The sequence below is a fragment of the Arthrobacter sp. 18067 genome (genome assembly GCF_902706295.1).
GTDB lineage: Bacteria > Actinomycetota > Actinomycetes > Actinomycetales > Micrococcaceae > Arthrobacter.
This window is the reverse complement of record NZ_CACSJJ010000012.1, coordinates 1-115,343: the sequence shown is the minus strand read 5'-3', so window position 1 is coordinate 115,343 and position 115,343 is coordinate 1. Positions and strand designations below refer to the sequence as shown.

The 115,343-nt window shown below is 63.3% G+C and carries 101 protein-coding genes and 1 pseudogene (1 of these 102 running past the window's edge); 68 read left to right on the top strand and 34 right to left on the bottom strand.

The window, feature by feature from the left end; translation table 11 throughout:
• From GVL04_RS13370 to GVL04_RS13360, 3 genes are all read left to right on the top strand, one after another.
• Positions 1–412, top strand: partial view of a GntR family transcriptional regulator gene (locus tag GVL04_RS13370; protein ID WP_159705252.1) — the 3' portion only. The gene continues 269 nt to the left of window position 1, outside the view; 412 of the gene's 681 nt are visible here — the last part of the coding sequence; the start codon falls outside the window, past its left edge; it ends in the stop codon at positions 410–412.
• Between the two features lie 199 nt (positions 413–611).
• Complete coding sequence (gene pdxS / locus GVL04_RS13365) at positions 612–1,487, top strand: pyridoxal 5'-phosphate synthase lyase subunit PdxS (protein ID WP_159705402.1); 876 nt, start codon at positions 612–614, stop codon at positions 1,485–1,487.
• 277 nt (positions 1,488–1,764) lie between these two features.
• Positions 1,765–3,171: an MFS transporter gene (locus tag GVL04_RS13360; protein WP_159705249.1), complete on the top strand. Its 1,407-nt coding sequence runs from the start codon at positions 1,765–1,767 to the stop codon at positions 3,169–3,171.
• Positions 3,172–3,295: 124 nt separating this feature from the next.
• Here GVL04_RS13360 and GVL04_RS13355 read toward each other — a convergent pair whose 3' ends face one another.
• A complete protein-coding gene (locus GVL04_RS13355) occupies positions 3,296–4,228 on the bottom strand; it encodes a LysR family transcriptional regulator (RefSeq protein WP_159705245.1) in 933 nt (310 codons plus the stop codon).
• 161 nt (positions 4,229–4,389) lie between these two features.
• On the opposite strand from GVL04_RS13355, the gene GVL04_RS13350 reads away from it, so the two are divergent.
• The gene (locus GVL04_RS13350) at positions 4,390–5,691 is read left to right on the top strand and encodes an SRPBCC family protein (RefSeq protein WP_159705242.1); all 1,302 of its coding nucleotides are present in this window, start codon (positions 4,390–4,392) and stop codon (positions 5,689–5,691) included.
• Positions 5,688–7,097 carry a ferredoxin reductase gene (locus tag GVL04_RS13345; RefSeq protein WP_159705239.1) on the top strand — a complete coding sequence of 470 codons (1,410 nt, stop codon included), beginning with the start codon at positions 5,688–5,690 and terminating at the stop codon, positions 7,095–7,097. Before GVL04_RS13350 ends, GVL04_RS13345 begins: the two co-directional genes overlap by 4 nt.
• Here GVL04_RS13345 and GVL04_RS13340 read toward each other — a convergent pair whose 3' ends face one another.
• The gene (locus GVL04_RS13340; RefSeq protein WP_159705236.1) at positions 7,098–9,251 is read right to left on the bottom strand and encodes a glycogen debranching N-terminal domain-containing protein; all 2,154 of its coding nucleotides are present in this window, start codon (positions 9,249–9,251) and stop codon (positions 7,098–7,100) included. It abuts the gene before it with no gap.
• A 286-nt stretch (positions 9,252–9,537) separates the two neighbouring features.
• Here GVL04_RS13340 and GVL04_RS13335 point away from each other — a divergent pair, with 286 nt between their 5' ends.
• From GVL04_RS13335 to GVL04_RS13305, 7 genes are all read left to right on the top strand, one after another.
• The gene (locus GVL04_RS13335; RefSeq protein ID WP_159705233.1) at positions 9,538–9,879 is read left to right on the top strand and encodes a hypothetical protein; all 342 of its coding nucleotides are present in this window, start codon (positions 9,538–9,540) and stop codon (positions 9,877–9,879) included.
• A 93-nt stretch (positions 9,880–9,972) separates the two neighbouring features.
• Entirely contained in the window at positions 9,973–11,364 is a 1,392-nt protein-coding gene (locus GVL04_RS13330) for a deoxyribodipyrimidine photo-lyase (protein ID WP_159705230.1), read from the top strand.
• Positions 11,365–11,516: 152 nt separating this feature from the next.
• On the top strand, positions 11,517–13,016 hold the full coding sequence (locus GVL04_RS13325; RefSeq protein WP_159705399.1) for a CoA-acylating methylmalonate-semialdehyde dehydrogenase: 1,500 nt from the start codon (positions 11,517–11,519) through the stop codon (positions 13,014–13,016).
• Complete coding sequence (locus GVL04_RS13320; RefSeq protein WP_159705227.1) at positions 13,016–14,080, top strand: enoyl-CoA hydratase/isomerase family protein; 1,065 nt, start codon at positions 13,016–13,018, stop codon at positions 14,078–14,080. The genes GVL04_RS13325 and GVL04_RS13320 overlap by 1 nt, the downstream gene beginning before the upstream one ends.
• 11 nt (positions 14,081–14,091) lie before the next feature.
• Positions 14,092–15,033 (top strand): 3-hydroxyisobutyrate dehydrogenase, encoded by a 942-nt coding sequence (gene mmsB / locus GVL04_RS13315; RefSeq protein WP_159705224.1) that lies wholly within the window; start codon positions 14,092–14,094, stop codon positions 15,031–15,033.
• Between the two features lie 45 nt (positions 15,034–15,078).
• On the top strand, positions 15,079–15,858 hold the full coding sequence (locus GVL04_RS13310; protein WP_159705221.1) for an enoyl-CoA hydratase: 780 nt from the start codon (positions 15,079–15,081) through the stop codon (positions 15,856–15,858).
• Between the two features lie 73 nt (positions 15,859–15,931).
• On the top strand, positions 15,932–16,225 hold the full coding sequence (locus GVL04_RS13305) for a DUF4190 domain-containing protein (RefSeq protein ID WP_200846843.1): 294 nt from the start codon (positions 15,932–15,934) through the stop codon (positions 16,223–16,225).
• 487 nt (positions 16,226–16,712) lie between these two features.
• On the opposite strand, the gene GVL04_RS13295 is transcribed toward GVL04_RS13305, so the two are convergent.
• Positions 16,713–17,375, bottom strand: a complete 663-nt coding sequence (locus tag GVL04_RS13295; protein WP_159705218.1) for a TenA family protein — start codon at positions 17,373–17,375, stop codon at positions 16,713–16,715.
• A gap of 106 nt (positions 17,376–17,481) precedes the next feature.
• On the opposite strand from GVL04_RS13295, the gene GVL04_RS13290 reads away from it, so the two are divergent.
• Positions 17,482–18,351 carry a universal stress protein gene (locus tag GVL04_RS13290; protein ID WP_159705215.1) on the top strand — a complete coding sequence of 290 codons (870 nt, stop codon included), beginning with the start codon at positions 17,482–17,484 and terminating at the stop codon, positions 18,349–18,351.
• A 59-nt stretch (positions 18,352–18,410) separates the two neighbouring features.
• Positions 18,411–19,301: a helix-turn-helix transcriptional regulator gene (locus tag GVL04_RS13285; RefSeq protein WP_159705212.1), complete on the top strand. Its 891-nt coding sequence runs from the start codon at positions 18,411–18,413 to the stop codon at positions 19,299–19,301.
• Between the two features lie 56 nt (positions 19,302–19,357).
• Here the strand turns inward: GVL04_RS13285 and GVL04_RS13280 are convergent, their stop codons facing one another.
• Complete coding sequence (locus GVL04_RS13280) at positions 19,358–20,227, bottom strand: NAD(P)H-binding protein (protein WP_159705209.1); 870 nt, start codon at positions 20,225–20,227, stop codon at positions 19,358–19,360.
• An 83-nt stretch (positions 20,228–20,310) separates the two neighbouring features.
• On the opposite strand from GVL04_RS13280, the gene GVL04_RS13275 reads away from it, so the two are divergent.
• A complete protein-coding gene (locus GVL04_RS13275) occupies positions 20,311–21,018 on the top strand; it encodes a YafY family protein (protein WP_159705206.1) in 708 nt (235 codons plus the stop codon).
• A gap of 4 nt (positions 21,019–21,022) precedes the next feature.
• On the opposite strand, the gene GVL04_RS13270 is transcribed toward GVL04_RS13275, so the two are convergent.
• Positions 21,023–22,219 carry an MFS transporter gene (locus GVL04_RS13270; RefSeq protein WP_159705203.1) on the bottom strand — a complete coding sequence of 399 codons (1,197 nt, stop codon included), beginning with the start codon at positions 22,217–22,219 and terminating at the stop codon, positions 21,023–21,025.
• Positions 22,220–22,364: 145 nt separating this feature from the next.
• Between GVL04_RS13270 and GVL04_RS13265 the strand changes: the two genes are divergently transcribed.
• The gene (locus GVL04_RS13265) at positions 22,365–23,669 is read left to right on the top strand and encodes an HNH endonuclease signature motif containing protein (RefSeq protein WP_159705200.1); all 1,305 of its coding nucleotides are present in this window, start codon (positions 22,365–22,367) and stop codon (positions 23,667–23,669) included.
• Positions 23,670–23,675: 6 nt separating this feature from the next.
• On the opposite strand, the gene GVL04_RS13260 is transcribed toward GVL04_RS13265, so the two are convergent.
• Both GVL04_RS13260 and GVL04_RS13255 read right to left on the bottom strand, forming a co-directional pair.
• Positions 23,676–24,185: a MarR family winged helix-turn-helix transcriptional regulator gene (locus GVL04_RS13260; RefSeq protein WP_159705197.1), complete on the bottom strand. Its 510-nt coding sequence runs from the start codon at positions 24,183–24,185 to the stop codon at positions 23,676–23,678.
• 41 nt (positions 24,186–24,226) lie between these two features.
• On the bottom strand, positions 24,227–25,945 hold the full coding sequence (locus GVL04_RS13255) for an AMP-binding protein (RefSeq protein ID WP_159705194.1): 1,719 nt from the start codon (positions 25,943–25,945) through the stop codon (positions 24,227–24,229).
• Positions 25,946–26,060: 115 nt separating this feature from the next.
• Between GVL04_RS13255 and GVL04_RS13250 the strand changes: the two genes are divergently transcribed.
• Positions 26,061–27,278, top strand: a complete 1,218-nt coding sequence (locus tag GVL04_RS13250; protein ID WP_159705191.1) for an acyl-CoA dehydrogenase family protein — start codon at positions 26,061–26,063, stop codon at positions 27,276–27,278.
• Between the two features lie 17 nt (positions 27,279–27,295).
• Here the strand turns inward: GVL04_RS13250 and GVL04_RS13245 are convergent, their stop codons facing one another.
• The 4 genes from GVL04_RS13245 to GVL04_RS13235 all read right to left on the bottom strand — a co-directional run bounded on the left by GVL04_RS13245 (position 27,296) and on the right by GVL04_RS13235 (position 32,175).
• Positions 27,296–28,561 (bottom strand): APC family permease, encoded by a 1,266-nt coding sequence (locus tag GVL04_RS13245; RefSeq protein ID WP_268825381.1) that lies wholly within the window; start codon positions 28,559–28,561, stop codon positions 27,296–27,298.
• The gene (locus GVL04_RS24835) at positions 28,447–28,878 is read right to left on the bottom strand and encodes an amino acid permease (protein WP_268825380.1); all 432 of its coding nucleotides are present in this window, start codon (positions 28,876–28,878) and stop codon (positions 28,447–28,449) included. The genes GVL04_RS13245 and GVL04_RS24835 overlap by 115 nt, the downstream gene beginning before the upstream one ends.
• A 144-nt stretch (positions 28,879–29,022) precedes the next feature.
• The gene (locus tag GVL04_RS13240; RefSeq protein ID WP_159705188.1) at positions 29,023–30,663 is read right to left on the bottom strand and encodes a GMC family oxidoreductase; all 1,641 of its coding nucleotides are present in this window, start codon (positions 30,661–30,663) and stop codon (positions 29,023–29,025) included.
• Positions 30,664–32,175, bottom strand: a complete 1,512-nt coding sequence (locus GVL04_RS13235; RefSeq protein WP_159705185.1) for an aldehyde dehydrogenase family protein — start codon at positions 32,173–32,175, stop codon at positions 30,664–30,666.
• A 126-nt stretch (positions 32,176–32,301) separates the two neighbouring features.
• Here GVL04_RS13235 and GVL04_RS13230 point away from each other — a divergent pair, with 126 nt between their 5' ends.
• Positions 32,302–33,888: a molybdopterin-dependent oxidoreductase gene (locus tag GVL04_RS13230; protein ID WP_235036276.1), complete on the top strand. Its 1,587-nt coding sequence runs from the start codon at positions 32,302–32,304 to the stop codon at positions 33,886–33,888.
• 85 nt (positions 33,889–33,973) lie between these two features.
• Here GVL04_RS13230 and GVL04_RS13225 read toward each other — a convergent pair whose 3' ends face one another.
• The 6 genes from GVL04_RS13225 to GVL04_RS13200 all read right to left on the bottom strand — a co-directional run bounded on the left by GVL04_RS13225 (position 33,974) and on the right by GVL04_RS13200 (position 39,456).
• Entirely contained in the window at positions 33,974–34,894 is a 921-nt protein-coding gene (locus GVL04_RS13225; protein WP_159705179.1) for a hypothetical protein, read from the bottom strand.
• A gap of 240 nt (positions 34,895–35,134) precedes the next feature.
• Positions 35,135–35,740 (bottom strand): TetR/AcrR family transcriptional regulator, encoded by a 606-nt coding sequence (locus GVL04_RS13220; RefSeq protein WP_159705176.1) that lies wholly within the window; start codon positions 35,738–35,740, stop codon positions 35,135–35,137.
• A gap of 44 nt (positions 35,741–35,784) precedes the next feature.
• The gene (locus GVL04_RS13215) at positions 35,785–36,543 is read right to left on the bottom strand and encodes a MerR family transcriptional regulator (protein ID WP_159705173.1); all 759 of its coding nucleotides are present in this window, start codon (positions 36,541–36,543) and stop codon (positions 35,785–35,787) included.
• A 77-nt stretch (positions 36,544–36,620) separates the two neighbouring features.
• Positions 36,621–37,256, bottom strand: a complete 636-nt coding sequence (locus GVL04_RS13210) for a PadR family transcriptional regulator (RefSeq protein ID WP_159705170.1) — start codon at positions 37,254–37,256, stop codon at positions 36,621–36,623.
• Positions 37,257–37,547: 291 nt separating this feature from the next.
• The gene (nadE, locus tag GVL04_RS13205; RefSeq protein WP_159705167.1) at positions 37,548–38,369 is read right to left on the bottom strand and encodes an ammonia-dependent NAD(+) synthetase; all 822 of its coding nucleotides are present in this window, start codon (positions 38,367–38,369) and stop codon (positions 37,548–37,550) included.
• 67 nt (positions 38,370–38,436) lie between these two features.
• Entirely contained in the window at positions 38,437–39,456 is a 1,020-nt protein-coding gene (locus GVL04_RS13200) for a LacI family DNA-binding transcriptional regulator (RefSeq protein ID WP_159705164.1), read from the bottom strand.
• A 214-nt stretch (positions 39,457–39,670) separates the two neighbouring features.
• Here GVL04_RS13200 and GVL04_RS13195 point away from each other — a divergent pair, with 214 nt between their 5' ends.
• From GVL04_RS13195 to GVL04_RS13095, 21 genes and pseudogenes are all read left to right on the top strand, one after another.
• Positions 39,671–40,516, top strand: coding sequence for a sugar phosphate isomerase/epimerase (locus GVL04_RS13195; RefSeq protein ID WP_235036275.1), 846 nt, complete (start codon positions 39,671–39,673; stop codon positions 40,514–40,516).
• Between the two features lie 42 nt (positions 40,517–40,558).
• On the top strand, positions 40,559–41,566 hold the full coding sequence (locus tag GVL04_RS13190; RefSeq protein WP_159705161.1) for a Gfo/Idh/MocA family protein: 1,008 nt from the start codon (positions 40,559–40,561) through the stop codon (positions 41,564–41,566).
• Between the two features lie 245 nt (positions 41,567–41,811).
• Positions 41,812–43,350: an ABC transporter substrate-binding protein gene (locus tag GVL04_RS13185; RefSeq protein WP_159705158.1), complete on the top strand. Its 1,539-nt coding sequence runs from the start codon at positions 41,812–41,814 to the stop codon at positions 43,348–43,350.
• A gap of 6 nt (positions 43,351–43,356) precedes the next feature.
• Positions 43,357–44,298 carry an ABC transporter permease gene (locus GVL04_RS13180; protein ID WP_026542293.1) on the top strand — a complete coding sequence of 314 codons (942 nt, stop codon included), beginning with the start codon at positions 43,357–43,359 and terminating at the stop codon, positions 44,296–44,298.
• Positions 44,295–46,163 carry a dipeptide/oligopeptide/nickel ABC transporter permease/ATP-binding protein gene (locus GVL04_RS13175; RefSeq protein WP_159705155.1) on the top strand — a complete coding sequence of 623 codons (1,869 nt, stop codon included), beginning with the start codon at positions 44,295–44,297 and terminating at the stop codon, positions 46,161–46,163. Before GVL04_RS13180 ends, GVL04_RS13175 begins: the two co-directional genes overlap by 4 nt.
• Positions 46,160–47,035 carry an ATP-binding cassette domain-containing protein gene (locus GVL04_RS13170; RefSeq protein WP_159705152.1) on the top strand — a complete coding sequence of 292 codons (876 nt, stop codon included), beginning with the start codon at positions 46,160–46,162 and terminating at the stop codon, positions 47,033–47,035. The genes GVL04_RS13175 and GVL04_RS13170 overlap by 4 nt, the downstream gene beginning before the upstream one ends.
• Before the next feature lie 64 nt (positions 47,036–47,099).
• Positions 47,100–47,960: a sugar phosphate isomerase/epimerase gene (locus tag GVL04_RS13165; protein ID WP_235036274.1), complete on the top strand. Its 861-nt coding sequence runs from the start codon at positions 47,100–47,102 to the stop codon at positions 47,958–47,960.
• Positions 47,961–47,984: 24 nt separating this feature from the next.
• The gene (locus GVL04_RS13160) at positions 47,985–49,151 is read left to right on the top strand and encodes a Gfo/Idh/MocA family protein (RefSeq protein ID WP_159705149.1); all 1,167 of its coding nucleotides are present in this window, start codon (positions 47,985–47,987) and stop codon (positions 49,149–49,151) included.
• A 183-nt stretch (positions 49,152–49,334) separates the two neighbouring features.
• Positions 49,335–50,486 carry an MFS transporter gene (locus GVL04_RS13155; protein ID WP_159705387.1) on the top strand — a complete coding sequence of 384 codons (1,152 nt, stop codon included), beginning with the start codon at positions 49,335–49,337 and terminating at the stop codon, positions 50,484–50,486.
• Between the two features lie 90 nt (positions 50,487–50,576).
• Complete coding sequence (locus GVL04_RS13150) at positions 50,577–51,623, top strand: LacI family DNA-binding transcriptional regulator (RefSeq protein ID WP_159705146.1); 1,047 nt, start codon at positions 50,577–50,579, stop codon at positions 51,621–51,623.
• Between the two features lie 91 nt (positions 51,624–51,714).
• The gene (uxaC, locus tag GVL04_RS13145) at positions 51,715–53,121 is read left to right on the top strand and encodes a glucuronate isomerase (protein WP_159705143.1); all 1,407 of its coding nucleotides are present in this window, start codon (positions 51,715–51,717) and stop codon (positions 53,119–53,121) included.
• On the top strand, positions 53,118–54,500 hold the full coding sequence (locus GVL04_RS13140) for a mannitol dehydrogenase family protein (protein ID WP_159705140.1): 1,383 nt from the start codon (positions 53,118–53,120) through the stop codon (positions 54,498–54,500). The genes uxaC and GVL04_RS13140 overlap by 4 nt, the downstream gene beginning before the upstream one ends.
• Positions 54,501–54,753: 253 nt before the next feature.
• Positions 54,754–56,178: pseudogene (gene uidB / locus GVL04_RS13135) on the top strand (glucuronide transporter).
• Between the two features lie 120 nt (positions 56,179–56,298).
• On the top strand, positions 56,299–57,528 hold the full coding sequence (gene manD / locus GVL04_RS13130; RefSeq protein ID WP_091328003.1) for a D-mannonate dehydratase ManD: 1,230 nt from the start codon (positions 56,299–56,301) through the stop codon (positions 57,526–57,528).
• Positions 57,518–59,758: a gluconokinase, GntK/IdnK-type gene (locus GVL04_RS13125; protein ID WP_159705137.1), complete on the top strand. Its 2,241-nt coding sequence runs from the start codon at positions 57,518–57,520 to the stop codon at positions 59,756–59,758. The genes manD and GVL04_RS13125 overlap by 11 nt, the downstream gene beginning before the upstream one ends.
• 381 nt (positions 59,759–60,139) lie before the next feature.
• A complete protein-coding gene (gene chvE, locus GVL04_RS13120) occupies positions 60,140–61,264 on the top strand; it encodes a multiple monosaccharide ABC transporter substrate-binding protein (protein ID WP_369122337.1) in 1,125 nt (374 codons plus the stop codon).
• Positions 61,265–61,384: 120 nt separating this feature from the next.
• On the top strand, positions 61,385–62,914 hold the full coding sequence (gene mmsA, locus GVL04_RS13115) for a multiple monosaccharide ABC transporter ATP-binding protein (RefSeq protein ID WP_159705134.1): 1,530 nt from the start codon (positions 61,385–61,387) through the stop codon (positions 62,912–62,914).
• A 5-nt stretch (positions 62,915–62,919) separates the two neighbouring features.
• Complete coding sequence (mmsB, locus tag GVL04_RS13110) at positions 62,920–64,203, top strand: multiple monosaccharide ABC transporter permease (protein WP_159705131.1); 1,284 nt, start codon at positions 62,920–62,922, stop codon at positions 64,201–64,203.
• A gap of 66 nt (positions 64,204–64,269) precedes the next feature.
• Positions 64,270–65,277: a LacI family DNA-binding transcriptional regulator gene (locus GVL04_RS13105; protein ID WP_159705381.1), complete on the top strand. Its 1,008-nt coding sequence runs from the start codon at positions 64,270–64,272 to the stop codon at positions 65,275–65,277.
• Between the two features lie 5 nt (positions 65,278–65,282).
• Entirely contained in the window at positions 65,283–65,855 is a 573-nt protein-coding gene (pyrE, locus tag GVL04_RS13100) for an orotate phosphoribosyltransferase (protein ID WP_159705128.1), read from the top strand.
• A 93-nt stretch (positions 65,856–65,948) separates the two neighbouring features.
• A complete protein-coding gene (locus GVL04_RS13095) occupies positions 65,949–67,073 on the top strand; it encodes an alpha/beta hydrolase (protein WP_159705125.1) in 1,125 nt (374 codons plus the stop codon).
• A gap of 10 nt (positions 67,074–67,083) precedes the next feature.
• Here GVL04_RS13095 and GVL04_RS13090 read toward each other — a convergent pair whose 3' ends face one another.
• Positions 67,084–67,830, bottom strand: a complete 747-nt coding sequence (locus tag GVL04_RS13090; protein ID WP_159705122.1) for a tyrosine-protein phosphatase — start codon at positions 67,828–67,830, stop codon at positions 67,084–67,086.
• 18 nt (positions 67,831–67,848) lie between these two features.
• The gene (locus GVL04_RS13085; protein WP_090826227.1) at positions 67,849–68,679 is read right to left on the bottom strand and encodes an HAD-IIA family hydrolase; all 831 of its coding nucleotides are present in this window, start codon (positions 68,677–68,679) and stop codon (positions 67,849–67,851) included.
• Between the two features lie 263 nt (positions 68,680–68,942).
• On the opposite strand from GVL04_RS13085, the gene GVL04_RS13080 reads away from it, so the two are divergent.
• The 5 genes from GVL04_RS13080 (at position 68,943) to GVL04_RS13060 (ending at position 73,607) form a co-directional block, all read left to right on the top strand.
• Positions 68,943–70,178, top strand: a complete 1,236-nt coding sequence (locus tag GVL04_RS13080) for a hypothetical protein (protein WP_159705119.1) — start codon at positions 68,943–68,945, stop codon at positions 70,176–70,178.
• Positions 70,179–70,233: 55 nt separating this feature from the next.
• Complete coding sequence (locus GVL04_RS13075; protein ID WP_159705116.1) at positions 70,234–70,920, top strand: TrmH family RNA methyltransferase; 687 nt, start codon at positions 70,234–70,236, stop codon at positions 70,918–70,920.
• A 134-nt stretch (positions 70,921–71,054) separates the two neighbouring features.
• Complete coding sequence (locus tag GVL04_RS13070; RefSeq protein WP_159705114.1) at positions 71,055–71,987, top strand: endonuclease domain-containing protein; 933 nt, start codon at positions 71,055–71,057, stop codon at positions 71,985–71,987.
• A 178-nt stretch (positions 71,988–72,165) separates the two neighbouring features.
• Positions 72,166–73,185, top strand: a complete 1,020-nt coding sequence (gene fbaA, locus GVL04_RS13065) for a class II fructose-bisphosphate aldolase (RefSeq protein ID WP_024819363.1) — start codon at positions 72,166–72,168, stop codon at positions 73,183–73,185.
• Positions 73,185–73,607, top strand: a complete 423-nt coding sequence (locus GVL04_RS13060; protein WP_159705111.1) for a DUF3151 domain-containing protein — start codon at positions 73,185–73,187, stop codon at positions 73,605–73,607. The genes fbaA and GVL04_RS13060 overlap by 1 nt, the downstream gene beginning before the upstream one ends.
• Before the next feature lie 67 nt (positions 73,608–73,674).
• Here GVL04_RS13060 and GVL04_RS13055 read toward each other — a convergent pair whose 3' ends face one another.
• Genes GVL04_RS13055 through GVL04_RS13045 form a run of 3 tightly spaced genes read right to left on the bottom strand, consistent with a single transcriptional unit; the run spans position 73,675 to position 76,612 of the window.
• Complete coding sequence (locus GVL04_RS13055; protein ID WP_159705108.1) at positions 73,675–74,496, bottom strand: ABC transporter ATP-binding protein; 822 nt, start codon at positions 74,494–74,496, stop codon at positions 73,675–73,677.
• Positions 74,493–75,557 (bottom strand): iron-enterobactin ABC transporter permease, encoded by a 1,065-nt coding sequence (gene fepG, locus GVL04_RS13050; protein ID WP_159705105.1) that lies wholly within the window; start codon positions 75,555–75,557, stop codon positions 74,493–74,495. The genes GVL04_RS13055 and fepG overlap by 4 nt, the downstream gene beginning before the upstream one ends.
• Positions 75,554–76,612, bottom strand: coding sequence for an iron chelate uptake ABC transporter family permease subunit (locus GVL04_RS13045; RefSeq protein ID WP_235036273.1), 1,059 nt, complete (start codon positions 76,610–76,612; stop codon positions 75,554–75,556). The genes fepG and GVL04_RS13045 overlap by 4 nt, the downstream gene beginning before the upstream one ends.
• Before the next feature lie 168 nt (positions 76,613–76,780).
• On the opposite strand from GVL04_RS13045, the gene GVL04_RS13040 reads away from it, so the two are divergent.
• On the top strand, positions 76,781–77,788 hold the full coding sequence (locus tag GVL04_RS13040) for an ABC transporter substrate-binding protein (protein ID WP_159705099.1): 1,008 nt from the start codon (positions 76,781–76,783) through the stop codon (positions 77,786–77,788).
• Between the two features lie 152 nt (positions 77,789–77,940).
• Here the strand turns inward: GVL04_RS13040 and GVL04_RS13035 are convergent, their stop codons facing one another.
• Positions 77,941–78,573, bottom strand: coding sequence for a uracil-DNA glycosylase (locus tag GVL04_RS13035; protein WP_159705096.1), 633 nt, complete (start codon positions 78,571–78,573; stop codon positions 77,941–77,943).
• 242 nt (positions 78,574–78,815) lie between these two features.
• On the opposite strand from GVL04_RS13035, the gene GVL04_RS13030 reads away from it, so the two are divergent.
• From GVL04_RS13030 to GVL04_RS13000, 7 genes are all read left to right on the top strand, one after another.
• The gene (locus GVL04_RS13030; RefSeq protein WP_159705093.1) at positions 78,816–79,154 is read left to right on the top strand and encodes a hypothetical protein; all 339 of its coding nucleotides are present in this window, start codon (positions 78,816–78,818) and stop codon (positions 79,152–79,154) included.
• Positions 79,155–79,265: 111 nt separating this feature from the next.
• The gene (locus GVL04_RS13025) at positions 79,266–79,883 is read left to right on the top strand and encodes a SipW-dependent-type signal peptide-containing protein (RefSeq protein WP_159705090.1); all 618 of its coding nucleotides are present in this window, start codon (positions 79,266–79,268) and stop codon (positions 79,881–79,883) included.
• A gap of 3 nt (positions 79,884–79,886) precedes the next feature.
• Complete coding sequence (locus tag GVL04_RS13020; protein WP_159705087.1) at positions 79,887–80,546, top strand: SipW-dependent-type signal peptide-containing protein; 660 nt, start codon at positions 79,887–79,889, stop codon at positions 80,544–80,546.
• Entirely contained in the window at positions 80,543–81,067 is a 525-nt protein-coding gene (locus tag GVL04_RS13015) for a signal peptidase I (protein ID WP_159705084.1), read from the top strand. The genes GVL04_RS13020 and GVL04_RS13015 overlap by 4 nt, the downstream gene beginning before the upstream one ends.
• Complete coding sequence (locus tag GVL04_RS13010; protein ID WP_159705081.1) at positions 81,054–81,776, top strand: hypothetical protein; 723 nt, start codon at positions 81,054–81,056, stop codon at positions 81,774–81,776. Before GVL04_RS13015 ends, GVL04_RS13010 begins: the two co-directional genes overlap by 14 nt.
• Positions 81,773–82,303 carry a hypothetical protein gene (locus GVL04_RS13005; protein WP_159705078.1) on the top strand — a complete coding sequence of 177 codons (531 nt, stop codon included), beginning with the start codon at positions 81,773–81,775 and terminating at the stop codon, positions 82,301–82,303. The genes GVL04_RS13010 and GVL04_RS13005 overlap by 4 nt, the downstream gene beginning before the upstream one ends.
• Before the next feature lie 235 nt (positions 82,304–82,538).
• A complete protein-coding gene (locus GVL04_RS13000) occupies positions 82,539–83,828 on the top strand; it encodes an adenylosuccinate synthase (protein WP_011773318.1) in 1,290 nt (429 codons plus the stop codon).
• A gap of 61 nt (positions 83,829–83,889) precedes the next feature.
• Here GVL04_RS13000 and GVL04_RS12995 read toward each other — a convergent pair whose 3' ends face one another.
• The gene (locus GVL04_RS12995; protein WP_159705075.1) at positions 83,890–84,618 is read right to left on the bottom strand and encodes a DUF2306 domain-containing protein; all 729 of its coding nucleotides are present in this window, start codon (positions 84,616–84,618) and stop codon (positions 83,890–83,892) included.
• A 142-nt stretch (positions 84,619–84,760) separates the two neighbouring features.
• On the opposite strand from GVL04_RS12995, the gene GVL04_RS12990 reads away from it, so the two are divergent.
• From GVL04_RS12990 to GVL04_RS12965, 6 genes are all read left to right on the top strand, one after another.
• Positions 84,761–85,471 carry a TetR/AcrR family transcriptional regulator C-terminal domain-containing protein gene (locus GVL04_RS12990; RefSeq protein ID WP_159705072.1) on the top strand — a complete coding sequence of 237 codons (711 nt, stop codon included), beginning with the start codon at positions 84,761–84,763 and terminating at the stop codon, positions 85,469–85,471.
• Complete coding sequence (locus tag GVL04_RS12985) at positions 85,468–86,925, top strand: MFS transporter (RefSeq protein ID WP_159705069.1); 1,458 nt, start codon at positions 85,468–85,470, stop codon at positions 86,923–86,925. Before GVL04_RS12990 ends, GVL04_RS12985 begins: the two co-directional genes overlap by 4 nt.
• 9 nt (positions 86,926–86,934) lie before the next feature.
• Positions 86,935–87,807, top strand: coding sequence for an SMP-30/gluconolactonase/LRE family protein (locus tag GVL04_RS12980; RefSeq protein WP_159705066.1), 873 nt, complete (start codon positions 86,935–86,937; stop codon positions 87,805–87,807).
• Positions 87,808–88,026: 219 nt separating this feature from the next.
• The gene (locus GVL04_RS12975) at positions 88,027–88,401 is read left to right on the top strand and encodes a MarR family transcriptional regulator (protein WP_159705378.1); all 375 of its coding nucleotides are present in this window, start codon (positions 88,027–88,029) and stop codon (positions 88,399–88,401) included.
• On the top strand, positions 88,398–89,660 hold the full coding sequence (locus tag GVL04_RS12970) for an MFS transporter (protein WP_159705063.1): 1,263 nt from the start codon (positions 88,398–88,400) through the stop codon (positions 89,658–89,660). The genes GVL04_RS12975 and GVL04_RS12970 overlap by 4 nt, the downstream gene beginning before the upstream one ends.
• A gap of 199 nt (positions 89,661–89,859) precedes the next feature.
• On the top strand, positions 89,860–91,137 hold the full coding sequence (locus tag GVL04_RS12965) for an NAD(P)/FAD-dependent oxidoreductase (RefSeq protein ID WP_159705060.1): 1,278 nt from the start codon (positions 89,860–89,862) through the stop codon (positions 91,135–91,137).
• Positions 91,138–91,302: 165 nt separating this feature from the next.
• Here the strand turns inward: GVL04_RS12965 and GVL04_RS12960 are convergent, their stop codons facing one another.
• Genes GVL04_RS12960 through GVL04_RS12945 form a run of 4 tightly spaced genes read right to left on the bottom strand, consistent with a single transcriptional unit; the run spans position 91,303 to position 94,994 of the window.
• Positions 91,303–92,721, bottom strand: coding sequence for an aspartate ammonia-lyase (locus tag GVL04_RS12960; protein ID WP_159705057.1), 1,419 nt, complete (start codon positions 92,719–92,721; stop codon positions 91,303–91,305).
• 35 nt (positions 92,722–92,756) lie between these two features.
• Positions 92,757–93,914 carry a M20 family metallopeptidase gene (locus tag GVL04_RS12955; protein WP_159705054.1) on the bottom strand — a complete coding sequence of 386 codons (1,158 nt, stop codon included), beginning with the start codon at positions 93,912–93,914 and terminating at the stop codon, positions 92,757–92,759.
• Positions 93,904–94,575: a DUF1028 domain-containing protein gene (locus GVL04_RS12950; RefSeq protein ID WP_159705051.1), complete on the bottom strand. Its 672-nt coding sequence runs from the start codon at positions 94,573–94,575 to the stop codon at positions 93,904–93,906. The genes GVL04_RS12955 and GVL04_RS12950 overlap by 11 nt, the downstream gene beginning before the upstream one ends.
• Positions 94,572–94,994 (bottom strand): RidA family protein, encoded by a 423-nt coding sequence (locus GVL04_RS12945; RefSeq protein WP_159705048.1) that lies wholly within the window; start codon positions 94,992–94,994, stop codon positions 94,572–94,574. The genes GVL04_RS12950 and GVL04_RS12945 overlap by 4 nt, the downstream gene beginning before the upstream one ends.
• A 135-nt stretch (positions 94,995–95,129) precedes the next feature.
• Here GVL04_RS12945 and GVL04_RS12940 point away from each other — a divergent pair, with 135 nt between their 5' ends.
• Positions 95,130–96,044 carry a LysR substrate-binding domain-containing protein gene (locus GVL04_RS12940; RefSeq protein WP_159705044.1) on the top strand — a complete coding sequence of 305 codons (915 nt, stop codon included), beginning with the start codon at positions 95,130–95,132 and terminating at the stop codon, positions 96,042–96,044.
• A gap of 212 nt (positions 96,045–96,256) precedes the next feature.
• Positions 96,257–97,618 carry an MFS transporter gene (locus GVL04_RS12935; protein WP_159705041.1) on the top strand — a complete coding sequence of 454 codons (1,362 nt, stop codon included), beginning with the start codon at positions 96,257–96,259 and terminating at the stop codon, positions 97,616–97,618.
• Positions 97,619–97,674: 56 nt separating this feature from the next.
• On the opposite strand, the gene GVL04_RS12930 is transcribed toward GVL04_RS12935, so the two are convergent.
• Positions 97,675–98,280, bottom strand: coding sequence for a TetR/AcrR family transcriptional regulator (locus GVL04_RS12930; protein ID WP_159705038.1), 606 nt, complete (start codon positions 98,278–98,280; stop codon positions 97,675–97,677).
• Positions 98,281–98,392: 112 nt separating this feature from the next.
• The gene (locus GVL04_RS12925) at positions 98,393–100,369 is read right to left on the bottom strand and encodes a primary-amine oxidase (protein WP_159705035.1); all 1,977 of its coding nucleotides are present in this window, start codon (positions 100,367–100,369) and stop codon (positions 98,393–98,395) included.
• A 119-nt stretch (positions 100,370–100,488) separates the two neighbouring features.
• On the opposite strand from GVL04_RS12925, the gene GVL04_RS12920 reads away from it, so the two are divergent.
• From GVL04_RS12920 to GVL04_RS12910, 3 genes are all read left to right on the top strand, one after another.
• A complete protein-coding gene (locus GVL04_RS12920; RefSeq protein ID WP_159705032.1) occupies positions 100,489–100,956 on the top strand; it encodes a hypothetical protein in 468 nt (155 codons plus the stop codon).
• Between the two features lie 24 nt (positions 100,957–100,980).
• Positions 100,981–102,477: an aldehyde dehydrogenase gene (locus GVL04_RS12915; RefSeq protein WP_159705029.1), complete on the top strand. Its 1,497-nt coding sequence runs from the start codon at positions 100,981–100,983 to the stop codon at positions 102,475–102,477.
• A 213-nt stretch (positions 102,478–102,690) separates the two neighbouring features.
• On the top strand, positions 102,691–104,199 hold the full coding sequence (locus tag GVL04_RS12910) for an APC family permease (protein WP_159705026.1): 1,509 nt from the start codon (positions 102,691–102,693) through the stop codon (positions 104,197–104,199).
• A gap of 70 nt (positions 104,200–104,269) precedes the next feature.
• On the opposite strand, the gene GVL04_RS12905 is transcribed toward GVL04_RS12910, so the two are convergent.
• Positions 104,270–105,619 carry an MFS transporter gene (locus GVL04_RS12905; protein WP_159705023.1) on the bottom strand — a complete coding sequence of 450 codons (1,350 nt, stop codon included), beginning with the start codon at positions 105,617–105,619 and terminating at the stop codon, positions 104,270–104,272.
• Between the two features lie 237 nt (positions 105,620–105,856).
• On the opposite strand from GVL04_RS12905, the gene GVL04_RS12900 reads away from it, so the two are divergent.
• From GVL04_RS12900 to GVL04_RS12890, 3 genes are read left to right on the top strand one after another with little or no spacing between them, the layout of a single operon-like run.
• A complete protein-coding gene (locus tag GVL04_RS12900; protein ID WP_159705020.1) occupies positions 105,857–106,300 on the top strand; it encodes a hypothetical protein in 444 nt (147 codons plus the stop codon).
• Entirely contained in the window at positions 106,249–106,941 is a 693-nt protein-coding gene (locus tag GVL04_RS12895; protein ID WP_159705017.1) for an alpha/beta fold hydrolase, read from the top strand. Before GVL04_RS12900 ends, GVL04_RS12895 begins: the two co-directional genes overlap by 52 nt.
• Positions 106,942–106,967: 26 nt before the next feature.
• On the top strand, positions 106,968–108,053 hold the full coding sequence (locus GVL04_RS12890) for an App1 family protein (protein ID WP_159705014.1): 1,086 nt from the start codon (positions 106,968–106,970) through the stop codon (positions 108,051–108,053).
• Here GVL04_RS12890 and GVL04_RS12885 read toward each other — a convergent pair.
• Positions 108,043–109,770, bottom strand: a complete 1,728-nt coding sequence (locus GVL04_RS12885; RefSeq protein WP_159705011.1) for a PHP domain-containing protein — start codon at positions 109,768–109,770, stop codon at positions 108,043–108,045. The genes GVL04_RS12890 and GVL04_RS12885 overlap by 11 nt on opposite strands.
• Before the next feature lie 311 nt (positions 109,771–110,081).
• Between GVL04_RS12885 and GVL04_RS12880 the strand changes: the two genes are divergently transcribed.
• Positions 110,082–111,587, top strand: a complete 1,506-nt coding sequence (locus tag GVL04_RS12880) for a CoA-acylating methylmalonate-semialdehyde dehydrogenase (RefSeq protein WP_159705008.1) — start codon at positions 110,082–110,084, stop codon at positions 111,585–111,587.
• A 123-nt stretch (positions 111,588–111,710) separates the two neighbouring features.
• Here the strand turns inward: GVL04_RS12880 and GVL04_RS12875 are convergent, their stop codons facing one another.
• Positions 111,711–113,240: a PucR family transcriptional regulator gene (locus GVL04_RS12875; protein WP_159705005.1), complete on the bottom strand. Its 1,530-nt coding sequence runs from the start codon at positions 113,238–113,240 to the stop codon at positions 111,711–111,713.
• Between the two features lie 126 nt (positions 113,241–113,366).
• Between GVL04_RS12875 and GVL04_RS12870 the strand changes: the two genes are divergently transcribed.
• Positions 113,367–114,695: an aspartate aminotransferase family protein gene (locus tag GVL04_RS12870; protein ID WP_159705002.1), complete on the top strand. Its 1,329-nt coding sequence runs from the start codon at positions 113,367–113,369 to the stop codon at positions 114,693–114,695.
• Positions 114,696–114,715: 20 nt separating this feature from the next.
• Here the strand turns inward: GVL04_RS12870 and GVL04_RS12865 are convergent, their stop codons facing one another.
• Positions 114,716–115,150, bottom strand: a complete 435-nt coding sequence (locus GVL04_RS12865) for a SipW-dependent-type signal peptide-containing protein (RefSeq protein ID WP_159704999.1) — start codon at positions 115,148–115,150, stop codon at positions 114,716–114,718.
• Positions 115,151–115,343: the final 193 nt, after the last annotated feature.

Below are 115,343 nucleotides of genomic sequence, written 5' to 3'. Positions count from 1 at the left end.
CTCCGAGATCCGGGCGCAGTTGGAGCCCCTCGCCGCAGCGCGTGCGGCGCGGGTTGCTTCCGCCGCCACCAAGGAACATCTGCGCGAAGTGATGCGCGCGGTGGAGGACTTTGATGTCAGCGCCGCGTCAGTAGTTGAAACGCTTCGTCTCGACGCCAGTGTTCACCAGGGCATCTACGCCGCGGCCGCGAATCCGCACCTCGAGGATGTGCTGATTCGCTACGACAATCTGGCTACGCGCATCTGGTGCATGGTCCTGGATCGGCTGCCTGATCTTGAGCATCATGTACGCGAACACTTGGACCTGCTGAGGGCCGTCATTGACGGCGATGAGGAAAAGGCTGCTGAACTGGCGCGCGTCCATGTCAGCGGCTTCGAGCGCGCCGTCCGCCAGGCGCTTTTCGCGGCTTGATGCCTGCTGGCGCATTCCGAGCTGTTGACTGGGCGCTGCGGGAATTGCATACTGAAAACGCTCACTAATATATCACCCGGATATCACGCGGTCTTTTTGCCAGTCTCCTGAATCCAGGTGCTTGTGATGCAATCACAGCCCTCAGCCCTTGGAGTATCCAGTGACTACAAGACCCCTCCTTTTCGAACACATTCCACTCATGGGCAGCAGCCGCGTTAAGCGGGGCATGGCGGAGATGCTCAAGGGCGGCGTCATCATGGACGTCGTTAACGTCGAGCAGGCCCGCATCGCCGAAGACGCCGGTGCCGTCGCCGTCATGGCGCTCGAGCGCGTCCCGGCCGATATCCGCGCCCAGGGTGGCGTGTCCCGCATGTCCGATCCCGACATGATCGATGCGATCATCGCCGCCGTGTCCATTCCGGTCATGGCCAAGGCCCGCATCGGCCACTTCGTCGAAGCCCAGGTCCTGCAGTCCCTCGGTGTGGACTACATCGACGAGTCCGAGGTCCTGACCCCGGCCGACTACATCAACCACATCGACAAGTGGAACTTCACGGTTCCCTTCGTCTGTGGCGCCACCAACCTCGGTGAGGCCCTGCGCCGCATCAACGAGGGCGCGGCCATGATCCGGTCCAAGGGTGAAGCCGGCACCGGCGATGTTTCCAACGCCACCGGGCACATGCGCAAGATCCGTTCCGAGGTCGCCAAGCTCGCCGCCCTGCCCGAGGACGAGCTGTACGTTGCGGCCAAGGAACTGCAGGCCCCGTACGAGCTGGTCAAGGAAGTTGCCGCGACCGGCAAGCTTCCCGTGGTGTTGTTCACCGCCGGTGGCATCGCGACCCCGGCTGATGCTGCGATGATGATGCAGCTCGGCGCTGACGGTGTGTTCGTTGGTTCGGGGATCTTCAAGTCCGGCTACCCCGCAGAACGCGCCGCCGCCGTCGTCAATGCCACTGCTTACTACGACGATCCCGACGTCATCGCCAAGGTCTCCCGTGGTCTGGGCGAAGCGATGGTCGGCATCAACGTCGACGAAATCCCCCAGCCCCACCGCCTCGCAGAACGCGGCTGGTAAGTTCCGTTGCGCCCGGTGGGGCCCTTTTATGCACGCTGCCGGATCAGCGCTCACCGCTCCGTTTAGGGAGTGTTTGGGTTGGGAGGGGCTCTCCACCAGGAAGCTGTTTGATAAATCGACGGGCTACGAGGTCTGGGCCTGAGGCGTCCCGCCAGGGGATGTAACAGATTGACAGGCCCTGACGCCGAACTCTACGTTCTCATATATCAGTCTTTACATGTCTAGTATATTTTTGCCTTTTCGCAGCGTCGCGGAAAGGCACGGGCAAAGGAGAACCATGGGACTTAGCTCCACTCTTGATTCAGCACGCTTTTCTCCCTTCCATCGCAAACTCGTCGTCGGCTGCATGGGCGGCCCGCTCCTTGACGGATACATGCTGAGCATCATTGGCATCGCCATGGTGGGGCTGACGGCACAATTCGGTGCCAACGAGCTTGAAGTCAGCCTCATCGGCGCCTCGGCTCTGGTGGGTATCTTTTTCGGTGCCCTGTTCCTTGGGCCGTTGACGGACAAAATCGGCCGGCGCCTGATGTACACCATTGACTTGTGGGCGCTGGTGATTGCGTCTGCCCTTCAATTCGTGGTGCAGGATGCAACCCAACTGATCATCCTGCGCTTCATTGTGGGACTCGCCATCGGGGCCGACTATCCCATCGCCAGCGCACTGTTGGCGGAATGGTTGCCCCAAAAGCGTCGGGGAAAGATGCTGGGCATGTTGATCACAGGTTGGTTCGCGGGCGCTGCACTGGCCTCCTTGGTTGGCTTCGTCATGTCCGAGGTGTTCGGCCCCGAAAGTTGGCGCTGGATGTTGGGCAGCTCTGCCGTGTTGGGTGTTGCTGTCCTGGCCATGCGGCACGGCATTCCTGAATCACCCCGCTGGCTGCTGAACAACGGCCGACGGAAGGAAGCGGAGGATGCTCTGCGTGTGGGGCTGGGAGACCAGGTGGATGCGGCCGCTGTGTTTGCGGCGGAAGCGGAGTCGCCCATGCAGGCAGCAATAAAGGGCAAAGTTGATTTCTCCATGCTGTTGCGCCGTCCGTACCCCAAGCGACTGTTCTTTTGCAGTGCTTTCTACATCCTTCAAGTAACGCCGCTGTTCGCAATTTTCACGTTCGGGCCTGTCATACTCAGCTCGTTCGGCCTGGGCGAAGGCAATATGGCCAACCTCGGCTCTGTGATCATCAACGCGGTCTTCCTGCTCGGTTGCCTTCCCGCTCTTCGCCTGGTGGAGACTGTAGGCCGCAGGCCACTCATTATCTGGAGCTTCGCCCTCATGGCGATCCCACTCTTCGTCCTCGGATTTGCTCCGGGAGCCCCCGTGGCGATCATTATTGCCTGCTTCTGCATGTACGCCTTTTTCTCAGGAGGGCCGAACATCCTGGAATGGGCATACCCCAGTGAGCTCTTTCCCACCGAGGTCCGGGCAAGCGCCATCGGCATTACCACCGGTGCCAGCCGGATCGGCGCTGCGATTGGTACTTTCGTGATTCCCTTCGCCCTGCGCGACTGGGGCATCGGGCCCACCATGCTGGCTGCTGCCGGCCTTACCGCGCTCGGGTGGTTGATCTGTGTCCTGATGGCGGAAGAGACCAAAGGGATGTCCCTGGCGGCAGCTGCCGGCGGCCAGGACACCACCCCCTCTTCAGCCAGCGGGAAACAGGCTGACGCCGCAGTTGTCCAGTAAAGGCGTCCGTCAAAGTCCAGGTGAGTGACGCCGTCGGGCTTTCCTGGACCTGTTAAGGGGCCAATGCGCCCGTTGCCCCACAGTCCGTGAGGTGACGGGCGCATAAGTCTTGCCCGGACGATGCTCAGCGGTCGTCCTCGGGGCGGGCCGTGAGGATCCTGTGGGCGCTGTCCTGAAGAATGCCGAGCGACTCCTGGATGAGGGGCGAGGCGATGCTGCCCCTGCGAACCGCAGCGACGATGCGACGTGAGGGCCTGCCTTTGCCGCTGATGCGCAGTCGAACCACGTTTTCGGTGCTATGCAAGGGTGCCAGCCGGGGGAGCAGGCCCACACCCAGTCCCGCTCCGACGAAGGCGATTTGGGTTTCCCATTCAACCGCCTCATGGGCAATCCGCGGTGTCACCCCGACGGCCGTGAACGCCGCCGTGAAAAGGGCATGGTAGGTGGATCCGGCGGCTTCGGTGATCCATGGTTCCGATGCGAGCTCTTCGAGCGTCACCGTTTCCCGCGATGCCAACGGGTGGTCAGCGGGAATGATCACGTCCAAGGGATCGTCGAGGAGAACGGTCTGTTCGAAGCGAGGATCGTCCTCGATGTAGGTGTCGGATTGCATGGCGACGATGACCGCCAGGTCGATTCGTTCGGCCACCAGTAAGTCGAAGCAGCGGGCCGGGTTGGCCTCGAGTACCTGTACCTCCAGCAGCGGGCGTGTTGAGCGCAGGGTGGCGGCCAGCGGCGCGAGCAACTGCGCGGCCGCCGTCGAGAATCCGCCGAGCCCAAAGCGGGACTGTACCTGGTCGCCTGCCTCCATGGCCGCGGCACGCAGGCTCTCCCATTCAGCAATGAGGCTGTCCGATCCCGCCACGAGAAAGCGGCCCGTGGCGGTCAGGCGTACGCCCCGGCCGTCCTTGGTCAGCAGCTGCATTCCCAGCATGCGCTGGAGCTCCCGCAGCTGCGCGGAGACGGCGGAGGGGGAATAGCCTGTGAGCTCTGCGGTTGCGCCAATGGTGCCGCACCGGGCAAACACCCGAAGTGTGATGAGCCTCGCATCAATCATGCACCTATTGTGCACGGTTATCTTTCAAATCTTGCGCTTTTGTTGCGGTTCAATCATCCCTAATCTCATGAATACAAGGTTTTCGACATCGCCGCTCGCGCCCCAAGCAGCCGCGCTCCCCACGAAACACACTCTTACCCACGCCTCCTGGGAGGAAACATATGTCTGTACCAGTCTTGCCCCTCACCTCACGCGGAAAACTCGCTTCGTCCTTGCCTGCAGAGCAGCTGGCAGAGATCAGCGGATTGTTCGAGTTCCGGCGTAAGGGATATTCCCTCGATGCCCCCTTCTACACCGATGCCACGATTTTCAAGATCGACATGGAAGCCATTTTTGGCCAGCACTGGATTTTTGCCGGCAGCGTCGCCGAGCTGCCGGAGCCGGGCGACTACGTCACGGTCGACTATGGTCCCTACTCCCTGATCGTGCTGCGCAATGACGACGGCGGCGTGAACGTCCTGCACAACGTGTGCCGCCACCGCGGTGCCCGCGTCCTCACCGAGCCCGCCGGCTCAACAGGCAACCTGGTCTGCGGCTACCACTCCTGGACATATTCCCCGGAGGGCAACCTGATCCACGCCTCGGCACCGGGAGAGACGAAGTTCGACAAGGGCTGCTTCGGCCTCAAGCGCGCCCACAGCCGTGTGGTGGCCGGACTCATCTTCGTCTGCATCGCAGACGAGCCGCCGGCAGATTTTGACGAAACGTCCAAGATCTTGGAGCCGTACCTCGCACCCCACGATCTGTCGAAGACGAAAGTCGCCTACCAGCAGAACATCATCGAGGAAGGCAACTGGAAGCTCGTCATGGAGAACAACCGTGAGTGCTACCACTGCGACGGACACCCGGAGCTCGCCTGTTCCCTCTTCCCCACCTGGGGCCTGACGGAAGGCCTGATCCCTGCCCACCTTGAAGAGGTGTGGGACCGCAATAAGGAAGCACAGTCCTCGCTCGAAGAGCGTTGCCGCCGCTACGGCCTTCCCTACGAGGTGGTGGAGGAGCTCGATACCCGCATTGCGGGAATCCGCATCTCACGTGAATCGCTCGACGGCGAGGGCGAATCGTTCTCGGCCGATGGGCGCAGGCTCTCCAAGAAGCTGCTCGGTGACTTGCCGGACTTCCGCCTTGGCCGCTGCTCGATGCACTTGCAGCCCAACAGCTGGTTCCACTTCCAGAGCGACCATGTCATCACCTTCGGCGTCTTCCCCATCAACGAACACCAGTCCCTGGTCCGCACCACCTGGCTGGTAGCCGACGACGCCGTGGAAGGCGTGGACTACGACCTGGAGAAGCTCACCTACACCTGGAAGCAGACCAACCTGCAGGACAAGGAGTTCGTGGAGCTGTGCCAGACGGGCGCAGGCAGCCCCGCCTACGAGCCCGGCCCCTACATGAAGAGCGAGTACCAGGTGGAGGCCTTCATCAACTGGTACGTGCAGCGCGTCCAGGAGCACTTGGCATGACAGAACTCCTCACTGAGATGGTAGTCCAGGAACCACATCGCATTCGCGGCCTTGAGATGCCGTGGAACAGGGTGATGGGCAGTACCGAGGGGCCAGCCAGTGCCGCCCGCGCCTTGGGTCCGTGGCATCCGCAGGAGTTCATGGCCGAATGTGTCGAGATCGTCCCAGAGGTGGGCGGCATGAGGACGTTCGTGTTCCGTCGCTCCGACGGGGCGCCCCTGGCGTTCCGTGCGGGCCAGTACGTGAACGTTGCTTTCCCTGTGAACGGCGAGGACCAGGATCCGGCGGACCGCAGCTACTCCCTGTCCAGCGCTCCCACCAAGCCGTGGACCTTCGACATCACCGTCAAACGGGATGCCACGGGCCTGGTCTCACCGTGGGTGCACGAGAACATCAAACCCGGCACTGTTTTGGAGATGCTGGGACCAGTAGGGGCATTCCACCTGCCTGACGCGGACCGGCGGGCACGGTACCTCCTGCTGGCCGCCGGAGCAGGGATCACGCCCATCATGTCGATGGTGCGTACCATTCACTCCCTGCCGGGAGAGGCCGACGTAGTGGTGCTCTATCACGGAGCGGCGGCTGAGGGCTTTGCCTTCAACAAGGAGCTCGCCTACATCGCCTCCGTGGACTCGCGCATCAAGGTCTTCTACTCCCTGGGTGATCGCGGCAAGCCCGAGGACTGGGAAGGGCTGAGCGGAAGGCTGACAGCGGCCATGCTGGAGGAGGTCGCCCCGGATGCCAACGGCCGCCAGGTCTACGCCTGCGGCCCCGAGGGCTACCTGAACACGGCCACCGAGCTTCTGGGGAAGGTGGGCGTCGACGAGACCTCCATCCACATGGAATTCTTCACGGGAGACCGCCAGACGATCCTTGAATACCAGGCGGAGCTTGCGCATGCGGCGGACATCGCAGAGGAAATCGCGGAGGAGATCGCCGATTCCGCCGAGGACTACTACGAAAGCCAGCCCACGGCGTTTGGACTCTACGAGCCTGGTTACGACGCCGAGGGAACCCTGAAGGCCACGGGGTTGCCACTGGAAACTGTCGACGCTGACGCGCCCGAAACTTCCGACGGCGGTTCGGATAAGGCAGCGGAGGCGGCGGCCCCCGATGCTTCGAGCTTTGACACGGTGGGAACGGGAAGCCTCACCCTGTCCTTCCTGCGCACCGGCATCAATGTGCGCATCGACCCGACCGAACATATCCTCGGTCCGGCCCAGCGAGCGGGCGTCAGGATCGGCGCGAACTGCAAGGAAGGCATGTGTGGCTCCTGCAAGGTGGTCAAGCTTTCCGGTGACGTCGAGATGAACCACCAGGGCGGCATCCGGGCACGGGAAATCGACGCAGGCAAGTTCCTGCCCTGCTGTTCCACGGCCCTGACCGATATGGTGATCGACGCTTAGCTAGGGCTCATTACGGCGCAGCTCGGCCCGTTCCACGAGCTCGGTGATCCACGGCCGTTGGGCACGGTGGAGTGTCAAACCTTCGGGAAGTCCCTCAACCCGGGAGGAAGAACCGACCACGTCGATGGTGATGCGCCCGCTTCCCATGGGGGCATTGCTGATGTGCAGGTCGCCGTAGGACTCGGGCAATACCGGATCGAGCCAGACGCCGCCCAAGGAAATGTGGGCGTCGTAGCGCATGAGTCCGGTGATCAGCTGGATGGGAGTGGTGGCGGCCCAGGCCTGTGGGGAACAGGCCGTGGGGTACGGCACCGGCTCCCTGAACTGTTCGCGCGGAAAACCGCAGAAGAGTTCGGGGAGCCTGCCGCCCGAAAACTCGGCTGCTTCAAGGAGGGCGGTGGCTATGCGCTGCGCTTCTTCCACGAATCCGTACCGGAGGAGCCCGGCCGCTATCAGTGCGTTGTCGTGCGGCCAGACCGATCCATTGTGATAGCTGGCCGGGTTGTAGGCGCCCATGTCGCTGGCAAGTGTGCGGACGCCCCAGCCGCTGAACATTTCCGGAGACATCAGCCGCTCCACCACACGGGGGGCCTTGTCTTCATCCACCAAGCCAAACCACAGGCAGTGCCCCATATTTGACGCGCAGGCGTCCACGGGGCGCTTGTCCTTATCCAAGGCCACTGCGTAGTAGCCCTTGTCCGGGAGCCAAAACTCCTCGTTGAACTTCTTCTTAAGGCGATCCGCGCGTTCGCGAAGCTCGGCCGCCAAGCTGAGGTCGCCGTCGTCGTAAGCCATCCAGGCGCGCGCCATGTAGGCGCCATGAACGTAGGCCTGGACTTCGCACAGGGCCAACGGTGGCTCAGCGATGGTGCCATCGGCAAAGTTGATACCGTCCCAGGAGTCCTTCCAGCCCTGGTTGATGAGACCGTGCTCGTTGGGACGCCCATACTCCACAAAGCCGTCGCCATCCCGGTCACCGTAGTCCTTGATCCATTCGAGCGCGCGGTCCGCGTTGGGGAGGAGTTCAGAGATCACATCCTTGGCGAAGCCCCAGCGGCTGACTGACCCCAGGACAGTGACAAAAAGGGGAGTGGCGTCGACGCTGCCGTAGTAGGCGGACTTGCCGCCCAGGGCCAGGCTGCTGGAGACGTCCAGCCGAACTTCATGCAGGATCTTGCCGGGTTCTTCCTCGGTAGCGGTGTTCACCTCGCGTCCTTGGCGGTCAGCCAACGTGCGCAGCGTGCCCAACGCCAGGGAGGGATCCACGGGAAGCGCCATCTCGGAAGCCCAGAGCGAGTCCCGGCCGAACAACGTCATGAACCATGGCGCTCCGGCGGCCACCACCACCCTGTCCGGGTGGGCCGGGTCCTGGATGCGGAGTGCTCCAAGGTCCTCGTAACTCCTGCGGAGGGTCTTCTCAATGGATCGGTTGTCAATTTGCATCACCGGGATCTTGGCCACCCATTCCTGCCTCCGCCGATCACTGGGCGACATTTCGCCCCGCCCGGGATGGGTGAAGGGAGCGGCCGACCCGTCAAGGGTGGGCATCGCGCTGATTCGTGTACTCCATTCCCCATAGGGCGGAATCCTCGTCCTGAAACCCAGGGCTTTGGCCCCGGCTCCGGCTCCTTCGGCACGGATCATCACGCCCTTCTTCAGTCCCTCCCACAGCCCGCGGATCTCCAGCGAGTCACCCTCCAACCGGCGCGTTTCCTTCCATTCGCGGGTGATCCGGGCTTCCTTCACTTCAAACAGATCCGCGAAGTCGGCTTCGACCGCCAGCGTGATGCTGCACTCGGCCACTTCCTTGGAGTAGTTCCGGATAGTGATTTCCTCGAGCATGCCGGCGCCTACTTCACGGAGCCGCTCTACCAGCAGGGGACTGTCAGCGTAGCCACCCGCGCGAGGCACTCGGCCTGCGAACAGGGCCCGGTACGGCTCTTTGGTCTCTGCCGCCAGGGGTTCGACCGTCTGGCCATTGACGGTCAGCTCCCAGCGGGACAAGATGCGTGTGTCCAAGTGGAACAGGCCTTGCGGCAGCTCAGGCTTGATGTCTCCGTTGGCTGCAGAGATGCAGAACGTGGAGCCTTCCACCAGCGTTACGTTGCCGGAGCCCAGTGGGCCGGCTGCGGTGTCTGCGTTCCATCCAGCCACGTCTTGCCTCCAATCATCACGCCCTGATTCCCCGTTCCGCTGGGGGAACGTTGATTCCGGGGTGGGTGGCTGTATCTGAAGCTACGCCGAACTTGGGGACGGCGCCAGAGTCCGCGGGCCGGTTGCCGCGGCAGGGTTTCGGCAGGCGGGGCAGAACCTGTTTGAAACCCAGAGTTAATCTGCTTTCCGGTTACTCCGCGGTACGGGGGGTCTATAGTGGGGGAACAGGACATTCGCTGATGCAGCCCGGCGGCCCGTATTTTCTTCCGACGCCGGAGGCCCCGTAATGACCGACACCCAAATAGGCAGCTTTATTCGCGACTGCGTGGTGTTTGAGGACGACACTGAGAACGGCTTGGATTTTGACACCTTCTATGGCCTGTACATCAGTTGGTGCGTTCTTGGACACAAAATTCCCGTTCCCGACTCCGCTTTCAAAACTGCCCTTGAACGTGAGGGCCTCAGGCCCATCAAAGAAAATGGCCAAAGGATCTATCCCGGCATGAGCATGGTTGGCCCGGCGGCCAGGGATTACGTTGTGAACAGCGTTCCCATGTGGGACACAGAGCTGACCGGTGCTTCTGCGCTTTCCGAGGTCGTCGAGGAAGCTGTTCCGTCCATCGCCTAGCCTCATTCAACAGCGAGCGTTCAGCCCATGCCCCTAGGATTCTCAGGGGGGCATGGGCTGTTCCTGTTTCCGGGTGTCCGCTGAAAGGAATTAATGAAACCGTCAATCGTTTGGTTCCGGGACGACCTGCGGGTCGCCGACAACCCGGCCTTGCGTGCCGCCGTCGACGACGGTGAAGCCGTTGCCCTGTACGTCCTCGACGAAGAATCGCCAGGCATCCGCGCCCATGGCGGCGCCGCACGGTGGTGGCTCCATCACTCCCTGATGGCGCTCCGTGAAGAGCTGGACAAGTTGGGCATACCGCTGCTGCTCCGCCGCGGACCAGCCTCTGACGTGGTCCGGAAGACAACGACGGCGGTTGACGCCGGCGCGCTTTACTGGAACCGCCGGTACGGCTCGGCTGAGCGGACGGTCGACGCCGGCATCAAGAGCTGGGCAGGTGACGCAGGACTGCACGTGGCAAGTTTTCAAGCCTCCCTGCTCCATGAGCCGTGGAATGTGACCACCAAAACGGGCGGGCAATACAAGGTCTTCACTCCGTTCTGGCGGACCGTGTCTGCGCAGGATTTCCGCGAGCCGTTGGCCGTGCCCGCAAAGGGCCATGGGTACGCCGGCGAACTGCCGGCGTACGACGAGCTGGCCTCCTGGAACCTCCTGCCCACCGACCCGGACTGGTCCGGCGGACTGGCCGACATGTGGACGCCGGGGGCAGCTGCCGGACACGAACGACTTGCCGCGTTCGTGGAGAAGGGACTCTCCAATTACAGCGAGGGTCGGAACCGTCCGGACACCGATGGCAGCAGTTGCCTCTCGCCTTACCTGCGCTGGGGTGAGCTGAGCCCGTTTGAGGTGTGGCATGCCCTGGGTTCCAAACGTTCGGAAAGCGCTTCGATTTACGCTTCAGAGCTGGGCTGGCGGGAATTCTGCTGGCACCAGTACTTCCACAACCCTGAGCTGGCAACGGCCAACCTTCGCACTGAGTTCGATCGCTTCCCCTGGGCGTGGCCCGGCATCAGTGGTGGCAACGGTAAACACCCCGGGCACGAAAGCGCGCCGCAGGAGCTCCACGCCTGGCAGCGGGGCCGCACCGGATTCCCCATGGTGGACGCCGGACAACGGCAGCTTTGGCGCACGGGGTGGATGCACAACCGTGTCCGAATGGTTGCCGCGAGCTTCCTGGTGAAGAACCTTGGCATCCACTGGCAGCTCGGCGAGCAGTGGTTCTGGGACACCCTGGTGGACGCTGATCCGGCGTCGAACCCCGCCAACTGGCAGTGGGTGGCCGGGTCCGGGGCTGATGCGTCGCCGTTCTTCAGGATCTTCAACCCGGAGGCCCAGCGCATCAAGTTCGATCCCCAGGGAAAATACATTGCCCACTGGATTCCGGAGTTCGGCACACCCGAGTACCCGGAGGAGATCGTGGACCTGAAGACCACCCGGGCAGAGGCGCTGGAGGCGTACAAGGGGATGAAGGAAGTCCACTAGGGGTCTCAAAACACGCCTCTGGAAATTAGTAGGAAGTCCGAGTATATTCGGGTTCAGAGATGACCTGGATCACAGTTGGTCACGTGTTCCCCGCAGCGGTCCCAGCACCCGGCGGCACGGCAGTCATTCACGATGCAAAGGAGCATTCCACCATGGTGCGCGAGCTTTCACACTACGTAGACGGCCAGAGGATCGACGGCACGTCCGGCCGGTTCAGCGATGTCTACGATCCCTGCACCGGCGAAGTCCAGGCCCGGCTTCCGCTGGCCAGCGCGGACGAGGTCCGCAACGCCGTCGCAAATGCCGAGAAAGGCCAGCTCGAATGGGCGGCCATGAACCCGCAACGCCGGGGACGCATCCTGCTCAAGTTCGTGGACCTGGTCAACGAAAACATGGACGAGCTCGCCAAGCTCCTGTCCTCCGAACACGGCAAGACGTTCGCCGATGCCAAGGGTGACATCCAGCGCGGCATCGAGGTCGTCGAGTTCTCCGCAGGGGCGCCGCACCTCCTCAAAGGAGAGTTCTCCGACAACGCCGGGCAAGGGATCGACGTCCACTCACTGCGCCAGCCGCTGGGGGTCGTCGCGGGCATCACACCGTTCAACTTCCCGGCCATGATCCCGCTGTGGAAGTCCGGCCCTGCGCTCGCCGCCGGAAACGCGTTCATCCTCAAGCCCTCGGAACGGGATCCGTCTGTTCCCCTGCGCCTCGCCGAACTCTACAGCGAAGCAGGCGTGCCGAACGGCGTCTTTAACGTGATCAATGGTGACAAGGAAGCCGTGGACGCGTTGCTCGAAGATCCGCGCGTGAAGGCCATCGGCTTCGTGGGTTCCACGCCGATCGCCCAGTACATCTACGCCACAGCAGCGGCGCACGGCAAGCGCGCACAGTGCTTCGGCGGGGCGAAGAACCACATGGTGATCATGCCCGACGCCGACCTGGACATGGCTGCCGACGCCCTGATTGGTGCCGGATACGGTTCCGCCGGCGAACGCTGTATGGCTATCTCGGTGGCCGTGCCCGTTGGCCAGGAGACCGCCGATGCTTTGGTGGCCAAGCTGACCGAGCGCGTCAAGGACCTGAAGGTGGGCCACAGCCTGGCCAAGGACTCGGACTTCGGACCCGTGGTGGCTGCTTCTGCCAAGGAACGCATCGAGGGGTACATCCAGTCCGGCGTGGACGAAGGCGCAACCCTGGTCACCGATGGTCGAGGCCTCACCGTGGACGGTTACGACGGCGGTTTCTGGGTGGGCCCAACGCTCTTCGACAACGTCACCAAGGACATGAAGATCTACAAGGAAGAGATCTTCGGTCCCGTCCTGAGCGTGCTGCGCGCGGCTGACTATGACGAAGCGCTCAGGCTCTGCAGCGAGCATGAGTTTGGCAACGGCGTCGCAATTTTCACCCGCGACGGCGACTCGGCCCGGGACTTTGCCAGCCGCGTGGAGGTAGGCATGGTGGGCATCAATGTGCCGATTCCCGTGCCCATCGCGTACTACACATTCGGTGGCTGGAAGGCGTCCGGTTTCGGCGACCTCAACCAGCACGGCGCCGACGCGTTCCGCTTCTACACCAAGACCAAGACGGTGACGTCGCGGTGGCCTTCCGGCATCCGCCAGGGCGCCAGCTTCGTCATGCCGGCAGGCAGCTGATGGGGGCTGTGGAGTCAGAAGACGAGGTTCTTTTTGAACGCCGGGGCCACCTGGGCATCGTGACCCTGAACCGCCCGAAAGCCGTCAACGCGCTGAATGCGGGAATGGTGAAAGCCATGTTCCGGCAGCTGACGGATTGGGCGGACGACGACGCCGTCGCCACCGTTTTGGTGCGCGGCGCCGGAGACCGCGGCCTGTGCGCGGGCGGGGACATCGTGGCCATCTATAAGGACATGCTGCACAGCGGAACTGAAACCGCGGAATTCTGGGCCGACGAGTACCGGCTGAACGCCCTGATCTCGCACTATCCCAAACCGTATGTGGCATTCATGGACGGCCTGGTGCTGGGCGGCGGTGTTGGCATCTCGGCGCACGGTTCGTTGCGTGTCGTCACCGAACGGACACGCACCGGAATGCCCGAAACCACCATTGGTTTTGTGCCCGACGTCGGTGGCACGCTCTTGCTGTCACGTTCCCCGGGGGAGACGGGAACCCACGCTGCCCTGACAGGTGCTCATTTGACTGGTGCCGATGCCCTGTTCCTGGGCCTCGCGGACCATTTCGTACCGTCCGAAAGCCTGCCCGCACTGGCGGAAGCGCTGGAAACCTCGACGGCGGAAGCCGCCGTCGAGCGCTTCGCCCAAGCCGCGCCGGACTCGGCGTTGGCAGCCCAACGCGAGTGGATCGACGCCGCGTACGCGCGTGACGATGCCGAGGAGATCGTGCGGAGCCTGCGCTCTGCGGGCTCCGACGCCGCCGCAGCGGCAGACACTATTGATGCGAAGTCGCCGACGTCCGTGAAGGTCACTTTGGCATCGCTGCGCCGGGTCCGGGGGCTTTCGCTGGAGGAGGCGCTGGATCAGGAGTATCGGGTAGGTCTTCGTTGCCTTGCAGGTCCGGACTTCCGTGAAGGCATCCGCGCGCAGGTGGTGGACAAGGACAGGAATCCGCAGTGGAAACCGCCGACCCTGTCTGACGTCCGCGCGTCCGACGTCGAGGGCTACTTCGCGCCGCTCGGCGAACGCGAGCTGGGGCTTTCAGCCAGTCCTGTCCAGTCGAATTGAAGGAGACGAGCATGACAGAGAACGCAGCCACGTCAGCTATCCAAGCCCCGGCCACGGGCCTCATCGCTTTCCTGGGCCTCGGCCACATGGGTGGGCCGATGGCGGCCAACCTGATCAAGGCAGGGCATGACGTCATTGGATACGACCCCGTTCCGGCAGCCGTTGAGGCAGCCGTGGCTCACGGGATTCCGATGGCATCCACGGCACATGAGGCCGCAGCGGAAGCGGCGGTGGTGCTGACCATGCTCCCCAGCGGCAAGCACGTACTGGACGCCTACCGCGGTGTGGACGGCCCCGGGCTGCTTTCCGTTGCGAAGCCGAACACCTTGTTCCTGGACTGCTCCACCATCAACGTGGACGAGGCCCGGGAAGCAGCTGCCGTTGCACTGGAAGCCGGACACCGCTCCGTGGACGCCCCGGTTTCCGGCGGCGTGGTGGGTGCCGAAGCGGGCACCCTGACGTTCATGGTGGGGGCATTGCCGGAGGATTTCGAGACCGTGAAGCCGATCCTGGAACTCATGGGCAAACGGATCGTCCATTGCGGGGACCACGGTGCCGGGCAGGCAGCCAAGGTCTGCAACAACATGATTCTGGGTGTGTCCATGATCGCTGTTGCTGAGGCGTTTGTGCTCGGAGAGAAGCTGGGCCTGACGCACCAGGCGTTGTTCGACGTTGCCTCCAACGCGTCCGGACAGTGCTGGGCACTGACCACCAACTGTCCCGTTCCGGGACCTGTGCCCACCAGCCCGGCCAACCGCGATTACCAGCCCGGGTTTGCCGGTGCGTTGATGGCCAAGGACCTGCGCCTGGCACTGAACGCGCTGGAAAGCACTGGTGTTGCGGCAGAGATGGGACCGCTGGCATCGCGTATTTACGATGCTTTTGCCGCCGGTGAGGGTGCCGGCAGGGACTTCTCCGGCATCATCACGGAGATCCGCGACAAGTCTGTGTGAGAGGTTGGAAGTTAATGTATGACGAGCTTGGCGGAGAGGGAGAGCATGACGGAGCAGTACCGGAACATTGTGGTGGAACGGCGGGGCCGGGTTGGCCTGGTGACCCTGAACCGGCCGGAGGCATTGAATGCGCTGAACACCGCGCTCATGACTGAACTCGTGGATGCTGTCACGGCCATGGACACCGATCCCGACGTGGGTGCGGTGGTGATCACGGGATCAGCCAAAGCGTTTGCCGCCGGCGCGGACATCAAAGAAATGTCCTCCAACAGCTACATGGAGATGTACGCCGCAGACTGGTTCCGGCGGTGGGAGGACCTCACACGCCTGCGTATCCCTGTGATCGCAGCAGTGTCCGGCTTTGCTCTCGGCGGTGGCTGCGAACTGGCGATGATGGCCGATTTCATCATCGCCGGAGACAACGCCAAGTTCGGCCAGCCCGAGATCAACCTCGGTGTAATTCCGGGAATGGGTGGCTCCCAGCGGCTCACCCGTGCCGTGGGCAAGGCCAAGGCGATGGACATGATCCTGACGGGCCGGTTCATGGATGCCGACGAGGCCGAACGCTCCGGCCTGGTCTCCAGGGTTGTTCCTGCCGCTGAGGTGATCGAGGAAGCAGTCAAGGCTGCCGAAGTCATCGCGTCCAAGTCCAAACCGGTCGCGATGGTGGCCAAGGAGGCCGTCAATGCTGCCTTCGAGACGGGCCTGGCCCAAGGGGTTGTCTTTGAACGGCGCGTGTTCCACTCACTCTTCGCCACGGAGGACCAAAAGGAAGGCATGGCCGCGTTCAGCGAGAAGCGTCAACCGGAGTTCAAACACCGGTAATTCGCAGGCGGGGCAGCCAAGGTTTTGGGCGCTGCGCGGATAGACTCGGGGCACTTACAAATGGGGAGAGAACATGTCAACGGAGATCGTTCAGGCTAACCACACCGAAGCGTCCACCCAGCCGATCAACCGGCAGGCCCTCGTAGCCGCCGCGATGGCAGTAGTTGCCCTCGTGGGGCTGTTCTTCGCGGGTATGGCAGTCATTGCGGTCTTCGTCGTCGGAGCAGGCCATGTGGCTTTGAACCAAATACAACAGCGCGGTGAGCGCGGACGGGGCTTCGCCATCGCAGCCTTGGTGGTTGGATATGGCATCGGACTGCTGTCGCTCGGTTCGGCGCTGATCTTCGCCTTTACCTCCGCCGCTTAATAGGGCCCAGGTCACGGTCCTTCCTTCGTCACGTTCCGGCTGCTCGCGTCTCCTATCTATGGACACACGAACAGGCGACAATGAGGGACCCCATGACCTGGCAATTTTGCGACAACGATGACTGCCCTGACAGCTGGCACTGGACGAACCTGGCGGGAACTCCCGAGGCCTGCCGCGGGGCCGCTGAACACGGGTCCGCTGAGCAGGAGGATCGTACAAGGGTTGTCCGCTCATACTTCGCGGCGTAGGCTCCTGCGGGCCACCACCGCCAACTGAAGGAAGCCCCCTGGGGTGACTTCCCGCCGTCGAACGTTGAATCCGGCGATGCGATCGAGGCGATCCGCCGTATCAAGCGCGAGTCCACCAAGGACATTGTGCTGTGGGGCGTGTTCCCCGCCGGACACGACCCCGCCCTTCTGAAACTCGTGGACGTGAACAGCTACGACCAAGGCCTGGTGGAGCTCAGTTACACCGTTCGGAAGCAGGGCTAGCTGACAGCGGCGGGGATCAGCGCTGCGTCGAAGAACGCCCGCTCCAGCCGAACCGCCTCCGCGAAGACCGCAGCAACGCGCTTCCGCTCCTGAGGCGATGAAGGCTCGACGGCGTCGAACTCGTCGCGCAACCACGTCACCCACGCGTTGTACTCAGGGTTGTTGTGGAGACGGATCCACTCGGCATGCTTCGCTTCGGCGGGCCAGTTGGCAGGATTGCCGGCGCGGGCTGCCCAGTTGCCGTACAGCCACTCAGCAACAAGCAGGACTGCCAGGACATCGGGGTAAGAGCGGGTGGACAGGGCGCTGCGCATGAGGGCATCGAAATCGCGGGTGGCAGGTCCGAGGACTGGTGTTGTCCTGTCTGCTTCAGGTACGTCCAGTTCCTCGAAGCAATCCTGGAAGTACGTGTTCTCATCCGAAGCGAAGGCTCCGAGCACTCCAGCGAACACCAGCCGGGAAGGCAGCGAAGGAGCCGACGCTACGGCCTGGCCCAGGAGGGCCGTGAACGCGTCGCAGAACTGGTAGTCCTGCACGAGGTAGTGGCGCAGCTGCTCATCGGGAAGGGTCCCGGCCAGCAGTTGGTCCACGAACGGATGGTTGACGGCGGCATCCCAATCCCCGGCGGACTGTTTCCTGAGTTCTTCGGCAAAGCTCACGGTATTTCCTCCTGAAGTGTCAGCATCGGAGCCTAGCAGCGTGTTGCGTTGTGGCGTCGGGCGTTACGCTATGGTGCCTCTCCCGGTGCCGGCGTAGGCTCTGGCCATGACGAACGAGGGCGCATCGAAGACGATCGTGGTTGGCTATGACGGATCCGAAGAATCACACCGCGCCGTCCAGTGGGCCGCCAAACATGCGATCCTGCGCGGCTGTTCCCTCCACGTAGTGCACTGCTCCTTGTGGGTCCTGCTGTCCCATAACAGGGGACCCGTTCCCGGGGTGGCTGACAGCGGCCTCGAACGTGCGGCACAGAAAGTCCTGGAAGAGGGTATGGCCCTCGCTCTGGAGACTGTCCCTGAGCTGGCTGTCCACACCACGTTGCTTCACGGCATGCCCCGCGATCACCTGGCCCACGTTTCGGCCGGTGCTGCGATGTTGGTGCTCGGAAGTCGTGGACTTGGCGGGTTCATGGGTTTGCTGGTGGGATCCGTCAGCCTGGAGATGGCAGCAACGGCAGAGTGCCCTGTGGCCGTGATCCGTGCCGACGACAACCCTGATGGTTTTGTGTTGCTTGCCGTGGATGACTCGGGATCACCGGCGGCACTTGAGGATGCCTGCCATTTCGCTGAAGCAACGGGTGCTGAACTCATGATCGTTCACGTACTGCACGAACCCGATGGCTACCGGCGGTTGCGGGAGCCCGTGGAGGCTTACCCGGACGCTGAAGCGATGCTTGACTCGGTGCTGAGCCAGGCCCGCCACAAAGCTCCCGGAATCACGGTGACCGGAGAGTTGCTGGTGGATGCTTCCTTCTCCCGGGCGGTGGTCAAAGCCTCGCAAGGAGCACGTCTTACAGTGGTGGGGACCAAAGGGCACGGGGTCATCAAGGGCACTATCGGCTCCACGGCGCACGCTGTCCTGCACCATGCTCACAGTCCCGTGTTGGTGTCCCGCCGGACCGCCGAGCCTGCATAGGCCTGTGGTGGCCCTCGCAGGGACTCCCTCCCGCTGTGCCCCGGAACTAGGGTGAACGTATGGATAATCGGGCTGAAGTACGCGAATTCCTGATCTCCCGGCGCGCCCAGGTGTCACCTGAGCAGGTGGGGCTGCCGGTCGGCTCCAATCGGCGGGTCAAAGGGTTGCGTCGCAGTGAGGTGGCCACGCTTGCCGGACTGAGCGTGGAGTATTACACCCGTTTGGAACGCGGCGCCATCAGTGGCGCTTCGCCGCAGGTACTTGAGAGCATCGCCAGGGCGCTGCGCCTGGATGATGCAGAACGGGCGCACCTCTTTGACCTGGCCCATGCGGCGAGTCCGGTAGCGCGTCCGCCGCGGCGACGGACCTCGACGTCGTACGTTCCGCATCAGAGCCTGCAATGGGCGCTTGATGCGGTATCGGCCGGACCCGCGTTCGTCCGCAATGGCCGGATGGATCTGCTGGCGGTTAATCCCTTGGCCCGGGCGTTCTACAAGGACTGCTACGACATGCCGGGGCAGGCGCCCAACATCGCACGGTTCACGTTCCTGGACGATCGTGCCTACGAGTTCTATCCGGACTGGGATGCCTTCGCCGAGGTGACGGTCTCCATTCTCCGCACGGAGGCTGGACGCGACCCGCACAACAAGGAGCTCCACGATCTCATTGGTGAACTCAGCACCCGCAGCGAGGATTTCCGCACACGCTGGGGCGCGCACAACGTCCGACATCACGGCACTGGCTTCAAAACGTTCAACCACCCCATCGTTGGCGAGATGACGCTCGCCTTCGAGGGCCTGGAGATGGCGGCCGAGCCCGGGCTGACCCTGACCATCTACGCTGCGGAACCCGGATCGCCGTCGGCCGAGCGTCTCCAGCTGTTGGCATCGTGGGCGGCCAGCGAATACGCCGCCGAGTCCACTGCCGAAAGGACCCGGGCGGAAGGCTGACTGCATGACAGGTGACGCGCACCGCCGTTTGAACTCCATCGTGCTCCCCATGGTGTTCAGAGGAGGGGGACGAGCTCCTCACGGATCCAGCTCCGCAGTTGGGTCTGAGTGGTGGTGACGATCGAACGTTCCTGCTCGGGCACGAAGCCTTCTCGCAGCCCGGTGGACATCCCCAGGACCGCGTCCGCCATGGCGGGAGGCATGCCAGCCTGGAGGTACTGCTCGCGCATCTGCTCGTCGGCGATCCGCTCGACGCGCACCTCTCGGCCTAGCTCCTCCGCCAGGATCTTCGCGACTTGCGTCCATGTCAGGTCTTCGGTGCCGTGGACGGCTTGGACGCGGCGTCCGCTCCATTTGAGGCTCAACAAGTTGAGAGCGGCCACCTCGGCGATGTCCCGTGGTGCAACCCAGCTCATCGGGGCATCGACGGGGAGTACGGTCTGGAGCAACCCGGTCTTCACTGACTGCGCCTCGAACAGCAGGTTGGTGAAGAAGTAGCCGCACCGCAGGTGCGTGACGTCCGCGCCGCAACCGTCGAGGGCGACTTCCGTCTCCGCGAGGCCGTCGATCTCGCCTGCGCCGTGCCGCTTCTCCGCGCCGACGCTGCTCTGGAAGACGACCCGTCCGATCCGGTTCGCCTCAACTGCGGAGACAACGGACTCCGTAGCGCGGCGGTAGTCGGCCATCGGGTCGGGGGACTCAGCGGGCGGATCGACCCAGTAGATGGCGTCGATGCCGACGGTGGCCGAAACGACCTGACCCGGCTCGCGGGAGTCCGTCGCCACCAGATCGACGTGCGCGGCGAGGGCAGCGGGGACGTTCTCTGGGTGGCGGGTGAGAAGCAGCGGCCTGACGCCTGCCCGGATGAGCATCCGTGTCAGATGTCGGCCGACGTTGCCCTGAGAGGTTGTGACGGCGATCTTCATGGAGTTCCTTTCTTCCGCTCGTTCTTCCACGCTATGTGCAATTGCGGCCGCATACTGGCCGCATCTTGGGCGATCATGGATCCATGGACTCACCCTCGACACGGTCGCTGGAGTTGCTGGCCCTACTCCAGTCGGGGCGGACATGGACCGCACACGACCTCGCGGCCCGCCTGCGGGTGAGCGCGCGCACCGTACGGCGGGACGCAATGCGTCTTCGCGGCATGGGTTACGACGTCAGCTCCCGCCCCGGCCCAGGTGCTCTCTACGCGCTGCGGCCGAGCATGAAGATTCCACCGCTCCTGCTCAGCGCGGACGAAGTCTCGACGATCATCACGAGCATCCTGATCCTGGAAGCGTGGCTGCCGGATGATGCCAAAGCTGCGACCGCGCGCACGAAGCTCGAACAGGTGCTGCCTGGCGGCCTGCAGCGGCGGGCCGCAGCGGTAGCTCTGTCGACACAGGTTCTACGCGAAGCTCCTGCGTCCGTTGACTGGGAGCTTGTCGGCACGATCGCCGACTCCGTTGCGACGGGCGCGCGCCTCGGGTTCGACTACACGGACCAACGTGGCCGCCATTCGCGCCGCAGAGTCGAGCCCTATCGGCATCTCCTGCGGCAACAGTACTGGTACCTCGTTGCTTACGACCTTGACCGGGACGACTGGCGTCTCTTTCGACTCGACCGGATGGAGGCCTCCACAATCTCGCCCGGGCCACATGCTCATCGCGCCTTCCCTTGGAACTCAATTGAGGACTGGCTCACAAGCGACTTCGGCGCGAGCGACGAACATTAGACCTTCACGCCAAAGCACCGTCCTTCCGATCTTTCAGCATCAGCACAGTGAGCGGCAGGAAGTACAGTGCGGCGACAACGGTACCCACCAGCACGGGACCGCTGGCTCCCAGCGCGGACTCCAACGCGAAGCCGGCCATCCACGATCCCACTGCCGTGCCCAGATTGAATGCCGAAGTGCTGAGCGCCGAAGCCAGAGTTGGCGCTTGCCCGGCATATCCAACTGCCTTGCCGATCAATATCGGGTTGGTTGCCATGCCGAAGAGACCCAGAAGGAAGATCAGGACCACTGCGACCAGCGCGAACTGGGAGAACAGGAAGAGGGCACCGAGAACCAGGAATGTCATGCCCGCTGAGATGAACAGGGCCGGGTACGGGTGGTGTGCCCCGAAGTGGCCACCCAGGGTGGAGCCGATGAACGCCCCGATGCCGTACGCCATCAGCACCAGCGGAACCGCGGCTGCGGCCAGGCCGGTGCTCTCCGTGAGCAGCGGAGAGATGAAAGTGTAGGCAGCCAAGGATGATCCGCACACGATTGCGCAACCTGCCAGCACAAGCCAAACCCTCGAATCCCGCATACTCGCCAGCTCCGCACGCACCGATGGAGTGGGGCCCGAAACAGGATCCGCAGCAACCAGCCGGTACACCGGAACCGCCCCCACCAGCGCCAACGCGGCGAGTACCCAGAACGGTCCCCGCCAGCCAATGACCTGACCGGCAAACGCACCGAGGGGAACACCCACCACGTTGGCGAGCATCCCGCCGCCCAGCACCACGCCGAGGGCGCGGGACGCGGAAGCCGCGCCTGCCGCTTTGGCACCCACGACGGCGGCCACCGCCCAGAAAGCGCCCGTCGCCAAGGCCGTGAGGAAACGTGCGCCAAGAATGAGCGTGAAATCGGAGGTGAGCGCCACGATGACGTGACCAACAGCGAACACCACCAGGGCGAGGCTCAGCGTCAGTCGGCGTGGCAGCTTGAGGGTCAGGATGGACATCGTGGGAGTGCCCACGATCATGCCGAGAGCAAACACCGTGATCATGAGTCCCGCACTTGCCACGGAGGTGCTCAGGTCGCTGGCGATCTCCGGCAGTATCCCCGCAACAATGAACTCGGTGGTTCCCATCAGGAACACACCCGCAGCCAGAACGTATGTCACCAATGGCAGACGCCGGGTCTTGGCGGTGGGAAAGGTTGTGGTCATGTATCCAGAACATCAGGTTCACAGTGGGGGAGGGAGTCCCGCTTGAGGGAGGTCCTCCAAGGGACTCCCTTGCTGCGCAGAAGTCATGGGGCTCCCCTGCGATCGCTGACGTTATATTGTCAGTGCCTGCTGCCAGAGTTAGGGCATGGAGCGGATTGGGGAGAGGCGAGCGGGCGCAGTAGTGGCGCGCGGGCGCGCTCCAGTCGTTGTGGATTCCGTTCAGCCCGGCAGGGGTACGGCCGGCACCGTTAGTGGGGACCTGATCGAGCAGTTGCGGGCCCTGGAGGAGATGAAGTCGGCAATCACCGCTTTGCAGGCGCGGGTTGCTGTGGCTTTTGATCTGGCTCTACGTCAGGAGCAGGCCGAGGCAGGGGTCCCCGCCTCGGAGCGTGGCCAAGGCGTGGGAGCCCAGGTGGCGCTGGCAAGAAGGGAATCACCAAACCGTGGCTCCCGTTTACTTGGTTTGGCGAAGGCCCTCGTGATCGAGATGCCGCGCACCTTGGCGGCGCTGCAGTCCGGGCAGCTGAATGAGTGGCGTGCCACGCTGCTGGTGAAAGAAACCGCGTGCCTGTCTGTTGAGGACCGAACCGCTGTCGACGAGGAGCTCGCCCCCGACACAGGGACCTTTGCCGGGAAGGGCGACAAAGCGATCGTGGCCGCGGCGAAAGCTGCGGCATATCGGAGGGATCCGCGGTCGGTGGCCGGGCGTGCCAGCCGCGCTGCAGCCGAGCGGACAGTGAGCCTGCGTCCGGCGCCGGACACCATGACCTACCTGACGGCCCTCCTTCCTGTTGCCCAGGGAGTGGCGGTTTACGCGGCGCTGACCCGGGCCGCTGATTCAGCTCGTTCCAGCGGCGATGGCCGGAACCGCGGTCAAGCCATGGCCGATACCCTCGTCGAACGCATCACCGGTACCCCGGGCGGGGTTTCTGGGATCAACCTGGACCTCGTCATGACAGACCGCACTCTTTTCCAAGGTGACAGCGAACCAGCACGGCTTCAGGGCTACGGAATCGTCCCCGCCGAATGGGCAAGAACAATGGTCGCTGAGGAGCGAGCAGCCCAGGACCAGGAACTCACTGTCTGGCTTCGCAGGCTCTACACCGCGCCAGCCACGGGAGAACTCCTTGCCACCGACTCCAGGGCGCGGCTCTTTACCGGCCGGCTACGGCGCTTCATCGAAACCCGCGACGACACCTGTCGGACGCCGTATTGCGACGCGCCCATCCGGCATTTTGACCATGTGGTTCCGTGGCACTCCGGAGGGCAAACAAACCTGGCCAATGGCGCAGGACTGTGCGAAGCATGCAACCACACGAAGGAAAACCCCGGGTGGAGCACCCGTGCTGTGCATGCCGATGTGCACACACTGGAAATCATCACGCCCACCGGGCATACCTACCGATCAAAGGCTCCACCGTTGCCCGGAAGCCGCCCTACGAGAACCTAGAAAGGTCTACTCCTCCGTGAAATCTCCGGCATCCCTGCGGAAGGTGCCCAGTACGCGGATGAGGTGATCGACGTCGTCGTCCCCGAAACCTGACTGGCCGAAAACCTCGGCGTTGAGTGCCGCCGTCGCTTTTTTGGCCAGCGTGCGGCCCTCGGCGGTGAGTTCGATCAGGGTGGTGCGGCCGTCGGTGGGGTGCGGCGAGCGGGCTACCAAGGCGGCCTTTTCCAAGCGGTCGACGGCGTTGGTCACCGAAGTGGGGTGCACCTGCAGGAGGGCGCTGGCTTTGTTCATGGGCAGCGCGCCGCTGCGGGCGAAACTCAGCAGCGCCAGCAGTTCGTAGCGTGCGAAGGTCAGCCCGAACGGTTTGAGAACCGTTTCGATGCGCGCCAGCAGGATTTGTTGGGTGCGCATGATCGCGGTGATGGCAGCCATGGGCGCGGCGACATCGCCCCAGCCATGCCGTTCCCAGTTGCGTTGGGCGTCGGCGATGGGGTCGCGGGGGAGTGGGGTGCCCATGGGCCTCCTTCGTTTGCTTGGTTGGCCTACTGTTCGGTTGGCTAGTCTTTCAGATTCGGGAACTCTTCCTCCGTGTATTCGACGCCCAAACCTGACGGGAGCGGACCGTCGCCGTGCCGGGCGACTTCCGTGCCGCGCAGTTCCACACGCCGGATCTTGCCGGAAATTGTCTTGGGAAGCTCGCCGAATTCCAGCCGCCGGATGCGCTTGAAAGGGGCCAGATGCTCGCGGCAATACTTGAGGATGTCCTCGGCCACGGCAGGTCCCGGTTCGTAGCCGGCGGCCAGTACCACGAACGCTTTGGGTACCGACAGCTTCACGGCATCAGGTGAAGGCACGACGGCGGCCTCCGCCACTGCGGGGTGTTCGATCAGGACGCTTTCAAGTTCGAATGGCGACAAACGGTAGTCGGAGGACTTGAAGACGTCGTCGTCCCGGCCGACGTAGGTGATGACGCCATCGGCGTCCCGGCTGGCCATATCGCCGGTGTGATAGTAGCCATCGCGGAAGGCCTCAGCCGTCTTCGCCTCGTCGCCGAAGTAGCTCTTCATGAGCCCCACTGGCCGGGGGTCCAAGCGCAGGCAGAGTTCGCCGTCGTCGGATTCCTGACCGGTGACCGGGTCCACCAACACCACGTCGTACCCGGGGAGCGGCCGCCCCATGGAGCCGATCTTTACCGGCTGCGAAGGCGTGTTGGCGATCTGGACGGTGGATTCGGTCTGGCCGAATCCGTCGCGGATGGTCACGCCCCAGGCTTCCTCCACCTGCCCGATGACCTCTGCATTGAGTGGTTCGCCGGCCGAAACCACCTTCAGCGGTGGACTGGTGAGCTGCGTGAGGTCGGCCTGGATGAGCATGCGCCACACTGTGGGCGGCGCGCAGAAACTGGTGACGCCCTCCCGGCCCATCTGCTCCATGAGGGCGGCCGCATCGAAGCGTTCGTAGTTGTAGATGAAGACGCAGGCCTCGGCGATCCACGGGGTGAACACGTTGGACCACGCATGTTTGGCCCAGCCGGGGGAGGCGACGTTGAGGTGGACATCGCCCGGTTCGAGGCCGATCCAGTACATCGTAGACAGGTGGCCCACGGGGTAGGACGTGTGGGTGTGCTCCACCAGTTTGGCGCGTGAGGTGGTGCCGGACGTGAAGTAGAGCAGGAGAGTTTCGTCCGCCTTGGTGGGGGCGTCCGGCGTGAAGTCCGTGCCGGCGTCGTACGAATCCGCGTACTGTTTCGCGTCCGCGTTGGCTCGATCCGCGCCGATCTCCATCAGCGTGTAGTCGCCTTTAACGGCTGCGAACTTGGCGATATTGGCGCTTCCAACGGCAACCCAGCCCGCTCCGCCGCGCTCAACGCGGTCCTGGAGGTCGCGGGCGCCCATGAGGGTGGTGGTGGGGATCATGACGATGCCCAGTTTGATGCCGGCCAGCATGAGTTCCCAAAGTTCCACTTGGTTTCCCAGCATGATGATCATGTGGTCGCCGCGCTGGACGCCCTGGCTCCGGAGCCAATTGGCTACCTGGGATGACCGATCTGCGAGGTCCTTGAACGTGCGGCGGGTGGAACTGCCGTCCTGTTCCACGATGACCAGGGCGGGCTTGCCGCCTTTGTCCTGGTCCGCCGCGATCTGGTCGAACCAGTCCAGGGCGAAATTGAACTCCTCGAAGCGTGGCCACTCGAATTCGCTGTGGGCCTGCTTGTAGTCCTCGCGCAGTTCCAGCAACCGGTCGCGGGCCGCACGGAAGTCATCGGTGACTGTCATAGTCCGCCTTTCGCCGGGGCTTCATTGCCCGGCCTAGTGATCCACATCACCTTGCAATATACTAGGACATCCAAGGGTTTGGAAGAGCCTGTGCGGGACATGACGAAGGGGTCTAATGCTCGACGAAAAAGCTGCCGGCACCGTCACCAGCGGTGCGGCAACAGAACGTGTCCTCCCTCCTTACCCGGAGGCGGACCTTATGCACGTAGTGGATCTGCTCCCACCATCGGAGCGTGTGCGCTACCTCGAGATCAGGGAATTCCTGCAGACACGCATCCGGGCAGCCAGTATCGAGTACTGGAACCGTGAGGAATTTCCGTTCGGACTGCTGGCCGATATGGCCAAGTTCGGGCTCGGAGGACTACAGACGGACGGCTCCACCAAGCTCTTCAAGGGCCTCATGTACACCGAGATCGCCAGGGCCGACGTGTCTCTTTCGGCGTTGGTGGGCATCCACAACGAGCTCATCGTGGGCATGATCCACGAGCTCGGCTCTGATGATCAGAAGCGCAAGTGGCTGCCTGGGCTGGAAGCCTTTACCCAGCTGGGCGCCTTCGCCCTCACTGAACCGGACCACGGCTCGGACATCGCCGGAGGACTTTCGACGACGGCGCGGCGCGACGGCGGCGAATGGGTCATCAACGGTGCCAAGCGCTGGATTGGTGCAGGCACGATTGCCGACTTTGCGCTGGTTTGGGCCCGGGACGAATCCGACGGGCAGATCAAGGGCTTCATTGTGGAGACCGATCGCCCCGGATACTCGGCCACTAAGATCTCCAACAAGATCGGGCTCAGGATCATGCAGAACGCGGACATCGTCCTGGACGAGGTCCGCATACCTTTGGAGAATCTCCTGCCCGGGGCCACGGAGTTCTCGCGGGCGAACGATCTTTTGCGTGATTCCCGGGCTTGGGTGGGTTGGCAGGCCGCAGGGATTCAGTTGGCAGCTTTTGATATTGCCCGTTCTTACGCGTTGGAACGCCAACAATTCGGCAAGGAACTGGCCCGTTTCCAGCTGGTGCAACAGCAGCTCGCGGACATCCTGGGCAATGCGAACGCCTCACTGTCCATGATGGTGGAACTCGCGCGGATCCAGCAGGCAGGCAAGCTCGAAATGGTGCAAGCTGCCATGTGCAAGGCCACCACCACCCGGCTGGCGCGCTCCTCCGTGGCGATGGGCCGTTCACTCTTGGGCGGGAACGGGATCACCACGGACTACGAGATGGGCAAGCTCTTCGGCGACGCCGAGATCCTTTACACGTACGAGGGAAGTTACGAGATCAATTCGATGATCGTGGCCCGGGCGGTGACAGGGAAGTCGGCCTTCGTCTGAGGCCGCCCGGGCACGCGTCAGGCTTTCTGGGCGGCGACCAAGGCCGGGTCCGGTTCCGAAGGCGCAGCGGCGGCTGCGTGCTCAGCCAGGACTCCGGTCTTGTGCCTGATGCGGAGACGGTAGAGGAGCGTTCCGCCGATGATGACCGTGCCAACAAAGATCACGCCACCCCATTGCAGGTACCACTCGAACGGCGGCACCGAGTTGTAAATCTCCGGCCGCGGCCACACCAGGTTCAGGGTCATGGCGCCGCCCCACAGCACGGCCACGATGTTGACGGGCAGCCCCCATTTTCCAAGGCTGAAGCCCGGTTCAGATCCGTCGTCCTTCAGGGGCCACTTCTTCAGGAACCGGCGCCGCAGCATTGGCACTGTCACCAGCAGGTAGGACAGGTAAATCAGGACAATGCTGATGCTGGAGAGAATGGTGAAGATAGCCGGCTGGGAGATGTTGACGATCAAGGGAATGACGGCCACTACGCCGATGACGATTGCAGCCACTGTGGGCGTTTTCCGGGTGGGATGCACTTTGCTGAGCTGACGGCTGAAGGGAAGGTTGTTGTCCCGGGCCATGGCGAACATCATCCGGATGGCTGCAGCATGCACGGCGAGGGTGCAGACCACCACGGCTACCACGATGCATGCCAGGAAGGCCTTGCCGAACGGGCCGCCCAATACTGAAAGCACGATGTACTGCAGTCCGCCGTCAGCCGCCCCCAGCTTGGGATCGGAGAGATCCGGGGCGGCCAGGATTCCGCCGAGGAGGAGCAGGCCTCCGAGAAGGAAGGATGCCGTAACGGCGCGCAGGATCGCCCTTGGCGCCGTCTTCTTGGGGTCCTTGGTTTCTTCGCCCAAGGAGCTGGCGGTGTCGAAGCCGTACATGACGTACCCCGAAGCCATGGCAGCAATGAGGAACACTCCGAAGAAGCCCAGGGGATGTTCTTCACCGAAGCCGGCAGTATCCAGGAGGACTTCCGGCCCCCGCACGGAGTGCCAGATAAGCGCGGCAATGAGCAGGACGGCCGCAACCAGTTCCACGAACACGCCCACACTGTTGATCATGGTCATGAGTTTCACGCCGAACGCGTTGATGAGTGTGGAAATGCCGATCATGATGCTGGCCAGGATGACCCCGTTGACGGCGAAGTCGTAAGGACCTGTTCCGTCGCCTACCAGTTGGAAGCCGCTCCAGATCTGGGGCAACGTGATTTGGAGGGCCAAGGCGACCGACCAAGGGCCATGATCGAGGAGAGCAGCAGCAACCAGCCCGCCAGCCAGGCCCACGTTCCGGTGGAGAGCCTTTTGGCCCAGTTGTAGACCGACCCGGCCACCGGGTAGCGTCCGGCCAATTCCGCAAAGCACAGGGCGACCATCAGCTGGCCGACGAAGACGATGGGCCACGACCAGGCATAGGCGGGTCCCGCCGTCGAGAATCCGAAGTAAAACAGTTGAAAAACGCCGGTGAGGATGGAGATGTAGCTGACGCCGGCGGCGAAGCTGGCGAACTTACCGATGCTGCGGTCCAGGGTTTGGGCATAGCCAAACTCGTCCATGCCGCTTGCATCGCTCTTGCAGGGTCCTATTTTGCTGGGTTCTGACATGCGAACTCCTAGTTCAGACGTGCACGAATGGTGACTTTCTGCGGCCGCCATTGGACGCAGATGAAATCAAGGCCGGGCACCGCGTTGTGCCTCCGGCTGTTTCCCCCATTGTTTGTTGCGTGGGTCTAAAAGCAGGGTGCCTGGTCAGGCGAGGGACAAGCTGAAGCCGGCTTCCGCCGTCGTGGTGTCCTCCGTCCGGCTGGTTCGGATGAGGTCGGCGCAGCGCTCGCCAATCATCATGACGGTGATGTTCGGGTTCACGGTGACGTGTTCCGGCATGACGGAGGCATCGGCCACGCGCAGTCCGGTCACGCCCTTGACCCGAAGTTCGGGATCCAAGGGTGACATGTGGTCGTCCACCGATCCCATGCGGACCGTGCCGACGGGGTGGTAGACGGTGTTGTGCGTTTTGCGGATGTAATCCTGCAGCTCCTCATCGGTCTGCGCTTCGATGCCAGGGGAGAGCTCCCTGCCGGTCCATTCAGCCATTGCCGGCTGGGTGGCGATTTCGCGGGCCTTGCGGATACCGGCCACCATGACGCGCATGTCGTGCCCCTCCGGATCGGTGAAGTAGCGGGGATCCACCATGGGCTTGTCGCGGAAGTCTCGGCTCCGCAAGCGAACGGTCCCGCGGGAGCGCGCATGGGTGACGTTCGGAGTGAGGCTGAAGCCGTTCTCCGTGGTGGGGTAGCCGTACCGCAGGGTGTTCATGTCGAAGGGCACGGAGCCGTAATGCATCATCAGGTCCGGGCGGTCCAGGCCATCTTCGGTGGGAGTGAAGATGCCGATCTCCCACCACTGGGTGGAGGCCTGCACCATGGGCTGCTTGGCCTCGAACTGAACCACGCCTTCCGGGTGGTCCTGCAGGTGCTCGCCGACGCCAGGGGAATCCACCAGTACCTCGACGCCGTGCGCTGCCAGATGTTCGGCCGGGCCAATGCCGGAGAGCATGAGGAGCTTGGGGGAGTCGATTGCGCCGGTGGACAGGATGACTTCGCGATGCGCGTTCAGCCTGTGCGTACGGCCGAAGGCCGAGTCCACCACGTCCACTCCGGTGCAGCGCTTGTCCGCGTCGAACACCAGTTGCCGCGCCCGCAGGCCCGTCAGCAGCGTGAAGTTTTCGCGATCAACGATGGGGTGGATGTAGGAGACCGAGCTGGAAGAACGTGTCCCGTCCGAGCGTCGGTTGATCTGGAAGAAGTTGGCGCCGTTGATCACTGTGGTGCCGTCATTGAACTTCGCGCGGGGGATGCCGGTCTGCTCGCAGGCATCAAGGAGCGCGACTCCGGCGGGATCGTTCGGGGGCACGTTCATCAAATGCACCGGACCGTTGTCGCCGTGGTGGGGAGCATCCGGGCCGGCGTCTTCGTTCGTTTCCAGCCGTTGGTACAAGGGCCAGGCGGCCGCAGCGTTCCAGCCGGTGGCACCGTACTTGGACTCCCACTCGTCCAGGTCTTCGCGGGGAGCCCAGAAAGCGATGCAGGAGTTGTGGCTGGAGCAGCCGCCCATGACCTTGGCGCGGGCATGGCGCATGAAGGAGTTACCGTTTTCCTGCGGTTCCACCGGGTAATCCCAGTCGTATCCAGACTCCAGCAGTTCCATCCAGCGGTCCAGTTGCAGGATCTCGGGCAGGCCCCGGTCATCCGGGCCGGCTTCAACCAGAGCCACAGTCACGGCCGGGTCCTCGCTCAGCCGGGCGGCCACGGCAGCTCCGGCAGATCCTCCGCCAATGACGACGTAATCGAACCCGCGCTCGCTGAGGTTCTCGATGTTGTCAACGTGCATCTATTTCTCCTTGCCGTGGTCTGCGAACCAGCCGGTCACCTGCGGGCTGGTGTTCTGGTAGATGTGCTTGGCTTCCTGGTACTCGCCCAGTCCGGTGGGGCCGAGCTCGCGGCCGACGCCGGACTGGCCGAAGCCGCCCCATTCGGCCTGCGGAAGGTAGGGGTGGTAGTCGTTGATCCAGACGGTGCCGTGCCGCAAGCGGCCAGCGACGCGCTGGGCCTTGCCGGCATCCTGGGTCCAGACCGCACCGGCCAGTCCATAGATGGTGTCATTGGCTGTGGCTACGGCTTCGTCTTCAGTGCGGAAAGTTTCCACTGTTACTACCGGGCCAAAGGCTTCGTCGATGACAACCGACATTCCCCTGGTCACGCGATCCAGCACCGTCGGCTGGAAGTAGAAACCGGCGTCGAACTTCTCGCCTTCGGGGGCAGCGCCGCCGCACCGCAGCCGGGCGCCTTCGGCCACACCACGCTGGACGTACGCGTCCACCTTCTCCCGGTGCGCTGCGGAAATCAGCGGCCCGGTTTCGGCGGACTCATCAAACGGGCCGCCGAGGCGGATGTCTTGTGCCTTGCGGACCAACTCGTCGACGAAGCGCTCGGCGATGGATTCCTCCACCACCAGCCGCGCCCCGGCGGAGCAGACCTGCCCCGAGTGCACAAAGGCACCGTTCAACGCATTGTCGACGGCGGCGTCGAAGTCAGCATCAGCAAACACGACGTTGGGGTTCTTGCCGCCGAGCTCCAGCGCCACCTTTTTCACCGTGCCGGCTGCGGCCGCGGCAATGCGCTTGCCGGTTTCCAGCCCACCGGTGAAAGAGACCAAGTCGACGTCGGGGTGTTCCGAGAGCGGTGCGCCCGTTTGTGCGCCGGCGCCGGTCACCAGATTGGCGACGCCGTCCGGCAAGCCGAGATCCTGCAGCAACTGCATGGCAAGGATGGCGGTGGATGGGGTCAGCTCGGAAGGCTTGAGGACGAAGGTACAGCCGGCGGCCAGCGCGGGCGCGATCTTCCACGCGGCCTGCAGCAACGGGTAGTTCCACGGCGTGATCAAACCGCAGACGCCAACAGGCTCGTAGACGATTTTGCTCACGACGGCGGGGTCCCCGGCATCGACCACCCGGCCCGCCGACTGCCCGGCGAGACGTCCGAAATATTCGAAGCAGGCGGCGATGTCGTCAATGTCGATGCGGCTTTCGATGATCCGCTTGCCGGTGTCCAGGGATTCGGCGCGGGCGAACTTCTCCCGACGTTCGCGCAGTTCTGCGGCGACCTTGAGCAGGAACGCGCCTCTCTCGGGAGCAGGGACATTTGCCCAAACGCCGGAATCGAAGGCCGCGCGGGCTGCGGAAATGGCGCGCTCGGCATCTTCACGGTCGGCTTCGGACACCGTGGCGACCAGTTCGCCGTCGGCCGGGTTGTGGATTCTTCTTACAGCACCGGACGCTGCCGGCTCCCACGAGCCGCTGATGAAAAGCGTGGAGGCGGAATCAGAAAATGTGGCTTGGGTCATACGAAGGAGGTTAGTGCATCTTGAACATTCGTTCAAGGAAATTTATGAACAAATGTTCAAAGTGGGGCTGTGCATCACGAGGATGCCCGCACCCATCCCTGCTCCCGGCCGCTACGAACCACTGACATGAAAAAGCTCGGACTCCGGACCAAAGGCCCCGAAACCATGGCAGCGCTTGCCGGCATGGTGTCGGCCGCCGTCGTGCTTGCCGTTGCCGAGCTGATCGGCGCCTTCTTCACTGCCAGGGCCACCCCGGTGTTTGCCCTGGGATCCACGTTCATCGACTTCACGCCACCCTGGATGAAGGACTTTGCGATTGCCACGTTCGGTACGAACGACAAGGCTGCGTTGTTCGTAGGCATGGGCCTGACGATCGCCGTGCTGGCCTGCGTGCTGGGCATTGTTGCCTACCGGAAGTGGGCCTTGGGTGTCCTGGGCGTCCTGTTCATGGGCGCTGTGATTGTGGCCGCGGTCCTGACCCGCGCCGGGGTGGGACCCGCCGACGCCATCCCATCCGTCCTCGGAACCATCTCCGGCCTCATCGTCCTGCGCCGGCTCATGGTGCCGTTGTGGGGTTTGAAGGCCTGGCCGGAAGCCCCCGCGGACATAGCGGCCGACGTCGATACCCAGGTAGGCGGAGCCGGTACCAGCCGCCGTCGCTTCTTTGCTGCAGTCGGGATCACCGCGGTTGCCGCCGGTATCGCGGCGACTGGTGGGCGACTGCTCGGTGCCGCCCGCAACAACGTCGCCCAGGCCCGGGATGCCCTCCGGCTGCCGTCGCCGATAAAGGCTGCGCCCCCTATACCGGCGGGCGTTCAGTCCCCGGTTCCGGGAGTTTTCCCCTGGCTGACACCGAACAACGACTTCTACCGCATCGATACCGCCCTCAGCGTTCCGGAAATCAACGTCAATGATTGGTCACTGCGGGTGCACGGAATGGTTGAGGAGGAGGTAACCCTCACGTTCCAGGACCTGCTCGACGCCGATCTTATCGAATCGCACGTCACCCTCACCTGCGTGTCTAACCCGGTGGGCGGAAAACTTGCCGGAAACGCCAAGTGGCTGGGCATGCCCATCCGCGAAGTCCTGGCCATGGCCAAGCCGAAGGAAGGCGCGGACATGGTGCTCTCAACATCCATTGACGGCTTCAGCGCCTCCACCCCATTGGAGGTCCTGCAGGATGACCGCGATGCCATGCTGGCCATTGGCATGAACGGTGAGCCGCTTCCGGTGGAGCACGGATACCCCGTGCGGATGGTGGTTCCAGGGCTGTACGGATTCGTCTCCGCCACTAAGTGGGTGGTGGACCTGGAAGTCACCCGCTTCGCAGACAGCAAGGCTTACTGGACCGAGCGCGGTTGGTCAGAGCGCGGCCCCATCAAGACCATGGCGCGTGTGGACGTACCCAAGTCCTTTGCGAAGTTCGCGCCAGGAAAGGTCGCCGTCGGCGGCACAGCATGGGCCCAGACACGGGGGATCACCAAGGTGGAAGTCCAGATCGACGACGGCGAGTGGGTGGAAGCAACCCTTTCCGACGAAGCGTCCACCATCACGTGGCGTCAGTGGTCCTATGAATGGGACGCCACGCCCGGCCTGCACTACGTCAAGGCCCGCGCCACCGACGGCACCGGCGAAGTCCAGACGGAGCAGCGCGCCGATCCGGTCCCTGACGGAGCCTCGGGCTGGCCGTCGGTGATGGTGACGGTGGAGTAATGGTTTCGTTGACGATCGAGCCATGACAGGGGGCCGACGACGGCGGGTGAGTCCCGCCGTCGTCGGCTCTTTCATCCTGTGGGCGTCAGCCGAAGACCCGGGTACCTTCAGGCATCGCGGCCATGGACGAGGCTCCGCCGCTGATGTCCTGGTCATTGGCGGTCAGCCCGGTGGGGTCGTAGTAGGCGGCAACCAGACGCTGCTTGATGTAGCCCAGCACTATCTGACCCTTGGAATCGCAGTTTCTTGCGGTGATGGCCGTGAAGTTCTGCCAACCGTTCCCCGCAGCCGGGCGGATTGTCTTGGAGCTCCACTGCGTAGGTGTGGCGTCCGGGATGAGGTACTGGCGCAGCTCGCCGGTGGAGAGGGTGGCCATCAACACGGCCACGGGCTTTCCGTTGACGGCCACCGCGGGCGCGGAGCCGATCGACGTGATGGAGGCGCCTCCGCCGAACACCTTGACCGTGCCGGTGATGGTCCGGGCGCTCGAATCGATGGTGTAGCGGTAGAGCTCGCCGCCGCTGGTGAGCCGGAAGACGAACTGCTGGCCCCGGACGTTGGCTGTGCCGCTATAGGTGGTGGTGATGGACTTCTGGAACCAGCCATTGCCGATGGTGGTCACTGGTCCGTCGATGGAGTGCTTCCACGTGCCGTCTGCCTGGAGGTCCTGCCGCTGGTTGTAGAACTTCGCTTTGCCGTCCGAGGAAGTGCCGAAATAGGAGAACTTGCCGAAGGTTTCGTCGCCCAACCCGCCGAGCTGCGTCAGGTAGGTCGCATCGAACGGCACTGGAGAGGACCAACTGTTGTGTTCCCAGCGGAGCTTGCCGCTGCTGAGGAACACGGCACCGAGATTCCCGTTCGGCTCCATGCTCAGCAGGCCGCCATAGCAGTCGGTGGGTGTCGGCGTGGGCGTGGGGTAAGAGGTGGCGGCGCTGGCCGGTGCGACGCCGGAGAGTGCCAACGCGCCCGCGGCGAGGCCCCCGAGCAGCTTTGTGGTGAGTTTCATCCCTCGATACTCGGGCACACCCGGCCGTTGCGCTATGGGGCGAACTACCCACCCGGCCTGCTCATTTTGGTGGCTTTGGCCGGCTTTCCATGCAAAGAAGGCGCGGCCGGTCCTCCCACGACGGGACATGGACGAACCCGCAACCCACTCGATGTCCTCGCGCGGTGGGGACCACTCAGATCTGCGCGGCGCACGGACAATCGCAGTTCTCCAACGGGGTGTCTCAAACGAAACGCGCCATCACCGAAGATCGGCGTGCCGTGAAGGAGCGAACGCGATCTCTTCCGTGCGCGCAATGCCTCGCTCGATGGCCGCCTTGTCGATTCCGAGGAGCGTGGTGAGCCACATGCCGTTCTGCACCACGACGATGTCGGCCGCCCGCTCCCGGCATTCGTCAGGGGAAAGCCCGGGAATGGCATTCCCTATCAAGGCCGCAAGCCCCTGAAGATATCTGTCAAAGGCCGCGGCATTGATTTGGGCAAAGTCCTCGTCCGCTTGGGCGAGGGCCCACAAATGGAGGCGGAGGGATAGGTACGGCGTGGTCAGGAGTTCGGGGTCTGCGACGCGACGAAGGGACTCCCGGAGTTGCTCATCCGGGGTTGAGGTGGGCGCCGGCTCCACCAGCAAGAGGTCGTGCTCTTCAATCTGGTGGAGCACCGCGCGGATCAAACTCGGTTTGTCTTCGTAGTAGTAGTTCACGAGCCCAAGCGCGACGCCGGCTTCACGTGCCACGGCGCGCATATTGATGCCCGAAATGCCGTGGCGGGACAGCAGTTCCAGTGCCGCATCAAGAATGCGCTTCTGTCTGTCAACCTGTTCGCCGGACTTTACGGTGCTTGTACCCATTCGGCCAGACTATTGCGAAACCCTGATCAGCGCATCCTGACCGTCTACAGGTTCTTTTCCGCGTAAACCCGCAGGGCATCCCGGACGAATGTCGCCCCTGATTCCCCGCCATAGTTGGCCGCGAACCGCGGATCAGCAACGTACATTTCTCCGAGTCCCGTGACGTACCCCTTGACGTCTCCGCCAGGTGCCGCCGTCGGGGTTCCCGGGATGCCGCGAAGCCACTCGACGTGACGCCGTGCAAGGTCCTGCGCCTCGGCGCCGTCAGGCGCAGCCCCTGATTCCGCGGCGGAAATCCAGTCCGTGCCCAGCTTTTGGACCCGGTCCTTCCACTGCTGCTTTTCGTCAGCGCTCATCCCGCGCCACCACGAATCGCTGGCGGCGTAGGCATCCTTGCCCCAACGTTCCTCCACCTCGTCCTTGTACTGAGTGTGGTCGAAGCCATCAAACATGTTCTGTGCCATGTACTTTCCATCCCCTTTCATTGTGTCGATGGTCTGCCGGACGGACGCGATCTGCCGGGCGAGCCTGTCCTGCTCCTGAGCGAGCCATTCCAGATGGCTGCTCAACGCTTTGACGGTGTCTGTCTCGCGATCGAGAACCTCGGCGATGGCCGGGAGGCCAAGCCCCAGTTCCCGGAGCAGGAGGATGCGCTGGAGTTGAACCAGGGCCGGACCGTCATAGTAGCGATAGCCGTTATGGCCGGTCCGGCTTGGTTTCAGCAGTCCGATGTCGTCGTAGTGACGCAGCGTGCGGCTGGTAGTCCCTGCGATCTTGGCGATTTCCTGGATTGACCAGTCCATACGTCCTCCGTCCTGTGCTTGTACTTCGACAGTAGGGGTTGACGTTACGTCAAGGTCAAGGGGATGGTGGCCGGCACTTAGTCGGCCAGGATCAGGTAGAGCGCCCTGCGGGTTTCGTCCAGCTTCTCAATGGCGGCCTGACGCTGTTCGTCCGTTGCGGCTGCCCGGAATTGGTGGATGACTCCCATGAGCTTGCCCACGCTTTGGTGGAAAGCGGCGCCCGTTCCGTCAGCCTCGGTGTTCCAAGCGTTGGCCAGCTCTTCTTCATGCTCGGCGATGTAGGCCTTGCCGTCATCTGTGAGCGTGAATTCGGTGCGCCGACCTTCGCCGACGGCGACGATCAGTTCCTCGTCGACCAATTGCTGCAGCGTCGGATAGACCGAACCGGGGCTGGGGCGCCATGCGCCGGACGTCTTTTCGGTGATGGTCTTGATCAGGCCATAGCCGTTGGACGGAGCTTCGGCCAACAGCGAGAGAATCGCAGCGCGGACATCGCCTCGGTTGGCTCGGCGTGAACCGCCGGGACCAAAGCCCCTGGGGCCGAATCCGGGTCCAAAGCCGGGGCCGAAACCGCCCGGTCCGAAGCCTGGGCCAAATCCGCCTCCGCCGTGTCCGCCCGGTCCGCGCCGGCCTTTGCCGCGATTGAAGCGGCCCCGTCCGTGTCCGTGGTCATGCTCGGGGAATGAGTTGTCGTGTTCGTTGATGCCTTTCATAGCAGCATCGTCCTTTCGGTTGAATGGTTCGCCGAAGGAGTATCGGCGATAGTTAACGATATATCGGTAACTATCGCTACGTCAAGACCCAGAAATTGGGGGGATGAGAGAGGGCCGGCCGGAAAGTGTCGTTAGGTGAGAGAGCGCCGGCCGGAAAGTGTCGTTAGGTGAGAGAGGGCCGGCCGGAAAGTGCCGAAAGGTGAGAGAGGGTCGGTTAAAGCACGACGGCGGGTGCGGACTTCCGTTCGGAAGCCGGCACCCGCCGTCGTGGTTTGTTCTGAAAAGCGGTGGCTATTTCCACCACGTGTCGAAGATGGTGACCGGAACCGTGCGCTTGTGGCGCGTCCGGAGGTACTTCTGCTCGATCAGTCCAGCGGCGTCCTCGGGGATGTCACGGCCCTCAAGGTAGTCGTCGATCTGGTCGTAGGTGATGCCGAGCTCGTCCTCGTCCGTGCGGCCAGGCTTGTTGTCCAGGAGATCGGCCGTAGGCACCTTTTCCCACACGCGGGCTGGTGCGCCGAGTTCGGCGAGGAGGGCGCGGTTCTGGCGTTTGTTCAGGCCGAACAGCGGCAGGATGTCCGCGCCGCCGTCGCCGAATTTCGTGAAGAAGCCCGTCACGGACTCGGCGCCGTGGTCCGTGCCGATCACAAGGTAGTTGTGCTCGCCCGCAAGGGCATATTGGGCGATCATGCGCGCGCGGGCCTTGGTGTTGCCCTTGTGGAAGTCGGAGATCGGGGCTCCGGTGGTCTTTTCGAACTCTTCCTCGAAGCCGTCCACGGCCTGGGAGATGTTGTAGGTCCATTCGGTCTTGGCTTTGATGAAGTCCAAGGCTGCTTGGGCGTCGTCTTCATCGTGCTGGATGCCGTAGGGGAGGCGGACTGCAACGAAGTTCGCGTCGACGCCTTCAGCTTCCAGTTCCTCGACAGCCAACTGGGCGAGGCGGCCGGCCAGCGAAGAATCGATGCCGCCCGAAATGCCGAGGACAAAGCCCTTGGTGCCGGTCGCTTTGACGTAATCCTTCAGGAAGGCGACCCGTTTGCGGATCTCCTCCGCAGGATTGATCCGGGGCTGGACGCCCATTTCCTCAATGATGGTGGCCTGGAGTTCGCGCATGGTCCAACACTAGTCAGCGGTATGACGAAGGCTCAACCATGTTGCACGCGTATGGCCCAAGTGACAGTTAGTTGGGGGAGGCCGGTCCCGTTGAGCCGCGGACCGTGAGGTGGGTGGGCATGACGGAGCGGTTGCGGTTTCCGCCCCCGGCCAGCGGGTTGAGCTGGGCAAGCAACATGGACACGGCCACGCGTCCCGCCTGTTCGATGGGGGAGCTCATGGTGGTCAACGGGGGATTGCAGAAGTCCGCGCCAAAGATGTCGTCACAGCCCACGATGCTCATGTCCTCCGGTACGCGCAGCCCGCGCTCCCGAAGCCTCTGCAGCATGCCGATGGCAATGAGGTCGTTGAAGACGATGCACGCAGTGACTCCGCTGTGGACCGCCGCATCAGCGGCCGCAGCTCCTGACTGTGTCTTGGGCGCGAAGGGCCCAATGATGCGAACGTCCACGCCCCGGCTTTCAGCAGCGGCGGATAAGGCTGCCCAGCGGCGTGCACTGGACTGGGAAACCGCCGGTCCGGAAACGTAGGCGACGGACGTGTGGCCCAGGGAAATCAGATGGTCCAAGGCCTGTGGCATGGCCGAAGGCGTATCGATGATGACCGCCGGGACGCCGTCGACGTCCCGGTTGACGGTAACCATCGGCATGCTGGCGGCGGCAGCGGCAAGTGCCTCGTCGTTGAGGCGTGAAGCCGCAACAATCACGCCATCGGCGCTCTTGCGGAGTTGCTCCAGCGTGCTGGCCTCCACTTCGTCTGACTCTTCGGTGTCCACGAGTAGCTGTGTGTAGCCGGCGGCTTTGAGCTGCAGCTGGGTGCCACGGATGAGGTCGAAGTAGAACGGGTTGGTGATATCCGGGACCAGGACACCCACGGCGCCGGTCCGGCCGGAACTTAATGCCTTCGCTTGGGAGTTGGGCGTGTAATTGAGTTCGACGGCGGCGGCTTGGATCCGCTCGCGGGTGCGGATATTGACCCGGTCCGGATTCGCGAGGGCCCTGGATACCGTGGACGCCGCGACACCGCACAGCGCGGCGATGTCGTGGATGGTTGCAGGCCGGCCTGCAGCCACAGGTTGCGTCGCCATGGGCGTTCCTCTCTGAACGTCAGATCATGCGGCTGTGACCAGTGCCACACCGTTGATCCAGAGTGCCACACCTTGGCAGATTTTGGCAATCGGTTGTCAGGCTGGTGCCAATATGGCTAAACTCAGGGGAGCAAGACCTGCCTGTGAACTGCGTCACCGAGCCACCATGCGGTGCGGCCACAGGACTAAGCCACAGGACCACCAAGGAGATTTCGTGACTCAACCCAATGCCGTGTGGAACCTCTCCGGTTTCGGCGACGAAGTAGATCCTGACCCCGCCATCCAGGCCGCAGTGCTGCTGGCCCTCGGAGCGAACCACATCGAAGTCCGCAGCGCATGGGGCACCAATGTTTCAGAACTGGATCAGGAGTCGGTGACGCGGCTTAAGGCCATCCTCGATGAGAAGGGCCTCAAAGTCTCCGCCGTTGCCAGCCCTATTGGCAAGGTGGATGTCGGCCTGCCGGTGGAGCACGAGGTCGCCCGGCTCCGCCAGATCATCTCGGTCGCAAGGGCCCTGGACACCAAATACGTTCGCATCTTCTCCTTCTACCGCGCTGAAGGCCAGAGCCAGGAAGACATCCGCGAGGCCGTCATGGAACGCATGGCTGCGCTGGCGGGAGAAGCCGCGGCACACGGCATCATCCTGTTGCATGAAAACGAGAAGGGCATCTACGGCGATACGCCGGACCGCGTCCTGGACATCATGGAGACGGTCAACTCACCAGCGCTCCGAGTGGCATGGGACAACGCCAACTTCGTCCAGGTGGGCGTCAAGCCTTACACCGAGGGCTACGCCATCCTGCGCCCGTACCTGGAGTACCTGCAAGTCAAGGATGCCATCGCCACCACTGGCGAAGTGGTCCCATCGGGCGAAGGTGACGGCGAATTGGACGCAACCATCAGCGCCCTCGCGGCTGACGGATACACGGGCTTCGCATCGCTCGAGCCGCACTTGGCCAGCGCTCACGAACTGGGCGGGTATTCCGGACCGGTGGCTTTTGGTGTTGCGGCCCGCGCTTTTGCCGGCCTCGCCGCCAAAAACAACGTCACTCTCGCCTGACAAGCGCAAAACCCGACAGCATCATCCTTCGAAGGAGCAGGAATGACTACAGCGGCAATTATCGGTTGCGGTGACATCTCAACCGTCCATTTTTCGGCAATCTCCTCCCTTGCCGGCGTCCAGTTGGCGGCGGTCTGCGATACCGATCCCGGGAGGTTGGAGGCGGCGTCAGCCGCCCACGGCGTACCGGGGTACGCGAATTACCTGGACATGCTCCAGGAGGTGCGTCCCGACGTCGTGCATGTTTGTACGCCGCACCACCTCCATGCTTCCGTGGCCGCCGATTGCCTTGAACGCGGTGTCAACGTCATTGTGGAGAAGCCCCTGGCGCACACCCTGGCGGAAGGTAAACGGCTCATTGAGGTGGCTGAGCGGAGCACGGCCAAGATCGCCGTCTGCTTCCAGAACCGCTATAACGCGACGTCGCAGGCCATGCGGAAATTGCTCGACGACGGCGGGCTGGGCCAGGTGATTGGCGCGTCGGCCACCGTTATGTGGCACCGGGACGGCGACTACTATCGGAGCCGGCCGTGGCGCGGAACGTGGGCCGAAGGTGGTGGTGGATTGATGATGAACCAGGCCATCCACACCGTAGACCTCCTTCAATGGCTGGTGGGCGATGTTGCCAAGGTGGAGGGCCGGGCGTCCACCCGTTCCCTGGCGGGTGTGATTGAGGTGGAAGACACAGCGGAGTTCGTGGCCGAGCATGTTGGCGGTGCGCGGAGCGTCTTCTATGCAACGTTGGCCAACGCGGTCAACGCGCCTGTGACCCTGGATATTGTGACCGAAAAGGCCACGCTTAGCTTGCGGGGGGACCTCACTGTGACCTACGCCGACGGCAGGGTGGACGTCATCCCCGAGCGGGTGGTGGAGTCCGGTGGCCGGTCCTATTGGGGTGTCTCGCACGAGCTCCTTATTGCTGACTTCTATTCCCGGCTGGCAGAACCTGGACCGTTCTGGATCAACCCGGCCGAGGCTGGGAAGTCATTGGGCATCATCAAGGAAATCTATGCGCAAAGCTACCCTGAAATGCCCGGGCGGGTGGGCTGAGCCATCTCTGCAACCGTTTGACGATTGGGGCCGGAAACCGTTGGGGGTTCCGGCCATTTTCGTGTCTGATTCACCGCTTTCGGCAAAGGTTTGCGGCCGCTTGGCAACAATTTAAGAAACTTTTGACAATCGGTTGCCAACGTCAAATAAAGTCCGTACTGTAAATCCCACACCCAAGAAAAGTGTGGTGCAGGCCACACCCCAAGCTCTGACTCGCATCAGGCAAGACTCAGTAGGAGCCAACAATGAAGTTAGGTCCCAAGGCGGCAGCAGCCGCCATCGTCCTCAGCGCCTCCCTGGCGCTCACCGCCTGTGGCGGCGGGAACGCCGGTGCCGGAACTGGTTCCACTTCCGGCACCAAGACCGTCACGGCCCTGACGCTGGGAACCCTCAGGGACCTCACGTCTTGGGACCCGGCACAGGCTCACGTAGGCCACGCACTCCAGCCGTACCAGGCAGCCTACGACTCCCTGATCCTCCGCGAACCGGACGGCAAGCTCAGCCCCATGCTGGCAACCGCGTGGAAATACAACGACACCAACACCAAACTCACGGTTGACCTCCGGACAGATGTCACCTTCAGCGACGGTGCCAAGTTCGATGCCACTGCGGCCAAGGCCAACATGGACCACTTCAAGAAGGCCAACGGTCCCCAGATGGCCCAGTTGAGTTCTGTCTCTGACATCGCAGTGGTGGACGCCGACACCATCGACATCAACCTCAGCGCACCGGAGCCGGCCCTCGAATACTTCCTGAGCCAGGCTGCAGGCCTGATGGGAAGCCCCTCTGCCCTGGGCACCGATGCCATCAAGACCGTCCCAGTGGGGTCGGGTCCGTACGTGATGGACAAGGGAGCCTCCGTCAAGGATTCCCAGACAGTCTTCACCGCACGTGAGGGTTACTGGAACAAGGACCTCCAGAAGTTCAAGAAGCTCACCCTCAAGGTCCTCCTTGACCCCACCGCCCGCACCAACGCTCTGGTGTCCGGCCAGATCGACGCGACCCTCCTGGATCCCAAGAACGGCAAGCAGGCCGAGGGCGCCAAGATGAAGCTCGAAACAAACCAGGTTGACTGGTCCGGACTGCTCCTGCTGGACCGGGACGGCACCAAGAACCCGGCACTGGCCAACGTCAAAGTCCGCCAGGCCATCAACCACGCCTTTGACCGCAAGACCATCCTGGATCAGGTCATGCTGGGCCAGGGCACTCCCACTTCACAGCCGTTCGGCAAGGACAGCGGTGCCTGGAGCGAGGAGCTGGAGAACTACTACAGCTACGATCCCGAGAAAGCCAAGCAGCTCCTGAAGGAGTCCGGCTTCGAAGGCAAGGTCAGCATCGACGTTCCTACCCTTCCCGGCGCGGAAACCTTGATCTCCGTTCTCAAGCAGCAGCTCGCCGATGTGGGGATCACGCTCAACCCGGGCGCGGCCATCACCAACACCTTCACCTCGGACGTTGCCGCGCAGAAGTACCCCGCGCTCTTCTACAACCTCTTCCAGGGGCAGCCGACGGTCGCGATCGACCAGATCGTCTCCACCAAGGCCCTGTACAACCCGTTCAAGACCACCACGCCCGAGCTTGAGGCCAAGATCGCGGCGGTACGCGCCGGCGGTGCAGATGCCGGCAAGCTGGCCCAGGAAGTCAACAAGTACGTGGTGGAACAAGCGTGGTTCGCTCCACTGTTCCGCGTGAACCAGATGTACTACCACAACGACAAAGTGAACGTGGTCCCGCAGGTCCAGCAGGCCGTTCCCTCCATCTACAACTACTCGCCCGCCAAGTAGGACTCCATGATCAAGTTCATTGCGAAAAGACTGGGCAGTGGTCTGGTGGTGTTGTTCGTAGTCTCGGTCCTCACCTTCACCCTGCTGTATACCTCCAGCGGAAGTATTGCCCAGAACATCCTGGGTGATCAGGCAACACCTGAACAGGTGGCCTTGAAGGAACAGGAACTAGGACTCGACCAGCCGCTCTTTGTCCGCTACTTCGCCTGGTTGGGCGATGCCCTGACCGGCAACCTTGGAGCCTCCTGGTTCACGTCGGAGCCGGTGGCCAACTCCCTGGCCACCCGCATCCCGGTGACCATGACCATGGTCTTCACCGCAATGATCCTGATCGCCATCTGCGCAGCACTGATCGGTGTTGCCGCAGCCGTGAAGCGCGGCTGGGTGGACAGGGTGGTCCAGATTGGCGCGATCGTGGGGGACTCCATCCCCGGCTATGTGATCGGCGTGTTCCTGGTAACCATCCTGGCCATCCAGCTTGGTTTCTTCCCCGCCACCAGCACCATCTCCCCGGAGGTGGGACCGGAAGCCTGGGTCTATTCCATGACCCTTCCCGTAATCGCCCTGCTGATCAACGGCGTGACCGGCGGTGCCCAACAGATCCGCTCCGCCGTGATCAAGCAGCTTGAGCGTGACTACGTCCGGACGCTGCGCAGCCGCGGCATCGGAGAGCGTGAAATCCTCTTCAAGCATGTGCTGCGCAGCGCCGCACCGGCCGGCCTCACCGTCTTGAGCCTGCAACTGATCGGCATGCTGGGAGGTGTGGTGATCATCGAGCAGATCTTCGCCCTCCCCGGAATGGGGCCGCTGGCCGTTGCCGCTACCACCCAAACCGATCTTCCCGTCGTCATGGGAGTGGTGATGTACACCGTGGTGGTGGTCATCGTCGTGAACCTCCTGGTGGACATCCTCAATGGCTGGCTCAACCCGAAAGTACGTGTGTCATGAGCGATTCCGTAGATTCAGCAGCAGTAACTGCGGCCGGTGCCGGCCTTGCGGCGAAGCTGGGGTCAGGTCAGAGCGGCACGGTGGTCCGCTCCACCGTCCTGCGCCGCCTCCTGAAGAACCCCATGGGCATCGCCTCGCTGGTGATCCTGCTGACCATCGCTGTGCTGGCCATCCTGGCCCCGGTGATAGCGCCTTTCGAAGAGAACTTCGCCAACATCTCCAAGACGTTGGCGGCCCCGGACTCAGTGAACATCCTGGGCACTGACAGTGCAGGACGCGATACGTGGAGCCGCCTGCTCTTCGGCGCCCAGCTGACCTTGTTGTCCGCGTTGCTGTGTGCCGGCGTGGCCATTGCCATTGGCCTCCCGGCCGGCCTGATCGCCGGCTATTACGCCGGCAAGTTCGAGGCCGTGTCCAACTGGGTGGTCAGCATCCTCATGAGCCTGCCCGGCCTGATCGTTCTCCTCACCATCCGCGCAGCTTTCGGCCCATCGGTATGGATCTCCATGATTGCGTTCGGTGTCCTGATCAGTCCGTCGTATTTCCGACTGACCCGCACTGCAGTGCAGTCGGTCCGGAACGAGCTCTACGTTGACGCTGCCCGGGTCTCCGGTCTTTCCGACCTGAGCATCATCGCCCGCCACATCTTCTCCGTGGTCCGCGCACCGATCATCATCCAGACCGCCGCAATCGCCGGGGTTGCCATCGCCATCCAGTCCGGGCTTGAGTTCCTGGGCCTGGGCGATCCCACCAAGGCAACATGGGGCGTCATGCTCTCCGAAGGCTTCAAGAACGTCTACCTCACCCCGATTCTGCTGCTGTGGCCGGCGCTGGCCATGGCACTCACCATCGGCGGACTGGTCCTGCTGGGCAACGCTATTCGCGATGCTCTGGAAGACGGCGAAAAGATCAAGCACCGCAAGAAGAAGATCGTCCCAGCGGAAAGCACGACGACGGACCCCGCCAAGGCGCGACAGTCACGGAAGTCCGTGGCCGCCGTCGACGTCGGAACCGAACACCACCTGGTCAAGGTGACCAACCTCGGCGTCGGCTATCCGCAGGCTGATGGTTCCGTCAAAAAGGTAGTGGACGATGTTTCCTTCCACGTGGACCGCGGCGAAATCCTGGGCATCGTTGGCGAATCGGGTTCGGGCAAGTCCCAGACCGCGTTCTCCATCCTGGGCCTGCTCCCGGACAACGCTCGGATTGTGGGCGGCTCCATCCAGTTCGATGGCAACTACACCGTTGCCCCGGGCGATGACCGCGTCAACCAGGAGCGGCTCTCCAAGCTGCGCGGCAAGCGGATCTCCTACATTCCGCAGGAACCCATGAGCAACCTGGACCCGGCCTTCACCATCGGCTACCAGCTGGTCACGCCCATGGTCCGTGTCCTCGGAATCTCCAAAGCAGAAGCCCGCCAGCGTGCGCTCAAGCTGCTCGCCGACGTCGGCATTGCCAACCCGGAGCGAACCTTCAACGCTTACCCGCACGAGGTCTCCGGCGGCATGGCCCAGCGTGTACTCATCGCTGGCGCCATCAGCTGCGAACCGGACTTGGTGATCGCTGACGAACCCACCACAGCGCTGGACGTCACCGTCCAGGCGGATGTGCTGGACCTGCTGCGCGAACTTCAGCAGCGCCTGAACATCGGCGTGATCCTGGTGACCCACAACTTCGGAGTTGTTGCCGATCTGTGCGACCGCGTGGCCGTCATGCAGAACGGCAGGCTGGTGGAAGAAGGCACCGTCCGCGAGATCCTCCGGAACCCGAAAGAGCCTTACACGCAGACCCTGTTGGGGTCCATGCTCGAAGGAAAGACCCCCATGACCATGCTTGTATCGAAGGACAAGGAGCCTGTCGCATGAGTGCCACAGATAAGGCCCAGCTCCTGGAGGTGGAGAACCTGGTGGTGGAGTACCCCAGCAAGCGGTTCCGGGCCAAGCCTTTCCGGGCGCTGACGGACATCAACATCACCATCGGCCAAGGGGAGACCCTGGGCTTGGTGGGGGAATCCGGCTCGGGCAAGACCACCCTTGGCCGTGCCGTCTTGGGCCTCGCGCCGGTCACCTCCGGAAAGGTGATCTTCGAAGGCAACGACATCAGCAACGCTTCCCGCAAGGAGCGCCGGACACTGAGCCGGGACCTGCAGGTGGTCTTTCAAGACCCCTACACCTCGCTGAACCCAGCCCTTGAGATCGGCGATATCCTCGCCGAACCACTGGGCGTCCAGGGCATGGAACCCGCAGCGGCCAAGAAGCGCGTCAAGGAACTGCTGGACCAGGTAGGCCTTCCGACGGACGCGATCCACCGCCTTCCCCGCGAGTTCAGCGGCGGCCAGCGCCAGCGCGTCGCCATTGCCCGTGCCTTGGCCCTCTCACCCAAACTCATCGTCTGCGATGAGCCGGTCAGCGCGCTGGACCTGTCCACGCAGGCCCGCGTGCTGGATCTCTTCCTGCAGATCCAAAAGGACACCGGCGTTTCGTACCTGTTCGTCTCCCACGACCTCGACGTCGTCCGGCACATCAGCCACCGCGTCGCCGTCATGTACCACGGCGAAATCGTGGAGCAAGGTCCCGCGGAGATCGTCACCCGCGACCCCGAGCACCCTTACACGCAGCGGCTGCTGCTCGCCTCGCCGGTGCCCGATCCCGACAGGCAGGAGCAACGCCGTGCAGACCGGCACCGGCTGCTCGCGAACCAACACAGCCAAGTAGAACAGCAAGGTGCCGTGGCCTGAACAGCCCTGCACCCATCACACATCCCAGGGTCCGGAAGGGCCCGGAAAAACCCCGGAGGAAAAAGTGGCCACAATAGGCGTACAGGCGATGATGTTGAAGGACAGCTTCGCCGAAATTGGAGCGTTTGAGACCCTGCGGAAAGTCAACGCAATCGGGTACAACGCGGTGGAGATCTCCCAGATCCCCATGACACCGGAAAACGTTGACGAGCTGGACCGCTCCCGCACGGAGTTGGGCATGGACATCGCGGCGCTCTCCGTCAATGTGGAAGGCCGCAAGGGAATGCCCGTGGAATCACTCGCGGACAATTTCGACAAGATTGTTGATGATGCCAAGCGCCTCGATGCCTCACTGCTGCGCATCGGTATGCTGCCGTTCCCGGCCATGAAGTCGCTGGACGCAGTAGTGGAGTTTGCCAAGCAGGCCAACGGCTACGCCGAACGGCTCCAGGAGCACGGCATTGGACTTTACTATCACAACCACCACATCGAATTCGCCAAGTTCGACGGCAAGTACATGCTGGACATCATCGCGGACAATTCCCCGGCAATGGGCATGGAAATCGACGTTCACTGGGTTCAGCGCGGCGGACTGGATCCTGTGCGCACCTTGGAGAAATACGCGGGCAAGACCGCCATGGTGCACTTGAAGGACTACAGGATCGGACAAATGCCGGAAGCGTCCTTCGGGCTCCTGGAGAAGGGCGACTTCCCGGGGTTCATGGCCGAGTTCAAGAACGTTGTCCAGTTCGCCGAGGTGGGCGAGGGAAACCTGGACTTCCCGTCAATCGTGCCCGCAGCTGTGGCCGCAGGCGCCCAGTACCTGCTGGTGGAACAGGACGAACTCTACGGCCGCACTGTATGGGACGCGCTGCAAACCTCGTACGACAACCTGGTGGCCATGGGCCACGGCGACCTTTTCTAGACTTTTCGACAGGAGATTACATTCATGAGCAACAAAGTACGCCTCGGCATCATCGGCCTCGGCCAGCAGGGCGGCGCCTATGCCAAGTTCATCAAGGATGGGCTGGTCCCGAACATGGAGATCGCCGCCATTTGCGACGTCGATCCCGCCAAGAAGGAGCTTGCCGCTTCCCAGTACCCGGATGTCCCGTTCTTCGAGGACTACATCGCGATGCTGGAGAGCGGTTCCGTGGACGCGATAGTCACTTGCGTGCCCCACTTCCTGCACCCGGAGATGGGCATCGAGACACTCAAGCGCAACATCCACGCACTGGTGGAGAAGCCGGCCGGCGTTTACACCAAGCAGGTCAAGGAACTCAATGAGTTCGCAGCCTCCAAGCCGGAACTGTCCTTCGGCATCATGTTCAACCAGCGCAACAACCCCCTGTACAAGAAGCTCAAGGAAATCGTAGACAACGGGGACATTGGCAGCATCCGCCGCACCAACTGGATCATCACTAACTGGTGGCGTCCGCAGGGCTACTACAACTCCAGCGAGTGGCGTGCCACGTGGGGCGGCGAAGGCGGCGGTGTACTGGTGAACCAGGCACCGCACCAGTTGGACCTCTGGCAGTGGATCTGTGGCGTCCCCAAGTCCGTGTACTCGAAGGTGGCCTATGGCTTCCGCCGCGATATCGCCGTCGAGGATGAAGTCACCGCGGTAGTGGACTATGGCGACGGCGCCACTGGCGTTTTCGTGACGGCCACCCACGACATCGTGGGAACCGATAGGTTCGAAATCCTGGGCGACCAGGGCAAGATCGTGGTGGAGGACAGCAAGGTTGCAACGGTAACGCGCCTGGTCAAGCCAGAACGTGAGCTCAGCGACTCCATGGATATGGACGATGTCCGCAAGCTCTTCATGGGCCAGCTGAACCGCGATGAGTTCTACACCACCGAGGTCATCGAGTTCGAGTCCGTGTGGGGCGGCCAGCACGCAGGTGTCCTGGAGAACTTTGCGGCCAACATCCTCGATGGCACGCCCTTGCTTGCACCCGGTTCCGACGGAATCAACGGCGTCCGCCTTGCCAACGCGATCCACCTCTCCAGCTGGACCGGCAAGGAAGTCTCCCTGGACTTCGACGAGGACGAGTTCCTGCAGGAATTGAACAAGCGCATCGCTGAAGAGGGCAAGTTCCCCGAGCGCTCCTGAGCCCTGCCCGCGGAGGTGGGAGAGCTCCGGCCAGTCCGACGCTCTCTCACCTTTTGCATGCTTGAGTGTGACGCTCTCTCACCTTTTGCGTGCCCCGGACAACCGGAATCCGGTTTTGCAGTGCAACTTTATCAAGCTTGAACTTCCACGAACGCTCGACGTGCCCGTGGTGCGGTCAGCGCTCTGTTCTTCACCAACGGCGCCCTATTTGCCAGCATTCTGCCCCGCTACCCTGACATCAAAACTGACCTCGGACTGACCAACGCCGCGTTGGGGTTGGCCGTTGGTGCCTTCCCACTTGGTGCGCTTCTGGCCGGTTTGAGCGCCGGCGTTCTTGTCCGCCGCTTCCGATCCTCCCGTGTGGCAGTCGTGGCGACACTCGTGGCCGCCCTCGCTACCCTCCTGGCTGGAGTTGCACCGGAGTGGGGTGTACTTGCCGGGGGACTCTTCATTGCCGGGGCCATGGATTCGATCGCCGACGTCGCGCAGAACACTCATGGACTTCGCGTCCAGCGGATTTACGGGAGATCGATCCTCAACTCTTTTCACGCAGTCTGGAGCATAGGTGCCGTTGCTGGAGGAGCGCTCGGCGCCGTTGCCGCCGGACTTGCGGTGTCCCGGCCCCTCCAATTCGCCTTGACTGCGCTGATATGTGGCGTCATGGCCCTCCTTTCCTGCAGGTTCCTGCTTCCCGGGCACGATCCGCTGCCCGATTCCGCGGAACCTCCCACCGCGGTCACAGGCCTTGGCCCCTCTGCCCGGAGCGGCAGACCAGCCACCGGCAAGTACGGCATGCTCCTGCTCCTGGTGATTATCGGATCCGCAGGGGCCCTCATGGAGGATGCGGGCAATTCCTGGTCCGCAATCTACCTCTCTGAGACCCTCGGAGCCCCGGCACTCCTGGCCGGAGCAGGGTTTATTGCGCTGCAAGGCATGCAAGTGGTGGGGCGGCTACTGAGTGATCGGCTCGTTGACCGCTTCGGCCAACGCTCCGTTGCCAGTGCTGCGGGACTGATAGTGGTGGTCGGAATGGGCTTGGCCCTGGTCTTTCCGTCCTTGGTTGGCACCATTATTGGCTTTGGCCTCACCGGTTTGGGCGCGGCGCCGCTCATCCCGGCTGCCGTACATGCTGCGGACGAACTGCCCGGATTCCGACCGGGCGAAGGTCTCACGATTGTCAGTTGGTTATTGCGCATCGGATTCCTCATCTCACCACCGATTGTTGGTTGGGTAGCGGACGCGTTGTCACTCCGGCTCGGCCTGCTCTTGGTTCCGGCCGCTGGTCTCCTGGTCATGGTGTTCGTCCGTGTGCTCAACGGAACCAAACGGGGGTGAGAGGGCGTTTGGGTTGATGCCAGCGGGGGTGAGAGGGCGTTTGGCTTGGCAACCGGCTTGTTTTGTTGCCATGCGGTCTACGATGGAGCGGTGACTGATGTGACGAGCACCGGAGCAGCAACCGCACCCGCCAAGCGTGGACGGGGCGAGAAGTCGTCCGCCACCATCTACGACATCGCCAAGCTCGCGGGAGTGAACCCGTCCACGGTGTCGCGCGCCCTGAGCAAGCCGGGCAGGGTCAGCGCCAAGACCCAGAAGATCATCGAGGACGCGGCGGCGGAGCTGAACTACCAGGTGAACCCCTTCGCCCGCGCACTCCCCACGGGCCGCACACAGACCATCGGGCTGATCGTCGCGGACATCACCAACCCCACCTTCTTCGACATCATCCGCGGTGCCGAAACCACCGGATCGGCCCGCGATTACACGCTGGTCCTTGCTGAATCCGCAGAGTCTCCGGAGACCGAGGTCACGGCCGCGCGACGCCTGCTGAGCACTGTCGATGGCCTCATCCTGGCCAGTCCCCGTATGGACGATGACCATATACGTGCTCTTTCAGCGGACAAGCCGGTGGTGGTCATCAACCGGCAAATCGATGGCGTGCCGTGCGTCGTACCTGACGTCAACAAGGGCATCAGTGAGGCCGTTCGCAGCTTGGCCGCCAACGGCCACACCAACCTCGCGTACGTTGCCGGCCCGGCGCAGTCGTGGATGACGGGCCGCCGTTGGGAAGGTGTCAAAGCCGCCTGTGAGTGGTCCAAGTTGGGGGCCGTCCGCTTGGAATCGTCCAAGCCAACGGTCGACGGCGGCAGGCAGGTTGCGCGCGATGTCCTGGAAAGCGGGGCGACGGCGGTCATCACCTACAACGACCTCCTGGCCATTGGCTTGATGCAGGAACTGCAGGCCGGCGGCATGCGCGTTCCGGACCAGATCAGCATTGTTGGTTTCGATGACATTTTCGGGGCAGATTTCACCACCCCTGCCCTGACCACCGTGCGTTCACCTCTGGGGGAGTGCGGCACACGCGCCGTGACCATCCTGCTGGACGTGCTGCAGGGCCATGATGCCCCGGATGAAGCCGTAAGCGTGGAAACCGAACTCGTTGTGCGCGGCTCCAGTGGCAGGCTTCTCGCCTAGCCGGCGGCTCCTGGAAGTACTTAGCAGCAACTAGTTGGCAATTTTTGGCAACCGGTTGACAAGAGTGGCAAGTGGGCCCCAAAATTGACCTATGTCACAGTCCATTGCCGCACACCCTGACAGGCTCCTGCCCGCAGATCCCGGGACGCGCAGCATCGCGCGGTCCTTGCTGGAGCGCGTCCAGGACCTGCCCATCATTTCTCCGCACGGCCACGTTGACGCCGCCGTCATCGAGCAGAACACTCCGTTCCCGGATCCCGCGGCCCTCCTGGTCAGTCCGGACCACTACGTCACGCGCCTGATCCACGCCAACGGTGTTCCGATGGACCAGTTGCTGGCCGGCACAGCCTCCGCGCCGGAATCCCGGGAGATCTGGCGACAGTTCGTTGAAGCCTGGCCGCTGTTCGAGGGCACGGCCTCCGGGTACTGGCTGCGTACGCAGTTCGACGACGTGTTCAAGCTGGGAGCCGACCTCAGCGACATGCCGGCTGACGCGAGCTACGACGCGATCGCTGCAAAGCTGGTGGAACCAGACTTCCGCCCCCGGCAGCTCTTCAAGGACTTCAACATCGAAGTCCTTGCCACCACGGATGACCCCCTGGACAGCCTTGCCAGTCACAAAGCCCTCACCGAAGATCCCAGCTTCAACGGTCGCGTCCTGCCAACCTTCCGCCCCGACGCCTACCTCAATGTGGCGCACCCCAGCTGGAGTGCCAACGTAGACAGGCTGATCGAAACTGCGGCCGACGGCGCAACAGGCTACGCCGGCTACATCGCAGCCCTGGAAAACCGCCGTTGTTATTTTGTGGAACATGGCGCCGTCTCCGCGGACCATGGAGTCCGGACGCCGGCCACACTCAAACTCGATCCTGCCGAAGCCGAAGCCCTCTTTGAGAAGGCGCGCTCCGGCAAGGCGACGGCTGTGGACCGCGATGCGTTCGAGGCCCACATGATGTACCAGATGGCCCGGATGTCCGTGCAGGACGGCCTGGTCATGACCATCCACCCGGGGTCGTACCGCAACCACCACGGCCCAACGTTCGAGTCCTTTGGGGCTGACACTGGCCACGACATTCCGTTCGCGGTGAACTACACGGAGGCCATCCGCCCGCTGCTGCAGGACTTCGGTACGGCCAAGGACTTCCACCTGGTGCTCTTTACGCTGGACGAGACAGTCTTCTCCCGCGAACTGGCGCCACTTGCCGGGTTCTACCCTTCTGTTTACATCGGCGCACCCTGGTGGTTCCTCGACGCACCCGACGCCATGCTGCGCTTCCGCTCCGCCGTTACTGAGACCGCCGGCTTCTCGCGGTCATCGGGCTTCATCGATGACACCCGCGCGTTCTGCTCCATCCCCGCGAGGCACGACGCCTCGCGCAGGATCGAAGCCTCCTTCCTCGCGCGTCTCGTTGCCGAGCACCGCGTGACCGAAGACCGCGCGCATGAGCTGATCCTCGACGTCGTCGATTCCTCGCCCCGCAGGGTGTTCAAGCTGTGACCGCCGGGAAGCTTCCGCGCCTGGGCCGTTCGGTTTCGCCTGCAGCCAAGGCACCGGTCCGCATGGTGCACCTTGGCCTGGGCGCCTTCCACCGTTCGCATCAGGCCTGGTTCACTCAGCACGCCGGCGACGCGGGGGAGTGGGGCATCGCCTCGTTCACCGGTCGTCGCCCGGACGCCGCCGATGTCCTCGCCGCGCAGGACGGCTTGTTTACCGTGGTGGAGCGATCCGATGCGGGCGACTCGTTCGAGGTAGTGGGCAGCATCGTCGAAGCCGTGGATGGTGCCAACGTGGGCCGGCTGGTTGAACTGGTCGCCGCGCAGCAGACCGCTGTGGTCACCCTGACCATCACCGAAGCGGCCTATGGCCTCGGTGCCGCCGATGCCTCGCTGCTGGTTTCCGGCAAGCAGCCTACGACGCCGTTGGGCCGCTTGGTCCTCGGTCTCGCCGCCCGTCGGGATGCCGACGCCGGTCCCCTCGCCGTGGTGTCCTGCGACAACCTTTCGGACAATGGAAACGTCGCCAAGGAAAGCGTGCTGGGTATCGCCAGAGAGTTCGACGGCGGCCTGGCCGCCTGGATCGAAGCGAACGTGAGCTTCGTGAGCACGTCCGTTGACCGGATCACGCCCCGAACAACCGCGGATGACGTTGCCCTGGTGAGTGAAAAGTGCGGCTATCGGGACGACGCTCCCGTGGTCACCGAACCTTTCCGCAACTGGGTACTGAGCGGGGATTTCCCGGCCGGTCGCCCCCGGTGGGAAGACGCCGGAGCCGCCTTTGTGGACGACATTGAGCCCTACGAGAACCGCAAGCTCTGGCTCCTCAACGGAGCGCACTCGATCCTGGCCTACTCCGGCCAGCTTCGAGGGCACACCACCGTGGCCGAAGCATTGGCCGATGCTGTGTGCCGCGACGCTGTGGAGGAGTTCTGGGAGGAAGCGTCCCGCCACCTTCCGGGTGACGAGCTGGGGATTCCCGAATACCGGGCTGCGTTGCTGGAGCGATTTGGCAACTCACGGATTGCGCACCACTTGGCCCAGATTGCCATGGATGCCAGCACCAAACTGAGGATGCGGGCAATACCTGTCCTCCGGGCTGAACGTGAGGCGGGTCGGAGTGGTGCGGGGGCGGCCACCATGATCGCGGTGTGGGCCGCATTTGTGGCGGGCAATCCCGGCCTGCAGGACCCGCAGTCGGATGCCGTCGCTGAGGCCAACCGACTTTCCGGCATTGAACGGACCGCTGCCCTTGTGGCGTTGCTTGATACAGGGCTTGCCGGGGATCCCGCGGTCGTGGAGCTCATCCAGGAGCTCAGCACAGGCTTTGCGCGTGCAGCCGCGGCGGGTGTCAGTACGGCGACGTCAGGTACTGCTGCGTAGGAAGCCCCTGACAAACGTTGCAGCCCAAAACTTCGTTGTTTTGACGGAGTCCTGGGCCGCTGGCGTTTAACCGGGCAACACAGAATCAGGTAGTAAAACTTTCAAGGAAATACGCGGCAACCGATTGCCAAACGCTTGCCAAAGTGACTAGAATTACAACAGCTGCACACCCGGTACCGGATTCCAGTGATCCACGCACTAAGTGACCCAAGCGCTTGGTGATCCAGACACTGTCGAGCCGGACCGGACCGCAATGACGCGAAGGGTAAAGGAGCCCGCATTGAAAAAGCTCAGCAAACTCAGCATCGCCGGCTATGGTGCCGGCGACGCCGCCAACAATCTGGCCTTCACAACGGCCACCATGTTCCTGTTGGTCTACTACACGGATGTCGCAGGAATCTCAGCCGCCGCGGCAGGCACCTTGCTCCTGGTGGTCAGAATCTTCGACGCCTTTGCCGACGTTTTCGCCGGACGTCTGGTGGACCGCACGTACAGCAAGCGCTTCGGCAAGTTCCGGCCCTTCATCATGTTCGGCTCCATCCCACTGTTGCTCCTCAGCGTGGCCACCTTCTCGGTGCCACAACTGGGCGAAACCGGGACTCTGCTCTACGCCTACGTGACCTACGCGGCCCTGGGGTTGGCCTACTCTTTGGTCAATATCCCCTATGGATCCCTGGCTGGAGCGATGACCCAGGACCCGGGTGACCGTGCCAAGCTTGGCTCGGCCCGAATGGTGGGTGCGCTGCTTGTTGGTTCCGCCTTGGGAATTTTCGTAGCTCCCCTGATCAAGCCCGGCGCGGATCTTCAGTCCACCTTCACCACCATCACTTTGGCCTTTGTGGTGATCGGCGCAGCACTGTAGTTCTTTACGGTGCTCACCGCGAAGGAGCGCGTTTACCGATCGGTGCCCAATGTTTCCTTCAAACAGAGCATGGACACGCTGAAAACCAACCGCCCATTGCTCATGCTGTGCCTGAGCAGCTTCCTCTTCCTGACCGGCTACATGGCTTTGTCCTCCGTGCAGCTGTTCTACCTGCGCGATGTCCTGGGCCGCTTGGATCTCTACCCGGTGCTGGCTATCGTCCAGCTGGTCATGACGCTGGCCTTGGCACCCCTGATGCCGAGGCTGGTCCGCAAGCTGGGTAAGAAGAACGTCTATATCGTGGCAGGAGGCCTGTCCACGGTTGGTGGAATCATCGTTTTCCTCTCGCCTTCGTCCATGGTCTGGGTTGGATTCTCCGGTCTTGTGATCAGCCTGATGGGCGTCATGGCCGTGAACATCGTGGTGTGGGCCTTGGAGGCGGACACCGTGGAGTACGGCGAGTGGAAGACCGGCGTGCGCACCGAAGGAATCACTTATGCGTTGTTCTCCTTCACGCGGAAGACCGGCCAGGCTGTTGGTGGCGCCCTGGCCGCCTATTGCCTTGCCGTCGGCGGGTACAAGTCCGGCGTCACGCAGAGTGCCGAAGCCTTGCAGGGCATCCAGTTTGCCGCCGGAGCGCTCCCGGCCATCATGACCATCCTGGCAATCGTGGTGATGACCAAGTACAAACTCACGGATGTTTTGCATGCACAGATCGTTGGTGAGATCCGCGCACGGCGTTTGGTGGAACGGGAGCCCGACACATCCGAACAGGCTCCCCAGGAAACCGCGGAAGCTGCTGCCAACAAGAAATAATTCGGCAACCGGTTGCCGCACAATGGAAACCAACCTAAAATCTTACTTAATCCCCGAAGTGGGCATCGCATCGCAGCGAGTGCCAACGCTTCGACCAGCAGAATCCCGAAAGGTAGAGCTGTGAAAATCATTGCCGCTGAAGTCTTCGTGACCAGCCCATCCCGCAACTTCGTCACCCTCCGCATCACCACGGAGGATGGTGTGACGGGCATTGGAGATGCCACCCTCAACGGCCGTGAACTCGCTGTCGCTGCGTACCTCAAGGAGCACGTTGCGCAGCTGTTGATCGGCAAGGATCCGCACCGGATCGAGGACACCTGGCAGTTCCTCTACCGAAGCTCGTACTGGCGCCGCGGTCCGGTCACCATGGCGGCGATTGCCGCCGTCGATATGGCGCTGTGGGACATCAAGGGCAAGATTGCCGGCATGCCGGTGTACCAGCTGCTGGGTGGTGCTTCCCGGAACGGGCTGCGTGCCTACGGCCATGCCTCGGGCGCAGACATTCCCTCCCTGTTCGACTCTGTCCGCGAGCACCTGGAACTGGGCTACAAGTCCATCCGCATCCAGACCGCGATCCCCGGCATCAAGGCCGTTTATGGTGTCGCCGCCCAGGCACAAGCCTCCGGCGAACGGTATGACTACGAGCCCGCCGGCCGTGGCGCGTTCCCGCAGGAAGAAGACTGGGACACCCGCGCCTACCTGCGTCACCTTCCCACCGTGTTCGAAGCCGTCCGGAACGAGTTCGGCCCCGAAATCCCGCTGCTGCACGACGGCCACCACCGGATGACGCCCATCCAGGCCGCCAAACTCGGCAAGGCACTGGAACCGTACGACCTCTTCTGGCTGGAGGACTGCACCCCGGCCGAAAACCAGGAAGGCCTGCGCTTGGTCCGCCAGCACACCACCACCCCGCTGGCCATCGGCGAAATCTTCAACACCGTGTTCGACTTCCAGACCCTCATCAAGGAACAGCTGATCGACTACGTCCGCGCAGCCTCCACCCACTTCGGCGGCATCTCACCGTTGAAGAAGGTCATGGACTTCGCCGCCCAGTACCAGATCAAGTCAGGCTTCCACGGACCCACTGACATCTCCCCGGTGGGCTTCGCCGCCCAGTTGCACGTTGGCCTGGCCATCCACAACTACGGCATCCAGGAATACATGCAGCACTCGGACAAGACCAACGAGGTCTTCCAGCAGTCCATGACCTTCAAGGACGGCTACCTGCACCCGGGCGACAACCCCGGTATCGGCGTCGAGTTCAACGAGGAAGCTGCCGCCGCGTTCCCGTACCAGCAGGCCTACCTGCCGTACAACCGTCTCGTGGACGGCACTGTTCATGACTGGTAAAGACAGCCACATCGTGGTGATGGGTGTGGCCGGGTGCGGCAAGAGCACCATTGGTGCCGCCCTCGCCGAACGCCTGGGTGCTGAATTTCTCGACGGCGATTCGCTGCACCCTCAGGCGAATATCGACAAGATGGCTTCGGGTACTCCGCTGGACGACGACGACCGGGCACCATGGCTGGCCGAAATCGGCAGGCGGTTCCCGGCGTCGAATTCTGCTCTTGTCATCGCGTGCAGCGCGCTCAAGCGCTCGTACCGGGACATTATCCGCAGCGCCGATCCCTCGGTGGTGTTCGTTCATTTGCATGGCACGCGCGAGCTGCTGAACGCACGCATGAACGCGCGTCCCGGGCACTTCATGCCGGCGTCGCTGTTGGACTCGCAATTGGCAACGCTGGAGCCGTTGCAGTCCGACGAAGCCGGGGTGGTTGTGAATATTGCCCAATCCGTGGAGGACGTCGTGGCTGAAGTGGGCTCAGCCCTGAGCGGCAAACAGTCGTTCCCTGTGGATCTGAAAGCGGCACCGTTCAACCTGGACGACGCCGCTGTGGAATGGGTGGACGGCACCATTGGCTCCATGACGCTCGAAGAGAAGATCGGCCAGCTCTTCATCAACCACAACAACGATTACTCTCCCGAGTACCTCGATGTCGTGCTGGAGAACTTCCACGTGGGCGGCATGCGGTACCGTCCCGGACCTTCGTCGGCTGTTCAGGAACACATCCGCTACGCGCAGTCCAGGACCCGCATCCCATTGCTCATTGCTTCCAACCCGGAAATGGGTGGGGCGGGCAGTTGCGATGACGGCACGTTTGTGTCGACTCACCTGCAGGCAGGCTCTCATCCGGACAAGTCGATCGCCCGGAAGATGGGCCAGGTGGCCGGCGTCGAAACCGCTGCGCTGGGCTGCAACTGGGCCTTCGCGCCGATCGTGGACATCCACTACAACTGGCGGAACACGGTGATCTCCACGCGTGCGTTCGGAAACACCCCGGAGATTGTGGTGGAGCGTGCCAAGGAGTACTTCGACGGCATCAGCGAATCACCCACTGTCTGCGCGATGAAGCACTTCCCGGGCGACGGCACCGATGAGCGCGACCAGCACGTAGTCACGTCGTACAACACCCTCGGCTATGAAGAGTGGAACAAGAGCTACGGGCGTGTGTATCGAGAAATGATCGGGCACGGCGTGCAGTCCATCATGGTGGGGCACATCGGTGCTCCCGAGGTTTCCCGGCATTTCCGGCCCGGTCTGGCGGATGCCGAGGTGTTGCCGGCAACGCTGGCTCCGGAACTCTTGCAGGACCTGCTGCGCGGAGAGCTGGGCTTCAATGGGCTGGTCCTCACGGATGCGTCGCTGATGGTCGGCCTGACGCAGGCGATGAAGCGGCGCGACTTGGTGCCTGCCACCATCGCGGCCGGCTGCGACATGTTCCTGTTCTTCAGGAATCCCGAAGAGGACTTCGGATACATGATGGACGGCTACAAGTCGGGAGTCATCAGCGAGGGGCGCCTGCAGGATGCATTGCGGCGAATTCTCGGCCTGAAAGCGAGCCTTGGCTTGCACCTTCGCGAGGATTTGGTCCCGCCCGTGGAGGCCCTTGAGGTTATCGGCAGTGAGGCCCACCGTGCCATTGCTGCGGACATCGCGGACAAGACCGTCACGCTGGTGAAGGACACCGGGCACAACCTGCCCATCACCCCTCAGACGCATCCGAGGATCCGCCTCTACGGCATTTCGGGTGGAGCCGACTTCACCCGGGCCGATCCTTTGGCGTACTTGGACACCGTCCGGGAAGAACTGGAAGCTGTCGGCTTCGAGGTCAGCGTCTTCAAGACCGCGGAGCAGCGCGAAGCCGCGGGGGAGGCCGGCATGAACTTCATGCGGGTCCTTTCCGAGGAAGCCACCGGCGACTACGCGGAGCGCTATGACGCCGCCTTCGTATTCGCCAATGTGAAGGGCTTCGCGCAGGAGGCTGCCATCCGTATCAAGTGGTCATCACACATGGCTGCCGAGATTCCCTGGTACGCCACGGAAGTTCCCACGGTGTTTGTCTCCCTGAACCAGCCAAACCACCTGATCGACGTGCCCATGGTCAAAACGGCCATCCACGCCCACTCAGGAACGCGCGAGGCCATTCGCGCTACCATCCAGAAAATCCAGGGCAAGTCCGAATTCCAGGGAACGTTCAACCAGAACGTCTTCTGCGATTCGTTCGACACCCGCCTCTGATTTCCCTGTTCCCAGCAGGGAAGAGTTCCTCCCCGCCATCACGGAGGAGCCACCCAAACCCGGCGCTGCCCACAAGGCGGTGCCGGGTTTTTTCTTGCAATGCGGACGCAGCGCAGCACCTCCCGGAAGATTGGCCACCCATTGTGAACGCTAACAACGTTTCAAGTCAAGGGATTTGGGGGCGGTTCAAGCCGGGAGCCAATTCGTGATCCACGGCACTTGACCGACGGTATTGTTAGCGTTCACAATGGCAGTCGCACCATCTTTCAGTGGCTCGTGTCGGCCCCAAGCCCACAGCCCACCCAGCTTTACCGTGCCGGACGCGCAGATGCTCCGGCTGCATCAGAGTTCGCGGCAATGCTGCCGCGGAAGGAGAGCAACGTGAGATTGAAGAAACTCCTGGGCGCCGTAGCGGTTGTCCTCACCTTGACTGTCGGGGCCACGGGCTGCGGCAGCCGTGGTGGCACTGCCGAATCCAGCAGCACTGCGAATCCCAGCGATTCACTGGTAGGTATTTCGATGCCCACCCAGACATCCGAACGTTGGATCGCGGACGGCGCCAACGTAGAGAAGTCCCTGAAGGACCTCGGCTATAAAACAGACCTCCAGTTCGCCAACGATGACATCCCCACGCAGGTCTCCCAAATCGAGAACATGCTCACGAAGGGTGCCAAGGCACTGATCATCGCCGCCATCGACGGCACTACGTTGACCGATGTCCTGGCCAAAGCCAAGGAACAGAACGTCAAGGTCATAGCCTACGACCGCCTCATCAACGGCACCCCCAACGTGGACTACTACACCACGTTCGACAACTACACCGTGGGCGTCCAGCAAGCCACATCGCTGCTGACCGGCCTGGGCCTGGTGGACGCCAGCGGCAAGAAGGTTGAGGGCAAGGGCCCGTTCAACGTTGAGCTGTTCGCGGGCAGCCCGGACGACAACAACGCCAACTTCTTCTGGACTGGCGCCATGGACACCCTCAAGCCGTACATGGATGCGGGTACCTTGAAGGTCCCCAGTGGCCAGACCAAGTTTGAGCAGGCAGCGATCCTGCGCTGGCAGGCACCCGTAGCCCAGAAGCGTATGGAAGACATCCTCACCTCGGCCTACAGCTCCGGCACCAAGCTGGACGGCGTGCTCTCCCCGTATGACGGCCTGTCCATCGGCATCATCTCCGCACTGACCAGCACCGGCGGCTATTCCACTGGAAGCCTGCCCGTCGTCACGGGCCAGGACGCAGAGAAGGGCTCCGTAAAGTCCATCGTCGCCGGCGAGCAGTACTCCACCATCTTCAAGGACACCCGCCAGCTCGGCGCGCAGGCCGTGAAGATGGTGGACGCTGTCCTCAAGGGCACCGAGCCGGAAACCAACGACACCAAGACCTACAACAACAAGGTCAAGGTTGTTCCGGCATTCCTGCTGAAGTCCGTCATCATCACCAAGGACAACTTCCAGAAGGAACTCATCGATTCGGGCTACTACAAGGAATCCGACGTCAAGTAACACCATCGGTGGCCCCGCCGCGCCCGTGCGTCACTGCCCGGCGCGGCGGGGCCACAGCCTCCCTTAGAGCCTCCGAGCCCTCGGTCCGGCCAAGTTCCAAACAGTCAGCGGGAATTGACGATGAACGTACCCATTCTTCAAATGCGAGGAATCACCAAGACTTTCCCCGGGGTCAAAGCCCTCCAGGACGTCACCCTGGACGTCAACAGGGGTGAGGTTCACGCCATATGTGGTGAGAACGGAGCCGGCAAGTCCACCCTCATGAAGGTGCTCTCCGGCGTCTACGCGCACAACACCTTCGACGGCGACATCCTCTTCGAGAACGAACCCTGCGAATTTTCCAGCATCACGGACAGTGAGAAGCGCGGCATCGTGATCATCCACCAGGAACTGGCCCTCAGCCCGTACCTGTCCATCGCCGAGAACATCTACCTCGGCAATGAGCTGGCCAAGAACGGCTGGGTCGACTGGCGGAAGACCAACCTGGAAGCCGCCAAGCTGCTGGCCCGCGTAGGCCTCAGCGAAAACCCGGTCACGCCCATCCAGCACATCAGCGTTGGCAAACAGCAACTGGTGGAGATCGCCAAGGCCCTGTCCAAAGAGGTGAAGCTCCTCATCCTGGATGAGCCCACCGCTGCGCTGAACGATGAAGATTCGGACCACCTGCTGGACCTTATCCTGCACCTCAAGGGCCAGGGCGTCACCAGCATCATCATCAGCCACAAACTTAACGAGATCCGCAAGGTGGCCGACGCCGTCACCATCATCCGCGACGGCAAGTCCATTGAGACACTGCGGCTGGACCAAGGGCAAATCACCCAGGAACGCATCATTCGCGGAATGGTGGGTCGCGACCTTGAAAGCCTCTATCCGGACAGGACTCCCAACATCGGCGAGGAAGTCCTCCGCATCGAGGATTGGACCGTCCAGCATCCTCAGGACCACTCCCGCATGGTGGTGAACAACGCCAGCCTCAACGTCCGCAGGGGTGAAGTAGTAGGGCTTGCCGGACTCATGGGCGCCGGCCGGACCGAGCTGGCCATGAGCGTGTTCGGCCGGACTTACGGGCGGGCAGTGTCAGGAAAGGTCTACAAATACGGGCAGGAAATCAATACTTCCACCGTCTCCGATGCCATCGACCACGGGATCGCCTATGCCACCGAGGACCGGAAGCACTACGGACTGAACCTGATCGAAGACATCAAGAGGAACATCTCCATGGCCGCGCTGAGCAAGCTGGCCAAGCGCGGCTGGGTGGACGGCAACAAAGAGACCACCGTAGCCAACCACTACCGCAAGAGCATGAACATCAAAGCGCCATCCGTTGCTGCCATCACGGGCAAGCTCTCGGGTGGAAACCAGCAAAAAGTGGTGCTGAGCAAATGGATGTTCTCAGACCCCGACGTCCTGATTTTGGATGAACCAACCCGTGGAATCGACGTCGGCGCCAAGTTCGAGATCTACACGATCATCGCCGAGCTCGCAGCTGCCGGGAAGGCCGTCATTGTGATCTCCTCCGAGCTTCCTGAGCTCCTGGGCATCTGCGACAGGATCTACACGCTGTCAGCAGGCCACATCACCGGCGAAGTCCCCATCGCCGAAGCCACCCAGGAAACCCTCATGCACTTCATGACCAAAGAGAAGGAATAGCGAACATGTCCGCCCTACGAGAATCCCTTGGCTTCCTCACAAGCCGCCTCCGCCAGGTTGGCATCTTCGTCGCCCTGATCCTGATCGTCATCCTTTTCCAGGTCCTGACTGACGGCATCCTGCTGCAGCCGCAGAACGTCACCAACCTGGTGGTGCAGAACAGCTACATCCTGATCCTGGCCATAGGCATGGTGATGGTCATCATTGCCGGACACATCGACCTTTCCGTCGGTTCCATCGCAGGCTTCATCGGCGCCGTTGCCGGCGTGATGATCGTGCATTGGGGCTGGGCGTGGTGGATTGCCATCCCGGCCTGCCTCCTGGTCGGTGCCCTGGTGGGAGCGTGGCAAGGCTATTGGATCGCCTATGTGGGCATTCCAGCCTTCATCGTTACCCTCGCCGGAATGCTGATCTTCCGTGGCCTGACACTCATCACCCTCAAGAACCAGCAGATTACCCCGTTCCCGAACGAACTCCGTGCACTGGGCGGCGGCTTCCTGCCGGACATTTCCGGGGGCACGTCCGTCCTCGAGTGGCTGACGGTCATCCTTGGCGTCGGTGGCACCGCAGCCATCCTCTTCCAGGCACTCAAGGAACGCAGGGTCCGCCGCAAGTTCAACCTCGAGAATGAGCCCATGGCCTGGTTTGCCGTCAAGAACGGGTTCATCGCAATCCTGATGCTCATCATCACCTTCCTCCTGGCCAGCTACCGCGGTACTCCCATCGTCCTGATCGTGCTTGCTGTCCTGGTGATCGTCTATTCGGCCCTGATGAACAACAGCATCTTCGGCCGCCACACGTACGCGATTGGTGGCAACCTCCACGCAGCCGAGCTCTCCGGTATCAAGACCAAGAAAGTCACCTTCCGCCTCTTCGTCAACATGGGCGTCCTGGCCGCACTGGCCGGTCTGGTGTTCACTGCACGCCTGAACTCGGCGCAACCCGCGGGCGGCACCGGCTTCGAACTCGACTCCATTGCTGCTGCCTTCATCGGTGGCGCGGCGGTCCAAGGCGGCATCGGCACCGTGGCCGGCGCCATGATCGGTGGGCTGATCATGGGCGTCCTGAACAACGGCATGTCCATCCTTGGCCTGGGCACGGACTACCAGCAGCTCATCAAGGGCCTGGTGCTCCTGCTCGCCGTCGGCTTCGACATCTTCAACAAGAACCGGACCGGTGCCGGCGGAGGGTCCTCCATGGGCCGCCGCTTCAAGTGGAAGACCACGCCGCCGGCAACCGAAGCGGCCCCTGCTGCCAAGGCTGAACCCGTCGGCGTCGACGCGAAGTAATCGCTGATGTCATCAGGGGGAGCAGCGGCCGGGCCCCAGGCAACGCTCGGGGTCAGGCCGCCAGTGATGGGAGACGTCGCGAAGATGGCAGGCGTCTCGCATCAAACCGTCTCCAGGGTCCTGAACAACCATCCGAACGTCAGCGGCAAGACCAAGGAACGAGTGGAATCAGCCATTGCATCCCTGGGGTATCGGCGCAATACAGCTGCCCGCAGCCTGGTGACCCGGCGATCCAGGACCATTGGGGTTCTCGCTTGCGAAACGGGTCAGTTCGGTCCGGCGAACACGCTGTTGGGGGTTGAACAGGCGGGAAGGGAGGCCGGGTACTTCGTCAGCATCGCCAACCTCCGCGAAGTGACCAGCGACAGCGTCAACGACGCCATCGCCCATTTCCGAAACCAATCCGTGGACGGCATTGTCATCCTGGTTCCCCACCCGGATGTCCTTGCCGCGCTGCGCGACGTCGAGGTCCCCGTGCCGATCGTCGCAGTAGGAGCGGGCGCCGGCAACCAGCTGACCGGCGCCTCCCTGGATCAACGCTTGGGAGCCCGGCGGGCTGTGGAGCACCTGATCGGTCTTGGACACCGCAGCATCGCCCACATCTCGGGACCGCCTCATTGGATCGATGCCGCCGAGCGCATCAATGGTTGGCAGGAAGCGCTCGGCGGTGCTGGCCTTGAACCCGAGGTTCTCCTCCAGGGCACATGGGACGCAGCATCCGGCTACCGCGCCGGCCTGGAACTCATCCGACATCGCAGCATCACCGCCGTCTTCGTCGCCAACGACCAAATGGCTGTCGGCGTCCTCCGGGCTGTGCAGGAAGCCGGGCTTCAGGTGCCGGGTGACATCAGCGTGGTGGGCTACGACGATCAGCCGGAAGCAGAGTTCTTCATGCCGCCGCTGACCACCATCAAGCAGGATTTCGAGGAACTGGGCCGCCGCTGCATGGAAGCGGTGCTGCAGCAACTGGAGGGAGACGGAGGGAGCGGAGAACAGATGGTCAATCCCCGTCTGGTGATCCGCTCCACCACGGCTGCCCCTGCCCTTCACAGAGCTCCGTTCCCACTAAACTAGGAGCCATGACTTCCTCGCCTGACACTGCAGCTGCCCGCGCCCGCCTTCTTGAACTCATCAAAGAGCTGGCGGTGGTCCGCGGCAAGGTGATCCTCTCCAGCGGCAAGGAAGCGGATTACTACATCGACCTCCGCCGCATCACCTTGCACCACGAGGCCTCCAAACTGGTGGGTCAGGTCATGTTGGCAATGATCGACGACGCCGGCGTTTCCGTTGAGTGCGCCGGCGGCCTCACCATGGGTGCCGACCCCGTCGGTACCGCCGTGATGAACGCTGCTGCCGACGCCGGCCGTGCCGTTGACGCCTTCGTTGTCCGCAAGGCCCAGAAGTCCTACGGCATGGGCCGCCAGGTGGAAGGGCCCTCGGTTGAAGGCCGCAACGTTGTGGTCCTGGAGGACACGTCCACCACCGGCGGATCCGCATTGACCGCCGTCGAGGGTGTCCTCAAGGCCGGCGGCAACGTGGTGGCCGTCGCCGTGATCGTCGACCGCGACACCGGCGCCAAAGAGAAGATCGAAGCAGAAACCGGTGTGCCGTACCTCTTCGCTTTCGGCAAGGATGAGCTGGGCCTCGACTAAGAATGTGCGCCCCGAAAGGCGCATCCTAACGGCTTTGGCTGTGCATAAACTCCGGGGCTGTAAGCCGCTGCCCGCGAAGCCTATGCTTGCTGCGTGGACGTTCAAGTAGGGAAGCTCCCGGCGCCGCCGGAGGTGAACGAAAACCTCCCCACGCCGGTGACTCCAGAAGCGGAGAAGGCAGAGGATCCGGGCGCATGGGCCCGGATCCTGCCTTACGCTGCCCGGCTGAAGACGACGTCCCGCCGTAACTTCCTCATTACCGCCGGAGCCTCGGCAGCGCTCGCGGGGGACATGCTGTTCACCCGTCGCGTCCAGGCCGAGCGCCGTGCCACCAAGATCCTCCGCGTCCCGGATCCCTACTCGGACCTGTACTTTCCCAAAGCCAGCTGGATCCTCTTTCCCGGATATAAAACCAGCTGGGAGGAAGCACAGTGGATACTCAACTCGCTGCGTCCTGCCCTGCATCAGCGCGGCCGCCTTGCCGCCGTCGGGTATTCCAACCTGGGACTGGACGTGGACGAAATCGTTCGCGGGATCATCCTCCACGTCCGCGAGTTGGAACTGGAGAAGCTGTACTTCTACGGCCACAGTTTCGGCGGGATGCTCGCCACGCAGGTTGCCGCCCGCCTGCTGGAACTCCACGGCGTGGAGACGCAGCTGATCGTCCTGGATTCGAGTCCGTTCAGCCGCGCAGACGTCTTGGACCAGAGCTGGTTCGACGGCGTGGTGTTCCTGTACGAGAACGGCTTCCGTATTCCGTCGGTCCTTCGCGGAGGCTACGAACTGGGGGAGCGCGTGGCGCACAAGGATGAGCGCACCTGGCGGCAAATCCTGGACCAAAGCCTGGAACAGCTCTCGCCGATCGCCCCCTCCAGCGTGCTGATCCAGACGGAGTCGGCCTACATCTACCACTTTGACGGTCTCCGACTGGCCGGAAAGATCGGTGGCGCCAAGATGGCCTTCATTGGCAACTCCAAAGACGCCACCGTGGATTATGAGTCGGCGCGCGCCGGGTGGAGCAAGGTGTTCGGAGCCAACATGGCGCTGCCCACGCTCAGCACCGAGGGCGCCCGGCCAGCGCACGCGAGCCCCCAATGGAACGGAAACATTTACCGTCCGCTGCTGGAACGGGTCCAGAATGAGCTCCAGCCGCTCCCTCCGGAGCCGGAAGAACCGTCATACCAGGAGCCGAACGGCAGGATCATCCGTCCGGCGTAAGTTTCTCCGGTCAGCGCGCTTCACGCAGCGAATCAACCTCGACGGTGGTGAGGCCCGCCTCACGCAGGAAGCCGTGAACGTCCCCAAACTCCTGCGCGAAACCAGCCAGAAAATGCCGCATCGCAGCTTCCGGGCTCTGCAGGACCATCAGCTCGGGGCTGAAATAGGTCGCAGGAGTGGAGGGGACATGAAGGCGCCAGGTCTCGGCCATGACTTCCAGCATGGTGGGAAGGCTGATTGTGGTGGCGGTGTAATCCTCCACCACGGCGTCATCTGATCCGCCGCCGGCCAGGAGTGCGATTGCCGACACCACTCCCGTGCGGTCCTTGCCCAGCGAACAATGAACCAGCGTGCGCTTGCCGCGGGCAACGGGCCGGAGCGCATCAGCGACCCACTCCGGCCGCAACCGGATCCAGCCGAGGTACAGCTCGCCCAAGTCCTCGGGAGTCTCCACTGCATGGAGCGAACCCGCCACGGCGTTCGGGTCCAGGGGGTTATTGACGAGTTCGACGGCGGGCGGGACAGCGGCGGCAGGCGCGCCGCCGTCGTCGTGAAGCAAGCCGTCGTGCTGAACCAAGCCGTCATCGTGAAGCAACCAAGGAACCAGGGACCGCTCCAGTTCGCTGCGCAGGTCCACGATGGCCTGGATGCCGTGCTCCGCCAGGAAACCCGACGTTGCAGCGGCATCCAAACCGAAAGGCTGGCTCCCCCTGAGAATCCGGCCGCCGGCCAGGGGACGCAGATTGAGCACAGCCATGGTTCGTCCTTGTTGTTCCTAGATTTGGCTCTTGAGGTCGGCCACGGAGTTCAGGATCTGGTTGGGCCGGAACGGGAAGGACACGATTTCTTCGCGCTGCGTGATGCCGCTGAGCACCAAGACCGTGTGCAGGCCAGCTTCCATGCCCGCCACGATGTCCGTGTCCATTCGGTCGCCGATCATGGCCGTGGTCTCGGAGTGGGCATCGATCTGGTTCATGGCGGAGCGGAACATCATGGGGTTCGGTTTTCCCACAATGTACGGCTCGCGGCCCGTGGCTTTGGTGATCATGGCCGCGATGGCGCCGGTTGCGGGCATGGGCCCGTCCTTGGAAGGACCGGTGGCATCCGGGTTGGTGGCGATGAAGCGGGCACCGGCCAGGATGTGGCGGACGGCCATGGTGATCGCTTCAAAGGAATAGGTACGGGTCTCGCCGAGGACCACGAAGTCGGGATCGGTGTCCGTGAGGATGAACCCGGCCTCGTGCAGGGCGGTAGTCAGGCCCGCCTCGCCGATGGTGTACGCGCGATTGCCCGAATCGGAGGATTGGACCTGGTCCTTAAGGAACTGGGCCGTGGCCAGAGCGGAGGTCCAAATGTTCTCTTCAGGGACTTCCAAGCCGGACGCGCGAAGGCGGGCGGCAAGGTCACGCGGGGTGAAGATGGAGTTGTTGGTCAGCACCAGGAAGCGCTTGGAGGTATCTACCCAGCGCTGGATGAGTTCAGCTGCGCCGGGGATCGCCTGGTTTTCATGGACCAGGACGCCGTCCATGTCAGTGAGCCAGCATTCGATTTCGTGACCGTTCCGGTAAACGGACGTGGACGTGTGGGGCGTGGATTCTTCTGCCATATTTGCCTCCGGCTGGGATTGTTCATGCACTGCCATCCAGTCTTTCATCAAACCGCTCCCTTAACCTCCTGCAATCCCGCTTATGTGGGTAGTTCTGCCCATGTGGATTATCCGCTGTGACTTGCGTTTGGAGCCTTGTGCTCGACTACGCTTGGGGCGGCGCAGGCGTGCCATCACCGTGGGTCGGGGGATCGACGCGGGGGATTTCTTGTGTCGCCGCGCTTGAGCAGGTCCCCACTCACTACCTCTGAAAGGGCCTGTCAATGAGCAACAACAACGGAGTGCCGCAGCCTCCCTACAACCCCGAGGGTGTGCCGCAGCCCCGCTACGACACCGGCCAGGGCCAGTATGGCCAGTACCAGCCAGGGCAGGCGCAGCCCACGTACCAGCCTGAAGGCCAAACTGAAGCGTTCCCGGCGCAGCAGCCACCGACCCAGGCTTATCCAGCAGCGTCCAACACTTCGCAGCAGGGACAGCCAGGGTTCCCGCCGCCCGAAGCAGGCAACCCGTCCCAGCCCGGATACCCAGGACAGCCGGGAGCAGGCAACCCGTCCCAGCCCGGATACCCGGGTCAGCCGGGGTACCCGGGCCAGCCCGGATACCCGGGCCAGCCGGGCGGACCCAACCAGAACCCGGGCGACCACAACAAGAAGTCCTTGTTCCTCATCCTGGGTGGTGTCGCCGTCGTCGTGATTATTGCGTTGGTCGTGGCGTTCACCTGGCTGATCCCCTCAATGACCAAGCCGGTGGCCGTCGAGACGCCGTCGGTGACGTCCTCTGACGCCGCGTCGGATGCGGCTGCTGAACCGTCCGCTGATCCCTCCGCCGAGGCTGAGCCATCCGGCGACGCTTCTGCGTCCTCCGACATCCCGGCCGGTGCCATCCCGCTGCCGGCTGTGTGGGAAGAATTCGCCGGCCCCAGCAACGTTCCGGCCGATGGTGATCCCTTGTTCAGCAAGTGGGTCACGGGCGAATCGTCGTTCCAATACCTGGCCGAATGGACCCACGACGAGTCGTTCGGCATCACCAAGGACCCCACCACGGGTGAGGAGATCCAGAAGAAAGCCCAAGGCACCGTTGAGACCGACGGCGACGGAATCGCGCTCGCTTACGCGTTCTTCGCGGAGTCCGAGGAAGGCAAGTTCGGTAAGGATCCCGCAGAGGTCAAGAAGGCCATCGAGGACATCGAAGCCCGGTACAAGGGCATGACGGCTACCGAACTGCCCCAGAACCTGGTGGGCCATAAGTGCACATCCGATTTCACAACCTCGATGCCGGAAATCCGTGAATTCCGCCGAGGCGCCGCAGTAGTCATTGGTTTCACCTGCACCAACGCCCGCGGCGAAGCAATCCAGGCCGTCAACCTGTTCTCCGTGACGCCGTGGGGTACACCCCAGATGCTCGGCGTCAGCGGCCACAAGGAATACTGGGATGCCCACCCCGGGCTCTTCGAACAGCTGGCCAACTCCTACCGCATCAACAAGTGGAAGATGGGCTAGGTCCGCTGGTCGAAGCCCGATCAAACGGGCAACAGGGCAGGGCTAAAGTTGAGGGGTGACTGACCTTCCCCCCACCACAGCCCTGCCCACGCCTGCCGAAACGACACCGGACGGCGAGGCAGAAGCGAAACCCGAGGTCGGCGTCGGGCCCTGGGAAGGTGAGTTGCCGGTTGGTGAGCACTGGGATCCGGACCTGTTGAGGGACGGTGACCGCCGCAACGTCGTGGACCAGTACAGGTACTGGAAACACGACGCGATCGTGGCCGACCTTGACTCCAAGCGCCACGAATTCCACATCGCCATTGAGAATTGGCAGCACGATCTCAACATTGGAACCGTGGTGCGGACCGCCAACGCGTTCCTCGCCAAAGAGGTCCACATCATTGGCCGACGCCGGTGGAACCGTCGCGGGGCCATGGTCACCGACCGCTACCAGCATGTCCGCCACCACCCCACCGTTGAGGACTTTGTCCAGTGGGCCGAGGGGGAGGGGCTTGCTGTAATCGGCATCGATATCTTCCCGGATTCCGTGCCGCTTGAAACCTTCGACCTCCCTAAGAAATGTGTTCTGGTGTTCGGTCAGGAGGGCCCGGGCCTCACGCCCGAGGTGCACGAAGCCGCCGTCGCCACCTTGTCCATCGAGCAGTTCGGATCCACACGATCCATGAACGCGGCCTCAGCCGCCGCGATCGCCATGCACGCCTGGGTTCGGCGGCACGTGTTCCAGCAGCCCATCTCCTAGCCATCCCCCCCGAGATGCCATTTAATGACAGTCCCAGCGCCCCGGATTGTCATTAAGTGCCACCTCGGCGCTGGGTGTGCAGCCTGAACTGTGGATAACCTGCCGGCCACTCGGCTGGGCAGCCAGAATGGGGCATGCGCAGGAAATCACTACCCGAACATCTGACCACTGGGTCGTTCTCCGTGCGTGCATCGGACAAGGCCGGCGTGACCCGCTCCCGAACCCGGGCCGTGGACTTGGTGCTGGTATCCCGGGGGATCAGGGTGCCGGTCGGGTCCGATGCTGCTGGGGCTTCTGCACTTCGCGCCTATACGGACTTGGATGACGCGTCCATCCTTGTCTCACTGTCGGCGGCGCGTGTGTGGGGCATTCCTTTGCCCATCAAGCGCAGGGGAGACTGGCGCATCCACATCGCCCGGCGCCGTGGATTCAGTTTCCCCCGCCGGGTCAACGTGGCTGGGCACCTCCTCACGCTCCTGCCGGAGGAAGTGGTGGAGTACGACGGCGTCAGGCTCACCTCGCCTGCGCGGACGTGGTTGGACTTGGCCACGCTGCTGACATTGGAAGACCTGGTGGCAGCCGGCGACCACCTGGTGTGTTCCCATGGACCCGGGTTTCCGGTGCCCCGGGAAGCGTTGTGCAGCATCGCGGAACTTGCCGGGATCGTGGGCCGTCATCCGGGCATGCGCGGAGTGCGGACGGCGCGGGCCGCGCTGGAACTCATCCGCGTCGGGGCCGATTCTGCCCCGGAATCACTGATGAGATTGGCATTGATCGACGCGAACCTGCCCGAGCCGGTGCTCAATCACGTGATCCGCAACCACTTCGGTCAGGCCGTGCTGTGGCCGGACGCCGCGTACCTTGAGTACAGGATCTCCTTGCAATACGACGGCGAACACCACGGCGGAGCCGAGCAACATTTGAGGGACATCGAGCGCCAGGAGAGGTCCCTCGCCCAGGGCTGGTTGGAGGTCCGGATTTCCAAGCACGACCTCGAAGGTGAGCGTCCCGCCGTCGTACATAAAGTCCGCCGCGCGCTCCAAAGCCGAGGCTGGGCACCGAGGTGACACTTAATGACAGTCCCAGCGCGTGGGATTGTCATTAAGTGCCAACTCGGCGGAAGTGTTAAGTGCCACAGTGACCCGAAACACGGCGTCCCGGCGGATATCGCTAGGATGGGTGCTAGCCGTAAGCGGTCTACTCCAGGGTTACCAACCCACAGACGAATTCAGCATAGGAGTCACCATGCCCATTGCAACCCCAGAGATTTACTCCGAGATGATCGACCGTGCGAAGGCTGGCGGTTTCGCTTTCCCCGCGGTCAACGTGACGTCGTCGCAGACTCTGAATGCTGCGATCCGCGGTTTCGCCGAGGCCGAGTCCGATGGCATCATCCAGGTTTCCACCGGTGGCGCAGCCTACTGGTCCGGTGCTTCGGTCAAGGACATGGTGGCCGGTTCCCTGGGCTTCGCCGCGTTCGCCCGCGAGGTGGCGAAGAACTATAACGTCAACATCGCCCTGCACACGGACCACTGCCCGCAGGACAAGCTGGCGGACTTTGTCCTGCCGTTGCTGGCTGCGTCGGAGGAAGCCGTCAAGGCCGGCAAGGACCCGATCTTCAACTCGCACATGTGGGACGGCTCGCACGAGACCCTGTCGGAGAACTTGCGCATCGGCCGTGAACTGCTGGAGCGTGCTGCTGCTGCGAAGATTATCCTCGAGGTGGAAATCGGTACCGTTGGTGGCGAGGAAGACGGTGTTGAGAACGAGATCAACGAGAAGCTTTACACCACCACCGAGGATGCCCTGGCCACCATTGAGGCACTCGGAGCCGGCGAAAACGGCCGCTACCTCACCGCACTGACCTTCGGCAACGTGCACGGCGTGTACAAGCCGGGCAACGTGAAGCTCCGCCCTGAGCTGCTCAAGCAGATCCAGGCAGAGGTCGGCGCCAAAATCGGCAAGGAAAACCCGTTCGATCTCGTGTTCCACGGCGGCTCGGGCTCCACGGAACAGGAAATCGCTGACGCCGTTTCCTACGGTGTGATCAAGATGAACATTGATACCGACACCCAGTACGCGTTCACCCGCCCGGTGGCCGGGCACATGCTCGCCAACTACGACGGCGTCCTGAAGATCGACGGCGAAATGGGCAACAAGAAGACCTACGATCCCCGCGTTTGGGGTGCTTCGGCCGAGGCCGGCATGGCCGCGCGCATCGTCGAAGCCGCCCAGCAGCTCGGATCGGTGGGCAAGACCTTCTAATGTCGGACGAATTCCGGAAGAACCTGATGGGGCCGGAGCCCACGCTCCTGCCCGCCGAAACCGAGATCTACCAGCACCTGGCTCTCGGCAAGGAAGCGTTGGATCTCGTGGAGAAGAACCCCACGTCGTCGCTGCTGTGGGCCATCCTCGCGGAGGAAGCCTGGGCCGAAGGCCGGACGATCGAGTCCTACGCCTACGCCCGTGTCGGCTACCACCGCGGCCTGGATTCCCTGCGCCGCAACGGGTGGCGCGGCGTCGGACCCATCCCGTGGGAGCACGAGCCCAACCAGGGCTTCCTGCGTGCGCTCTACGCGCTGGGCCGTGCGGCCTCCGCTATCGGCGAGGCTGAAGAGCCGGAGCGGATCGAGAAGTTCCTGAACGACTCGGACCCCAAGGCCAAGGCAGCGCTCGAAGCCCGCTAAGGCATCAAAGCAATGAACGACGGCGACCCTCACCAAAAGGCGAGGGTCGCCGTCGTCGTTAATAGCGTTAGTCCGTGACCGCTGCGTGGCGGGGTCGCCCGAGCGGGACCACCAGCGGCGTGTGCGTCACGGGGTCGTCGATGATTTGGCAGGCCATGCCGAACACGTCCTCCACCAAGGACTCGGTGATCACGTCAGCGGGAGCCCCTTCGGCCACTACCACGCCGTCTTTCATGGCGATGATGTGGTCTGCGTAGCGGCTGGCATGGTTGAGGTCGTGCAGCACTGCGACCAGCGTGTGGCCCTTGTCCAGGTTGAGCTCGCGGAAGAGTTCCAACAGTTCGATCTGGTGTGCGATATCAAGGAACGTGGTGGGCTCGTCCAGGAGCATCAGCGGCGTCTGCTGGGCGAGAACCATGGCCACCCACACACGCTGGCGCTGGCCGCCGGAGAGCTCGTCAACCAGCCGCCCGGACAATGCGGCGACGCCGGTGGCATCCATGGCTTCCACGACGGCCACTTCATCGGCCTCGGACCATTGACGCAGCAGTTTCTGGTGCGGGTACCGGCCTCGTGCCACGAGGTCGGCCACGGTGATGCCGTCGGGTGCGATGGAGGACTGCGGCAGCAGCCCGAGGCGCCGGGCGAGTTCCTTCGCGGGCAGCGCGGTCACGGATTTGCCGTCCAGCAGCACCTGTCCGCTGCGCGGCTTGATGAGCCGGGCGAGGGCGCGCAGGAGCGTGGACTTGCCGCAGGCGTTGGGCCCCACGATCACGGTGAACTTTCCCTCGGGGATGCGCACGTTGAGGTTCTCGGAGATGATGCGTTGCTCGTAGCCGATGGTCAGGGCTTCGGCGTGGAGCTGAGGAGCAGAAGTAGTGAGGATCATGATTTCCTTGCTTCCCTGGCCAGCAGCCAGACGAGGTAGATACCGCCGATGCATACCGTCACAACGCCGACGGGGAGCTGGATCGGAGAGAACAGGCGTTGCGCGGCGAGGTCGCTCGCCACCAGCAGGAAGGCACCCATCACTGCGGACGGAACCAAGGTGATGCCGGCGCTCCCGGTGAGCCGACGGGCCAACTGCGGGGCGGCGAGGGCGACGAACGCGATGGGACCGGCCACTGCCGTCACAGCCGCAGTGAGCGCCACGCCCAGGATGAGTAGCAACAAACGGGTGGGTTCCGCCCGGACGCCCAAGGCGCGTGCGGCGTCGTCGCCCATTTCCAGGAGTTGCATCCGACGCGTCACGGCCAGCGTGGCCAAGCCAACCACAACAACCACGACGGCGGCAGGCGCCGCTTGCTCCCACGTGATGCCGTTGAGGGACCCGGCTCCCCAAACGGCTGCCGCCAGGGCGGCTTCAAGTTCGGCCTGCAGGATGAGCCAGTGATTCAAGGCGGCCAGCATCGCGCTGATGCCGATGCCCACGATGATGAGCCGGAAGCCTTGGGAGCCGCGGCGGTAAGCCAGCAAATAGACGGCCAGAGCGGTGAGGACGCCACCCACAAGGGCGCCCGCTGCGATGCCAAGGTAGCCGCCACCAACTGTCAGCATCACGATCAGCGCCCCAGTGTAGGCGCCTGTGTTGAAGCCGATGATGTCCGGGCTGCCCAAAGGGTTGCGGGTCATGGACTGGAAAATGCCGCCGCTCATGCCCAGGGCGGCACCGAACACCAACGCCGCCAGCACACGGGGGAGCCGCCACTCCATGACGATGGTCTGTGCAAGTCCCGGGGCATCTCCGGTGAAGGCTTGCAGGACCTGTTGCACAGTGACGTCGTAGTCGCCGGTGGCCAGTGAAACCACGGCCACGGCAAGCGCGGCCAGGAGCAGCGGGATGCAGACGAGGATGCTGCGGACATCGAACCGGAGGCTCAGCGAGCGGTTGCGAAGCAGAACGGTGGGCCGGCCAAAGTCCACTCGAGTCCCGGGGTCCAGGCGACTCATAGTCCGCTCACCTTCCGGCGCCGCGCCAACGCGATCAGCACGGGAGCACCGATGAACGCGGTCACCACTCCCACTTGGAGCTCACCGGGTGCGGCAACCCTGCCAACGACGTCGGACACCAGCAGCAGGATGGGGGAGAGCACCACGGTGGTGGCCAGGATCCACCGCTGGTCCGGGCCCACGATCCACCGGGCCACGTGCGGAATCATGAGCCCCACGAATCCGATGGCTCCGGCACCGGCCGTTGCTGCGCCGCTCAGGAGGGTGATGGAAATAATCCCCAGGATGCGCGTGCGGTTGACGTTGGCGCCCAGGGAGGTGGCGAGGTCGTCGCCCAGCGCCACGGCATTGAGTCCGCGGACGCAGAACAACGCCACCAGCAGGCCCGCGCCCATGAACGGCGCCACAGTCAGGACCGACTCCATGCTGCGCGTGTCCAGTGAGCCGATGCTCCACGAGCGCAGGTGGTCAAAAGCTTTCGGATTCAGGAGCGTGAGCCCGGATCCAATGCCGGTGAGCACCGCGCCCAAGGCCACTCCGGCCAGCGTCAGCCGGATCGGATTCACCACGTTTCTACCGGAAGTGCCGATCAAGTACACGGCCGCCGTTGTGAGGATGGCGCCGGCAAACGCGAACCAGATGTAGCCGCTCAGGGAACCAACGCCGAAGACGCCGATCGCCAGCACGATCGCGAAGGATGCGCCGGCGTTGACGCCCAGGATGCCAGGATCTGCCAGCGGATTCCGCGTGATCGCCTGGATCAGCGCGCCGGCCACACCCAGGGCGACTCCGACGGCGATCCCCATCAAGGTACGCGGCAGGCGGCTTTCCAGAATGATCGCGTGATCTGCCGTGTCCTGTGGGTTGGTGAACGCTTCCAGGACGGTGGCAGCCGGGATGAACTTCGCCCCGACGCCCAGGCTCAACATCACGGCACCCAGGAGTACCGCCGCGGCAAGGGCCAGGAAGACGATCCGCCAGCGGGATTTATTGACGACGCCGGAACGCGGCACCGCGCCGGCAGCCGGAAGGGCGGGAGCGGCTACTTGGGACATAGCGCCGTCATGTGGGACACAGCAGGGGACCATTCCGGAGAGGTGGGGCGGTAATAGGGGGCGATCCCGTGACTGTCGTCACAACGTCACGGAAGTGTGCCTTAATTAGGTTAGCCTTACCCAGTGAAAAATGACGATTTTGAAGTACAGCCGCGTAAGGCTTCCCGCATGCGCAAGCTTTCCATGAAGGTGGCCGGAGTCGCCTTGGTAGCTGGCCTCCTTGCGGGCTGCGGCGCCAGTGGTGGCTCGGGCTCCAGTGCCGGCAACGCGGATGTTGCAACGGGCGGATCCAAGTTCACTACTGCGGACCAGGAAACGGCCAAGCTCGGCACGGACGCCGCCCCCGGCGTTTTCCCGCGTACCCTGAAGCACGCCAACGGTGAGACCACCTTGGAGAAGAAGCCCACACGCGTGGTGGTCCTCGACACCGGCGAGCTGGACGACGTCGTGACCCTCGGCATCACGCCGGTAGGGATGGCCACCACCGAAGGCGCCAACCCTGTCCCCACGTACTTGGCTGACAAGGTCAAGGATGTGGCTTCGGTTGGCACCATCCAGGACCTGAACCTCGAAGCAATCGCTGCGCTGAAGCCGGACCTCATCCTGGGCAGCCAGCTCCGCGCCGACAAACTGTACAAGCAACTGTCCGCCATTGCTCCCACAGTCTTCAGCATCCGCCCCGGCTTCCCGTGGAAGGAGAACTTCCTCCTGGTGGGCAAGTCCTTGGGCGAGGAAGACAAAGCCGTCAAGGCCTTGAACGACTACCAAACGGAAGCGGACGCCCTCAAGGCAGACGTCAAGGGCGATCCCAAAATCTCGCTGGTCCGCTTCCTGCCGGGCAAGATCCGACTCTATGCGAACAAGTCACTGATCGGCGTCATCCTGAAGGACGCTGGCCTGGCCCGTCCCGAGAACCAGAATATTGACGAACTCGCCGCCGAGATTTCGGCCGAAAACATCGAGCAAGGGGATGCAGACTGGATCTTCTACAGCAGCTACGGTGACCCCGCTGCCACCGGCGAAACGTCCGTGGTTGAAGGCGCTGTCTGGCCTAAGCTCGGTGCCGTCAAAGCCGGCCAGGCCAAGGCCGTCAGCGACGACGTCTGGTTCCTCGGCCTCGGCCCCACCGGCGCCCAGCTGATCCTCAAGGACCTCCGGAGCATGCTGGTCGGCTAACGCCTCCACTCCAAAACAAGCACCCCAACGTACGACGGCGGCCCCCACCAAAAGGTGAGGGCCGCCGTCGTCGCTAATTCGCCCAAGTAGGTCGCATTTGTGCGCGTATTGAGCGCTCAAAACGCGCACAAATGCGACTCAGTTGGGTACGGCTAGGCCTTGCGGGGGATGCCCGTGCGTGCCATGGCCTCGGCGTAGGCGCCGTGGATGGCATCCAGGTATTCCTGCTGGCGTGCCGGAGTGCCGGCGAAGGAGCGGCCACCGAGCGAGCGGACCTTGAAGGTCTTGAACCCGCGGCGGGCGATGCTGGCCGGAGCAGCCTTCATGAGCTGGTCGGCGAGGCGGTGTGCCTCATTGCCGTGTGCTACCAGTGCGGAGGTGCGCGGGAGGAGCTGGAGGAGACGCAGCAAAGGCTTGAGGCCTTCGGTGATGTTGGCCGGCGTGAGCTTGCCCGGTTCCTCGGTGGGTTCGATCCACGGGTACGCGTTCCACGGAATCATGAGCTCGGGGCGGAGGCCCAGCTGCCACTGCATGCCGAGCATGCGGGTGCCGGCTTCGTCGTCACCCGGGGTGATGAAACCCTCGCCGGTGTTGGTGCGCTGATTGGAGAAAAGGCTGACGATGCGGCAGTCATCCATGCTGTGGGCGGGGTCGATGTAAAGGACCTCGCTGCCCGGCTTCTGCTCCTTGATGGAGTCGCACAACTCGTTGACCTCGGCGATGTGCGGTTCGTAGCGGCGGTTCCAGAGGATTTCTTCGGGTGATTCAGTCGCCAGTTCTTGCATCAGGGGTTAGGTCTCCTAGGTGTTACAGCGCACCATTCCAAGGGGCCGCGGGCATGCCGCAGCCGAACCTCAAAGGGTGCTGTTGGGGGCTAACTAACCTTACCGGACTATGGGGGTTAACGGGGCCTGTCCCGGCGCGCCCCGAAATGCGACGCGGCGTGTTGCCCGGAAACGTGGCGGGTATCTCGACGGCGGCGGTCAAGTCTCGACGACGGCCCGCGGGGTCGTGCATGATGCGGCATATGGAGAAACAAGAACCGTCGGCTGCCGCCGTTTCCGCTTTTGAGGGCTTGGGCGCAGAACTTGCCGCGGCCGGCGTCGTCATGGGAAAGATGTTCGGGGCCAATTCGCTCATGCTGAACAAGAAGGCGTTGGCCTGTTTGAACGGCGACAAGGTGGTCTTCAAACTCGGCCGGGACACCGCGGAGCACGCCCGTGCGCTTGAGCTGCCGGGCGCGGTGTTGTTTGATCCGTCAGGAATGAAGCGCCCGTTCAAGGACTGGGTTGAAGTACCCTTTTCCTCCAACGAAGAGTGGCCCGCGTTCGCCGAAGCTGCGCTGCAGTTCGTGGCCGGTGAGTGATTAACCCTTAAGTGCCGGTCAGGGCTGCTGATGTCCGTCCGAGTAGATGATGGGTTGGAAGGGGAGTCATTTGGCGACCCGTCACGCGCCAACACTCATCTCGGGGGAACAATGGTTGCAAATGAAGTAGCTTCACCGGAAACAAGGCAGCGTCATGGCAAGGCACCCAAGGTCCGCGCCTTCCTGGCTGGTGGCCTGGTACTGGGAGTAGGGGCTGCCATTACCTTGGCAGCATGGAATGACTCCGAATTTGCCCAAGGTACCTTCACCGCCGGTGCGTTCAACCTTGAGGGCAGCACGGACGGCGCCGCGTTCGGAGAGAACCCGGTGACGGCGCCGGCAACGCTTGGCTTCACTGCCACGCCGTCCAACCTCTCACCCGGGGACGTGGTCACGGCCCCCTTCGCGGTCAGGCTGGATGACGCCACCACCAACGACGCCACGGTCACGGTCTCAACTGAAGCATCGACGGGTGCACTGACCGGCCTCACGTACTCCCTCACGCAATCGACGGATTTTGGGTGCGCTGAACCGGTGGACACAACGTTGGTGGCAGCCGGACAGGTACTGGGCACGACGCCGGGCAGTGTCACGTTTGCGCTGACGCAGGGAGCGGGCACCAATCCGGGCGATCCAGTGAACCTGTGCTTCCGGATCACGGCCGACGATGACCTCGTCCAATCCCAAACCGGGACCACCACCTGGGAATTCGCCGCGCAATCGCAGTGATCCATGGGCCGTCGACAAGCCAAGACCAAGCACGGTGCGGTTGTCCTCCGCGTCCGTGCGATCCTCGCCGGGGCGTTGGTGCTGGGGCTCGGCAGCTCCGTGACCCTGGCGTCCTGGACTGACAGCGACTTCGCCGGTGGCTCCTTCGGGGCGAGCGTTTTCCAAACGGAATCCAATGTCACCAAGCCGTACAGCGCCGCAGGCGCATGGAACACCAACGACGTGTCCCCGGGCGGCACTCTGGTGTTCGCCGCTGCCGCGATGAGCCCTGGCACTGTGGCCTATGCGCCGTTCGCCATACGGACCAAAGCTACCTCGGTTGCCGGCGAGGTGGTCCTCGGGGTTCCGGTGGTGACCAGCAGCGGCACCGGAAACGCGGACCTGGGGGCGGCACTCCGATACCGCGTGGTCCGGTCGGCCACGTGCGACGCGTCGTCGTTTACCGGGACGCCAACGTTCGTGGTGGGCAGCGACGGAGCAAAGCCGTTCACGCAAGGGCAGGCGGCCGGCGTCGTAAATCCCCTGGCCGCCGCATCAGCGACGCTGCCCGGGGCTCCGACGCAGTTCTGCTTCGAGGTCACCCTTCCCCTTGGTGCAAACAATGCCCTGCAGGGCCAGACCGCCACCGCAACCTGGCAATTTACTGCCACCTCAAGCTCATGAGCCGCCGCCCGTTCCGCGGCCGGCTGCGGGAAATCCTGTTGAACATCGCGGCCGCAGGCGGGGCTGTGTGCATCCTTGCGGTGATCTGCGCACTGCTGTTCAACATCTCGCTGATCATGTTCAAGACGGGGTCGATGTCGCCCGGGATTCCGGCGGGCTCGCTCGCGGTGGTCCGTGAAATCCCTGCCAGGGAGATCAACACAGGCGACGTCGTAACCGTGGACAGGCCGGGGAAGCTGCCCATCACGCACAGGGTCCAAACGGTGGAGCCTGCGGACGGATCTGCGCGAACCATCACCATGAAGGGTGATGCCAACACCGAAGCGGATCCGGCACCCTATGTGGTGGAGAAGGTCCGGCTGGTCCTCTGGTCGGTACCGGGGCTCGCCCAGCCACTGTCCGCGGCCGCCAACCCGGTGGTCCTCGGCGCCACAACTATTGCTGTGTCCGGGCTGGTGACGTGGGTCCTCTGGCCCCGCAATCCGCGCCGGCGCAGGAGCGGGCAGCATGTGGCGGCGTAGGTGGCTGTGGATAGCAGCCGTTGCGACCGGACTGCTGCTGGGTACCCCACCCGCGGTTGCCGCCGATGGGGAGGCTTCCGGTTGGTTGGAGCTCGACGCCGGTCCAGCTGGCCAAGTGCATCGGCTCGCCCCGGGCGGCAGCGCGGATTGGGCGGTGGATGTCCATGTTCGCGGCGAACCTGCCACTTCCCTCGAAGTCGGGCTGCAATCCGAGCCGGCGGCAACGGAGGTGCTGCGGGATTTCCTGAGCGTGGAGCTCAAGGCCTGCTCCCAACCCTGGGAGGGAAGCTCCTGCGCGGAAGGCCAGCGTGTCTTGTTGGGGCGGACATCGCTGGACGCCGCCGCGGGCCTGCAGGTGGACCTCATGGAACCCGGCAGTGCCGAATCGACCAAGGCCCACGTCCTCCTGACAGCAACGTTGGCCGAGGACGTACCCCGTGACGTGCAGGGGAGTCGTACGCAGATCGTGGTGGGCGTCCACGGGGCAGGGGACGACACGGGTGGGGCGGGTGCCGGTGGCGGCAACGGCTCAGGCGGCGCCGGCTCCGGCGGCGACGCTGGGAGCGGAGGCTTCCCCGGAAACCCGGCCGGGCCGTCGTCGGGCATCCTGGCCGACACCGGTTTTCGCTTGGGAGCGTTTGCTCTCCTTGGCGCCGTTGCGGTCTCTGCCGGGTTTGGGCTGGCCCGTTTGCGGGGTGCTGCCGGATGAATGTGTTCAAGCGCGCGCGGGTGGGACTGCTGGTGGCGTTGCCCTTCGCCGTGGTGTTTTCCGCGGTGAACCCGCCGGCCGTCACGGAAGCGGCATGGCAACTCGGACAGTACTCGTCGGGGAGCTTCGGCACCGTGACCATTCCGGCTCCCACACTGAACGGTGCGTGTGTGTACAACAATGGGATTGCCGGTTTGGGCGCTTATGTGAGGGTTTACTGGAAACCACCAGAAGGCTATGCGCTGGCGGATGCAGAGATGCAGGCCTCCACCAGTGGTCTGGGGTCCCTCCTGGCGCCACTCACCGGCTACTCGTTGGCTGCGAACACGACCGGGACCGCGGCAAGCGGTTACACCACGGACGTTGCCACCAATCTGTTGGGCGGTCTTCTTGGCCTGGGCACGGAACTGCAACTCGCCATTGTGGTGAAGCGGTACGGGTGGACCTCCAAGTCGGCCTCTGTGGCAACCAACGCCGGCCTCATCCTTGGACTGGGCGGCAACTGCCGGAACCTGCCGGCCGCTTAGAGATGGCCCGTCCCGGGTTTCACTGAAGAAAACTTCACCCGGCCGCCTTCCAAGACACCTTGACACCAGAGAAAGCGGTGTCATCGGCTAAACTTGGCTGGTAAGAGCCCCGAAACTCTTGCGTAGGTCGCCGCTCGCGGCAGGCTGCACCGGTAACGTCGGGGCATTCTCATGTACGGCGTCGAGTTCTGGTCATCCGGCCAGTGTCTCGCCCGAAAGAATGGGGGAGGATCCCATGCCCGCTATCGTGATCGTCGGAGCCCAGTGGGGCGACGAAGGCAAAGGCAAAGCAACCGATCTGCTCGGTGGCCGCGTTGACTACGTGGTCAAGCCCAACGGCGGTAACAACGCCGGGCACACCGTGGTTGTTGGCGGTGAGAAGTATGAGCTGAAGCTCCTTCCCGCGGGCATCCTGAGCCCCAACGCAATTCCTATTATTGGCAACGGCTGCGTGGTGAACCTCGAGGCCCTGTTCCAGGAAATCGACGGGCTTGAAGCCCGCGGCGCGGACACGTCCCGCCTGCGCGTCTCGGCCAACGCCCACCTGGTCGCCCCGTACCACCAGGTGCTGGACAAGGTCACCGAGCGCTTCCTCGGCAGCCGCGCCATTGGCACCACCGGCCGCGGCATCGGTCCGGCCTACATGGACAAGGTGGCCCGCCTCGGCATCCGCGTGCAGGACGTCTTTGACGAGTCCATCCTTCGCCAGAAGGTGGAAGGCTCGCTGCGCCAGAAGAACGAACTCCTGGTCAAGGTGTACAACCGCCGCGACATCATTGCTGACGAGATCGTGGAGTACTTCCTCTCCTTCGCCGAGCGCCTGCGCCCGTTGGTCATCGACAGCACCCTCGAGCTCAACAACGCACTGGATGAGGGCAAGGTTGTCCTCATGGAAGGTGGCCAGGCCACGTTCCTGGACGTCGACCACGGCACCTACCCGTTCGTCACATCCTCCAACCCGACTGCAGGCGGCGCCTCCGTGGGTTCGGGCATTGGCCCCACCCGCATCTCGCGCTCGATCGGCATCATCAAGGCGTACACCACGCGCGTTGGCGCCGGCCCGTTCCCCACGGAACTGTTCGACGAGATGGGCGTGTACCTGCAGAAGACCGGTGGCGAGTTCGGTGTGAACACCGGCCGTCCCCGCCGCTGCGGTTGGTACGACGCCGTCCTGGCCCGCCACGCCTCCCGCGTCAACGGCTTCACGGACTACTTCGTCACCAAGCTGGACGTCCTCACGGGCATCGAGCAGATCCCTGTCTGCGTCGCTTACGACGTCGACGGTGTCCGCCACGACGAAATGCCCATGACGCAGACCGAGTTCCACCACGCTGTCCCGATCTTCGAGTACTTCGACGGCTGGACCGAGGACATCACCGGTGCCCGCACGCTGGAAGACCTACCGGAGAACGCCCGCAACTACGTGCTGGCCCTCGAAAAGCTCTCCGGAACGCGCTTCTCGGCCATCGGCGTCGGCCCGGACCGCGACCAGACGATCGTTGTTCACGATCTGATCAACGACTAACGTCTTCCGGGGCTTCGCTCTTAATTGAACGCAGTCGACGACGGCGGGTCACCTTGGTTCCTCACGGAACCGACGGGTGGCCCGCCGTCGTCGTTTCCGGCTTAGGGATCCGGCTCGCTGGGCGGGAGGCTTGGCCGGTCATCCTGGCGCGCCTGCGAATGACGTACTCGGCCACCGCAAGGTTCATGACCCAGGAGGCGCCCATGAGCATTGCCCGCGTTGCCTCGTTGGTAGGGCCCGCAACCAGCATCCATGACAGGATCACCAGCGCCTGCGTTCCGGCACCCAGGGCGATTGCGTACGCGCGCGTCATCCATGCGCCGTGGGTGGCGTAGTCCCGGCGGCGAATCGCAAAGAGACCCAGGATAATGCTCGCAACCATGGCGGAACCAAAGATCAGCCGAAGGACCAAGAGGGCGTCGCCATCACCTTCCGGGAGCGCGTAGAACATGGACATCCATAGGCCGGACAGGGCAGCGAGCAAGCCGGCCGGCACAAGGACGCGTCCGGCCATCCGGTGCCACGACCGCCTGCCGCGTCGAAGCGTGGGGACGAATTGGAATGCCCCGAGCAGGCTGTAAACCGTGACAGTGACGATGTGGGTAATCACCGGGATGGGTGAACCGAAGAACCTGGCGTTCTGCGCAGTGACGGGTGCGCCACCCGTCAGTTCAGAGAGACGGGCCGCACCGGCAATGACCGGGATGAGGCTGAGTGCGATCAATGCCGCGGGCACCGCCCACTTTGCCCGGCGGTGCCCGTGGGAGGATGTGGTGGTTCTTGCTGTCATGGTTCTGCCCTGCGCTCTTTGGTGACCGGATTCCTAGGAGGTGTACGCCGTACACCTTTATGAGTGCAAGGCTAGGTGTACGCTGTATACCTGTCAATCCCCGGACTCCGGTCCTGGCCGTATTTTTCGGAAGGCATGTCACATGACCCAGCTGGCGGAAGCAGCCCGACGCGTCCCACTGAACCGTGACCGCGTGCTGGAGGCCGCCGTCACGCTCGCGGACGAGGTGGGAATTGAGTCATTGAGCATGCGTCGGCTCGCGCAGGAACTCGGCGTTGTTCCGATGGCGCTGTACAAGCACGTTGCCAACAAGGAAGAACTCCTGGACGGCATGGTGGACACCCTCGTCAGCGAAATCGACCCGCCCGTTCCGGATGCGCCGTGGAAGTCTGCGGTCCGGCTCCGGGTGCTTTCGGCCAGGCGGGCACTCCTGCGGCATCCCTGGGCCCGCCCCGTGATTGAGACCCGCACCACCACCACACCGGCTGTTCTCGGATACATGGACGGCTTTGTGGGAATGTTCCTTGGGGGAGGGTTATCCGTCGATCTCACGCACCACGTCATGCACGCCTTGGGCAGCCGGATGTGGGGGTTCACCCAGGAGGTCTTCGATGACTCTGCGGGGCGGGACGCGGGAGGACAGCAGAGCATGCCGGTGGAAGTCCGGACAGCCATGGCGATGCAGATGGCCGAGAGCTACCCGAATCTCTTTCGGATTGCCTTGGCGGCAGCACATGATGACGAGTCCGTTGTGGGGTCCGGCTGCGATGACCAATTCGAGTTCGAGTTTGTCCTCGACCTCCTCCTTGACGGATTTGAGCGGCTCCACGAGCAGGATTGGACGAGCCGATGAGCACAGTGACCGAGGAAGGAATCGGGTTCCGATCCCGTCGTGGACCCATTCTGATTGCTTTGATGCTCTCCACGGGCCTGGTGGCGATCGATGCCACGATTGTTGCCACGGCGGTGCCATCGATCGTTGATGACATCGGCGGGTTCTCCTCATTCCCGTGGCTCTTTTCCGCGTACCTGTTGGCGCAGGCGGTGTCCGTCCCGGTCTACGCCAAACTCTCGGATGTCCTGGGCCGCAAACCGGTCATACTCCTCGGCATCGGCCTTTTCCTGCTCGGATCGATTCTCTGCGGAGTGGCGTGGAGCATGCCGGCGCTCATCGCATTCCGTGTGCTTCAAGGGATCGGTGCGGGAGCTGTCCAGCCTGTAGCCATCACCATTGCAGGCGACATCTACACGCTTGCTGAGCGGGCGAAAGTGCAGGGTTACCTGGCGAGCGTGTGGGCCGTTTCTTCCGCGGTGGGGCCAACACTTGGTGGGGTGTTCGCATCGCTGGGAATCTGGCGAGGGATCTTCCTCATTAACATCCCGCTATGCCTCTTGGCGGGTTGGATGCTGATCCGCACCTTCCACGAGAACGTGGAGCGTACCAAGCACCGCATCGACTACGTGGGAGCCGGACTGCTGACGATTTCCCTGAGCCTGCTCATCCTGGGGGCACTCCAAGGGGGTCAGGCCTGGCCGTGGAACTCACCCATCAGCATCACCGTTTTCGCTGGGGGAGCCGTGGTGCTGATCGCGTTCCTCTTGGTGGAGCGGAAGGCATCGGAGCCGGTCCTGCCGCCTTGGGTCGTCTCGCGCAGGCTGCTGGCGACGACGGCGATGGTCGCCTTCGGGGTCGGCGCGGTGATGCTGGGGCTCACCTCCTACGTGCCCACTTTCCTGGAGGGCGCACTGTCCACCTCGCCCCTCCTGGCTGGCCTTGCGTTGGCAGCCTTGACGCTGGGCTGGCCTATCAGCGCCTCTCAAGCCGGCCGGTTCTACCTCCGGATCGGGTTCAAGAGGACGGCCATCATTGGCATTGTGATCACGGTGGTTGGCACCGCCGTCCTGGCCCTCACCGCTTCCTCGCCCAGCGTTCTGCTGGTAGCGGTTGCATGCTTCATCGTTGGACTCGGGTTGGGCCTTGTAGCAACTCCAAGCCTCATTGCCGCCCAGTCCAGCGTCGAATGGAATGAGCGCGGCGTCGTCACCGGGACCAACCTCTTTGCGCGTTCCATCGGCAGTTCCATCGGCGTGGCCGTGTTCGGGGCGGTGGCCAACGCCATTTATGCCAGCGGTCCAGGAGGCGGCCCCGATCCGCAAACTACCGTGCATGCATCTGCTGCCGTCTTCATGGCTGTGCTTGTCAGTGCCATCCTCACGGTCGTGGCGGTTCTGGCGATGCCGTCGGAGGGCAAGGGCCGCAGTACGGAACCGGCCGGGAAGGCCAGCTCGGAACCTGCCAACGACTAGTCTCAAGTCATGGAGAACCTGATCACGGACACCCTGGAGAAGCTGTTCGAAGGCACCGTGTGGGCGGAGGGGCCAGCTTGGATTCCTGCGACGCAGACGGTTCGCTGGAGCGACATCCCCAACAATCGGATCCTCGAGTTCACGCCCGCCACTGCTCGGACGCGTGAGTACGCCACCGCCGTCGAATACACCAACGGGCGTACCCTCGACCGCGACGGCAGCGTGGTGCAGTGCAGCCACGGCCGCAGGCGCGTTGAGCGGGATCACGACGGCGTGGTGACGGGAATCGTCGATTCGTTCGGCGGACATCGGCTCAATTCGCCCAACGACGTCGTGGTGGCCGGCGACGGCACGGTCTGGTTTACGGATCCGCCGTACGGAATCCTGCCCGGGACCATCGAGGGACATGAGGGCGAGCAGGAGTACGGCGGTTGTTACGTCTTCCGCTTCGACCCGGGAACGGAGGAGCTGACGCCGGTGGTGACGGACCTAGTTCACCCCAATGGGCTGGCGTTCTCTCCGGACGAGTCGCTGCTGTACGTCGCTGACACGGCGGGTCCCGGCCTGGGAGTGCCTTTCCGGATCGCTGTCTATCCCGTTGACGGCGGCAGTTGCGGGGAGGGTCGGACGTTCGTTGAGCTTGAAGACAACGCGGCCTCAGACGGATTTCGCGTTGATGTCGAGGGCCGGGTGTGGACGTCAGCGGGGTCATCGGTCCGCGTGTATTCGCCCGACGGCGACTTGCTGACCGCCGTCGATGTTCCGGAAAGAGTTTCCAACCTTTGCTTTGGCGGAGCTGATGGCCGCGATCTGTACATCACCGCCACCACCTCGTTGTATCGACTGCGGACATCGACGCAGGACACAGCCGCGAGGCGTTAGGCAAAGCGAACCATTCGACAGCTGGCTGTGAAGAGGAGCATAATAGTTAGCGGAGCTAATTAGCATTGCTAACTATTATCGCACCTCAGGAGGCGCCTCCCAGTGACGGCAAGCAAGCCAGCAACCGCGACCAGCACAGCAAGTAAAACCCAAGCCGCAGCCCTGGAATCCGACGGCATTCGGGCGGATACCCTGGCCATCGATCTTCGTACCGCCGTGATGCGCACTTCGCGCAGGCTCCGCATCGAAGCCACGGGCGATGTCATTACCCCCGGCCAGTACACGGTGCTCGCCCACCTCAACGCCGGCTCGCAGACACTCCGCGAATTGGCCGAACGCGAGCACGTCCAGGCCCCTTCAATGACCCGGATTGTGAACGCTTTGACGGACCAGGGTTTCGCTGCCCGGCAGCCGCATCCGGGAGACGGACGGCAAGTCCACATCAGCATCACTCCCGCAGGCCAGGAAGTCCTGGCGGAAGCACGCAGCCAACGGACTGCCTGGCTGGCCCAGCGCGTCGCCGGACTTAGCGAGGAGGACCGACTGACGCTCAGCCGCGCCGCACGCATCATGCAGGAAATGAGCGCCAAGTGAGTGCCATGTTCCGGGCCTTGGAGAATCCCAACTACCGGGTCTGGGCGGGCGGTGCGCTGGTCTCCAACATCGGCACCTGGATGCAGCGCGTGGCCCAGGACTGGCTGGTCCTGACTGTCCTCACCAACCACTCCGGTACGGCCGTTGGCATCACCACGGCACTTCAGTTCCTCCCCATGCTGCTGCTGGGCCCCTATGCCGGCGTACTTGCCGACCGGTACCGCAAGCGCGTGATCCTGTTGTGGACCCAGACCGCGATGGGGATCTGTGGGCTGATCGTTGGCCTGCTGGTGGTAATGGGCTGGGCGCAATTGTGGCATGTCTATCTCGCCGCCCTGGCGCTCGGAATTGCTGCAGCGATTGACGGCCCAGCCCGGCAGGCGTTCGTTTCCGAACTCGTAGGGCCGGACAAAATCTCCAATGCCGTGGCCCTCAATTCCGCATCATTCAATAGTGCCCGGCTAACGGGCCCGGCCATTGCCGGCCTGCTTATTGCATGGATCGGCACAGGGCCCGTTTTTCTCCTGAACGCAGCGAGCTTTGTGGCGGTCATCATTTCGCTCTTCCGTGTCAGGATCTCCCAGCTCGAGCCGAGCACTCCAGTGGTTCGCGGCAAGCACCAAGTGGCGGAGGGCCTGCGCTACGTGCGTCAGCGTCCGGACCTGGTCCTCATCCTCGTCATGGTGGGGCTTCTGGGTGCCTTCGGCATGAACTTCGCTGTTACAAACTCCCTGATGGCCACCGCCGAATTTGGCATGGGACCTGAAGAGTTTGGACTCCTCGGCTCCATCATGGCTGTGGGAACACTCGCAGGTGCCCTGCTGGCCGCCCGAAGGTCCGGTCCCCGGCTCCGCTTCATGCTGGGGGGTGCCTTGACCCTGGGGGCCTTCACCCTCCTGGCCAGCATCTCGCCTACATTTTGGATCTACGCGGCCGTCCTCATCCCCGTTGGCCTCGCCTCCATTACGTTCCTCAACAGCTGCAACACCACTATCCAGTTGTCCGTGGAACCACAGTTCCGGGGACGGGTCCTCGCCCTGTACCTTGCCATCCTGCAAGGGGGCACGGCGATTGGTGCTCCCTTGATGGGCTGGATCGGCACGGAGTTTGGTGCTCGATGGGCGGTGGCCGCTGGAGGGGCGATCGTCCTCGCCACGGGCGTCGCATCAGTGATTCTGGTCAGCCGTCGCAGCCAGCGAACCATCCGCGATCAGGTGCGTGCCGCGTGGCTCAGGAGGCGCGCGACGCAGGCTTCCTGAGGCCTTGGCCAACGCGGGCCAGATCATCACAATTTCCGATGTGGTTGTGCGGTTTTATTCGCTATGCAGATGCACTTTGTGCACGTGAGAATGAATGAACCGTTACAGAAAAGGCCACAGCGTCTGTCATTCAAGCCAAAGCTCCCAACGAAGGGAGCTGGCTGTGCGCGCTGTGACCTTTCGCCAAATAGGAGATCACATGTCAATCCAAGAGGTTGAGGTCCTCGTCGTAGGCGCAGGCCAGGCCGGGGTAGCGATGAGCGAGCACCTGAACGAGAAGGGAATCCCCCATATCGTCCTGGAACGCCACCGTATCGCTGAGCGGTGGCGCTCCATGAGATGGGATTCCCTGGTTGCGAATGGGCCGGCCTGGCATGATCGGTTCCCTGGGCTGGAATTCAATGACGTGGAGCCCGGCTCGTTCCCCTCCAAGGAGCAGGTGGCCGACTACTTCGTGGCGTACGCCCAGAAGATTGGCGCGCCCATCCGGTGTGGTGTGGAGGTGACATCCGTGCGCAGGAACGTCGGCGTGCCGGGCTTCCATGTTCAGACGTCCGATGGAGAGTTCAATGCGCGCTACGTCGTAGCCGCCACAGGGCCGTTCCAGCGGCCGGTGATCCCCGCCGTCGTTCCCGAGACTTCCGGACTCATTCAGATGCACTCAAGCTCGTACCGCAACCCTGGCCAGTTGCCGGAAGGTGGCGTGCTGGTGGTCGGGGCTGGGTCATCGGGCGTGCAGATCGCTGCGGAAATCCAGCGCTCCGGCCGGCAGGTATACCTGTCCGTTGGGCCGCATGACCGTCCACCGCGGAACTACCGCGGGCGGGACTTCTGCTGGTGGCTGGGGGTACTCGGCAAGTGGGATGCCTCCACTCCTGCTCAGGGTGCCGAGCATGTCACTATTGCGGTCAGCGGAGCGGACGGCGGCCACACCGTCGATTTCCGTGCGCTCGCCGGCAACGGGATCAAGCTCGTGGGGCGGACTACGGCGTTCCAGGACGGCACCATGCGTTTCGCGGATGACCTCCGTACCAACATCGCGAACGGCGACGCCCATTACCTGGAGTTGCTGGACGAGGCTGATGCCTACGTTGAACGCAACGGCCTGGATCTGCCGGAAGAACCCGAAGCCCGCTTCCTGCGCCCGGACCCCGAGAGTCTCATTAACCCCCTTCGCGAGCTTGACCTCGCCGGGGCGGGAATTACGTCAATCGTGTGGGCAACAGGTTTCGCGGTGGACTACAGCTGGCTGCAAGTGAACGCCTTCGATGACAAGGGAAAACCCCTGCAGCAGCGTGGCGTGTCCACCGAACCCGGCGTCTATTTCCTTGGGTTGCCGTGGCAGTCACGCCGCGGATCCAGCTTCATCTGGGGCGTGTGGCATGACGCCAAATACGTTGCCGACCAGATCACCATCCAGCGGAGCTACCTGGTCCACAACGAGCAGGATGCGCTTGTAGCCAGCGGAGCCGTCTAACGCTACAAGAGGCAAGCGAAAGGGACCATGCCAAGGCATGGTCCCTTTCGCTGTGCCCAAGCAACCGTGGTGGATCCTTACCGAAACGGCCCGACTTCCTGATGGGAAAGGCCCGACGGCGGCACTCGAGTGAGTACCGCCGTCGGGCCTTGCGCGGTTGTCGGCTCAGCCGAGCCCTGCCAGCGACCTCGCTGAAAGAGCCGCCTCCATCCGCTGCGGATCAAGCAGACCGCGTTCCAGCACCAGTTCTGCGATGCCCCGATGGGTGGCCAAAGCTTCCTTGGCCAGCTCCGCCGCAGCCGCGTACCCGATCAGGGGTGCCAATCCGGTGACCACGCTGATCGATTCCACCATCCGTTGCTGCAGCACCTGGGTATTGGCTGTGATGCCGTCCACGCAGTGCGTCCGGAGTTGGCGGCAGGCCACGGTGAGCCAAGCGATGGACTCCAGCAAAGCGTCAGCGATGACCGGCTCGAAGGCATTGAGCTGGAGCTGGCCGGCCTCCACAGCCATGGTCACGGTGGCGTCCGCGCCGATAACCCGGAAAGCAACCTGGTTGACCATCTCGGGGATAACCGGGTTGACCTTCCCTGGCATGATGGATGACCCTGCCTGCACTGCGGGAAGCGAGATCTCCCCGAAGCCCGACTGCGGACCCGATGAAAGCAAACGGAGATCGTTGCAGATCTTGGAAAGCTTCACCGCGGCCCTCTTCAAGACACCGGAGACGAGCATGAAGACGCCAGTATCGCTGGTGGCTTCCACGAGGTTGCTCGCGGAGCTTAGCTGGAGGCCTGTGATTGAACTGAGCTCACGGATCACAGCTTCCCGGTAGCCGGGGGAAGCGGTGATGCCTGTGCCAATGGCCGTGGCTCCAAGGTTGGATTCCCGCAAGTGTGGAAGGAGTTCAAGGAGCCGGTGCCCGTCCTCCCGGAGAGTGTCCGCGAAGGCCCCGAACTCCTGCCCCATGGACATGGGCACGGCGTCCTGCAGCTGGGTGCGCCCTACCTTGATGATGTCGGCAAACTCCGTGGCTTTGGCATCGAAGGCCTGGATGAGCTTGGCGTGCTCGGCGCAGAACTCCGATATTTCCCGCTGGAGGGCAATTTTGATGGCCGTGGGATAGACGTCGTTGGTGGACTGGCTGCGGTTCACATCATCAATGGGATGCAGTGCCGGGTAGTCTCCCTTGCGGTGACCCATGAGCTCCAGCGCGCGGTTGGCAATGACCTCGTTCGCGTTCATATTGGTGCTGGTCCCGGCCCCACCCTGGATGGTGTCCACTACGAATTGCTCGTCCAGGAGGCCATCCATGACTTCCAAGGACGCCTTTTGGATGGCTGTGGATTTGTTCGGATCGAGCAGGCCGAGGCTTTCGTTTGCACGTGCGGCAGAGTACTTCACGGCACCCAGGCTCCAGATGAGGGAACGCAGGGTGCCGATGGTTCTTCCGCTGACCGGGAAGTTATCCACGGCCCGGTGTGTGCTGATGCCCCAGTAGGAAGCCTCGGGAACGTCTGCGTCCCCGAGGCTGTCATGCTCCCGCCGTGTCTCCGGCAGGGGAGAGGATGGTTGATCTGTCATGGTCCTGTTCCTGGAAGTCCTGATGGATTGCCTGGCTACGTTGCCAGGTAATCCAGCGCCGTCAGTGCCAAAGCGGCTGCGGCGTCGTGAATGGCAAGGTTGGCAGCGTCGCCGACGCAGTGCGCGGCGAACTCGGGTTGGTGGTTGGCTGCCGGGAAGCAGCCAAGTCCGATATAGGGGTGGATGGCCGGAACGACTTGGGACACATTGCCCATGTCTGTTGACGCCCGGTTCATGGTGGCTTGCTCCGGGGGCGCGTTGAAGTCGCGGCCGAGGGCCTGCGCATGCTGCACGTACAGCTCAAGTGCCCGAAGGTCCGTGCGGAACTCCGAGTAGGGCTCCGATTCCGGAGTTACGGACAACTCACAGCCGGACGCCAAAGCCCCGGCTTCGAAGCACCGCTGCACCCGCTCCTCCAGCTCGCCCAACAGCGCAAGCGATTCGGCACGGACGTACCAGCGGCCCTCGGTCTTTTCCGGTATGGCGTTGGGTGCCTCGCCACCACGCGTCTGGATCCCATGGACCCGGGTACCGGGCGGCAGTTGTTGGCGAAGGAGGCCCAACGCCACCTGGGCAACAATGAACGCGTCGTTGGCGTTGACTCCCTGATCGGGATAGGCCGCAGCGTGAGCTGATTTGCCTCGGTATTCCACATGGTTGTGGGCCACAGCGTACGGGCGGGCTTCTGCTGAATCGACAGGGCTGGGATGTGCCATCATGGCCAAATCCAGGCCCTGGAAGGCGCCCTTCTTGAGGAGTTCGATCTTTCCGCCACCGCCTTCTTCGGCCGGTGTTCCGTAGAGTTCCACTGTCAGGTCACGTTCGGCGGCGAACTCCGCCAAGGCTACTGCGGCACCGCACGAGACGGCTGTGATGATGTTGTGGCCACACGCGTGGCCAAGACCTGGGAGGGCATCGTATTCGGCCATTAGTCCGATGCGGCGGGAGCCCGTTCCGAAGACTGCACGGATCGCAGTGGGGAAGCCCAAGTACTCCGTTTCCACCTCAAAGCCGTGCGCGGACAGGTAGTCAGCTGTCCAACCGGCGGCACGATGTTCCTGCCAGCCGAGTTCGGGGTTGGCGTGGAGGGTCTCTGAGAGCCGGACCAGCTCCGGCTGCTGCTCGGTGACGGAGTCAAGCACCCGCTTGCGCTGAACGTCGGCATCCACGGTTGTCACTGCTTCAGCGTTCATCGCCGGCCACCCCGTAACTGACGGAAGCGGCTGGGTCCAGGCCCCGGACCACGTAGTCCTGCCGCTGCGGGAGCCATACCCCCACGAGTTGTTCCAGTTCCGCGATCGGGTCCTCATGCCAGTCCACACGCAGGTCCGTGTCCCGCCAGCCGTGTCCGGATACCACAGAGATGCCTGCCGACCGCACGGGGCCAGCTTCGCCGCCGGCCGCCTCGGCCGCACGAAGGGCGGTCATGAGACGTAGTTCCAGCTCCCCGGAGGAGGATTCAAATGCGTCGCAGAGGGTCTGGGCAACGCCCGGATGTGCCAGCATGTTGCCGGCAGCCACACTGTTCGCGCCACGGCCTTCGCCAAACACGCCAAGCGTATGTGCCCCGCTGAACACTGCGGATCGTCCGTTGGCGTCCAGGACCACCAGTTGCCGGTAGTCCACAGCGGGTGATTCCTGCACGACGGCGTCAATCGCCTGCTGCGCGGAATAGCCGGCTTGCAGGCGGTCGAGCAGCGCTGTTCCCAGCCGGGGGTCTGTGATGTTTTGCGAGCTGACGGCGCCCACACCATCGCGAAGGTGCGCGCACCGCGCGGCAACAGCGGGGGAGGAGGAGGAGACCGCCAGGCCGAACCTGCCGTGGCCGTCCGTGGCGGCAATGCTGAACGTCACTGCTGTCCCTTCGTGGAGAGCACTGCCGTGGCGTCAATTTCCACGAGCCATTCCGGTCGGGCCAGGGCTTGGACAACAATGCCGGTGGAGACGGGGAAAACTCCCTTGAGCCAGCGGCCCATGGTGCGGTAGACGGTTTCGCGGTAGCGGGGATCGATGAGGTAGACGGTCACCTTGACGATGTCTTCAAGGCTGCTGCCGGCTTCCTTGAGCAACATGTCGATGTTGGCCATGGCCTTCTCCGCCTGGGCTTCGACGTCGCCGATTCCTACCGATTCGCGCGTCTCCAGGTCCTGCCCGATCTGGCCACGGAGGTAGACCACACCATTGGCTACTACTGCCTGGCACAGATCGTTATCCAGGTTCTGTTCGGGATAGGTCTCTTTGGTATTGAACGTGCGGATACGCTGGTGCTTCATGATCGCAGCTTTGCCTTTCAGTCCTGTTAGCCGGGTGCTCGTATCCTTCAGCTTCCTGCGGCTCCCTAAATCTGTCCAACAGTTCTTTTAGAACGATTGCATCGACTTTTCTGATGCAGGGTGTATTCTCGTCGCATGGATGTGACCCTGACGCAGTTGCGCTATTTCGTCGAAGCGGCAGCCCAGTTGTCCATGACGGGAGCGGCCGTCCGCCTGAACGTGGCCCAGTCGGCAGTATCGGCCGCCATTGCCCAACTGGAGCGGCACGTAGGAACGCAGTTCTTCATCAGGCAGCGATCCAAAGGCCTGGTGCTGACGCCGGCTGGTGAGCTGTTCGTCCGGGATGCCCAGGCCATCCTTGCGCAGGTTGAGGAGAGCATCGATCACGCACGCGGCGAGCATCAGAGCGTCGCCGGGCGCATCCGGATTGCCTGCTTCAGTACCCTGGCGCCGTTCCTGCTTCCCGGGGTGCTGACCAAATTGCGGGAAGACCACCCGGCCCTTGAAGCGGAAGTCATCGAAACCGACACGTCAGGCTGCATCGCGGCCTTGCTCAGCGGGCAGGCGGACTTGGCGCTGTGCTACGACCTCGACCTGCCCGAAGCCATCGCCAGCTCGGTGGTGGACACCGTCAGGCCGTATGTGGCACTTCCGCCGCACCATAAGTTGGCCGGATCGAAGACCGTTCAACTGTCGGCACTGAGCGGTGAGCCCTTTGTTCTGCTGGACCTGCCGCACACCCGCGACCTCATGCTCTCCATCGCCAGGCTGGGTGGCCAGGAGCCGGACGTCAGGTTCCGTTCGGCCAGCTATGAAACTGTGCGCACGTTCGTAGCCCGGGGCCTCGGCTATTCCATCCTCCACCAGCGGCCGCAACACCAGTTGACGTACGACGGCGGCCAGCTGGCCGCCGTCGAAATCCGCGACGACGTGCCTGAATTGAAGACAGTTCTGGCGCACCTGAAGTCCCACCGCCCCACGGCGAGGGTGCGGGCAGTAGCCCAAGCGGTCAGGCACCAAGTGGTTGCTGCGCGTTCGGCCCGAAGCTAGGTCATTTCCTTCCCAGCATCTGCTCAGCAGATGCACTTGGTGTTAAAAATCTATTCGACAGATCACATTCCAACGTCCGAAAATGGTCATACCAGCAAACGGGCGTGATCCACATCACGCGCTCTGGTGGCGCAGTCCCAGGGCGGTCAACGTCGACCGCCGCGGACTCGCTCTCCCCACCCAGCATCGGATCTTTTCCTCCAGGAGGAACTGTGAACACCAATAACATCGAGGGGCAGATCAGCCGAAAGGGTTTGCGCACCAGCGTTGCCGCCGGTTCCATCGGCGTCTTTGTCCACTGGTTCGAGTGGGCCATCTACGCCTATCTCGCTTCCACCATCGCGGTAGTCTTCTTCCCGCAACAGGACAGCACAGCAGCTCTGCTGTCAGTCTTCGCCGTCTTCGCCATCAGCTTCGGCGTCCGTCCCTTGGGCGCCTTGGTCTTTGGAACGCTGGGCGACAGGATCGGACGGAAGAAGACGCTCTCCATCGTCATCCTGTCCATGAGTGGCGCCACGCTGGTGGTGGGACTTCTGCCCACCTATGACGCAATCGGTTTGTGGGCGCCCATCCTCCTGGTGGCTGCCCGTGTGGTTCAAGGTCTCGCAGCTGGAGGCGAGTTCGGAAGCGCAGCCGCCTTCCTGGCTGAGTACTCACCCAGGAAACACCGCGGATTCGGCGTCAGCTGGCTCGAATTCGGAAGCCTCTTGGGATTCCTTGCGGCCTCGCTGGTGGTCTTCGTGCTCTCCAGCGCCATGGACGCCCAAGCCATCGCCGATGGCGGCTGGCGCATTCCCTTCCTGATCGCGGTTCCCCTGGGGGTCATTGGCTTCTACATCCGGTCCAAGATTGAAGACACCCCGGAATTCCGTTCACTGGAGGAACTGGGCAACGTCCCGCAGAGCCCCGTCAAGGAGGTCTTCACCAAGCACCGGAAGCAGCTGCTGCAGATGAGCGGCCTGGAGGTCATGATGCACGTGACCTTCTACGTAGTGCTCGTGTATCTCCTCACCTATCAGGAGAAAGTATTGGGTTTCGACGCCGGAACGGCCGCGCTGCTTTCGACGGCAGCGTCCGTGGCCGGCCTGATTCTCGTACCGTTTGTGGGGGCGCTGTCAGACCGAATCGGAAGGAAGCCGCTCCTGATCACTGCCGCCGTTTCACTGGTGGTGCTGGCCTATCCCTTGTTCCTGATCATGCAAACGGGCACAGCCTGGGCCGGCATCGTCAGCACCATTGGACTGGGCGTCATCCTGGCTCTCATCCTGGGTGTCCATGCGGCCGCGGCTGCCGAACTCTTCCCCACCCGCACGCGGCAGACCGGGCTCTCCATTGCCTACAGCGTCACTGCGGCCATCTTCGCCGGAACCGTCCCGTTCGTCCTGACCTGGCTTATTGCGCAGACCGGAAACGACATGATGCCCGCGTTCTACCTGATCCTGGTAGGCCTGATTGGGCTGGCTGCCGTGCTGAGCATGAAGGAAAGCAAAGGCAAGGACCTTCTGAGCGAGGACGCAGTCACGGCGTTACCAGTTTCTGTGGCCGCCAAGGAAGCGCCTCCGATCAGTCACTGACCGAGGTGGCATAACTAAAGACAAGGCGCAGCCCGGGCTCAGATTCTGAGCCCGGGCTACGCCTGTTTCCGGGCGGCCAGCCGTGCAAGCGCCCGCTCCACCAGATGCCGCTGCCGGGAACCTGTGACGGCGTCCGGATCCAGCATGGAGGTGACGTGCAGGCCCATCATGATGTTCAGCAGCTCATCGGCTACCGCGTCCGGGTCCACCAAAGGTTCGCATTCGCCGTCGTGCTCTGCTTGGGCGAGGAAGCCCATCACCAGGCCCCGCCAGTGCAGCAGGGCCTCCCGACCGACGGCGCGCAGCGCGTCTTCGGTCTGCGCGCGCTGCCAGAAGGAAACTGCCACGCGGGCTTCCACCACGGTGAGGGGGTCGGCCGGGATGATTTCCAGGCACAGGCTGCGCAAGGCTGATAGTCCGCGGCGACCCGCCGTGCCAGCCGCGATGCGTTCGTTGGTGCGTTCGCAGATCAACTCATAGGACGCCAGCAGCAGTGCGTCCTTATTGGGGAAGTAGTGGGCCAGCACGCCCGGTGCCGCGTAGCCGCACTCCCGGGCAATGTCGCGCATGCTGGCGTTCTCGATGCCCTGCTCCGCGATCAGCCGCCACGTGGTCTCGATGATGGAACGGCGACGTTCCTCGTGATCAACCAAGCGGGGCATGCTGCTCCTTCGTTCGGGCGGGTGGCCATGGCCGGGCCGTGAGCACCCTACCACCGCGGGAACGCGCGTGCGTTTCCCCGCGGTGGTAAGTGGGTGCTCTGTGTGCCCGGCTTCAGTGCGCGCAGTGGCCGGGCTCGGCCTGCCCGACGGCGGTGGCGCAGTGGCCCGCCGCCGACGATGGCACGTTGAGGGTGGGGTTCTGATCGAAGAAGCCGTGCGGCTTCAGCGTGAAGCCGGTGGTGTCCACGGGCATGATGGGCCAGTCCTCAGGACGGGGGAAATGCGTCAGGCCGAACGAGTGCCACACCACGAGGTCCTGGCCGTCAAGATTACGGTCCTTGGCCACGTATGCGGGAAGCCCTGCACCCCCGGGGTGCTGGTTGACGAAGTCGCCGGCGGCGTAGAGCTCGTCCTCGGCGTGCTGCGTGACCCAGAGGTGGTGCCGTGCGAAGGCGGCCCGCGAGGCGATCGAGGAATCATCCGCCATGGCCAGCGTGGGGTTGCCCTCCGGGTAGAGGGTGTAGCCCACAGGGTGGCCCAAGTGGTTCAGGGACCCGGGGTTGCTGATGTGCCACACCCGTCCCTTGGTGCCGTCGGCGTCGCGGACTGCCTCCGATTCACGGGCCAACACTGTGCGCTTCTGCGTGAAGGCGTTGCCGTGCGGATTTCCTGGTCCTTTGGGCAGTCGCACCAGGTCCAGTTCCTCAACCCGGTTCGTCCCGCCGTCGATCATCATGTCCAGCCGGGCGCTGAAGAGGTGCTGGTGGTAGGGCGCGCCAAGGCCCGGAGCGATCTCGGAAGCGTAGGCATAGTCCTTGTCCGGGAGCGCTGCCGTGAACACGATGCCCGTGGCCTTCGCCTCGAACTCGATGGTGCCGTCCAGGTACAGGTACCAGTAGAAGCCGTAATCGTAATTGCCCACGGTGGTGAAGAACGAGACCACCAGTCGGCGGTTGCGGCGAACCTCATTGGAGCCGGCCCACTCATCCGTGTGCTTCCACAGGATTCCTGCGTCTTCCTCATGGATGCAGATGCCGTTCTCGATGGTTCGCGGGTTTCCGAAGTCATCGGCCACCACAGGCGACATGTACGTGATGTCGCCCAGGCAGTCGCAACCCAGCTTGAGCGAGTTGGCGTCCCGGCCCACCAGGTATTCTCCGGAATCGAAGTAGTTCTGCCAGCTGCGGTAGGGGGAAGGGTCGCCGTAGGGGACCACCATTTCGGAGATGGACGCGCGGTGGACCACCGGCCGCCTGCGACCCTGGTGCGAGTGGTGCAGTTGGTGGAGCACCAATCCTTCGCGGGCATCGAAGCCTACGCGCAGGTCCCAGCCTGCCCAGGACAGGTGATTGCCCTCCAACGTGAAGCTGGGACCCTCGGGCTGGGTGATCTCGATCGGCTTCAGGTCGGTGCGGAGTTCGCCGTGAATCGTGGGGTCGGTGTAGTTGCCGTTGACCTCGGGGACGGGGACCGGGCCGTCATCGATGAGGTGGTTCACCCGGCGGTTCTCCACATCAACAAACGCCACCAACCCGTCAATCGGGTGGGCCCACGGGTGGTCTGCGGGGTGGTCCTGGCGGAACCCGAGGCCGCGAAGCAGACGTTTGCCTTCCTCGTTGCCGTACTCGAAAACGCCTGCTGATAAAGGGGCGACGCGGACCTGCGCCGGCGTCAAGCCCCTGCTGGCCAAGGCTGCGTTCCACTGTGGATCCACAGCCAGGATGTCCTCGATGATCCCGAATTCCTCCAGGAGGACCGGCAGCTGGCCATCGATTTCCGGATTCAGTTCACGCTTGTCCACGACGAGCCCTGTGGTCAGCGAAAGGCGCACGTCGAGGGAGCGCGACTGCGCAGCGTCCCAGAGCATGGCGCGAACCAAGCGAGGGGTGTCTGCGGTGTCTCCCTGGAAGGCGGCCTTGGGTGGCTCGATCAGGCCCAGATAGGCGAAGCGGGTGGTCTCTGCGACGAGGCCGGCCTCCGCCAGGATCCGCCGGGCCAGGTGGATTTCCTGTGCCGAGAGCTGCTCAAGCGGATGCTGCCCCAGCGGAGCCTGCGTCGTTGCGGCCAAAGGGGTGGTTTGAAGGGTCATGGCACTTCCTGAAGTCGATTTTTGATGGTACAACTGTTCAACCAACGCTTTGATGTTACCCACCTCACAAGCCCGGCGTAAAGTCCTCCCCCCAAACGTCGCCGGCGGCCAGGAGAACCATGAACCATCAATCCCGCCTACCCTGGCGGCGAGACACAGCCACGCCCGTTTCCGCGGGCCTTGTGGGCGTGGCCGCGGCGGGAAGTGCGGTAGCCCATGTGGTGGCAGCAGCAAACGTCCCGGCAGGCGCCATGGGCTGGTGGATGGCGGCGATGGGCATTGCGTGCTTGGCCTGCGCCGCACCCATGGCAGGTTCTCCCACCCGGAGGAGATTGCGCTTGCGCGGCAGGCCGGCTGCACCACGCGCCGCCGGACACCTCCTGGCCATGAGTGCCGGGATGATCCTGATCCATCTGGTCCTGCTGCTGGGGACTGGCGCCGGCAGCCATCACGTCAAGGTCCAAGACGCCTCAGTGCCGGACCACCAGCCGGCAATGCTCACCCTCATCGGCGTTGAACTGCTTTGCCTCATGGCTGCTTCGGCCGCCCTCCGCATGACCCGTCCCGCAACACCGCACCAAGACTGAAACCCCCGAAACCCAGGAGTCACCATGAACACCACTTCCATCACGCTGTCCTCCGACTGGCACGGCCGAGCCGACGCCCTGACGACCGACGGGAGGGCGTACATCGACGGCGGACGAGCAGCATCCAGTTCTGGACTAACGCGCTCCACGAGCAGCCCGATTGACGGCCGTGTCCTTGCTGACCTGGCTGCATGCGGCGCCGACGACGTCGATCGCGCAGTAGCGGTCGCCAGGCGGGCTTTCCCGTCGTGGTCCCGCTTGGGGGCCGAAAAGCGGAAGGGCCTGCTGCTGGCGCTCGCCGCGCTGATGGAGCGGCACGCCGATGAGCTGGCGCTCCTGGAGACGCTGGACAGCGGCAAGCCGATCCTGCAGACCACCACCGTGGACGTGCCCGGCGCTATCTCCACACTCCGCTGGTACGCGGAGGCAGCCGACAAGCAGAATGGTGAACTACCGGCAGTCCCGCCCGGGGCCACTGCCCTGGTGACGCGCGAGCCCCTGGGCGTGGTGGCGGCCATCGTGCCGTGGAACTTCCCGCTGGAAATCGCAGTGTGGAAACTGGCACCGGCGCTCGCTGCCGGAAACACCGTAGTGCTCAAGCCCGCCGAACAGACCTCACTGAGTGTGCTGCGCCTCGCCGAATTGGCGACGGAGGCGGGCCTCCCGGATGGGGTGCTGAACATCATTACCGGCACGGGCCGCGAAGTCGGCGCGGCTTTGGCGCACCATATGGACGTTGATGCCCTGGCCTTCACGGGATCCACTGCCGTTTCCCGCACCTTGCTGGAAGCCTCGGGCCGCAGCAACCTCAAGCGGCTGAGCCTCGAAGCGGGCGGCAAGAGCTCCAACATCATCTTCGCCGACACGGCCGACCTGCGTGAGGCGGCAGCCAAAGCTGCCTTTGGGGCCTTCTATAACCAAGGCCAAGTATGCTCCGCGAACTCACGGGTCCTGGTCCAGCGGGCTATCCACGACGAGTTCGCAGCCTTGTTTGCCGAGGCGGCGGCCGATTATCGACCCGCGGATCCACTGGCCGGTTTGGAAGGCAACGGAGCCCTGATCAGCAGCGCCCACGCGTCCGACGTCGAGGGCTGGATCCGGCGTGGCCGTGCCGAAGGTGAGGTGCTTTTCGGTGGCGAGCGGCGGGAAATTCACGGCTCCGACGCCTATCTGGAACCCACGCTGCTCGGCGGCCTCCCGGCGGACCACGAGGTCCACCGCGAGGAGATTTTTGGTCCCGTGGCGGTACTGCACGCCTTCGACTCGGAGGACGAGGCGGTGCGTTTGGCCAATGCCACCGACTATGGGTTGGCAGCGTCCGTCTGGACCTCCAACCTGTCCCGCGGCCATCGGGTGGCAGGGGAGTTGCTGGCCGGAACGGTCTCCGTCAACACCGTGGACGCTCTGGGGAACACCACGCCGTTCGGGGGCTTCAAGCAGTCCGGATTTGGCCGGGACCTCTCCCTGCACGCCTTCGACAACTACACCGCGCTGAAGACTGCATGGATCCAGTTCGGCTGAGTTTTTTCATCTGTAAAAACGTTGATAAGCATCACAATTCCATGGTTTACGTGATGCAGTTCCCGCGCCTACGCTGGGGCTCACAGTGGACCGGACCACGTCAACGTAGACGAGAACCCGCTTGTCCCTCCCCATCGCACCAGTCGTGAAGACACTCTCCCTTCCCACCCTTCTTGCTCAGTAGCAAACTTAAGCAGTAGCAAAGGATCGATCATGGATCAGCCAGTAGCCTCAACCCGGCTCGCGCAAGAGCAGAGCAAGCATCTGCAAAAATCCCTTGGCCGCTTCGACATCTTGTTGTTGGTGGTCGCCGCCGTCATTTCAGTTGAGGTCCTGGGCCAGGTCTCCGGTTTCGGCGGGGAAACCTTTACCTGGACGCTCATTCTGGCCGTCACGTTCATGGTCCCGTATGGACTGATCTTCGCCGAGACCGGCGGCGCCTTCACCGAAGAGGGCGGCGTCTACGTCTGGACCAAGATGGCGTTTGGCCGCGTGGTTGCAGCCATCACGTCCCTTTTCACCTGGGTAACGCAGCCGGTCTGGGTGGGCGGTGCCATGGCCTTCGTGGCAGTGGAAACGTGGTCCGAGTACGTGGGCCATGTGGAGGCCGGCAGCGTCAGTGACTACATTTTCAAGCTGGTGTTCATTTGGATCACGGTGACCTCGGCAATCATCAGCCTGAAGCACGGCAAGTGGCTGCCGTCGCTGGGCGCCATCCTCAAGGTCGCATTTCTGACCTTCTTCATCATCGTCACGTTGGTTTACGGGCTGCAGCATGGTTTCAACGGCTTGGACCTGGGCTTCTTCTCGCCAACGCTTGCCGGCTTCCTGGGCGTCACTCCACTACTGCTGTTCTCGTTCCTCGGCTTCGAGTCCGGCAACAGCGCAGCAGGAGAGATGAAGAACCCGGCCAAGGATGTTCCCATCTCGGTGGCCCGCTCCTCGATGATTGCGGCCGCGAGCTACCTGCTCCCCATCCTTGCCATCCTGCTGGTGGTGCCGCTGGACCAGATCACCGGTATTGGAGGGCTGTTCGGCGCAGTGGCCACGGTCTATACAGTCTTTGGCCCTGCCGCTGAGGTCATGTTGTCCATTTCCGCGGTAGTTTTCTGCTTCATCCTGGTCTCGCAAGGTGCCGCGTGGATGATCATCAGTGACCGCATGCAGGCCATGGCTGCAGCAGATGGCTCCTTCTTCGGAGGCTTCTTCGGCCGCTTCCATCCAAAGCTGGGCACGCCTATCCGCGTCAATACGCTCTCCGGTGTGGTGGCGACCCTGTTCATGCTGGCGGCCATGCAGCTCAGCGGCACCAGCAGCGCACTGTTCGGAGTGGTCCTCTCCATCGCGATCTCGACGTTCCTGCTCAGCTACTTGCTGGCGATACCTGCGGCGGTGAAGCTCCGGAGCAAATATCCACACGCTGACCGGCCCTTCAAGGTTCCGGTCCCGGACGCGGGCTTCCGTATCCTCGGCTACATCTGCTTCGCCTGGATCCTGGTCGGGTCCTGGGTGGCTATCTTCCCGGGAACCCTGGACGTGCTCTTCGGCTTGGAATACGACTTCGAAGCAACGTGGGGCGTCTCGCAGTTCACGTTCGAGGCTTTTGCGCTTGGCACCCTCGGTTGCATCCTGGCCCTTGGGCTGGTGGGCTATGCCCGCGGCAAGAAGGTGCGTGACGCAGTCGCTCCGGCCAGCCAGACCGCGGAGCTGGTCAAGGACTAGCTCCTAATGCACGACGGCGGCAGGTCACCTGGGTTCCTTGCAGAACCGGGCGAGCTGCCGCCGTCGTCCGTCAGCGGACCTCGAGGTCCTCCAGCGTCTTGCCCTTGGTGTCCGAAGACAGCAGGGTGGCTACCGCCGAGACAAGGCAGATTCCCAGTGTGGTCAGGCCGATGACCATGGGGATGTTCGCTGATCCCGGGGGAGCGATCGCTGTGAAAAGGCTCGGGAAGAACGACGCGATCATGAGGCCGATGTTTTGTGAGACCGCGAAACCTGTCACCCGCATCCGCATGGGGAACTGCTCCTGGAAGAAGGTGGCAAAGGTGGCGTTCCACATCTGGAAGAGGATGCCTTGCACGATCACAACGCAGATGAACACCAACGGCAGGCTTCGCTGTTCGATCGCCCAGAGGTACCCCACGGTCAGCAGTCCGCCGGAGATTCCACCGGCCACCATGAGGGCACGCCGGCCGATTCGGTCTGACAGGGCACCGAACAACGGGATGGTGGCTACTGCGGCCACATTGGCAGCCATGGTGACCCAAAGGAATTCGCTGCTGGAGAAGCCGATGCCGTAGCCCTTCTGGGTGGCGAAGGAGACCCCGAAAATGAGGGTGGCCATGCCGATGACATTGGTGAACGTCATGAGGATGCATCGGACGAGGACCCACGGGTGGGTGCGCAGGAGGTCGACCAGGGGGAACCTGCGTTTGGCGGTGGCGTCTTCAGACTGAGCCAGGTAGGCGGGCGGCTCCTGCACGCGGCGGCGGATGACGTACCCGGCGATAATCACGACGGCGCTGAGCAGGAAGGGCAGGCGCCAACCCCACGAGTGGAACTGTTCTTCCGGGAGGAGGGCGGCGAGCGGAATCAGCACGGCTGTGGCGAGGATGGAGCCCACCTGCGTGCCCTGCAGGCTGAAGCTGGCGAAGAAGCCACGCTTGGAATCGGGGGAGTGCTCCACGATCATCGCGCTGGCGCCGCCCAGTTCGCCCGCGACCGCGAAACCTTGGATCAGGCGGAGGATTACCAGGAGGACGGGAGCAAGAAGCCCCACTTGCCCGTAGGTGGGCAGGAGCCCCACTGCAAAGGTGGCGAAGCCCATGAGCAGCATCGCGAACACGAGCACCTTTTTGCGCCCGTGGCGGTCACCGTAGGCACCAAGGACTACGGCGCCGAGGGGGCGGGAAACATAGCCCACCGCATACGTGGCCAGCGAGGCGATAATGCCCACGGTGGGATTCTCGGTGGGGAAGAAAATGGTGGGAAAGAGGAGGGTCGCTGCCAGTGAGTACAGGGCGAAGTCGTAGTACTCCAGCGCACTTCCGATCCAACCGCTCATCGCGGCCTTCCTGGGATCCTTGTGGCCGGTGGCTTCGTTCTGGGTGGAGGGGACATCCCTCCCGTGCATGACACTCATTGCGGTTGAACTCCTATGTCGTCGTTGGCAAGGAACAAGAGCTCTTCCCATCCAAGACTGAACAATGTGGTGCTCATTCAGCGTGAGGAAGGTTACATCTTGAATCGATTCATAAATCATAGATCGTGACCTGCGCTACGTCAACGCGCGCCACCAGGAACCGCCGCACGCTGGCGTCAGTCTGCCCGGCATCCTATATTTCTCGGTACAGCTTCCTATACCGGATTGAGGGCCACCATGGCTGACGGGCGGGCACCATCACCTGAACCTCACGCGCGCTCCCGCGGTCAGTCCACCGTCCGGCGGGTTCTGCTGGCTCTGCTCATCGTGGCGGGAATCGCGGCGGCCCCCAGCGCCATCCGCTTGATCGATTTTGGTGTGCGGGTGGGGGAAGGGGCTGTCCTTGAATCAGCTGTGGCCCCGTTTTATGACGCGCCTACCCCGGCGCCCGGCGCTGCTGCCCCCGGGACGATTGTTCGGGAGGAGCCTGTCACGGGTGCCGCCGAGGGCTCCAAGGCGTGGCGGATCCTTTACCACTCCACCGATGTCAACGGTGCGGACACTCTGGTTTCGGGTCTGGTCATCGCACCCGCTGCTCCAGCTGCAGATGGCACGCGGACAGTCGTCTCGTGGGCGCATCCCACCACGGGGACCTGGATATTGCGCGGGCGGCCCGGCTGATCGACGGAATCGGCGCCGGCGACCGCGTTGTGTTGTGGGGTCATTCCCAGGGTGGGCACGCCGCGATCTTCGCCGCACAACGGGCAGCGGGCTATGCCTCCGAGCTGACCATCGCCGGCGTCGCCGTTGCAGCCCCGGCCACCAACCTCGGGGCCTTGCTCAGCGCTGACATCGGTGACGTCTCAGGCGTGACAATCGGGGCCTACGCCTTCACTTCCTACGCCCAGGCTTACGCGTCGAGGCTTCCCAGTAATCCGCTGACGTCGATCCTCACCCCTGCCGGAGCTTCCGCTGCGCCGGGCATGGCCAAGCTCTGCCTGTTGGGCCAAAACAGCGAACTGCACAAGATCGCGGATCCTCTGATTGGCTCGTTCGTCACCGGCGATCCGACCAAGATTCCAGGATGGAGCGAGCTCCTTGCCGAGAACACGCCGGCACAAGCTCCCTTGCCCGCTCCGCTGTTCGTCGCCCAAGGTGCAAAGGACACGTTGGTCCGCCCCGAAATCACCGCGGCCTATGTCGCAGCCCAGACGCAAGGAGGGACCGTCGTCGAATCCCATGTCCTTCCTGATGCCACTCACGGGACCGTAGCGCTGGACGCCCTGCCGGACCTGATGAAGTGGATGGGCGCCCTGCGTTAGCGGGCCGGCCATGGAAGACTGGACGCATGTCTCCCCGTCCCATGAAACCGCGCCCCCAGTCCGACGCCGTTGAAAGTGACGGACCCAAACCGGCGGCCAACGGACGCCGCCACCTGGCCATGAGGCTCGACGACGCGTGGCTGGGTTTCCAGACGCGCATTGCCATCCGGCGTGGCCGGGTAGAGACAGTGATTCCCTATACGGGCTACGGTTCCACGTCCTGGGTCCGGGTTCTCGCCCGGGTTGTACGGAGCGATCCCCGGGACGCAGCAGGCCACGCCAAACCGTTGCAGGAAAGCATGCGCGGCTGGCGAAACTTCACCAGTGCACCCGTGGCCCACGCAGCAGTGCGCGTGACCATCGCGGGCACGGTTTACGATGTGGTTGCCGACCGCGGAGGCGTGGTGGATGCCAATATCCCTGTTGCCCTCGACGCCGGCTGGCACACGATCACCCTCCAATCCGGCGAGGCCCACGTTGTGGAAGCCCCGGTGGAGATCGTTGCTGACGACGCAGACTTCGGAGTCGTGTCAGACATCGACGACACCGTCATGGTGACCGCGTTGCCGCGTCCTTTCCTGGCTGCGTGGAACACTTTTGTTCTCAATGAACACGCGAGGACCCCGACGCCAGGCATGGCCGTGCTCTACGAACGGATCGCCAGGACAGCGCCCTTGGCTCCCGTTTTGTACCTGTCCACGGGAGCCTGGAACGTAGCGCCCACGTTGTCGCGGTTCCTGTCCCGCAACCTGTACCCTGCCGGTCCCAAGCTCCTGACCGACTGGGGCCCCACTCCTGACCGCTGGTTCCGCAGCGGCCAGGAGCACAAGAGGAACTCGCTGGAGCGCCTCGCTGAAGAGTTCCCCAATATCAAATGGTTGCTGGTGGGCGACGACGGGCAACACGACGAAGCCATCTACTCAGAGTTCGCCCAGCGCCATCCGGAGAATGTCAGGGCCATCGCCATCCGCCAGCTCTCCGCGGGTGAAGCGGTACTCGCCGGTGGCAGGTCCAAGTCCGGGAGCCAGCCCACTCCTGGCGTCCCGTGGATCTACGCCCCGGACGGTGCCGGGATGTCAGCGCAGCTCGAGGAGTTGGGGATTATCCGGTGACGTCGATGAACACAGGGTTCGCGTAGAACCAGGTGTCCGTCCACGGATCGGCGTCGCCGAGGTTGTCACCGTGGCGGATGGGACCTGCCGGATCCACGGACGCGCCGTAGTATCCGGCCCCGTGCCGGTTTCCATCGCTGCCCCGGAGCCTGAAGAAGCAGTTCGTCTGGACGTCCTTGATGACGTGCTTAATGGTGAATGTTCCTGAGCGGCCCGACACATCCATCTGCTTCCAGACGGTGGTTCCCGGAGCCCTCAAGGTGTCCCGATTGGCCGCTGCGCCCGTAACGGCACCGCCGATAACATCTACGTGGGCGAGCTTTGGCAGGATGCCCGCGGAGTTGCGGTAGTCCGTCGTCGTGATGGTGATCGAAATTTCGACGTCGGCACCTCGCCTCACCTGCAGGCGGGAACCAAGGGTGACGCCGTTGCGGCCGTTGCTGTTGCCGGCGCTGTTCCCACGTACTTCGCGGACGCGGACGTCCAGTCCTTGCAGCAAGTGTCCGTGGTCCGCCCACATGCGGCCCCTGCGCATGGCGTCCAAAACTCCCGTGTATGAGCGGCCCGTGACGCCGGTGTGGAGGCGGCTGAACTGCCCCGGCCAGTAGTCGCTGCCGCCTTGCTTTTCGCCGGTTTCGAAAGGGTCGGGCCGCTTGCCGGTAACGGACCACCGGTCGAACTCGTTGGGCAGGCTAAGGTAGGGCTCCTCGGAGGGGTAGGGGCCGGTTTTCCAGTTGTCCTTCACCGTGAGGTGGTTGTCCGAGTTGGAAGTGATCCAGAAAGGCAGTCCCTCGGCGAGCATGGAGTCCCACACCCCGCCCACGGTTGCAGTGGCCCAGTCGAAACCCCCATAGGGGCGGAAGGCGTCGGCCGGGTAGCCAGGGAAGCTGTATTGGGTGGGGTTGTTGGTGTACTCGCCACGCTGGTCGCCGGCCCTGGAGAACTGGCTGACTCCGGAACCTTGGGCACCCGGTGCGCCTTCCATGCCGATCATGATGTCGCGTGCGGCGTCGCGCCAGGCCCGGAGTTCGTGCGGGGAATCGATACCCAGACGCATGGGGTGGTTGGCCAAGGCCACCACGTCGTCGATGTAGCCGGAACGTCGCTGGTTGGCCAGCCAGGCGAGGGCTTCCACGGCCTTGCGTTCGAAGGTCTCCACTTGTGCCGTTCCAGGGGTTGGCTTCTCCCACTGGTTCAGCTTGCCGTCCCACACGAGCTCGAAAGTGCGCAGGAGATTGACCTCGTTCGGACCCGGAGCAACGAGTACCGAGGCGTGCTCCGCGCCGGGGATGTACCACTCGAGCCCTTGGAAGATCAGCAGGTCAGGGCGGGCAGCTCGCTGGGCCTTGATCTCCTTGTTGGCATTGACCGCCCCGCCGTTGTTGGCATGGCCGAAATTGCTGTGCTCCGTCAGGGCCACCCAGTCAACGCCGTAGGTCCGGGCAGTGTCCAGCTGCTGCTTGATCATGTACTTCGCGTCGTGGCTGTACTGGGTGTGGACGTGGTGGTCACCGACGAGCCACTTCAGTTGGGGGTCGTTCCCGCCCGGGTTCGCCATCGCCGGCCGGGCAATCGTTGCTGACACCGCGGTGCCGGCGGCCAGGATGCCGGCCGACTGCAGGATGCGCCGGCGGCTCAGTCCCATGGTCTTCAGCTCAGCATCGGCCAGCTTTACACTCCGGCTGTGGGTGGTGGTTTCTTCTTCTGCGGTGCACATTGACGTCTTCCCTCTGTCGATTCCGGTCCCCCAGCGGGATCACAGTAGGGAAGCGGGATGGCAGGAAGGTTAACCGGGCGGGAACGATTGGGGTGGCCCCGTTGGAACAGCGGAATCTGGACTTCCTTGATCCATTCACCTCGGCGGTAGTCGCGGGCCTTAACCACTACATAGTGACCTGGAAGCATTTGTACATTTGTCTACTCGGCAAGCAGTTTTTCACTGAATGTAGTGCCTCTTCCTGCGGGTCCCTTCCCTACGGTGGAACCAGATGCTTCGCACATCGATCCGCCGTCAGAGAAGAGAATGCAGTGACTGAAATCAACGAACTCCAAGTGGTCCCGCACTGGATCGGTGGCGCGGAGTCGCCGTCGGCCGGGGACCGCACGGCTCCCGTCTTCGATCCGGCCCTCGGCCGGGAAACCAAGCTGGTCAACCTCGGAAACGCCGAGGACATCGAGTCGGCCATCTCCTCGGCGCATAAGGCGTTCCCGGCCTGGCGCGATATGTCCATCACCAAACGCCAGCAGATCATCTTCCGCTTCCGGGAACTGCTGAACGAGCGCAAGGGCGAGCTCGCCGAAATCATCACCTCCGAGCACGGCAAGGTGGTCTCCGACGCCCTCGGTGAAATCACCCGCGGCCAGGAAGTCGTGGAACTGGCCACCGGCTTCCCGCACCTCATCAAGGGTGAGCATTCAGAGAACGTCTCCACCGGCGTCGATGTTTACTCCACCAAGGCGCCGCTGGGCGTTGTCGGCATCATCAGCCCGTTCAACTTCCCGGCCATGGTGCCGTTGTGGTTCCTGCCGATAGCCATCGCGGCCGGCAACACCGTGGTGTTGAAGCCGAGCGAGAAGGACCCGACGGCGGCTAACTGGCTCGCTGCCCTGTTCACCGAAGCCGGCCTTCCGGATGGTGTGTTCAACGTCCTGCATGGCGACAAGGAAGCAGTGGACGGGCTCCTGGAGCACCCGGACGTGAAGGCGATTTCCTTTGTCGGTTCCACCCCGATCGCCCAGTACATTTACGAGACCGCTGCCCGCAACGGCAAGCGCGTCCAGGCTCTGGGCGGGGCGAAGAACCACATGCTGGTCCTGCCCGACGCCGACCTCGAACTGACCGCTGATGCTGCCATCAACGCCGGTTTCGGTTCCGCGGGGGAGCGGTGCATGGCCATCAGTGTCGTGGTGGCGGTGGAGCCCGTGGCCGATGCGTTGATCGAGAAGATCACTGCCCGCATGTCCACCCTGAAGATCGGCGACGGCCGCCGCAACTGCGACATGGGCCCGTTGGTCACCCGCCAACACCGCGACAAGGTGGCGTCCTACATTGACGTGGCCATCCAGGACGGCGCCAACGTTGTGGTGGATGGTCGCGGCATTGAGGTGGACGGGGACCAGAACGGTTTCTGGCTTGGCCCGACGTTGATCGACGACGTCCCGGTCACTTCCCGGGTGTACACCGAGGAGATCTTCGGGCCAGTCCTGGCAGTGGTCCGCGTGAAGAGCTACGAAGAGGGCCTGCACCTGATCAACTCCGGCGCCTTCGGCAACGGGACGGCGATCTTTACGAACGACGGAGGCGCGGCCCGCCGCTTCCAGACGGAGGTTGAGGTGGGCATGGTGGGCATTAACGTACCGATCCCCGTGCCGGTGGCCTACTACTCATTTGGCGGTTTCAAGGACTCCATCTTCGGCAGCTCCAAGGCTTACGGTGTGCAGGGCTTCCAGTTCTTCACCCGCGAAAAGGCCATCACCTCACGTTGGCTCGACCCCAGCCACGGCGGCATCAACCTGGGCTTCCCGCAGAACTAACGGGAGGTGAGAGAGCGTCGGTGTTTTAGGGCCGGGAGGTGAGAGAGCGTCGGACCTGCCTGATGCTCTCTCACCTTTCGCCCGTTTCGAGCTGATGCTCTCTCACCTTTCGCCCGTTTCGGGCTAACGCTCTTCCAGGAACTCGACGGCGGCGAATAGTTCCAGCCTGTCGCGCAGGCTGTCGAGGTTGAGTCCCAGGACGGTGCCCGCAGCGTCGATCCTGTTCCTGAGGGTGTGCCGGTGAACCCCCAGCTCCTTCGCCGTGCGGTCCCAGACGCAGTTGTTCGCCAGCCACGCAGTGACCGTCGGCAACAGTTGGGTCTGCTCCGATTCATCATGCTTGGCCAACGGCTCAATCAGGCGCCGAGCAACTGACCCAGCCTCTTCCCGGTGCAGCAGGCCCAACATCCCTCCTTGGGAGATCTCATCGAAGGCCACCAAAGGGCGGGAGAGTTCAAAAGCCCGTTGCAATGACCGCCCGGCCTCCTTCAATGCGTTGGCGAGGTGGGCGAAGTCCGTTTCCCCGGAAGCGCCTGCGGTTGCGCCGTACCTCTCCAGTAGAACAGTGACCTTTTGCTGGAGTGCGTGCCCGGCCAGCACCACGATGTTCTCGTTCCGCTGGGCGTAGAAGACGGCACCGCGGTGGTCGTCCGACAACAGCTCCAATGCTTCCAAGAGGTTCTGTCCCTGCCCGGGAGGCTGGGCCAAGGTCACCACCAGGGGGTCCGCGGGGAGCCGGCCCCAGACCTGCCGGGCCGTGCGCTCGGCAACATCCGTGCTCCCTGCCAACAATTGTTCGAAGACCCCCGCGCGCAGGTGGCGGCGTGCCGTATCCAGTGTGCGCGTCTGCTCCAGGGCAAGGCTTGCCAACGCGATCACGCTGTTGATGATGTCGGTGCGGGCCGGGTCTAGGGGTTCGATGGCGCCCAACACCAACACTCCGCGCAGATGATGCCGGCGTCCCAGTGTCTGCAGGGTGATCTGCTCGCCGTCTACTGTCAGTTGGGATACTGAGCGCGATCCTTGGTCGAGGGATTTCCGCACGGCATCCATGATGCCTGGCATCAGTGACGACGGCACGGGGCGGTTGTTGGGCATCAGGATGTGGTTTCCCGCGGCGTCGAACAGGGCTACCCAGCCATGCAGTTGGCGCTCGAGTTCGGCCAATATGGATCGGAGTCCGTCGGGACGCAGGGCGGCCCGCGCGATGGCCCGTTGGGCTTGGAGCGACCATTCAGACCGCGCGTTCTGTTCCCTGGCCAGCCAATCTGCCACGAAGCGTATGACAGCGATGAACGGCGTCCTGTCCGGGACCTCAAGCAAGGGCAACCCTTGGTTCCGGCACGCCTCAACCAAGCCTGGGGGCAAGACGCCGTGAATCACTTGGGTGGCGAAACCGAGGCCGCAGATCCCGTGGTTGACCAGCCGCTCCACATAATCGCTGTAGAGGGAGCCCGGAGTATCGCCGACCGGAAACTGAGTCCCATCCGTCAGGAGCAGTTGTCCGGGGTCGAGAAAAGGTGTGGGGTCGTCAAGGTCGGAGCTGTGGACCCACGACACCGGGGCGTCTACCGCAGGATCGGCGGCTCCAGGGGTCACCAGCCTCAGGTTGAGCGAGCTGTTATGGATGATCGTGGTGATGGTTAGCGGCATGCTCAAGCACTCCTTGGAAAAACGTAGTTCCACACCCTAATAACTATACAAATGTCGAGAGACACTGCTTACTTCGAGACCACATGATGAAGGGAAAGCCACCAGCCCTTTCGAGAGGACCCTCCAATGTCTCCCACCCGGACCACTCTGGCCGCCCCGCTGACCAACCCCGAGGTTGCATCCTTGGACAAGGCGAACGTTTTCCACTCCTGGTCAGCCCAGAAGTCACTCAATCCTTTGGCGATCGCCGGCGGTTCCGGCAGCACTGTCTGGGACCACGAAGGCAGGACGTACCTGGACTTCTCCAGCCAGCTCGTTAACACCAACATCGGCCACCAGCACCCGCGCCTCATCGAAGCCATCAAACAGCAACTGGACACCCTCACCACGGTTGCTCCTTCACATGCCAACCACACCCGCGCCCTGGCCGCCCAGAAGATTCTGTCCCACGCACCGTCGAACATGGACAAGGTCTTCTTCACCAACGGCGGCGCGGACGCCAACGAGAACGCCATCCGCATGGCACGCCTTCACACCGGCCGCGATAAGGTCATCTCCCGTTACCGGTCCTACCACGGCAACACCGGTGCAGCGATCGTCGCCACCGGCGACTGGCGCCGCATCCCCAACGAGTACTCCCGGGGCCACGTGCATGTCTTCGGCCCGTACCTCTACCGCACCGAGTTCTGGGCCGAAACTCCGGAACAGGAAGCCGAGCGCGCCCTGCAGCATCTGCGCCGCACCATCGAACTCGAAGGGCCGCATTCCGTAGCCGCTGTACTCCTCGAAACCGTTCCCGGCACCGCAGGCATTCTGCTCCCGCCGCCCGGCTACCTCGAGGGCGTCCGCGCACTCTGCGATCAGCACGGAATCGTCCTGATCCTGGACGAAGTCATGGCCGGCTTCGGTCGCACCGGCGACTGGTTCGCCCTGGATGCCTTCAACGTCAAGCCCGATCTCATCACCTTCGCCAAGGGCGTCAACTCGGGCTACGTCCCGGTCGGTGGAGTCATCATCTCCGAAGAAATCTCGGCCACCTTCGACGAACGCGTCTTTCCCGGCGGACTCACCTACTCCGGCCACCCCCTGGCCGCCGCCTCCATCGTTGCCTCCATCGAAGCCTTCGAGGAAGAGAACATCATAGGGAACGCCGCACGCATTGGCGCCGACCACCTCGAACCAGGGCTCAAGGCCCTCGCCGCCAAGCATGATGTCATCGGTGAAGTCCGCGGACGCGGCGTGTTCTGGGCCCTCGAACTCGTGGAGGAACGCCAGACCCGCAAGCCCGTCAGCGCAGCGTTCATGGGCAAGCTCAAAGCGGAACTGCTCAACCGCGGACTGTTGCCCTTCATCGCCGACAACCGCGTGCACGTGGTGCCTCCCGCCGTCGTAACCCCCGAAGAAGTCCGCCAGGCCCTGGCGATCTACGACGACGCCCTGACCGCCGTTAGTTGATAGACAGCCAGCCGGCGCGCTCAGCAGCTCAGGTTGCCTTTGAGGACTTTGCCCGTCCAGGTGTTGGAGGTGCCGGGGACCTTGTAGTAGCCGCGGATTTCGTAGCTCCAGGTGCCGATGACTTCGTAGCCTGAGGTGTAGCTTTTGCCGCTGGCCTTGCTGAGGTCGCCGGTGAATTCGAGGTTTCCGGAGCGGTCGAAGATTTTGACGTCGTGGTAGTTGGCGTTGGTCACGGCGCTGAAGGAGTTCACGGTGACGGTGGCGCGGATACCGAACGAGCAGCTCATGGTCACGTTCGCGGCGGCCGGTGCTGCGAGGCTGGCGGCGGAGAACTGCGGGGTTGCGCGTTCGGTGTCGGTGAACGCGGCGAATGCTGCGGTGGGGGCAGCAATCAGACCAAGGAGAACGACGGCGGCGATCACCAGGGTGCGCAGGAAGCTGTTCCGCGTGGTCATGGTGATCGCCCTCCTTGTCTGTGCTTGGTTCTGTTTGCGGGGTGTTACTTGGTGGTTTCGGTGCGCTGGGTGCCGGTGAAGGAGAATCCGATGGTGGAGGTGGCGCCTTGGAAGTCGTTGTTCGCGGTGGCGGGCAGCGTGGTGGTGACCTTGAGGTTGTCGGTTTTGGTCGAGGTCAGGGAGGTCAGGTTGT

Bases quoted from the DNA above. Each gene is read 5' to 3' on its own strand.
- GVL04_RS13335 (WP_159705233.1), top strand. From the start codon at position 9,538: ATGACCGACACCCAAATAGGCAGCTTTATTCGCGACTGCGTGGTGTTT.
- GVL04_RS13265 (WP_159705200.1), top strand. From the start codon at position 22,365: ATGGAGCGGATTGGGGAGAGGCGAGCGGGCGCAGTAGTGGCGCGCGGG.
- GVL04_RS13225 (WP_159705179.1), bottom strand. From the start codon at position 34,894: ATGAAACTCACCACAAAGCTGCTCGGGGGCCTCGCCGCGGGCGCGTTG.
- GVL04_RS13090 (WP_159705122.1), bottom strand. From the start codon at position 67,830: ATGGCTGTGCTCAATCTGCGTCCCCTGGCCGGCGGCCGGATTCTCAGG.
- fepG (WP_159705105.1), bottom strand. From the start codon at position 75,557: ATGAGTCGCCTGGACCCCGGGACTCGAGTGGACTTTGGCCGGCCCACC.
- GVL04_RS12885 (WP_159705011.1), bottom strand. From the start codon at position 109,770: ATGTGCACCGCAGAAGAAGAAACCACCACCCACAGCCGGAGTGTAAAG.
- GVL04_RS13085 (WP_090826227.1), bottom strand. From the start codon at position 68,679: ATGGCAGAAGAATCCACGCCCCACACGTCCACGTCCGTTTACCGGAAC.
- GVL04_RS13105 (WP_159705381.1), top strand. From the start codon at position 64,270: ATGGGAGACGTCGCGAAGATGGCAGGCGTCTCGCATCAAACCGTCTCC.
- pdxS (WP_159705402.1), top strand. From the start codon at position 612: ATGGGCAGCAGCCGCGTTAAGCGGGGCATGGCGGAGATGCTCAAGGGC.
- GVL04_RS13035 (WP_159705096.1), bottom strand. From the start codon at position 78,573: ATGCAAGAACTGGCGACTGAATCACCCGAAGAAATCCTCTGGAACCGC.
- GVL04_RS12975 (WP_159705378.1), top strand. From the start codon at position 88,027: ATGCGCACTTCGCGCAGGCTCCGCATCGAAGCCACGGGCGATGTCATT.
- GVL04_RS13210 (WP_159705170.1), bottom strand. From the start codon at position 37,256: ATGAAAGGCATCAACGAACACGACAACTCATTCCCCGAGCATGACCAC.
- GVL04_RS13330 (WP_159705230.1), top strand. From the start codon at position 9,973: ATGAAACCGTCAATCGTTTGGTTCCGGGACGACCTGCGGGTCGCCGAC.
- GVL04_RS12875 (WP_159705005.1), bottom strand. From the start codon at position 113,240: ATGCCGCTAACCATCACCACGATCATCCATAACAGCTCGCTCAACCTG.
- GVL04_RS13250 (WP_159705191.1), top strand. From the start codon at position 26,061: ATGCTCGACGAAAAAGCTGCCGGCACCGTCACCAGCGGTGCGGCAACA.
- GVL04_RS13000 (WP_011773318.1), top strand. From the start codon at position 82,539: ATGCCCGCTATCGTGATCGTCGGAGCCCAGTGGGGCGACGAAGGCAAA.
- GVL04_RS13275 (WP_159705206.1), top strand. From the start codon at position 20,311: ATGGACTCACCCTCGACACGGTCGCTGGAGTTGCTGGCCCTACTCCAG.
- GVL04_RS13325 (WP_159705399.1), top strand. From the start codon at position 11,517: ATGGTGCGCGAGCTTTCACACTACGTAGACGGCCAGAGGATCGACGGC.
- GVL04_RS12985 (WP_159705069.1), top strand. From the start codon at position 85,468: ATGAGCACAGTGACCGAGGAAGGAATCGGGTTCCGATCCCGTCGTGGA.
- GVL04_RS12920 (WP_159705032.1), top strand. From the start codon at position 100,489: ATGAACCATCAATCCCGCCTACCCTGGCGGCGAGACACAGCCACGCCC.
- GVL04_RS12865 (WP_159704999.1), bottom strand. From the start codon at position 115,150: ATGACCACGCGGAACAGCTTCCTGCGCACCCTGGTGATCGCCGCCGTC.
- GVL04_RS13360 (WP_159705249.1), top strand. From the start codon at position 1,765: ATGGGACTTAGCTCCACTCTTGATTCAGCACGCTTTTCTCCCTTCCAT.
- GVL04_RS12955 (WP_159705054.1), bottom strand. From the start codon at position 93,914: ATGAACGCTGAAGCAGTGACAACCGTGGATGCCGACGTTCAGCGCAAG.
- GVL04_RS13350 (WP_159705242.1), top strand. From the start codon at position 4,390: ATGTCTGTACCAGTCTTGCCCCTCACCTCACGCGGAAAACTCGCTTCG.
- GVL04_RS12960 (WP_159705057.1), bottom strand. From the start codon at position 92,721: ATGACAGATCAACCATCCTCTCCCCTGCCGGAGACACGGCGGGAGCAT.
- GVL04_RS12940 (WP_159705044.1), top strand. From the start codon at position 95,130: ATGGATGTGACCCTGACGCAGTTGCGCTATTTCGTCGAAGCGGCAGCC.
- GVL04_RS13045 (WP_235036273.1), bottom strand. From the start codon at position 76,612: ATGTCCCAAGTAGCCGCTCCCGCCCTTCCGGCTGCCGGCGCGGTGCCG.
- GVL04_RS13310 (WP_159705221.1), top strand. From the start codon at position 15,079: ATGACGGAGCAGTACCGGAACATTGTGGTGGAACGGCGGGGCCGGGTT.
- GVL04_RS12910 (WP_159705026.1), top strand. From the start codon at position 102,691: ATGGATCAGCCAGTAGCCTCAACCCGGCTCGCGCAAGAGCAGAGCAAG.
- GVL04_RS13185 (WP_159705158.1), top strand. From the start codon at position 41,812: ATGAAGTTAGGTCCCAAGGCGGCAGCAGCCGCCATCGTCCTCAGCGCC.
- GVL04_RS12990 (WP_159705072.1), top strand. From the start codon at position 84,761: ATGACCCAGCTGGCGGAAGCAGCCCGACGCGTCCCACTGAACCGTGAC.
- GVL04_RS13055 (WP_159705108.1), bottom strand. From the start codon at position 74,496: ATGATCCTCACTACTTCTGCTCCTCAGCTCCACGCCGAAGCCCTGACC.
- GVL04_RS13030 (WP_159705093.1), top strand. From the start codon at position 78,816: ATGGAGAAACAAGAACCGTCGGCTGCCGCCGTTTCCGCTTTTGAGGGC.
- GVL04_RS13345 (WP_159705239.1), top strand. From the start codon at position 5,688: ATGACAGAACTCCTCACTGAGATGGTAGTCCAGGAACCACATCGCATT.
- GVL04_RS13010 (WP_159705081.1), top strand. From the start codon at position 81,054: ATGTGGCGGCGTAGGTGGCTGTGGATAGCAGCCGTTGCGACCGGACTG.
- GVL04_RS12905 (WP_159705023.1), bottom strand. From the start codon at position 105,619: ATGAGTGTCATGCACGGGAGGGATGTCCCCTCCACCCAGAACGAAGCC.
- GVL04_RS13170 (WP_159705152.1), top strand. From the start codon at position 46,160: ATGAGTGCCACAGATAAGGCCCAGCTCCTGGAGGTGGAGAACCTGGTG.
- mmsB (WP_159705224.1), top strand. From the start codon at position 14,092: ATGACAGAGAACGCAGCCACGTCAGCTATCCAAGCCCCGGCCACGGGC.
- GVL04_RS13285 (WP_159705212.1), top strand. From the start codon at position 18,411: ATGGATAATCGGGCTGAAGTACGCGAATTCCTGATCTCCCGGCGCGCC.
- GVL04_RS13255 (WP_159705194.1), bottom strand. From the start codon at position 25,945: ATGACAGTCACCGATGACTTCCGTGCGGCCCGCGACCGGTTGCTGGAA.
- mmsA (WP_159705134.1), top strand. From the start codon at position 61,385: ATGAACGTACCCATTCTTCAAATGCGAGGAATCACCAAGACTTTCCCC.
- GVL04_RS24835 (WP_268825380.1), bottom strand. From the start codon at position 28,878: ATGTCAGAACCCAGCAAAATAGGACCCTGCAAGAGCGATGCAAGCGGC.
- GVL04_RS13015 (WP_159705084.1), top strand. From the start codon at position 80,543: ATGAGCCGCCGCCCGTTCCGCGGCCGGCTGCGGGAAATCCTGTTGAAC.
- GVL04_RS13025 (WP_159705090.1), top strand. From the start codon at position 79,266: ATGGTTGCAAATGAAGTAGCTTCACCGGAAACAAGGCAGCGTCATGGC.
- GVL04_RS13305 (WP_200846843.1), top strand. From the start codon at position 15,932: ATGTCAACGGAGATCGTTCAGGCTAACCACACCGAAGCGTCCACCCAG.
- GVL04_RS13260 (WP_159705197.1), bottom strand. From the start codon at position 24,185: ATGGGCACCCCACTCCCCCGCGACCCCATCGCCGACGCCCAACGCAAC.
- GVL04_RS13040 (WP_159705099.1), top strand. From the start codon at position 76,781: ATGCGCAAGCTTTCCATGAAGGTGGCCGGAGTCGCCTTGGTAGCTGGC.
- GVL04_RS13240 (WP_159705188.1), bottom strand. From the start codon at position 30,663: ATGCACGTTGACAACATCGAGAACCTCAGCGAGCGCGGGTTCGATTAC.
- GVL04_RS13220 (WP_159705176.1), bottom strand. From the start codon at position 35,740: ATGGGTACAAGCACCGTAAAGTCCGGCGAACAGGTTGACAGACAGAAG.
- GVL04_RS12965 (WP_159705060.1), top strand. From the start codon at position 89,860: ATGTCAATCCAAGAGGTTGAGGTCCTCGTCGTAGGCGCAGGCCAGGCC.
- GVL04_RS13020 (WP_159705087.1), top strand. From the start codon at position 79,887: ATGGGCCGTCGACAAGCCAAGACCAAGCACGGTGCGGTTGTCCTCCGC.
- GVL04_RS13200 (WP_159705164.1), bottom strand. From the start codon at position 39,456: ATGGCGACGCAACCTGTGGCTGCAGGCCGGCCTGCAACCATCCACGAC.
- GVL04_RS13320 (WP_159705227.1), top strand. From the start codon at position 13,016: ATGGGGGCTGTGGAGTCAGAAGACGAGGTTCTTTTTGAACGCCGGGGC.
- GVL04_RS13270 (WP_159705203.1), bottom strand. From the start codon at position 22,219: ATGACCACAACCTTTCCCACCGCCAAGACCCGGCGTCTGCCATTGGTG.
- fbaA (WP_024819363.1), top strand. From the start codon at position 72,166: ATGCCCATTGCAACCCCAGAGATTTACTCCGAGATGATCGACCGTGCG.
- GVL04_RS13355 (WP_159705245.1), bottom strand. From the start codon at position 4,228: ATGATTGATGCGAGGCTCATCACACTTCGGGTGTTTGCCCGGTGCGGC.
- GVL04_RS12995 (WP_159705075.1), bottom strand. From the start codon at position 84,618: ATGACAGCAAGAACCACCACATCCTCCCACGGGCACCGCCGGGCAAAG.
- nadE (WP_159705167.1), bottom strand. From the start codon at position 38,369: ATGCGCGAACTCCAGGCCACCATCATTGAGGAAATGGGCGTCCAGCCC.
- GVL04_RS13060 (WP_159705111.1), top strand. From the start codon at position 73,185: ATGTCGGACGAATTCCGGAAGAACCTGATGGGGCCGGAGCCCACGCTC.
- GVL04_RS12980 (WP_159705066.1), top strand. From the start codon at position 86,935: ATGGAGAACCTGATCACGGACACCCTGGAGAAGCTGTTCGAAGGCACC.
- GVL04_RS13190 (WP_159705161.1), top strand. From the start codon at position 40,559: ATGACTACAGCGGCAATTATCGGTTGCGGTGACATCTCAACCGTCCAT.
- uxaC (WP_159705143.1), top strand. From the start codon at position 51,715: ATGTCACAGTCCATTGCCGCACACCCTGACAGGCTCCTGCCCGCAGAT.
- mmsB (WP_159705131.1), top strand. From the start codon at position 62,920: ATGTCCGCCCTACGAGAATCCCTTGGCTTCCTCACAAGCCGCCTCCGC.
- GVL04_RS12900 (WP_159705020.1), top strand. From the start codon at position 105,857: ATGGCTGACGGGCGGGCACCATCACCTGAACCTCACGCGCGCTCCCGC.
- GVL04_RS13125 (WP_159705137.1), top strand. From the start codon at position 57,518: ATGACTGGTAAAGACAGCCACATCGTGGTGATGGGTGTGGCCGGGTGC.
- GVL04_RS13005 (WP_159705078.1), top strand. From the start codon at position 81,773: ATGAATGTGTTCAAGCGCGCGCGGGTGGGACTGCTGGTGGCGTTGCCC.
- GVL04_RS13290 (WP_159705215.1), top strand. From the start codon at position 17,482: ATGACGAACGAGGGCGCATCGAAGACGATCGTGGTTGGCTATGACGGA.
- GVL04_RS12870 (WP_159705002.1), top strand. From the start codon at position 113,367: ATGTCTCCCACCCGGACCACTCTGGCCGCCCCGCTGACCAACCCCGAG.
- GVL04_RS13230 (WP_235036276.1), top strand. From the start codon at position 32,302: ATGAAAAAGCTCGGACTCCGGACCAAAGGCCCCGAAACCATGGCAGCG.
- GVL04_RS12930 (WP_159705038.1), bottom strand. From the start codon at position 98,280: ATGCCCCGCTTGGTTGATCACGAGGAACGTCGCCGTTCCATCATCGAG.
- GVL04_RS13280 (WP_159705209.1), bottom strand. From the start codon at position 20,227: ATGAAGATCGCCGTCACAACCTCTCAGGGCAACGTCGGCCGACATCTG.
- GVL04_RS12890 (WP_159705014.1), top strand. From the start codon at position 106,968: ATGTCTCCCCGTCCCATGAAACCGCGCCCCCAGTCCGACGCCGTTGAA.
- GVL04_RS13180 (WP_026542293.1), top strand. From the start codon at position 43,357: ATGATCAAGTTCATTGCGAAAAGACTGGGCAGTGGTCTGGTGGTGTTG.
- GVL04_RS13160 (WP_159705149.1), top strand. From the start codon at position 47,985: ATGAGCAACAAAGTACGCCTCGGCATCATCGGCCTCGGCCAGCAGGGC.
- GVL04_RS13070 (WP_159705114.1), top strand. From the start codon at position 71,055: ATGCGCAGGAAATCACTACCCGAACATCTGACCACTGGGTCGTTCTCC.
- GVL04_RS12915 (WP_159705029.1), top strand. From the start codon at position 100,981: ATGAACACCACTTCCATCACGCTGTCCTCCGACTGGCACGGCCGAGCC.
- pyrE (WP_159705128.1), top strand. From the start codon at position 65,283: ATGACTTCCTCGCCTGACACTGCAGCTGCCCGCGCCCGCCTTCTTGAA.
- GVL04_RS13080 (WP_159705119.1), top strand. From the start codon at position 68,943: ATGAGCAACAACAACGGAGTGCCGCAGCCTCCCTACAACCCCGAGGGT.
- GVL04_RS13175 (WP_159705155.1), top strand. From the start codon at position 44,295: ATGAGCGATTCCGTAGATTCAGCAGCAGTAACTGCGGCCGGTGCCGGC.
- GVL04_RS12945 (WP_159705048.1), bottom strand. From the start codon at position 94,994: ATGAAGCACCAGCGTATCCGCACGTTCAATACCAAAGAGACCTATCCC.
- GVL04_RS12925 (WP_159705035.1), bottom strand. From the start codon at position 100,369: ATGACCCTTCAAACCACCCCTTTGGCCGCAACGACGCAGGCTCCGCTG.
- GVL04_RS13235 (WP_159705185.1), bottom strand. From the start codon at position 32,175: ATGACCCAAGCCACATTTTCTGATTCCGCCTCCACGCTTTTCATCAGC.
- GVL04_RS13215 (WP_159705173.1), bottom strand. From the start codon at position 36,543: ATGGACTGGTCAATCCAGGAAATCGCCAAGATCGCAGGGACTACCAGC.